General features: G+C 72.8%; 116 protein-coding genes, 1 tRNA gene, 1 pseudogene and 1 riboswitch (1 of these 119 cut by a window edge). Of the genes and pseudogenes, 47 read left to right on the top strand and 71 right to left on the bottom strand.

Annotated features, from left to right (window positions below; translation table 11 throughout):
• Positions 1–917: the 5' portion of a redox-regulated ATPase YchF gene (gene ychF / locus AC4BG9_RS14375; protein WP_490571795.1), read on the bottom strand. Its footprint begins 157 nt before the window's first position; the window shows 917 of its 1,074 coding nt (coding positions 1–917); the start codon lies at positions 915–917; its stop codon lies off the left edge, out of view.
• A 65-nt stretch (positions 918–982) separates the two neighbouring features.
• Between ychF and AC4BG9_RS14370 the strand changes: the two genes are divergently transcribed.
• From AC4BG9_RS14370 to AC4BG9_RS14350, 5 genes are all read left to right on the top strand, one after another.
• A complete protein-coding gene (locus tag AC4BG9_RS14370) occupies positions 983–1,513 on the top strand; it encodes a PH domain-containing protein (protein ID WP_490571794.1) in 531 nt (176 codons plus the stop codon).
• Positions 1,510–3,156 (top strand): PH domain-containing protein, encoded by a 1,647-nt coding sequence (locus AC4BG9_RS14365; protein ID WP_490571793.1) that lies wholly within the window; start codon positions 1,510–1,512, stop codon positions 3,154–3,156. Before AC4BG9_RS14370 ends, AC4BG9_RS14365 begins: the two co-directional genes overlap by 4 nt.
• Positions 3,157–3,165: 9 nt before the next feature.
• Positions 3,166–3,942 carry an exodeoxyribonuclease III gene (locus AC4BG9_RS14360; RefSeq protein WP_490571792.1) on the top strand — a complete coding sequence of 259 codons (777 nt, stop codon included), beginning with the start codon at positions 3,166–3,168 and terminating at the stop codon, positions 3,940–3,942.
• An 81-nt stretch (positions 3,943–4,023) separates the two neighbouring features.
• Positions 4,024–5,232 carry a DNA recombination protein RmuC gene (locus AC4BG9_RS14355; protein WP_490571791.1) on the top strand — a complete coding sequence of 403 codons (1,209 nt, stop codon included), beginning with the start codon at positions 4,024–4,026 and terminating at the stop codon, positions 5,230–5,232.
• A 22-nt stretch (positions 5,233–5,254) separates the two neighbouring features.
• On the top strand, positions 5,255–5,692 hold the full coding sequence (locus tag AC4BG9_RS14350) for a DUF6542 domain-containing protein (protein ID WP_490571790.1): 438 nt from the start codon (positions 5,255–5,257) through the stop codon (positions 5,690–5,692).
• Here the strand turns inward: AC4BG9_RS14350 and AC4BG9_RS14345 are convergent.
• Both AC4BG9_RS14345 and AC4BG9_RS14340 read right to left on the bottom strand, forming a co-directional pair.
• A complete protein-coding gene (locus AC4BG9_RS14345; RefSeq protein ID WP_490571789.1) occupies positions 5,638–6,261 on the bottom strand; it encodes an L-threonylcarbamoyladenylate synthase in 624 nt (207 codons plus the stop codon). The genes AC4BG9_RS14350 and AC4BG9_RS14345 overlap by 55 nt on opposite strands.
• Entirely contained in the window at positions 6,261–7,265 is a 1,005-nt protein-coding gene (locus AC4BG9_RS14340; RefSeq protein ID WP_490571788.1) for a 4-hydroxy-3-methylbut-2-enyl diphosphate reductase, read from the bottom strand. Before AC4BG9_RS14340 ends, AC4BG9_RS14345 begins: the two co-directional genes overlap by 1 nt.
• Before the next feature lie 65 nt (positions 7,266–7,330).
• Between AC4BG9_RS14340 and xseA the strand changes: the two genes are divergently transcribed.
• Complete coding sequence (gene xseA, locus AC4BG9_RS14335; RefSeq protein WP_490571787.1) at positions 7,331–8,575, top strand: exodeoxyribonuclease VII large subunit; 1,245 nt, start codon at positions 7,331–7,333, stop codon at positions 8,573–8,575.
• A 24-nt stretch (positions 8,576–8,599) separates the two neighbouring features.
• Positions 8,600–8,806, top strand: coding sequence for an exodeoxyribonuclease VII small subunit (locus AC4BG9_RS14330; protein WP_490571786.1), 207 nt, complete (start codon positions 8,600–8,602; stop codon positions 8,804–8,806).
• 10 nt (positions 8,807–8,816) lie between these two features.
• Here the strand turns inward: AC4BG9_RS14330 and AC4BG9_RS14325 are convergent, their stop codons facing one another.
• Entirely contained in the window at positions 8,817–9,380 is a 564-nt protein-coding gene (locus AC4BG9_RS14325; RefSeq protein WP_490571785.1) for a DUF4245 family protein, read from the bottom strand.
• 115 nt (positions 9,381–9,495) lie between these two features.
• Between AC4BG9_RS14325 and glpX the strand changes: the two genes are divergently transcribed.
• Positions 9,496–10,518: a class II fructose-bisphosphatase gene (gene glpX, locus AC4BG9_RS14320; protein ID WP_490571784.1), complete on the top strand. Its 1,023-nt coding sequence runs from the start codon at positions 9,496–9,498 to the stop codon at positions 10,516–10,518.
• Here glpX and AC4BG9_RS14315 read toward each other — a convergent pair.
• Positions 10,483–11,325: an alpha/beta fold hydrolase gene (locus tag AC4BG9_RS14315; protein WP_490571783.1), complete on the bottom strand. Its 843-nt coding sequence runs from the start codon at positions 11,323–11,325 to the stop codon at positions 10,483–10,485. The two genes, glpX and AC4BG9_RS14315, sit on opposite strands and share 36 nt — an antisense overlap.
• A gap of 87 nt (positions 11,326–11,412) precedes the next feature.
• Here AC4BG9_RS14315 and AC4BG9_RS14310 point away from each other — a divergent pair, with 87 nt between their 5' ends.
• The 5 genes from AC4BG9_RS14310 (at position 11,413) to AC4BG9_RS14290 (ending at position 16,977) form a co-directional block, all read left to right on the top strand.
• Positions 11,413–12,375 carry an alpha/beta fold hydrolase gene (locus AC4BG9_RS14310; RefSeq protein WP_490571782.1) on the top strand — a complete coding sequence of 321 codons (963 nt, stop codon included), beginning with the start codon at positions 11,413–11,415 and terminating at the stop codon, positions 12,373–12,375.
• A 239-nt stretch (positions 12,376–12,614) separates the two neighbouring features.
• Positions 12,615–13,904: an extracellular solute-binding protein gene (locus AC4BG9_RS14305; protein ID WP_490571781.1), complete on the top strand. Its 1,290-nt coding sequence runs from the start codon at positions 12,615–12,617 to the stop codon at positions 13,902–13,904.
• A complete protein-coding gene (locus AC4BG9_RS14300; RefSeq protein WP_490571780.1) occupies positions 13,901–14,845 on the top strand; it encodes a carbohydrate ABC transporter permease in 945 nt (314 codons plus the stop codon). Before AC4BG9_RS14305 ends, AC4BG9_RS14300 begins: the two co-directional genes overlap by 4 nt.
• Position 14,846: 1 nt before the next feature.
• Positions 14,847–15,686, top strand: coding sequence for a carbohydrate ABC transporter permease (locus tag AC4BG9_RS14295; RefSeq protein ID WP_490571779.1), 840 nt, complete (start codon positions 14,847–14,849; stop codon positions 15,684–15,686).
• A gap of 4 nt (positions 15,687–15,690) precedes the next feature.
• Entirely contained in the window at positions 15,691–16,977 is a 1,287-nt protein-coding gene (locus tag AC4BG9_RS14290; protein ID WP_490571778.1) for an ABC transporter ATP-binding protein, read from the top strand.
• Positions 16,978–17,148: 171 nt separating this feature from the next.
• Here the strand turns inward: AC4BG9_RS14290 and AC4BG9_RS14285 are convergent, their stop codons facing one another.
• The 12 genes from AC4BG9_RS14285 to AC4BG9_RS14230 form a co-directional block, all read right to left on the bottom strand.
• Positions 17,149–17,799 carry a DUF1707 SHOCT-like domain-containing protein gene (locus AC4BG9_RS14285; protein ID WP_490571777.1) on the bottom strand — a complete coding sequence of 217 codons (651 nt, stop codon included), beginning with the start codon at positions 17,797–17,799 and terminating at the stop codon, positions 17,149–17,151.
• A 10-nt stretch (positions 17,800–17,809) separates the two neighbouring features.
• Complete coding sequence (locus AC4BG9_RS14280) at positions 17,810–18,637, bottom strand: Cof-type HAD-IIB family hydrolase (RefSeq protein ID WP_490571776.1); 828 nt, start codon at positions 18,635–18,637, stop codon at positions 17,810–17,812.
• Between the two features lie 20 nt (positions 18,638–18,657).
• A complete protein-coding gene (gene thiD, locus AC4BG9_RS14275; RefSeq protein ID WP_490571775.1) occupies positions 18,658–19,446 on the bottom strand; it encodes a bifunctional hydroxymethylpyrimidine kinase/phosphomethylpyrimidine kinase in 789 nt (262 codons plus the stop codon).
• The gene (locus tag AC4BG9_RS14270; protein WP_490571774.1) at positions 19,443–20,030 is read right to left on the bottom strand and encodes a thiamine phosphate synthase; all 588 of its coding nucleotides are present in this window, start codon (positions 20,028–20,030) and stop codon (positions 19,443–19,445) included. The genes thiD and AC4BG9_RS14270 overlap by 4 nt, the downstream gene beginning before the upstream one ends.
• Positions 20,027–20,803: a thiazole synthase gene (locus tag AC4BG9_RS14265; RefSeq protein WP_490571773.1), complete on the bottom strand. Its 777-nt coding sequence runs from the start codon at positions 20,801–20,803 to the stop codon at positions 20,027–20,029. Before AC4BG9_RS14265 ends, AC4BG9_RS14270 begins: the two co-directional genes overlap by 4 nt.
• Positions 20,800–20,997, bottom strand: a complete 198-nt coding sequence (gene thiS, locus AC4BG9_RS14260; RefSeq protein WP_490571772.1) for a sulfur carrier protein ThiS — start codon at positions 20,995–20,997, stop codon at positions 20,800–20,802. Before thiS ends, AC4BG9_RS14265 begins: the two co-directional genes overlap by 4 nt.
• Positions 20,994–22,049, bottom strand: coding sequence for a glycine oxidase ThiO (gene thiO / locus AC4BG9_RS14255; protein ID WP_490571771.1), 1,056 nt, complete (start codon positions 22,047–22,049; stop codon positions 20,994–20,996). The genes thiS and thiO overlap by 4 nt, the downstream gene beginning before the upstream one ends.
• Positions 22,046–22,639 (bottom strand): thiamine phosphate synthase, encoded by a 594-nt coding sequence (locus AC4BG9_RS14250; protein WP_490571770.1) that lies wholly within the window; start codon positions 22,637–22,639, stop codon positions 22,046–22,048. The genes thiO and AC4BG9_RS14250 overlap by 4 nt, the downstream gene beginning before the upstream one ends.
• Positions 22,637–22,746, bottom strand: a riboswitch (TPP riboswitch). (Overlaps the previous gene by 3 nt.)
• A gap of 84 nt (positions 22,747–22,830) precedes the next feature.
• Positions 22,831–23,904, bottom strand: a complete 1,074-nt coding sequence (locus tag AC4BG9_RS14245; protein WP_490571769.1) for an ABC transporter ATP-binding protein — start codon at positions 23,902–23,904, stop codon at positions 22,831–22,833.
• Complete coding sequence (locus AC4BG9_RS14240) at positions 23,904–24,689, bottom strand: ABC transporter permease (protein ID WP_490571768.1); 786 nt, start codon at positions 24,687–24,689, stop codon at positions 23,904–23,906. The genes AC4BG9_RS14245 and AC4BG9_RS14240 overlap by 1 nt, the downstream gene beginning before the upstream one ends.
• Entirely contained in the window at positions 24,686–25,564 is an 879-nt protein-coding gene (locus tag AC4BG9_RS14235; protein ID WP_490571767.1) for an ABC transporter permease, read from the bottom strand. Before AC4BG9_RS14235 ends, AC4BG9_RS14240 begins: the two co-directional genes overlap by 4 nt.
• Positions 25,565–25,566: 2 nt before the next feature.
• Complete coding sequence (locus AC4BG9_RS14230) at positions 25,567–26,682, bottom strand: ABC transporter substrate-binding protein (protein WP_490571766.1); 1,116 nt, start codon at positions 26,680–26,682, stop codon at positions 25,567–25,569.
• Between the two features lie 159 nt (positions 26,683–26,841).
• Here AC4BG9_RS14230 and AC4BG9_RS14225 point away from each other — a divergent pair, with 159 nt between their 5' ends.
• From AC4BG9_RS14225 to AC4BG9_RS14215, 3 genes are all read left to right on the top strand, one after another.
• Complete coding sequence (locus AC4BG9_RS14225; RefSeq protein WP_490571765.1) at positions 26,842–28,431, top strand: hypothetical protein; 1,590 nt, start codon at positions 26,842–26,844, stop codon at positions 28,429–28,431.
• 76 nt (positions 28,432–28,507) lie between these two features.
• Positions 28,508–30,178, top strand: a complete 1,671-nt coding sequence (locus AC4BG9_RS14220; protein WP_490571764.1) for a hypothetical protein — start codon at positions 28,508–28,510, stop codon at positions 30,176–30,178.
• Positions 30,179–30,238: 60 nt separating this feature from the next.
• On the top strand, positions 30,239–31,975 hold the full coding sequence (locus AC4BG9_RS14215; protein ID WP_490571895.1) for a fumarate hydratase: 1,737 nt from the start codon (positions 30,239–30,241) through the stop codon (positions 31,973–31,975).
• 20 nt (positions 31,976–31,995) lie between these two features.
• Here the strand turns inward: AC4BG9_RS14215 and AC4BG9_RS14210 are convergent, their stop codons facing one another.
• Entirely contained in the window at positions 31,996–33,258 is a 1,263-nt protein-coding gene (locus AC4BG9_RS14210; protein WP_490571763.1) for an MFS transporter, read from the bottom strand.
• 56 nt (positions 33,259–33,314) lie between these two features.
• Here AC4BG9_RS14210 and AC4BG9_RS14205 point away from each other — a divergent pair, with 56 nt between their 5' ends.
• Positions 33,315–34,292, top strand: a complete 978-nt coding sequence (locus AC4BG9_RS14205; protein ID WP_490571762.1) for an ArsR/SmtB family transcription factor — start codon at positions 33,315–33,317, stop codon at positions 34,290–34,292.
• Positions 34,293–34,295: 3 nt separating this feature from the next.
• Here the strand turns inward: AC4BG9_RS14205 and AC4BG9_RS14200 are convergent, their stop codons facing one another.
• Positions 34,296–35,054 (bottom strand): cobalamin B12-binding domain-containing protein, encoded by a 759-nt coding sequence (locus tag AC4BG9_RS14200; protein WP_490571761.1) that lies wholly within the window; start codon positions 35,052–35,054, stop codon positions 34,296–34,298.
• Between the two features lie 158 nt (positions 35,055–35,212).
• Here AC4BG9_RS14200 and AC4BG9_RS14195 point away from each other — a divergent pair, with 158 nt between their 5' ends.
• The 3 genes from AC4BG9_RS14195 (at position 35,213) to AC4BG9_RS14185 (ending at position 38,853) form a co-directional block, all read left to right on the top strand.
• Complete coding sequence (locus tag AC4BG9_RS14195) at positions 35,213–35,902, top strand: spermidine synthase (protein ID WP_490571760.1); 690 nt, start codon at positions 35,213–35,215, stop codon at positions 35,900–35,902.
• A 40-nt stretch (positions 35,903–35,942) separates the two neighbouring features.
• Positions 35,943–37,316 (top strand): class II fumarate hydratase, encoded by a 1,374-nt coding sequence (locus AC4BG9_RS14190; RefSeq protein WP_490571759.1) that lies wholly within the window; start codon positions 35,943–35,945, stop codon positions 37,314–37,316.
• Positions 37,317–37,431: 115 nt separating this feature from the next.
• The gene (locus AC4BG9_RS14185; protein ID WP_490571758.1) at positions 37,432–38,853 is read left to right on the top strand and encodes an acyl-CoA synthetase; all 1,422 of its coding nucleotides are present in this window, start codon (positions 37,432–37,434) and stop codon (positions 38,851–38,853) included.
• Between the two features lie 9 nt (positions 38,854–38,862).
• Here the strand turns inward: AC4BG9_RS14185 and AC4BG9_RS14180 are convergent, their stop codons facing one another.
• The 3 genes from AC4BG9_RS14180 to AC4BG9_RS14170 all read right to left on the bottom strand — a co-directional run bounded on the left by AC4BG9_RS14180 (position 38,863) and on the right by AC4BG9_RS14170 (position 42,055).
• The gene (locus AC4BG9_RS14180; protein WP_490571757.1) at positions 38,863–39,495 is read right to left on the bottom strand and encodes an aggregation-promoting factor C-terminal-like domain-containing protein; all 633 of its coding nucleotides are present in this window, start codon (positions 39,493–39,495) and stop codon (positions 38,863–38,865) included.
• Between the two features lie 176 nt (positions 39,496–39,671).
• Complete coding sequence (gene phoH2 / locus AC4BG9_RS14175; RefSeq protein ID WP_490571756.1) at positions 39,672–40,979, bottom strand: RNA 5'-3' helicase PhoH2; 1,308 nt, start codon at positions 40,977–40,979, stop codon at positions 39,672–39,674.
• Positions 40,980–41,278: 299 nt separating this feature from the next.
• Complete coding sequence (locus AC4BG9_RS14170) at positions 41,279–42,055, bottom strand: isoprenyl transferase (protein ID WP_490571755.1); 777 nt, start codon at positions 42,053–42,055, stop codon at positions 41,279–41,281.
• Between the two features lie 110 nt (positions 42,056–42,165).
• On the opposite strand from AC4BG9_RS14170, the gene trhA reads away from it, so the two are divergent.
• The 4 genes from trhA to AC4BG9_RS14150 are packed head-to-tail and all read left to right on the top strand — an operon-like array spanning position 42,166 to position 46,722.
• Complete coding sequence (trhA, locus tag AC4BG9_RS14165) at positions 42,166–42,885, top strand: PAQR family membrane homeostasis protein TrhA (RefSeq protein WP_490571754.1); 720 nt, start codon at positions 42,166–42,168, stop codon at positions 42,883–42,885.
• A 31-nt stretch (positions 42,886–42,916) separates the two neighbouring features.
• Entirely contained in the window at positions 42,917–44,434 is a 1,518-nt protein-coding gene (locus AC4BG9_RS14160; RefSeq protein ID WP_490571753.1) for a protein adenylyltransferase SelO, read from the top strand.
• Positions 44,435–44,452: 18 nt separating this feature from the next.
• The gene (locus tag AC4BG9_RS14155) at positions 44,453–45,097 is read left to right on the top strand and encodes a DUF1775 domain-containing protein (RefSeq protein ID WP_490571752.1); all 645 of its coding nucleotides are present in this window, start codon (positions 44,453–44,455) and stop codon (positions 45,095–45,097) included.
• Positions 45,094–46,722, top strand: coding sequence for a copper resistance CopC/CopD family protein (locus AC4BG9_RS14150; RefSeq protein WP_490571751.1), 1,629 nt, complete (start codon positions 45,094–45,096; stop codon positions 46,720–46,722). The genes AC4BG9_RS14155 and AC4BG9_RS14150 overlap by 4 nt, the downstream gene beginning before the upstream one ends.
• On the opposite strand, the gene AC4BG9_RS14145 is transcribed toward AC4BG9_RS14150, so the two are convergent.
• Positions 46,716–46,844 (bottom strand): hypothetical protein, encoded by a 129-nt coding sequence (locus tag AC4BG9_RS14145; protein WP_490571750.1) that lies wholly within the window; start codon positions 46,842–46,844, stop codon positions 46,716–46,718. The genes AC4BG9_RS14150 and AC4BG9_RS14145 overlap by 7 nt on opposite strands.
• 124 nt (positions 46,845–46,968) lie before the next feature.
• On the opposite strand from AC4BG9_RS14145, the gene AC4BG9_RS14140 reads away from it, so the two are divergent.
• The 3 genes from AC4BG9_RS14140 to AC4BG9_RS14130 are packed head-to-tail and all read left to right on the top strand — an operon-like array spanning position 46,969 to position 49,084.
• Positions 46,969–47,649 carry a VOC family protein gene (locus AC4BG9_RS14140; RefSeq protein ID WP_490571749.1) on the top strand — a complete coding sequence of 227 codons (681 nt, stop codon included), beginning with the start codon at positions 46,969–46,971 and terminating at the stop codon, positions 47,647–47,649.
• Positions 47,650–47,684: 35 nt separating this feature from the next.
• Positions 47,685–48,215, top strand: a complete 531-nt coding sequence (locus AC4BG9_RS14135; protein ID WP_490571748.1) for a helix-turn-helix domain-containing protein — start codon at positions 47,685–47,687, stop codon at positions 48,213–48,215.
• On the top strand, positions 48,212–49,084 hold the full coding sequence (locus AC4BG9_RS14130) for a M23 family metallopeptidase (protein WP_490571747.1): 873 nt from the start codon (positions 48,212–48,214) through the stop codon (positions 49,082–49,084). Before AC4BG9_RS14135 ends, AC4BG9_RS14130 begins: the two co-directional genes overlap by 4 nt.
• Here the strand turns inward: AC4BG9_RS14130 and AC4BG9_RS14125 are convergent.
• The gene (locus AC4BG9_RS14125; RefSeq protein ID WP_490571746.1) at positions 49,075–49,239 is read right to left on the bottom strand and encodes a hypothetical protein; all 165 of its coding nucleotides are present in this window, start codon (positions 49,237–49,239) and stop codon (positions 49,075–49,077) included. The two genes, AC4BG9_RS14130 and AC4BG9_RS14125, sit on opposite strands and share 10 nt — an antisense overlap.
• A 52-nt stretch (positions 49,240–49,291) precedes the next feature.
• Positions 49,292–50,686 carry an SGNH/GDSL hydrolase family protein gene (locus AC4BG9_RS14120; RefSeq protein WP_490571745.1) on the bottom strand — a complete coding sequence of 465 codons (1,395 nt, stop codon included), beginning with the start codon at positions 50,684–50,686 and terminating at the stop codon, positions 49,292–49,294.
• A 63-nt stretch (positions 50,687–50,749) separates the two neighbouring features.
• Between AC4BG9_RS14120 and AC4BG9_RS14115 the strand changes: the two genes are divergently transcribed.
• Complete coding sequence (locus AC4BG9_RS14115) at positions 50,750–51,328, top strand: 1-acyl-sn-glycerol-3-phosphate acyltransferase (protein ID WP_490571744.1); 579 nt, start codon at positions 50,750–50,752, stop codon at positions 51,326–51,328.
• Positions 51,329–51,414: 86 nt separating this feature from the next.
• Here AC4BG9_RS14115 and AC4BG9_RS14110 read toward each other — a convergent pair whose 3' ends face one another.
• The 3 genes from AC4BG9_RS14110 to mca form a co-directional block, all read right to left on the bottom strand.
• A complete protein-coding gene (locus tag AC4BG9_RS14110; protein WP_490571743.1) occupies positions 51,415–51,687 on the bottom strand; it encodes a GlsB/YeaQ/YmgE family stress response membrane protein in 273 nt (90 codons plus the stop codon).
• An 84-nt stretch (positions 51,688–51,771) separates the two neighbouring features.
• On the bottom strand, positions 51,772–52,029 hold the full coding sequence (locus tag AC4BG9_RS14105; protein WP_490571742.1) for a hypothetical protein: 258 nt from the start codon (positions 52,027–52,029) through the stop codon (positions 51,772–51,774).
• A gap of 50 nt (positions 52,030–52,079) precedes the next feature.
• Positions 52,080–52,979: a mycothiol conjugate amidase Mca gene (mca, locus tag AC4BG9_RS14100; RefSeq protein ID WP_490571741.1), complete on the bottom strand. Its 900-nt coding sequence runs from the start codon at positions 52,977–52,979 to the stop codon at positions 52,080–52,082.
• Positions 52,980–53,008: 29 nt separating this feature from the next.
• Between mca and AC4BG9_RS14095 the strand changes: the two genes are divergently transcribed.
• Positions 53,009–53,404, top strand: coding sequence for a DUF4307 domain-containing protein (locus AC4BG9_RS14095; RefSeq protein WP_490571740.1), 396 nt, complete (start codon positions 53,009–53,011; stop codon positions 53,402–53,404).
• A gap of 151 nt (positions 53,405–53,555) precedes the next feature.
• On the top strand, positions 53,556–54,053 hold the full coding sequence (gene greA, locus AC4BG9_RS14090; protein ID WP_490571739.1) for a transcription elongation factor GreA: 498 nt from the start codon (positions 53,556–53,558) through the stop codon (positions 54,051–54,053).
• Between the two features lie 10 nt (positions 54,054–54,063).
• Here greA and ilvA read toward each other — a convergent pair whose 3' ends face one another.
• The 3 genes from ilvA to AC4BG9_RS14075 form a co-directional block, all read right to left on the bottom strand.
• Positions 54,064–55,278 (bottom strand): threonine ammonia-lyase, encoded by a 1,215-nt coding sequence (gene ilvA, locus AC4BG9_RS14085; RefSeq protein ID WP_490571738.1) that lies wholly within the window; start codon positions 55,276–55,278, stop codon positions 54,064–54,066.
• The gene (locus tag AC4BG9_RS14080) at positions 55,265–56,662 is read right to left on the bottom strand and encodes an AI-2E family transporter (RefSeq protein WP_490571737.1); all 1,398 of its coding nucleotides are present in this window, start codon (positions 56,660–56,662) and stop codon (positions 55,265–55,267) included. Before AC4BG9_RS14080 ends, ilvA begins: the two co-directional genes overlap by 14 nt.
• Positions 56,663–56,726: 64 nt before the next feature.
• Positions 56,727–57,899 carry a cystathionine gamma-synthase gene (locus tag AC4BG9_RS14075; RefSeq protein ID WP_490571736.1) on the bottom strand — a complete coding sequence of 391 codons (1,173 nt, stop codon included), beginning with the start codon at positions 57,897–57,899 and terminating at the stop codon, positions 56,727–56,729.
• 89 nt (positions 57,900–57,988) lie between these two features.
• Here AC4BG9_RS14075 and msrA point away from each other — a divergent pair, with 89 nt between their 5' ends.
• The 6 genes from msrA (at position 57,989) to AC4BG9_RS14045 (ending at position 63,532) form a co-directional block, all read left to right on the top strand.
• A complete protein-coding gene (msrA, locus tag AC4BG9_RS14070) occupies positions 57,989–58,636 on the top strand; it encodes a peptide-methionine (S)-S-oxide reductase MsrA (protein WP_490571735.1) in 648 nt (215 codons plus the stop codon).
• A gap of 63 nt (positions 58,637–58,699) precedes the next feature.
• Positions 58,700–59,326 (top strand): hypothetical protein, encoded by a 627-nt coding sequence (locus AC4BG9_RS14065; protein ID WP_490571734.1) that lies wholly within the window; start codon positions 58,700–58,702, stop codon positions 59,324–59,326.
• A 48-nt stretch (positions 59,327–59,374) separates the two neighbouring features.
• Positions 59,375–60,706, top strand: coding sequence for an ABC1 kinase family protein (locus AC4BG9_RS14060; RefSeq protein WP_490571733.1), 1,332 nt, complete (start codon positions 59,375–59,377; stop codon positions 60,704–60,706).
• A 93-nt stretch (positions 60,707–60,799) separates the two neighbouring features.
• Positions 60,800–61,624, top strand: coding sequence for an ABC transporter ATP-binding protein (locus AC4BG9_RS14055; RefSeq protein ID WP_490571732.1), 825 nt, complete (start codon positions 60,800–60,802; stop codon positions 61,622–61,624).
• Between the two features lie 40 nt (positions 61,625–61,664).
• Positions 61,665–62,687, top strand: a complete 1,023-nt coding sequence (locus AC4BG9_RS14050; protein ID WP_490571731.1) for an aliphatic sulfonate ABC transporter substrate-binding protein — start codon at positions 61,665–61,667, stop codon at positions 62,685–62,687.
• A complete protein-coding gene (locus tag AC4BG9_RS14045) occupies positions 62,687–63,532 on the top strand; it encodes an ABC transporter permease (RefSeq protein ID WP_490571730.1) in 846 nt (281 codons plus the stop codon). The genes AC4BG9_RS14050 and AC4BG9_RS14045 overlap by 1 nt, the downstream gene beginning before the upstream one ends.
• Positions 63,533–63,538: 6 nt before the next feature.
• On the opposite strand, the gene AC4BG9_RS14040 is transcribed toward AC4BG9_RS14045, so the two are convergent.
• From AC4BG9_RS14040 to AC4BG9_RS14010, 7 genes are read right to left on the bottom strand one after another with little or no spacing between them, the layout of a single operon-like run.
• A complete protein-coding gene (locus AC4BG9_RS14040) occupies positions 63,539–64,648 on the bottom strand; it encodes a MalY/PatB family protein (RefSeq protein ID WP_490571729.1) in 1,110 nt (369 codons plus the stop codon).
• A gap of 49 nt (positions 64,649–64,697) precedes the next feature.
• Entirely contained in the window at positions 64,698–66,719 is a 2,022-nt protein-coding gene (locus AC4BG9_RS14035) for a vWA domain-containing protein (protein WP_490571728.1), read from the bottom strand.
• A gap of 24 nt (positions 66,720–66,743) precedes the next feature.
• On the bottom strand, positions 66,744–68,156 hold the full coding sequence (locus AC4BG9_RS14030) for a sigma 54-interacting transcriptional regulator (protein WP_490571727.1): 1,413 nt from the start codon (positions 68,154–68,156) through the stop codon (positions 66,744–66,746).
• Positions 68,157–68,197: 41 nt separating this feature from the next.
• Positions 68,198–68,692 carry a GNAT family N-acetyltransferase gene (locus tag AC4BG9_RS14025; protein WP_490571726.1) on the bottom strand — a complete coding sequence of 165 codons (495 nt, stop codon included), beginning with the start codon at positions 68,690–68,692 and terminating at the stop codon, positions 68,198–68,200.
• Positions 68,693–68,703: 11 nt separating this feature from the next.
• Positions 68,704–69,240: a DinB family protein gene (locus tag AC4BG9_RS14020; protein WP_490571725.1), complete on the bottom strand. Its 537-nt coding sequence runs from the start codon at positions 69,238–69,240 to the stop codon at positions 68,704–68,706.
• A gap of 39 nt (positions 69,241–69,279) precedes the next feature.
• A complete protein-coding gene (locus AC4BG9_RS14015) occupies positions 69,280–69,762 on the bottom strand; it encodes a nicotinamide-nucleotide amidohydrolase family protein (protein WP_490571724.1) in 483 nt (160 codons plus the stop codon).
• 9 nt (positions 69,763–69,771) lie between these two features.
• Positions 69,772–70,560, bottom strand: a complete 789-nt coding sequence (locus AC4BG9_RS14010; RefSeq protein ID WP_490571723.1) for a VOC family protein — start codon at positions 70,558–70,560, stop codon at positions 69,772–69,774.
• Positions 70,561–70,583: 23 nt separating this feature from the next.
• Here AC4BG9_RS14010 and AC4BG9_RS14005 point away from each other — a divergent pair, with 23 nt between their 5' ends.
• The 3 genes from AC4BG9_RS14005 to AC4BG9_RS13995 all read left to right on the top strand — a co-directional run bounded on the left by AC4BG9_RS14005 (position 70,584) and on the right by AC4BG9_RS13995 (position 72,240).
• On the top strand, positions 70,584–70,955 hold the full coding sequence (locus AC4BG9_RS14005) for a YchJ family protein (protein ID WP_490571722.1): 372 nt from the start codon (positions 70,584–70,586) through the stop codon (positions 70,953–70,955).
• 221 nt (positions 70,956–71,176) lie between these two features.
• Positions 71,177–71,752 (top strand): GIY-YIG nuclease family protein, encoded by a 576-nt coding sequence (locus tag AC4BG9_RS14000; protein ID WP_490571721.1) that lies wholly within the window; start codon positions 71,177–71,179, stop codon positions 71,750–71,752.
• Between the two features lie 29 nt (positions 71,753–71,781).
• Positions 71,782–72,240: a hypothetical protein gene (locus AC4BG9_RS13995; protein ID WP_490571720.1), complete on the top strand. Its 459-nt coding sequence runs from the start codon at positions 71,782–71,784 to the stop codon at positions 72,238–72,240.
• Between the two features lie 123 nt (positions 72,241–72,363).
• On the opposite strand, the gene AC4BG9_RS13990 is transcribed toward AC4BG9_RS13995, so the two are convergent.
• From AC4BG9_RS13990 to AC4BG9_RS13965, 6 genes are all read right to left on the bottom strand, one after another.
• Positions 72,364–72,894 (bottom strand): hypothetical protein, encoded by a 531-nt coding sequence (locus AC4BG9_RS13990; RefSeq protein ID WP_490571719.1) that lies wholly within the window; start codon positions 72,892–72,894, stop codon positions 72,364–72,366.
• A 176-nt stretch (positions 72,895–73,070) separates the two neighbouring features.
• Positions 73,071–74,231 (bottom strand): SNIPE associated domain-containing protein, encoded by a 1,161-nt coding sequence (locus AC4BG9_RS13985; protein ID WP_490571718.1) that lies wholly within the window; start codon positions 74,229–74,231, stop codon positions 73,071–73,073.
• 317 nt (positions 74,232–74,548) lie between these two features.
• Positions 74,549–75,823: a hypothetical protein gene (locus AC4BG9_RS13980; protein WP_490571717.1), complete on the bottom strand. Its 1,275-nt coding sequence runs from the start codon at positions 75,821–75,823 to the stop codon at positions 74,549–74,551.
• A gap of 124 nt (positions 75,824–75,947) precedes the next feature.
• Positions 75,948–76,595, bottom strand: coding sequence for a hypothetical protein (locus tag AC4BG9_RS13975; RefSeq protein ID WP_490571716.1), 648 nt, complete (start codon positions 76,593–76,595; stop codon positions 75,948–75,950).
• A gap of 474 nt (positions 76,596–77,069) precedes the next feature.
• Positions 77,070–77,540: a hypothetical protein gene (locus AC4BG9_RS13970; RefSeq protein ID WP_490571715.1), complete on the bottom strand. Its 471-nt coding sequence runs from the start codon at positions 77,538–77,540 to the stop codon at positions 77,070–77,072.
• A 101-nt stretch (positions 77,541–77,641) separates the two neighbouring features.
• On the bottom strand, positions 77,642–78,457 hold the full coding sequence (locus tag AC4BG9_RS13965) for a hypothetical protein (RefSeq protein ID WP_490571714.1): 816 nt from the start codon (positions 78,455–78,457) through the stop codon (positions 77,642–77,644).
• Positions 78,458–78,554: 97 nt separating this feature from the next.
• Between AC4BG9_RS13965 and AC4BG9_RS13960 the strand changes: the two genes are divergently transcribed.
• Entirely contained in the window at positions 78,555–78,968 is a 414-nt protein-coding gene (locus AC4BG9_RS13960) for a hypothetical protein (protein ID WP_490571713.1), read from the top strand.
• 57 nt (positions 78,969–79,025) lie between these two features.
• Here AC4BG9_RS13960 and AC4BG9_RS13955 read toward each other — a convergent pair whose 3' ends face one another.
• From AC4BG9_RS13955 to AC4BG9_RS13930, 6 genes are all read right to left on the bottom strand, one after another.
• Positions 79,026–79,799, bottom strand: coding sequence for a hypothetical protein (locus AC4BG9_RS13955; RefSeq protein WP_490571712.1), 774 nt, complete (start codon positions 79,797–79,799; stop codon positions 79,026–79,028).
• Positions 79,800–79,843: 44 nt separating this feature from the next.
• Positions 79,844–80,017, bottom strand: a complete 174-nt coding sequence (locus AC4BG9_RS13950) for a hypothetical protein (RefSeq protein WP_490571711.1) — start codon at positions 80,015–80,017, stop codon at positions 79,844–79,846.
• Between the two features lie 128 nt (positions 80,018–80,145).
• Entirely contained in the window at positions 80,146–80,499 is a 354-nt protein-coding gene (locus AC4BG9_RS13945; RefSeq protein WP_490571710.1) for a VOC family protein, read from the bottom strand.
• A 97-nt stretch (positions 80,500–80,596) separates the two neighbouring features.
• Complete coding sequence (locus tag AC4BG9_RS13940) at positions 80,597–81,325, bottom strand: DUF72 domain-containing protein (RefSeq protein ID WP_490571709.1); 729 nt, start codon at positions 81,323–81,325, stop codon at positions 80,597–80,599.
• A 13-nt stretch (positions 81,326–81,338) separates the two neighbouring features.
• Positions 81,339–82,826, bottom strand: a complete 1,488-nt coding sequence (locus AC4BG9_RS13935; RefSeq protein ID WP_490571708.1) for an MFS transporter — start codon at positions 82,824–82,826, stop codon at positions 81,339–81,341.
• 46 nt (positions 82,827–82,872) lie between these two features.
• Positions 82,873–83,343, bottom strand: coding sequence for a tRNA (cytidine(34)-2'-O)-methyltransferase (locus AC4BG9_RS13930; RefSeq protein WP_490571707.1), 471 nt, complete (start codon positions 83,341–83,343; stop codon positions 82,873–82,875).
• Positions 83,344–83,478: 135 nt separating this feature from the next.
• Between AC4BG9_RS13930 and AC4BG9_RS13925 the strand changes: the two genes are divergently transcribed.
• Both AC4BG9_RS13925 and AC4BG9_RS13920 read left to right on the top strand, forming a co-directional pair.
• Positions 83,479–85,746: an esterase-like activity of phytase family protein gene (locus AC4BG9_RS13925; RefSeq protein ID WP_490571706.1), complete on the top strand. Its 2,268-nt coding sequence runs from the start codon at positions 83,479–83,481 to the stop codon at positions 85,744–85,746.
• A gap of 55 nt (positions 85,747–85,801) precedes the next feature.
• Positions 85,802–87,838, top strand: coding sequence for a PhoX family protein (locus AC4BG9_RS13920; protein ID WP_490571705.1), 2,037 nt, complete (start codon positions 85,802–85,804; stop codon positions 87,836–87,838).
• Here the strand turns inward: AC4BG9_RS13920 and AC4BG9_RS13915 are convergent.
• The 3 genes from AC4BG9_RS13915 to AC4BG9_RS13905 are packed head-to-tail and all read right to left on the bottom strand — an operon-like array spanning position 87,778 to position 88,938.
• Positions 87,778–88,116: a tRNA (cytidine(34)-2'-O)-methyltransferase gene (locus AC4BG9_RS13915; protein WP_490571894.1), complete on the bottom strand. Its 339-nt coding sequence runs from the start codon at positions 88,114–88,116 to the stop codon at positions 87,778–87,780. The two genes, AC4BG9_RS13920 and AC4BG9_RS13915, sit on opposite strands and share 61 nt — an antisense overlap.
• A 55-nt stretch (positions 88,117–88,171) precedes the next feature.
• Positions 88,172–88,585 (bottom strand): hypothetical protein, encoded by a 414-nt coding sequence (locus AC4BG9_RS13910; protein ID WP_490571704.1) that lies wholly within the window; start codon positions 88,583–88,585, stop codon positions 88,172–88,174.
• Positions 88,582–88,938, bottom strand: coding sequence for a TfoX/Sxy family protein (locus AC4BG9_RS13905; protein WP_490571703.1), 357 nt, complete (start codon positions 88,936–88,938; stop codon positions 88,582–88,584). Before AC4BG9_RS13905 ends, AC4BG9_RS13910 begins: the two co-directional genes overlap by 4 nt.
• Before the next feature lie 134 nt (positions 88,939–89,072).
• Here AC4BG9_RS13905 and AC4BG9_RS13900 point away from each other — a divergent pair, with 134 nt between their 5' ends.
• A complete protein-coding gene (locus tag AC4BG9_RS13900) occupies positions 89,073–89,630 on the top strand; it encodes a TetR/AcrR family transcriptional regulator (RefSeq protein ID WP_490571702.1) in 558 nt (185 codons plus the stop codon).
• 25 nt (positions 89,631–89,655) lie between these two features.
• Here AC4BG9_RS13900 and AC4BG9_RS13895 read toward each other — a convergent pair whose 3' ends face one another.
• Together AC4BG9_RS13895 and AC4BG9_RS13890 are read right to left on the bottom strand one after the other, a co-directional pair.
• Positions 89,656–90,285, bottom strand: coding sequence for a YigZ family protein (locus AC4BG9_RS13895; RefSeq protein ID WP_490571701.1), 630 nt, complete (start codon positions 90,283–90,285; stop codon positions 89,656–89,658).
• A 7-nt stretch (positions 90,286–90,292) separates the two neighbouring features.
• Entirely contained in the window at positions 90,293–91,084 is a 792-nt protein-coding gene (locus tag AC4BG9_RS13890) for a TSUP family transporter (RefSeq protein ID WP_490571700.1), read from the bottom strand.
• A gap of 121 nt (positions 91,085–91,205) precedes the next feature.
• Here AC4BG9_RS13890 and AC4BG9_RS13885 point away from each other — a divergent pair, with 121 nt between their 5' ends.
• Positions 91,206–92,717: a sensor histidine kinase gene (locus AC4BG9_RS13885; RefSeq protein ID WP_490571699.1), complete on the top strand. Its 1,512-nt coding sequence runs from the start codon at positions 91,206–91,208 to the stop codon at positions 92,715–92,717.
• A gap of 13 nt (positions 92,718–92,730) precedes the next feature.
• Here the strand turns inward: AC4BG9_RS13885 and AC4BG9_RS13880 are convergent, their stop codons facing one another.
• Positions 92,731–94,143 (bottom strand): cystathionine beta-synthase, encoded by a 1,413-nt coding sequence (locus AC4BG9_RS13880; protein WP_490571698.1) that lies wholly within the window; start codon positions 94,141–94,143, stop codon positions 92,731–92,733.
• Between the two features lie 54 nt (positions 94,144–94,197).
• On the opposite strand from AC4BG9_RS13880, the gene AC4BG9_RS13875 reads away from it, so the two are divergent.
• A complete protein-coding gene (locus AC4BG9_RS13875) occupies positions 94,198–95,241 on the top strand; it encodes an SGNH/GDSL hydrolase family protein (RefSeq protein WP_490571697.1) in 1,044 nt (347 codons plus the stop codon).
• A gap of 72 nt (positions 95,242–95,313) precedes the next feature.
• Here AC4BG9_RS13875 and AC4BG9_RS13870 read toward each other — a convergent pair whose 3' ends face one another.
• The 6 genes from AC4BG9_RS13870 to AC4BG9_RS13845 all read right to left on the bottom strand — a co-directional run bounded on the left by AC4BG9_RS13870 (position 95,314) and on the right by AC4BG9_RS13845 (position 99,327).
• Positions 95,314–96,159: a Bax inhibitor-1/YccA family protein gene (locus AC4BG9_RS13870; RefSeq protein WP_490571696.1), complete on the bottom strand. Its 846-nt coding sequence runs from the start codon at positions 96,157–96,159 to the stop codon at positions 95,314–95,316.
• A 158-nt stretch (positions 96,160–96,317) separates the two neighbouring features.
• Positions 96,318–96,390: transfer RNA gene (locus AC4BG9_RS13865), tRNA-Leu, on the bottom strand.
• Between the two features lie 67 nt (positions 96,391–96,457).
• Positions 96,458–97,018, bottom strand: coding sequence for a peptide deformylase (gene def, locus AC4BG9_RS13860; RefSeq protein ID WP_490571695.1), 561 nt, complete (start codon positions 97,016–97,018; stop codon positions 96,458–96,460).
• On the bottom strand, positions 97,015–97,545 hold the full coding sequence (locus AC4BG9_RS13855) for a glycine cleavage system transcriptional repressor (RefSeq protein WP_490571694.1): 531 nt from the start codon (positions 97,543–97,545) through the stop codon (positions 97,015–97,017). Before AC4BG9_RS13855 ends, def begins: the two co-directional genes overlap by 4 nt.
• A complete protein-coding gene (locus tag AC4BG9_RS13850) occupies positions 97,538–98,401 on the bottom strand; it encodes a uracil-DNA glycosylase (protein WP_490571693.1) in 864 nt (287 codons plus the stop codon). Before AC4BG9_RS13850 ends, AC4BG9_RS13855 begins: the two co-directional genes overlap by 8 nt.
• The gene (locus tag AC4BG9_RS13845) at positions 98,398–99,327 is read right to left on the bottom strand and encodes an EamA family transporter (RefSeq protein WP_490571692.1); all 930 of its coding nucleotides are present in this window, start codon (positions 99,325–99,327) and stop codon (positions 98,398–98,400) included. The genes AC4BG9_RS13850 and AC4BG9_RS13845 overlap by 4 nt, the downstream gene beginning before the upstream one ends.
• 73 nt (positions 99,328–99,400) lie before the next feature.
• Between AC4BG9_RS13845 and AC4BG9_RS13840 the strand changes: the two genes are divergently transcribed.
• Together AC4BG9_RS13840 and AC4BG9_RS13835 are read left to right on the top strand one after the other, a co-directional pair.
• Positions 99,401–99,538: a hypothetical protein gene (locus AC4BG9_RS13840; RefSeq protein ID WP_490571691.1), complete on the top strand. Its 138-nt coding sequence runs from the start codon at positions 99,401–99,403 to the stop codon at positions 99,536–99,538.
• A 30-nt stretch (positions 99,539–99,568) separates the two neighbouring features.
• Entirely contained in the window at positions 99,569–99,955 is a 387-nt protein-coding gene (locus AC4BG9_RS13835; protein ID WP_490571690.1) for a hypothetical protein, read from the top strand.
• Here the strand turns inward: AC4BG9_RS13835 and AC4BG9_RS13830 are convergent.
• The 9 genes and pseudogenes from AC4BG9_RS13830 to mfd form a co-directional block, all read right to left on the bottom strand.
• Positions 99,952–100,878, bottom strand: coding sequence for a Ppx/GppA phosphatase family protein (locus tag AC4BG9_RS13830; protein WP_490571689.1), 927 nt, complete (start codon positions 100,876–100,878; stop codon positions 99,952–99,954). The two genes, AC4BG9_RS13835 and AC4BG9_RS13830, sit on opposite strands and share 4 nt — an antisense overlap.
• The gene (locus AC4BG9_RS13825) at positions 100,875–101,405 is read right to left on the bottom strand and encodes a DUF501 domain-containing protein (RefSeq protein WP_490571688.1); all 531 of its coding nucleotides are present in this window, start codon (positions 101,403–101,405) and stop codon (positions 100,875–100,877) included. Before AC4BG9_RS13825 ends, AC4BG9_RS13830 begins: the two co-directional genes overlap by 4 nt.
• Positions 101,402–101,902, bottom strand: a complete 501-nt coding sequence (locus AC4BG9_RS13820; RefSeq protein WP_490571687.1) for an FtsB family cell division protein — start codon at positions 101,900–101,902, stop codon at positions 101,402–101,404. Before AC4BG9_RS13820 ends, AC4BG9_RS13825 begins: the two co-directional genes overlap by 4 nt.
• Positions 101,903–102,058: 156 nt before the next feature.
• Positions 102,059–103,336 carry a phosphopyruvate hydratase gene (gene eno / locus AC4BG9_RS13815; protein ID WP_490571686.1) on the bottom strand — a complete coding sequence of 426 codons (1,278 nt, stop codon included), beginning with the start codon at positions 103,334–103,336 and terminating at the stop codon, positions 102,059–102,061.
• 196 nt (positions 103,337–103,532) lie between these two features.
• Positions 103,533–103,748, bottom strand: a complete 216-nt coding sequence (locus AC4BG9_RS13810) for a HEAT repeat domain-containing protein (RefSeq protein ID WP_490571685.1) — start codon at positions 103,746–103,748, stop codon at positions 103,533–103,535.
• A 53-nt stretch (positions 103,749–103,801) separates the two neighbouring features.
• A pseudogene (locus tag AC4BG9_RS13805) lies at positions 103,802–104,398 on the bottom strand (HEAT repeat domain-containing protein); the annotation flags it as partial.
• A gap of 88 nt (positions 104,399–104,486) precedes the next feature.
• Entirely contained in the window at positions 104,487–105,149 is a 663-nt protein-coding gene (locus AC4BG9_RS13800; RefSeq protein ID WP_490571684.1) for a MazG nucleotide pyrophosphohydrolase domain-containing protein, read from the bottom strand.
• A 10-nt stretch (positions 105,150–105,159) separates the two neighbouring features.
• A complete protein-coding gene (locus AC4BG9_RS13795; protein ID WP_490571683.1) occupies positions 105,160–105,858 on the bottom strand; it encodes a hypothetical protein in 699 nt (232 codons plus the stop codon).
• 26 nt (positions 105,859–105,884) lie between these two features.
• Entirely contained in the window at positions 105,885–109,391 is a 3,507-nt protein-coding gene (gene mfd / locus AC4BG9_RS13790; protein WP_490571893.1) for a transcription-repair coupling factor, read from the bottom strand.
• Positions 109,392–109,523: the final 132 nt, after the last annotated feature.

Below are 109,523 nucleotides of genomic sequence, written 5' to 3'. Positions count from 1 at the left end.
AAGTCGGTGTGGATGACCCCGGCCGCCTCGGGGGCGGTGGCGCCCTGGGGGATCGTCCAGGCCCGGGTCTCCTTCGGGCCGGCGGTCAGGTAGGTCTGCAGGCCGAGGGTGTCGAAGCCGACCCGGGCCAGCACCTCCAGACCGGGCTCGGTGACCCCGGCCTCGGCGAGGAACTCCGCGGCCTCCTCGTCGTCCAGCTCGACCAGCTCGGACTCGAACTTGGCGTCCAGGAAGATCGCCTCAGCGGGCGCGACCAGCTCGCGCATCTTCGCCTTGAGATCCTCGTCGGTCAGCTCATCGGCGTCGCAGTTGAAGACGTAGATGAACGGCTTGGCGGTGAGCAGCGAGAGCTCGCGCAGCAGGCTGCGGTCGATCGTGGTCGAGCTGATCGGCGTCCCGGACTCGAGCGCCTCCTTCGCCTCGTGGGCGGCCTCGAGGCTCGCCACCAGGTCCTTGACCTTGCGCGACTCCTTCTCCAGCCGGGTGATCGCCCGGTCGACGGTCTCCAGGTCGGCGAGGATCAGCTCGGTCTGGATGGTGGAGATGTCGTTGCCGGGATTGACCTCGCCGTCGACGTGGGTGACGTCCTCGTCGCGGAAGACCCGGGTCACCTGGCAGATCGCCGCGGACTCGCGGATGTGGGAGAGGAACTTGTTGCCCAGGCCCTCCCCCTGTGAGGCACCGCGGACGATGCCGGCGATGTCGACGAACTCCACGGTGGCCGGGAGGATCTTCTCGCTGCCGAAGATCTCCGCCAGCTTGGCCAGGCGGGAGTCGGGCACCCCGACCACCCCGACATTGGGCTCGATGGTCGCGAACGGGTAGTTCGCGGCGAGCACGTCGTTCTTGGTCAGCGCGTTGAAGAGGGTCGACTTGCCGGCGTTGGGGAGTCCGACGATCCCGATGGTGAGGGCCACGGACGCCGAGTCTAGGTCCGCCGCCCCCGCGCTCCCAATCACACGGGCTGTGACAGGCTCGTCGGGTGCTCATCGATCTCCCGGACGACGCCAGCGTCCCCCCGCCGGACCCGGTCGCCCTCCGCGGGCCCGCGCACCGGGTCTCCCCCCGGGCGGTCGGCTACTGGCGGACTGTCTCGCTGATCACGACCGTGGTCGAGCTGGCGATCGCGTTCGTCCTCTTCCTGGTGCTGCCCAGCTGGCCGTGGTGGGCCACCGCCCTGGTCATCGTGGGGACCGCGGTCAACCTCGGCTACGTGTTCGTCATGCCCGGGCTCCGCTACCGGGTGCACCGCTGGGAGGTCAGCCCCGAGGCCGTCCACACCCGCTCCGGCTGGCTCTCGGTCGAGACCCGGATCGCCCCCCTCAGCCGGGTCCAGACCGTCGACTCCCGGCAGGGCGCGGTGATGCGGCTCTTCGGCCTGGCCTCGCTCACCGTCACCACCGCCTCAGCGGCCGGCCCGATCACCATCGAGGGCCTGGACGCCGAGGACGCCCGGCAGCTCGTCGCCCAGCTCTCCGCCATCACCGCCACCGGCGAGGGCGACGCCACGTGACCGAGGCGGACGCGTCGGGGGCCCCGGAGGCACCGGACGTCCCGGAGGCCCCGGACGTCCCGGAGGCTCCTGAGGCATCGGAGGCACCTGCCGACCCGGCCGACGGGTGGCGCAGGCTGAGCGCGCGCAAGCTGCTGATCGACCCGCTGGCGGTACTGCGCTCCTTCCTGCTGCCACTGGTCGCCGTCGTGATCGGCCTGAGCAGCAGCGGACGGCCGCTGTGGACGCTGGCGGCACTCCCCCTCTTCCTGGTCGGGGCGGTCGCCCTGGGGGTGATCCCGTGGCTGACCACCTGGTTCCGGCTGGACGACGTCCAGTTCCAGCTGCGCACCGGCCTGCTCAACAAGAAGACCTCCACGGCCCGGCTCGACCGGATCCGCAGCGTCGACCTGGAGGGGCCGCTGGTGCACCGGCTGCTGGGGCTGCGCACCGTGCGGATCGGCACCGGCGTGGACGACGAGCGGATCGTCCTGGACGCCGTCACCGTCGAGGAGGCCACCACCCTGCGCCGGGTCCTGCTGGCCCGGACCCCGCTCCCCCCGGGGGCCCCCGCCCCGGTCGCGGCCGCTCAGCTCGCGACGGACGACGTCCCTGATGGCGATCCGGGGCAGCAGCCGGTCGCCGCGCCCCCCGCGGCCGACGAGCAGGTGCTGGCCGTGCTCGACCCGTCGTGGGTGCGGTTCGCGCCCTTCAGCCTGGCCCGGCTGGTCGTGGTCGCGGGCGCGCTCGGCTTCCTGACCCAGGTGCTCGACGACTTCCCGGTCCTGGACCAGGGCGACGTGGAGAGCTTCTGGGAGTGGCTGACCGGCTTCGCCCTCGTGGTCGCGCTGACGCTCGTCCTCGTCTCGGCCCTGGTGGGCTGGCTGGCGATCTCGACGCTCGGCTACCTGGCGCACTGGTGGGGCCTGCGGCTGACCCGCGGCCACGGCTCCCTCCACCTCGTCGCCGGCTTCCTCACCACCCGGTCGGTGAGCATCGAGGAGAAGCGGATCCGCGGCGTCGAGCTGGACGAGAAGGTCCTGCTCCGGCTGGTCCGGGGCGCCGAGCTCTCCACCCTCGCCACGGGCGTGAGCAACGGGGTGACGACCCTGCTGCCGCCCTGCCCGGTGGGGGTCGCCACGGGCGTGGGGGCGGCCGTCGTCGAGGACGACCAGCCGCTCGCGGTGCCGCTGCGTGAGCACGGCCCCGCCGCCCGCCGCCGCCGCCACGTGCGGCACCAGTGGGCCACCGTGAGCCTGCTCGTCGTGCTGGCGGGCCTTCAGCACGACCTCCTCCAGCCCGTCCGGGAGTGGCTCTCCTGGGTGCCCGGGTGGCTCCCCTGGGCGGCGGTGCCCGCCCTCGCCGTCCTCGGCGCCGCGCTCGCCGAGGCGGCGTACGCCCACCTGGGCCACGCCCTCACCTCACGGCACCTGGTGGTCGGGAGCGGCACCACCACCCGGACCCGCACCGTGCTGGAGCGCGACGGGATCATCGGCTGGGTGGTGGAGCAGTCGTGGTTCCAGCGCCGCGTGGGGCTCGCCACCCTGGTGGCCACCACGGCCGCGGGACAGGAGCGCGTGGTGCTGACCGACGTCCCGCAGGAGCGCGCCGTGGCGCTGGCGAACGCGGCCACCCCCGGGCTGCTCACCGGCTTCCTCGCCTAGACTCCGCCGGTGCGCATCGCGACCTGGAACGTCAACTCCCTCCGCTCCCGCATCGACCGTGTCGAGGCCTTCCTCGAGCGCCACGACGTCGACGTGCTCGCCGTGCAGGAGACGAAGGCCAAGGTCGACCAGCTGCCCCTGATGGGCCTGCAGTCGCTGGGCTACGAGGTCGCCGCCGCCGGCACCAGCCAGTGGAACGGCGTCGCCCTGATCAGCCGGGTCGGCCTGGAGGACGTGCAGGTCGGCTTCGATTCGATGCCCGGGTACGGCGACCCGGTCGAGGCGGAGGCCCGGGCCATCGGGGCCGTCTGCGGCGGGGTGCGGATCTGGTCGCTCTACGTGCCCAACGGGCGCAAGCCCGCCGACCCGCACTACGTCTACAAGCTCGACTGGCTGGCCCGGCTGCGCGACCAGGCCCGGTCGTGGCTGGACGAGGACACCGCCCTGGTCGGCGACTGGAACGTCTGCCCCACCGACGACGACGTCTTCGACCCGGCCCAGTTCCGCAACTCCACCCACGTCACCCCCGCCGAGCGGGCCGCCTTCCAGGGCTTCCTGGACGACGGCTACGCCGACGTGGTCCGCCCGTTCGCCCCGGAGCCGGACAACTACACCTACTGGGACTACTACCGCCAGCGCTTCGAGCGCAACCGCGGCCTGCGGATCGACTTCATCCTGGGCTCCCCCTCGCTGGCCGCCCGGGTCACCCACGCCTTCATCGACCGCGACGAGCGCGCCGGCAAGGGCGCCTCCGACCACGCCCCGGTGGTCGCCGACCTGGCCTGACGCGGGAGCCCTCGCCCCGGCAGGACGCGCCGTCTCCTCCGCCTCTGCGGGACTGTCGGTGGCGGCGGCCATGATCGTGGCATGGACCTCTCGACCGTGCTGACCCTGCTGACCGGGCTCGTGCTGGGCCTCGCCCTCGGCGCCCTCATCGGCTGGCTCGGGGCCAGGTCGCGACCCCCTGCCGGCGAGGCGGTGGCCGCCCTGGAGTCCCGCGCCGCCGACCAGGCCGTCGTCCGCGAGGGCCTGGAGCGGCTCGCCGACCAGCTCAAGGACCTGCACCACGACCGGGCCACCTGGCAGGGCGAGTTCAACGCCCAGGTGCAGGGGATGCGGATGACCACCGAGTCGCTGCGCCGCGAGACGTCCTCGCTGGCCACCGCCCTGCGCAAGCCCCAGGTCCGGGGCCGCTGGGGCGAGATGCACCTCAAGCGAGCCGTCGAGCTGGCCGGCATGGTCGAGCGCTGCGACTTCTCCGAGCAGCACCGCCTCGACGACGGCGCGCTCCGGCCCGACCTGGTCGTCCACCTGGCCGGAGGCCGCCACGTCGTGGTCGACGCCAAGGTCCCTCTCGACGCCTTCCTCGACGCGACCTCCGCCGACGACGACGCCGAGCGCGAGGCCCACCTCGCCCGCCACGCCCGCCAGCTGCGCACCCACGTCGACTCGCTCGCCGGCAAGGCCTACTGGCGCTCGCTGCCCGAGACCCCGGAGTTCGTGGTGCTCTTCGTGCCCGCCGAGGCCTTCCTCTCCGCCGCCCTGGAGTCCGAGCCCCACCTGCTCGACCACGCCGCCGAGCGCCGGGTGGTGCTGGCCACGCCGACCACCCTGATCGCGCTGCTCCGCACCGTCGCCCACGGCTGGAGCCACGAGACCCTCGCCGCCCAGGTGGCGGAGGTCCAGCGGCTCGGCCGCGAGCTCTACGACCGTCTCGGCACGATGGGCGACCACGTCGCCCAGGTGGGCCGCGGCCTGACCAACGCGGTGAAGGCCTACAACCAGGCGGTCGGGTCGCTGGAGGGGCGGGTGCTGGTCACCGCCCGTCGCCTCGAGGCTCTCGGCGTGGTCGACACGGTCCTCCCGGAGGTGCGGCAGGTCGAGCTGACCCCCCGCTCCGTCTCCGCCCCCGAGCTGGCCCTGGTGGCCGAGGAGACGCCCTTCCCCGACCTGGAGCGACTCAGCGGCGGTGGCGCAGGGAGCGGCAGCGACGGTGCTGGTGGGCGGGCCGGTGGCGGGGCCGGTGACAGCGGGAGCGACGACCGGGAGGCGGCGCGCCGCCCTGCCGGCGCGTGAGGCAGGCCCTAGGTTGGTCGCCGTGAGCCGGTCCCGGCAGCCGTGGAGTCGCGGCAACGAGTCCGAGAGCCATGTGGTGGCGCTCGGGCTGGCCGTCGCGCTCAGCGTGGTGGTGCTCGACCACCTGATGGTGGGCCGGCTCAGCCTCTTCTTCGACCTCTGCTTCGTCACCCTCTGCCTCGCCCTGGCGGTCCGGGTGAAGGAGGACGGGTGGTTCGTGATGGGGCTCTTCCCCCCGGTGCTGATGCTCTCGGTCTTCGTGCTGCTCGGCCTGACCGCACCCGAGCTGATCGCCGAGCACGACGACGGCGTGGTCCAGGCGGTGATCAGCGGGCTGGCCCACCACAGCACCGCCCTGCTGGTCGGCTACGCACTCTCGCTCGCCGCCTGGTGGCGGCGCCACGATCAGGCCTCGAAGCGCGACGGGTCGCCCGACCCCACCCTGAGCACCTCGGGGTAGCCCTCGGACCAGTCGACCACCGTGGTCGGCTCGGCCGGGGTCTCCCCCGCCTCGATCACGATGTCGACCTGGTGGTCGAGATCCTCCTTGACGTCCCAGCCCATGGTCCGCGGCTCGGTCTCCCCGGGCAGGATCAGCGTGCTGGTCAGCAGCGGCTCCCCCAGCTCGTCGAGCAGCGTGCAGACCACCGGGTGGTCGGTGATGCGCACCCCGACCGTCTTCTTCTTGGGGTGCATCAGTCGCCGCGGCACCTCGCTGGTCGCCGGCAGGATGAACGTGTAGGGCCCGGGGGTGGCCCCCTTGATCGCCCGGAACGCGGAGTTGTCGAGCTTGACGAACTGGCCCAGCTGGGCGAAGTCCTTGCACATCAGGGTGAAGTCGTGACGCTCGTCGAGGTCGCGGATCCGCAGGATCCGGTCCCGGCCGTCGCGGTTGCCCAGCTGGCAGCCCAGGGCGTAGCCGGAGTCGGTGGGGTAGGCGATCAGGGCGTCGTCACGCAGCGCCTCCACCACCTGGCGGATCAGTCGCGGCTGCGGGTTGTCCGGGTGGACGTCGACATACCTGGCCATCAGGACCCCCGCTGGGCCTTGCGCAGGTCGCGGCGCAGCTCCGGCGGCAGCGCGAAGATGAGCGACTCCTCGGCCGAGCGGACCGCCTTGGCGTCCGGGTAGCCGCGCTCGGAGAGGAAGGCCAGGACGCCGTCGACGAGGTCCTCGGGGACCGAGGCGCCCGAGGTCACCGAGACGGTGCGCACGCCGTCCAGCCAGGCCTCGTCGATCTCGGACGCGTCGTCGACCCGGTAGGAGGCCTTGGCCCCCGCCTCGAGGGCCACCTCGACCAGCCGCACCGAGTTGGAGGAGTTGCCCGACCCGACCACGATCACCAGGTCGGCGTCGACCGCGATCTCCTTGACCGCGAGCTGACGGTTCTGGGTGGCGTAGCAGATGTCGTCCGAGGGCGGGTCGAGCAGCAGCGGGAACCGCTCCCGGATCGCCGCCACGGTCTCGAGCGTCTCGTCGACCGAGAGCGTGGTCTGGGAGAGCCAGGCGACCTTGGACTCGTCGCGGACGACGATCCCCGGGACGTCGGCGGGCGACTGCACGAGCTGGATGTGCTCGGGAGCCTCGCCCGCGGTGCCCTCCACCTCCTCGTGCCCCTCGTGCCCGATCAGCAGGATGTCGTAGTCGTCGGCAGCGAACCGCTTGGCCTCGTGGTGGACCTTGGTCACCAGCGGGCAGGTCGCGTCGATGGTCTTCAGCGACCGCTCGGCGGCCTGCTGGTGGACCGCCGGGGAGACCCCGTGGGCGGAGAAGACGACGGTGGCGCCGGCCGGCACCTCGTCGAGCTCCTCGACGAAGATCGCGCCCCGGGCCTCCAGGCCGGAGACCACGTGCTTGTTGTGCACGATCTGCTTGCGCACGTAGACCGGCGCGCCGTAGAGGTCCAGGGCCTTCTCGACCGTGATGACGGCGCGGTCCACCCCGGCGCAGTAGCCGCGGGGCGCGGCCAGCAGCACTGCCTTCTCCGCCTCCTCGGCCGAGAGGACGGTCGGCGTGCCCAGGTCGATGCTCATGGCAGCCGAGTCTACGGGTCCGGGGCAGGGAGCGCCTGTCGCCGCCGTCGCCTAGGGTGGCCGCCGTGGCCCTGGAGACCTCATCGGAGCAGCCGGCACCGGTCCGGCAGATCGCCAACGCGATCTCGGGCTGGATCGACCGGCTGGGCCCGGTGTGGGTCGAGGGCCAGATCGCCCAGATCAACAGGCGCCCCGGGGTGCAGACGGTCTTCCTCACCCTGCGCGACTCGGTGGCCGACATCTCGGTCCCGCTGACCTGCGCGCGCAGCCTCTTCGACGGCCTCAACCCGCCGCTGGTCGAGGGCGCGAGCGTGGTGGTCCACGCCAAGCCCAGCTACTACGCCAACCGGGGCTCCCTCTCCCTGTCGGTGCGCGCCATCCGGATGGTCGGCCTGGGCGAGCTGCTGGCCCGACTGGAGCGGCGCCGCCAGCTGCTGGCCGCCGAGGGGCTCTTCGCCGCCGAGCTCAAGCGCCGGCCGCCCTTCCTGCCACGCGCCGTCGGCCTGGTCACCGCGCCCGGGTCCGCCGCGGAGCGCGACGTCGTGGAGAACGCCCGGCGCCGCTGGCCCGCGGTGCGCTTCGAGGTGGCCTACGCCGCCATGCAGGGGCAGCGGTCCGCGAGCGAGGTGATGGAGGCTCTGGACCGGCTGGAGCGCCACCCGGAGGTCGACGTGATCGTGGTCGCCCGCGGTGGCGGCTCGGTCGAGGACCTGCTGCCCTTCAGCGACGAGGCGGTGGTCCGCGCCGTCCACCGGATGCGCACGCCGGTGGTCTCCGCGATCGGCCACGAGCCGGACCAGCCGCTGCTCGACCTGGTCGCCGACGTCCGCGCCTCCACCCCCACCGACGCCGCCAAGCTGATCGTCCCCGACATGCTCGAGGAGCTCAACGGCGTGCGGTGGGCCCGCGACCGCATCCGGACCCAGCTCCGCGGGCTTCTCGACCGCGAGCAGCGCGGCCTCGACGACCTCCGCTCGCGCCCGGCGCTGGCCGACCCGCGCTACCTGCTCGACGTCCGCGCCGAGGAGGTAGCCGCCCTGCGCGACCGAGCCCGGCGCACCCTCTCCCACCGGCTGGACCGGGCCGCCGACGACGTGGCCCACCACCGCGCCCGCGCCCGCTCCCTCTCCCCCCTGGCCACCCTGCAGCGTGGCTACGCGGTGGTGCAGGACGAGGCGGGCCACGTCGTCACCTCGGTGGCCGGGGTCGACCAGGGCGCCGCGCTCACCGTCCGCCTGGCCGACGGCCGACTCCAGGTCTCGGCCACGGCCGCCGAGCACGACCCGGTGGGCGGCGACCAGACCCCATGACCCGACGCAGCACAGGAGCGAGCAATGGCTGAACCCAAGCAGCTGTCCTACGAGGACGCCCGGGAGGAGCTGGTCGAGGTGGTCCGCACCCTCGAGCAGGGTGGCACCACCCTGGAGGAGTCGCTGCGGCTCTGGGAGCGCGGCGAGGTGCTGGCCAAGGCCTGCCAGGAGTGGCTCGACGGCGCCCGCACCCGGCTCGACGCCGCGATCGAGGGCGACGCGGAGGAGTAGCCCCCGCGGCTCAGGAGCGCTCGGGCTCGGCCAGCGGCGCGTCGGTCAGGTTGGCCGCGAACTCCTCCACCACCTCGCGCGGCGCGGAGCCGTAGACCATCACCACGTCGCCGTCGCGCTCGCGGACCAGCGCCACGTCGCCCCCGGCGTCGGTGAAGACCCGCCACTCGCCGCCCAGGTCGCCGCCGATCCGGACCGGCTCCTCCTCGGTCGCCTTCTCGTCGACGAAGACCTCGAGCAGGTCGTCGACCGACTCGTCCTCCTGACGCAGCCCCACGAAGCGGTCGGTGTCGGTGAGCATCCCCAGGCCCCAGACCGGCGGATCGGTGGGGGTGAAGGAGAGACTGGTGGCCTTCCACCCCGCGGGCAGCCCGGCGGGGTGGACGACGTCGTGGCCCGCCTCCTGCGCGGCCACCACGGCGGCCTCCCAGTCGAGGGGCTCGACGGCGTTGTCGGGGGTCGTGCGGTTGAGGTCCCGCAGCAGCACGACGGTCAGGACGACGACGACCAGGACCGTCATCGCCCCGATCATCGCGCCCATCGAGGTCTGGTGGCGACCGGGCTTCTCACTCACCCCGTCATCCTCTCAGCCGCCGGCCCGGGGGGCTCACCGACCCGGCGCGCCGGCCGCCCGTCCGTCCCGGCCCGGGGCGACGATCGAGGCGCGCGGCCTCGATAACATGCGGCCCATGACCCCCACGGACCTCCACGTCGATCCCGCGTCCCCCGACCGCAACCTCGCCATGGAGCTGGTCCGGGTGACCGAGGCCGCGGCCATGGCCGCCGGCCGGTGGGTCGGCCGCGGGGACAAGAACGGCGCCGACGGCGTGGCCGTCAACGCCATGCGCGTGATGATCTCGACGATCCAGATGAACGGCACGGTCGTGATCGGCGAGGGCGAGAAGGACAACGCCCCGATGCTCTACAACGGCGAGAGCGTGGGGGACGGCACCGGCCCCGAGTGCGACGTCGCGGTGGACCCCATCGACGGGACCACGCTGACGGCCAAGGGGATGAGCAACGCCGTCGCCGTGCTGGCGGTGGCCCCGCGCGGCTCCATGTACGACCCCTCCGCCGTCTTCTACATGGAGAAGCTGGTCACCGGCCCGGAGGCGGCCGACGTCGTCGACCTGCGCCTGCCGGTGGCCGAGAACATCCACCTCGTCGCCAAGGCCAAGGGCCGGCGCCCCGAGGACGTCACGGTGGTGCTCCTGGACCGGCCCCGCCACGAGACGCTGGCTCAGGAGATCCGCGACGCGGGGGCGAGGATCAAGTTCATCAGCGACGGCGACGTGGCCGGCGCGATCATGGCGGCGCACCAGGGCACGGGCATCGACCTGCTGCTGGGCATCGGCGGCACCCCCGAGGGAATCATCGCCGCCTGCGCGATGAAGGCCCTCGGCGGCGTGATCCAGGGCAGGCTCTGGCCCACCGACGACGAGGAGCGGCAGCGCGCCCTGGACGCCGGGCACGACCTCGACCCCGACCACATCCTGTCCACCGACGACCTCGTCACCGGCGAGGACTGCTTCTTCGTGGCCACCGGGATCACCGACGGCGAGCTCATGCAGGGGGTGCGCTACCTGCCCAACGGGGCCGCCACCACGCACTCGCTGGTGATGCGCTCGCGCAGCGGCACCATCCGCAACATCATCTCCGAGCACCAGCTCGGCAAGCTACGCAATTTCTCCGCGATCGACTTCGACAAGTGACAGCCGGCGGGGCTGGAGCAGGGTCCGACGCACCAGGTCGATGACCCGCGGCTCGACCACCATGCCCAGGTGGGAGCAGCCCACCTCGACGAGCTGCGCCTGCGGGTCCAGGCAGGCGCGGTGGTCGACCACGCCGTCGCGGCGGGAGTAGACCGAGGTGTAGGAGACCGTGTCGGCCAACGGCGCCCGGCACTGGTCGAAGGCCGTGCGGGCACACTGGCCGGCGACGCAGTCCTCGGCCATCAGGCCGCGCAGGCCGGCCCGGCTCAGCCGCACCAGGACCTCGACGCTGGCGGTCAGGCTCGGGTGGTGCGCCCCCGGCGCCAGCACGGGGCTGCCCAGGGTGACGATCCCCGCGACCAGGTCGGGTCGCCGGGCCGCGACGCCGCGGGCCAGCATGCCGCCCAGGCTGTGACCGACCACGCGGACCTGCCGACCCCGGCGGGCGGCCACCGACTCCAGCCTCGCCTCCAGCTGGTCGACGGCGCCGGCGGTGCAGCCCACGTTGGCGTGGATGTGGGAGCGGTAGGTGCGCATCCCGTCGTGGCGCAGCGCCCGGGCCAGCGGCGCCAGGCTCGCGTCACCGGCCAGGAAGCCCGGAACCAGCACCACCGGGTCCAGGTCGCGGACCGGGGCCGCCCCGGCGAAGGGCCGCAGCCGCAGCCCGCTCCGACCGCGCTGCCAGGCGTAGCGACCCACCTCGGCCACCACCGCCCGCTCGCGCAGCACCGCCGAGGCGTGGAGCGCCTCGAACCCGTCGGGCCGCAGGAAGGCGGCCAGTGTGGTCGGCGTCACAGTCGGGGTCACGGGCGGCACGGTAGCCAACGCCGGCAACAAGGACCAGTATTTCGCGAACCCCGCGCGGTGGCCGCCCAGCTCGTGTTGACTTCGACCATGCCCCCGCGTACCCCGGAGCCGCCCGAGCCGGTCCCGGTCTCCGACGAGCTGCTGGCCCCGGTGAGCCCCGGCATCGAGCTCTGCTACCAGACGTTCGGCGCCGAGGAGGACGAGCCGCTGCTGCTGGTGATGGGCCTGGGCGGACCGATGACCTGGTGGCCCGCCGACCTGTGCGAGCTGCTGGCCCGCGAGGGGTTCTTCGTCATCCGCTACGACAACCGCGACACCGGTCGCTCCACCCACCTCGCATCCCGGGTCAGCCGGGGGATGCTGGTGCGGGCGTTCCTGGGCCGACGGGTGCGGGCGCCGTACTCGCTCGACGACATGGCGGGCGACGCGTTCGGCCTGATGGACCACCTCGGCCTGCAGGCGGCCCACGTGGCCGGTGTCTCCCTGGGCGGGATGATCGCCCAGACGATGGCCGTCACCGCGCCGCGGCGGGTGCGCTCGCTGACCAGCATCATGTCGACCACCGGGCGACGCACGGTCGGCTGGCAGAGCCCCCAGCTCCTCCCCACCCTCGTCGCCCCCCGCAGTCCCGGCCGGGAGGCCTACGTGCAGGCCAGCGCCGCCCTGTGGAAGGCGATCGGCTCCCCCGGCTACCCGACGGACCACGAGGTGCTCACAGCGCGCGCCCGGGAGACCTACGACCGGGGCTTCGACGCCCGCGGGGTGCTGCGGCAGACCCTCGCCGTGCTCACCCAGCCCGACCGCACCCGGCGGCTGCGGGGCCTGCGGATCCCGACCAGCGTGATCCACGGGCTCTCCGACCACATGGTGCACGTCTCGGGCGGTCGGGCCACCGCCGCGGCGGTGCCGGGCGCCGAGCTCGTCCTGATCGACGGGATGGGCCACGACCTGCCCGAGGCACTCCACCCGGGCTTCGTCGACGTCATCCGACGGACGGCCGACCGGGCCGCCGACGGCCGGCGGGACCCGGGCGCAGCACCCCCGACCTGACCGGCGGCGCGCCGACCCGGACCGGGTCGGCACCTCGGTCGCCAGCGGCCGGCGTCAGCGCCTCCACGGCCGCCGGCACGGGCGCCGATCCCTCGTCGACGCGCGCAAATGGGACGTGTGTGGCATCACTTCCGTCACTCCCGGGTACCCCCCGGCCAACGGCGCGGGGGGTTGCCATCGCCCCCCGGGTGGACTACATGTGATCTAGGACACAGAGGGAGGGACACATGGGAACCCCCATGAGAGGCAGTTCCAGGCGTCGGCGGACAGGGGTCGCGGTGGCCGCCCTGGCGCTGTGCTCCGGCATGCTCGCGGCGTGCTCCGGTGACGACTCCGGCAAGGCGACGCTCAACTGGTACATCAACCCCGACGGGCAGGAGACCCTCAACCAGCTCGCCGAGGACTGCAGCACCGACGACTACGACATCTCCATCCAGCTGCTGCCCTCCAGCGCCACCGACCAGCGCACCCAGCTGGCTCGCCGGCTCGCCGCCGAGGACTCCTCGACCGACCTGATGAGCCTCGACCCGGTCTTCATCCCGGAGTTCGCCAACGCGGGCTGGCTCGCCCCCTTCGACGGCGAGCAGGCCGACGCGGTGGTCGACGACGACGTGCTCGAGGGCCCGGCCGACACGGTGCTGTGGGAGGACGAGGTGGTGGCCGCTCCGCAGTGGGCGAACACCCAGGTCACCTGGTACCGCAAGTCCCTCGCCGAGGCCGCCGGCCTCGACCCCGAGCAGGACTGGACCTGGGACCAGATCATCGACGCCGCCGCTGAGAACGGCGGCACCGTGGGCGTCCAGGCCAACCGCTACGAGGGCTACGTGGTGTGGATCAACGCCATGGTCCTCGGCGCCGGCGGCGACATCGTCACCGACACCGAGGCCGGCCGCGACGCCGAGGTCGCCCTGGACGACGACGCGGGCCGCGAGGCGGCCCGGATCATCGCCAAGCTCGCCTCCTCCGACGCCGCGCAGGCCGACCTCACCGTCTCCAACGAGGGCACCAGCCTGGGCCAGATGTTCCCCGAGGACGGCGCCGGGGAGTTCATGGTCAACTGGACCTTCGTCTACAAGAACTACGAGGGCACCGGCGACGACCTCGACGACCTCGGCTGGAACCGCTACCCGGCCACCGTCGAGGGCGAGGAGTCCCGGCCCCCGCTGGGCGGCATCAACATCGGGGTCGGCTCCTACTCCGAGAACGTGGAGTGGGCCAAGGAGGCGGCCGTCTGCGTGACCACGCCCGAGGCCCAGACCCAGCTCGCGGTCAACGAGGGCCTGATGCCCTCGCGGGGCTCGGTCTACGACAACGACGAGCTCACCGAGGCCTACCCCGCCTCCCTGCTCGAGCTCTTCAGGGAGAGCATCGACGCCGGCGGGCCGCGTCCCAAGAGCGCGCTCTACAGCCAGATCTCGAGCGCGATCCAGTCCGTGTGGCACTCCCCCGAGAGCGTCGACCCGGACAGCACGCCCCGCCGATCCGCGGAGTTCCTCTCCGACATCCTGGCTGGAAAGAGGCTCCTGTGACCAGCACCGTCGTGGCCCCCGACTCCAAGGCCGACCGCCGCAAGACCGCCCAGATGAGCGACCGGACCAAGGCCGAGCAGCGGCTCGGGCAGAAGCTGGTGCTGCCGGCGATCGCCCTGATGCTGCTGGTCACCGCGTTCCCCATGCTGCGGGCGATCTACCTCAGCACCTTCAACTACACCCTGACGGCGCCCGACGACCGGGAGTTCGTCGGGCTGCAGAACTACATCACCGCGCTGACCGACTCGCTCTTCTGGGAGACCACCCTAAACACGGTGTTCATCATGGTGGTCACCGTGGCGGTGGAGCTGGTGATCGGCTTCATCTTCGCCATGGTGATGCACCGGGTGATCTTCGCCCGCGGCGTCATCCGGACCTCGATCCTGATCCCCTACGGCATCATCACCGTGGTCTCCGGGTTCGCCTGGCAGTTCGCCTTCAGCAACAGCAACGGCTTCATCAACGAGTGGCTGCCCTGGATCTCCGACAGCTTCAACTGGTTCGGCCAGTACGGCTCGGCGATCGCGGCGATCATGGTCTCGGAGATCTGGAAGACCACGCCCTTCATGTCGCTGCTCCTGCTCGCCGGGCTGGCCCAGGTCTCCGAGGACATGCTGGAGGCCGCCAAGGTCGACGGGGCCACCTGGTGGCAGCGGCTGTGGAAGGTGATCCTGCCCAACATGCGCTCGGCGATCATGGTCGCCGTCCTCTTCCGGGCCCTGGACGCCTACCGCATCTTCGACAACATCTTCGTGATGACGGCCGGGGCACAGGGGACCGAGTCGGTCTCCTTCCTGACCTACCGGCAGGTGATCGAGCAGTTCCAGCTGGGGATCGGGTCGGCACTCTCGGTGCTGCTCTTCCTCTCGGTGCTGGTGATAGCCGGCCTGATCGTCAAGATCTTCCGCGTCGACCTTGCCGCTGCCCGGCAGGAGGGATGAGATGAACACCAGGAACCGCATCGGCGTCGTGGTCGGCGCCATCCTCATCCTCGTCTGGTGCCTGCTCCCGGTCGCGTGGATCATCTCGCTCTCCTTCAAGTCGCAGGAGGCGATCACCACCGGCAGCCCGGGTTTCCTCCCCAAGGAGGGTGGCGGCGCCGGCTGGCAGAACTACGCCGACGTGCTCGCCGACGAGCAGTTCCGGCGCGCGATCATCAACTCCATCGGGATCTCGCTGATCGCCACCCTGCTCTCGGTGATCATCGCCACGCTGGCCGCCTACGCCATCGCCCGGCTGGAGTTCAAGGGCAAGAAGTTCGTGCTCACCACCGCCCTGGTCATCGCGATGTTCCCGGTGGTGGCACTGGTCGGCCCCCTCTTCGACATGTGGCGCACCTTCGGCATCTACGACACCTGGCTCGGCCTGATCATCCCCTACATGTCGTTCACGCTGCCGCTGGCGATCTGGACCCTGTCGGCCTTCTTCCGGGAGATCCCGTGGGAGATGGAGCAGGCCGCCCAGGTCGACGGGGCGACCTCCTGGCAGGCGTTCCGCAAGGTGATCGTCCCGCTCGCCGCCCCCGGTGTCTTCACCGCGGCGATCCTGACGTTCTTCTTCGCCTGGAACGACTTCGTCTTCGGCATCTCGCTGACCTCCACCGAGGCCGCGCGGCCGATCCCCGCCGCACTGTCGTTCTTCGTCGGCAACGACCCGTTCAACCGGCCGGCCTCGCTGCTGGCCGCGGGAGCCGTGGTCTCCACGATCCCGATCATCGTCATCGTCCTGCTGTTCCAGCGCAAGATCGTCGCCGGCCTCACCTCCGGCGCAGTGAAGGGTTGATCCCATGGCCGCCATCACCATGAAGAACATCGTCAAGCGCTACGGCGACGGCTTCCCGGCCGTCAACAACGTCAGCATCGACGTGCAGGACGGGGAGTTCATGATCCTCGTGGGGCCGTCGGGCTGCGGCAAGTCGACGCTGCTCCGGATGATCGTCGGTCTGGAGGACATCACCTCCGGCGACATGATGATCGGGGACCGCCGGGTCAACGACCTGGCGCCGCGCGACCGCAACCTCGCGATGGTCTTCCAGAACTACGCCCTCTACCCGCACCTGACCGTCTACGAGAACATCGCCTTCCCGCTCCGGCTGGCCGGGGAGAAGGACGACGAGGTCGACCGCAAGGTGCGTAACGCGTCGAAGACCCTCGAGCTCGACGAGCACCTGGACCGCAAGCCCGGCAACCTCTCGGGCGGCCAGCGGCAGCGGGTCGCCATGGGCCGGGCGATCGTCCGCGACGCCGACGCCTTCCTCTTCGACGAGCCGCTGTCCAACCTCGACGCCAAGCTGCGCGGGCAGATGCGCACCGAGATCTCCCGGCTCCAGAAGCGTCTGGGGATCACCACCGTCTACGTCACCCACGACCAGACCGAGGCGATGACCCTGGGCGACCGGGTCGCGGTGCTCAAACGCGGCATCCTCCAGCAGCTCGCCACCCCGCGCGAGCTCTACGAGAACCCGGGCAACCTCTTCGTGGCCGGCTTCATCGGCTCGCCGCCGATGAACATGCTCCCCGCGGAGGTCGACGGCACCACGGTCAAGCTGCCGTTCGGCTCGGTGGAGATCTCGCCCGAGAAGGCCGAGAAGGCCAAGGGCCGGGGACTGCTGATCGCCGGCATCCGCCCCGAGCACTTCGAGGACGCCTCGGTCGTCGACCCCTCCAAGAAGGCGTCCGGCTCCACCTTCCGGACCAAGGTCGACGTGGTGGAGTGGCTGGGCAACGAGGCCTACGCCTACATCCCGTTCGAGGCGCCGCCGGAGGTCCAGAAGCAGCTCTCCCAGCTGGAGCAGGACCTCGACGGCGAGTCCCTGCGCACCCAGCTGGTGATCTCCCTGGACGGCGCCAGCCGGATCGCCGAGGGCGACGAGGCGGAGATCTGGGTGGACACCTCCCGGATGCACCTCTTCGACCCCGCCACCGGCGAGAACCTCACCGTCGACGAGGCCCACGCCGGGCGCATCCCCGAGCGGGAGGACCCGCAGGACCAGGCCAAGGCCGAGGAGCTGGCCGCCGAGGGCGACGAGATCCACGCGGCCAGCGAGGCAGGGGGCGACACCGGGCCGGCATGAGTCCGGTCCGGCCGGGGTACGCCCCGACCGGACCCCGCGGGAGGTTACGCACAGCCCGCGGTCACGGAGGGCCTCACGAGCTGCCGCCGGGTAGGCGGATCGTGAGGCCCTCTTCTGTGCCCGCGGGCCCAGTGGCCGGTCAGGGGCCGGTCAGGGGCCGGTCAGGGCCGGTCAGTGCCCCAGCATCTTCTTGACCTTGCCCGGCTCCCCCGGCATCCGCTTGCGGGTCACCGTCACCGCGCCCATCAGGGCGACGCCCTTGACCCGGACCACCGGGGAGTCGGGGCGCAGGTCGGCCGGGACCTTGTCGCGGGCCTGCTCGAAGGCGCCCATCACCCCGAAGCCCTCCACCACCACGTGGGTGCCGGCGTTGACGTAGATGTCGACCGAGCCCATCACCGTGTTGGCGTTGATGATCGTCTCGGTGGCGCTGAAGCGGGCCTCGCGCAGGTCGAGCAGGACCGCCCCCATCATCGAGAAGGCGGTGTGGGTCGACCCGATCTGCCACACGCCCTTGCGGTCGACACCGGAGAGGATGGCCACCGAGCTGTGGTGGCTCACGGTGGCGGGCAGGCCGGGCGTCGGCCGGGGCACGGGCAGCGTCTGCCCGAACGGCTGCAGGCTCGTCGGGGTGGCGCCGGGGAGGTCCGCGGTCAACGGCACCAGGTCGGCGTACACCTTGGCGCCGTAGGCGGCCTCCAGGCGCTCGTCCAGCTCGTCGAGGTCGAGACGGCCCTCGGCCGCGGCCTCGCGGAGGGCCTCCGCGACCCGGTGCCGGTCCTGGTCCGAGATGCGCAGGCGGGAGGGGTCGGGCTGGTCCATGGGCGTCAGCCTAGCGAGCACCTGCGGCCGAGCCGGCGATCTCCTCCAGAACCAGGGCCACCCCGTCGTCCTGGTTGCTCGCCGTCACCCGGTCGGCCGCCGCCCGGACGGCCGGGAACGCGTTGCCGACCGCCACGCCGTGGCCCGCCCAGGTGAGCATCTCGACGTCGTTGAGGGCGTCCCCGAAGGCCAGCACCTCGCCGGCCTCGACGCCGAGCTCCTCGCAGAGCCGGGCCAGACCCCACGCCTTGCTCACCCCCTGCGCCATCACCTCGAGGAACGGCGCCCCCGAGCGCGTGGTGGCGAACCCGCCGAGACCGAGGGCCTCGAGCCGCTCGGCCAGCTCCTCGACGGCGAGCTCGGGGTGCCGCACGATCAGCTTGAGGCTGGGCGCGGCCAGCACGTCGGCGACCGGGTGGCCGCCCATCGTGGCGACGTCGCGCTTGTGGTCCTCGAAGGTCGCGATCGCGGCGTACCCCTCCTGGGCGACGAAGAGCTCGCCGCCCTCGCGCACGCCGCAGCAGAGCACCCCCGGCACCGCCTCGGCCAGCGCCTCGACGAGCCTGCGCTGCACCTCGACCTCCAGGTGGCTCTCGAACAGGCGCTCGCCGGTGCCCAGGTGGACGCCCAGGCTGCCGTTGCTGCAGACCGCCCAGCCGTCGAAGCCGGCCTGCTCGGCGATGCGGCGGACCCCGATCGGCTGCCGCGCGGTCACCGGCACCACGTGGACGCCCGCGGCACGCGCCGCGTCGAGGGCGGCCCGGGTGCGCGGGCTGATGCTCAGGTCGTCGCGCAGCAGGGTGCCGTCGAGGTCGGTGGCCACGAGCCGGATCGCCATGGTCGCAGCGTAGGCGAGACTCACCGCTCGTCGCGGCGCGAGGCACAAGGTGCGGTGTGGGCGACCGGCCCCCGGCCGCGGCCCAGCCGCCAGTCGCGGCCGACGACCAGCCGCCCGGCGGTGTACGCCGCGGCGCGCGCCGCCGCCTCGGGCAGCGGCACGCCGTGGGCGAGGTGCGCGGCCAGGGCGCTGCTGTGGGTGCACCCGGTGCCGTGGTCGTTGCGCGTCTCCACGCTCGGGTGGGCGACCTCCACCGGCTCGCGGCCGGGCAGGGCCAGCAGGTCGCACCCGCTCGCGCCACCGGTGACCAGGACCGGGTGACCGCGCCCGGAGAGCAGGGCGGCCAGCTCCCGCTGGGTGCCCGGGCAGCCGGCCAGCGCGGCCGCCTCCTCGGGGTTGGGGGTGGCCACCGTGGCCAGCCCCAGCAGGTGCTCGCGGTAGGCAGCGACCACCCCCGCGTCCCCCAGCACCGCCCCGCTGGTGGCCACCAGCACCGGGTCGACCACCAGGGGGACGCCGGCTCCCCCGACCCGGTCGGCCACCAGCCGGACCACCTCGGCGCTGCCCAGCATCCCCGTCTTGACCGCGGCCACCGGCAGGTCGCCGAGCACGGCGTCGAGCTGCGCGGCCACCACCTCCCACGGGACGGGATGGACGGCGTGCACGCCGAGCGTGTCCTGGGCGGTGACCGCGGTGACCACGCACGCGCCGTGGGTGCCGAGGTGGCCGAACGTGGCGAGGTCGGCCGCGAGGCCCGCGGCCCCGCCCGAGTCCGTGCCGGCGATCGTCAGCACCACCGGCGGCGTCACTCCCCCACCTCGGCCAGCAGCCGGGTGACCACCTCGGCAGGGTCGGCGGCCCGCATCACCGCGCCCATCACCGCGACCCCGTGGGCGCCGGCCGTCAGGGCGGCGGCGGCCACCCCGGGGCCGACCCCGCCGAGCGCGAGGACGGGCAGCCGGTGGCCGGCGAAGGCGGTGGCCGGGAGCGCCGGACCGTAGCCGGGCTTGCTCCGCGTGACGTCGTACGGCGAGAGCGTCACCCACCCGGCTCCGTCGGCCGTCGCCTCCGCCACCTCCGCGCGGGAGTGGCAGGAGCGGCCCCAGCACGGCGTCCCGGCCGGGACCGGCTGGCCCGCCGCCAGGTGCATCGCGTGGGCGGCCGGGTCGGGCAGCCGCGAGGAGACGACCCGCAGCCCCGGCAGGGCGGCGAGCGCCGCGACCAGGGCCCGCCGTCGCGCGGCCGGCAGGTCGGGCTCGCGCACCACCACGGCGCGGAGCCCGGCGGCGTGGCAGGCAGTCACGGTCGCCAGCAGCCCACGGCCCGGCGCCAGCTGGGCGCGGTCAGTGAGCAGCACCACCCGCGGGGGTCGCGCCGGGGGGCGGGGGCTCATCCGACCCGCCCCGCCACCGGGCTGGACGCCCGGGCCACCGACCGGCGCGGGATCCGGCCGGCACCCCGAGCCGTCCGCCCCGCCTCGACCGCGAGCCGCAGCGCCCGCGCCATCGCCGGCGGGTCCGCGGCCCGGGTCACCGCGGAGGCCGCGAGCACCGCGGCACAGCCCAGCTCCATGGCGAGAGCGGCGTCGGAGGCGGTGCCGATCCCGGCGTCGAGGACGACCGGGACGGCGACCGCGGCCACCACCGCCTCCAGCGACCACGGGTCGAGCACCCCGCGGCCCGAGCCGATGGGCGAGCCCAGCGGCATCACCGCCGCGCACCCGGCGTCGGCCAGCCGGCGGGCCAGCACCGGGTCGGGCGGCGCGTAGGGCAGCACGGTGAAGCCGCGGGCCACCAGCTGCTCGGCGGCGTCGAGCAGCTCCACGGCGTCCGGCAGCAGCGACTCCTCGTCGCCGATCACCTCGAGCTTGACCCAGTCGGTCTCCAGCGCGTCGCGGGCCAGCTCGGCGGTGAACACCGCCTCCCGGGCGCTGGTGCAGCCGGCGGTGTTGGGGAGCAGCCGGACGCCGTGAGCGCGCAGCGTCCCGAGCAGGCCATCCGCACCCGTGCCCGGCGTCCGGCGCATGCTCACGGTGACCAGGCCAGGGTCGGCGGCGCGCAGCACCTCCGGGAGCAGGGAGAGGCGCGGCAGCCCGCCGGTGCCGAGCAGCAGCCGGGAGGCGAGGGTCTCCCCCGCGATCAGCAACGGGTCCTCGGCGGCGCTCATCCGCCCTGCACCGCCTGCACCACCTCGACGACGTCGCCGGGCCGCAGGGCGTGCCCGACCCGGGCCCCCCGCGGCACCACCACTCCGTTGACGGCGACCGCGCACCCGGTCTCGGGCACCCTGCGGTGGCGCAGCAGGGTGGCGAGGTCCTCCTCGGGCACCTCGATCGGTCGTCCGTTGACCACGATCCTCATGGGCTCCTCCTCGGGTGCGGTGTCGCCGCGGGCCGCCGGCGCGGGTCCCAGGGCGGATGGACGGTCCCCGACTCCAGGTGGTCGGCGACCAGGCGCGCGGTCAGCGGGGCCAGCAGCACGCCGTGACGGTGGTGGCCGGCGGCCAGCAACACCCCCGGCAGGGGGGTGGGGCCGACCAGCGGCCGGTTGTCGCGGGTGCCGGGACGGTCCCGGGCCACCGCCTCCAGCCAGGTCGCCCGGTCGAGCGCCGGAAGGAGTGCGCGGCCCGCGTCGAGCAGGCCGTGCACCCCGCCCGCGGTCACCTCCGGGCCGGTGTCGTGCTCCTCGGCGGTCGCGCCGACCACCACCTCGCCGTCCGGGCGCGGCACCAGGTAGACCGCCCGCCCGCGCACCAGGCCGCGCACCACGTGACGCGGCGGGTCCGCGCTGCGCACCCGCAGCACCTCGCCGCGCACCCCGCGGACCAGCCCGGCGAACGGCGTCGGCAGCCGCGACCCGGTCGCCACCACGACCGCGTCGTGGTCGGGTCCGGGGGCGGGCTCCCGGTCGAGGTGCCACTCGCCGGGGACCAGCGCCTCGCCGAGCCGCCGCCGCAGGGCGGCCATGACGGCCCGCGGGTCGACGGCGAGGTCGGCGGGCAGCCGGAACCCTCCGGCGCTGCGGCCCAGGCAGGGCTCGGCGGCCCGGAGCGCCACCCGGTCCAGCTCCTCCACCGGCTCCCCGAGGGCCTCGAGCAGCCCGGCCTGCCGGGCGAGCTCCTGGAGGTCCCCGGCGTCGTGGCCCACCAGCAGCGTGCCGGCCGTCTGCAGCCTCAGCCCCAGCCGGCCGGCCAGCCCCGGCCAGAGCCGCGCCGACCGGCGCCCGGCCGTGAGCAGGTCGGTCTCCCCGTGCCAGGTCTCCCCCGCCGGGCAGAGCATCCCGGCGGCCGCCCAGGACGCTCCGCTCCCCGGCACCGGGTCCTGCACCGTGACCCGGTGACCGCGGTTCGCCAGCTCCTCGGCGCAGGCGAGCCCGATGATCCCGGCCCCGAGGACTCGCACCCGCAGGCTCACGCGAGGGCCGCCACCAGCTCCTTGGCCGCCGCCACCGGATCCCGCGAGGCCCAGATCCCGGCGATCACCGCGACCCCGTGCGCCCCCGCCCCGCGCGCCCGGGCCGCGCGCCCGGCGTCCACCCCGCCGATGGCGACCAGCGGCAGCACGCCCGTCGCCCAGGTGAGTGCGAAGGCCCCGAGCGGGTCGGGGATGCCGCTCTTGCTCGAGCTCGACCAGACCGGCCCGAAGCCGGCGTAGGACGCCCCCGCGGCCGCGGCCCGCAGCACGTCGTCGCGGCTGCGGCAGGTGGCACCCACGAGCAGGTCGGGGGCGACCCGGCGGGCGGCGGCCACGGGCAGGTCGTCGGCACCGAGGTGGACGCCGTCGGCCCCGGCCGCGAGGGCGACGTCGAGCCGGTCGTCGACGACCACCCGGGCACCCGCCGGGCGCACCGCGCCCACCACCGTCCGGGTCAGGTCGAGGACCTCCCGGTCGGTGCCGGTCTTCTCTCGCACCTGGAAGCCGTCGACGCCGGCCGCGGCGAGGTCGGGAAGCAGGGAGAGGTCGTCCCTGGCGGACACGAGGCAGAACAGACGGGGCAGCAACACCTGGACTCCTGACGCTTCCTTCGCCGGCATGACCCGGATCAGGTTCTACGGTCGGAGCGGCTCAGCTCCCTCTCAGCCCGCTGCCGCAGGCTCCCGTGGTGGACGTCAGCGACGATAGCCAAGGTCCCGAGCAGGTGTCCAGAGTGGTGACCGCGGCCGGCCGGCGGCCGCGCCCGGCGGCCGGTGCGCCCTCAGGCGCCGACGACCAGCACCGGCGCCGGATTCACGCCCAGCGCGACGCGGTCGCCCGGGCGCAGCCCGGAGGCCTCCGAGCTGGCGAGCTGGGCGACCAGCTCGGGCCCGTCGGGCAGGGCGACGTGGACCCGCGAGACCGGCCCGAGGAAGCCCACCGAGACCACGGTGGCGCTCCCCTCCGGATCGGCGGTCAGCTCCAGCGACTCGGGGCGCACCAGCGCCAGGCCCTGGCCCGTGGCCGATCCGTCGAGCACCGGCACCCGCTGACCCAGCACGTTGGCGTGGCCCGACTCGACGGTCGCCGGCACCCGGTTGGAGAGCCCCACGAACTCCCCGACGAAGGCCGTCGCGGGCGCGGAGTAGAGCTCGGCCGGCGGGGCCAGCTGCTCGAGACGGCCGGCGTTCATCACCCCGACCCGGTCGGCCACCGCGAGCGCCTCCTCCTGGTCGTGGGTGACGAAGAGGGTGGTGGTGCCGACGTCGAGCTGGACCTTGCGGATCTCGTCGCGCAGCTGCACCCGGACCTTGGCGTCCAGCGCCGAGAGCGGCTCGTCGAGCAGCAGCACCGAGGGCTCCACGGCAAGGGCGCGGGCCAGCGCCACCCGCTGCTGCTGACCACCGGAGAGCTGGTGGGCGTAGCGCGCCTTGTGCTGGCCCAGGCCCACCAGGTCGAGCATGTCGCCGGCCCGGTCCCGCCGCTCCTTGCGCCCGCGGCCGCGCATCTTGAGGCCGAAGGCCACGTTCTCCAGGACGGTCAGGTGCGGGAAGAGGCTGTAGGCCTGGAAGACCATCCCCATGTCCCGCTTGTTGGCCGGTACCCGGCTGACGTCGCGCCCGCCGACGGTGACGGTGCCGGAGTCCTGAGCCTCCAGTCCGGCCAGGATCCGCAGCGCGGTCGTCTTGCCGCAGCCCGAGGGACCGAGCAGCACGACCATCTCACCCGGCTCGATGCGCAGGTCGAGGCCGTCCAGGGCCCGCACGTCGCCGTAGTGGCGGTGCAGCCCCGACAGCTCGACGGCCAGGCCGCTCTGGGGGGTGGCGCTGGAGGTGGCCTGGGTCACCTGGGACATCACTTGCCTCCGGACATGGTGCGTCGACCGCGGTCGAAGAGGGAGAGGAGCAGCAGCAGGACCGCTGCGAAGAGGATCGAGGCGAGCGCGGCCGCCATCGAGGTCTGGGCGTCGCTCTTGCCCAGCAGCACGATCGCGACCGGCAGGGTCTCGTAGTTGAGGAGCGAGGCGAAGGTGTACTCGCCCAGCACCAGCGCGATCGAGATGAACGCGGCACCCAGCACGCCGGGCCAGATGTTGGGCAGCACCACCCGGACGATCACCGTCCACCACCCGGCGCCCAGCGAGCGGGCGGCCTCGGAGAGGGTGCTCACGTCGAGGGCGGCGAGCGAGGCGTCGATCGCGCGGTAGGCGTAGGGCAGCACCAGCACGACGTAGGAGAAGGCCAGCACCAGCGAGGTCTCGCCGAAGACGTAGCGCAGCCAGCTGTAGACGTTGGAGCTGCCGACCACGATCACCAGCGCCGGGATGGTCAGCGGCAGCAGGCAGAGGAACTCCACCAGCCGGGAGGCGCGGGGCACCCGCAGGCGCACCCAGACCATCGTCGGGACCAGCAGCACGACCATGCCGACCACGGTCAGCGCGGCGAGCACCAGGCTGGTCACGATGGCCTGGGACATCGTCGGGTCGTCGAGCAGGCCGCGCCACGCCTCGCCCGAGCGGCCGCCGCCGCGCACCTTGGTGCTGAAGTCGAGCAGCGCCACCAGGGGCAGCAGGAAGAACGTCGCGAAGGCCGCGATCAGCAGGCCGCGCACCACGCGGCCGGCCACGCGCCCGGCCGTCACTTGAGCCACCTCGAGGTACGACGCAGCAGCAGCGCGTAGCCGATCATCACGACCACCACCACCAGGATCATCTGGAGCGCCAGGGCGAAGGCGAAGTTGGCCTGGCCCAGGACCACCTCGCTGGTCAGCGCGGAGCGGATCAGCAGCGGGGTGATCGGGGCGCCCTGGCTGACCAGGGCGGCCGCGGTCGCGTAGGCGGCGAACGCGTTGGCGAAGAGCAGCAGCGCCGAGCCCAGGAAGGCCGGGAGCAGCAGCGGGAAGCCCACCTGGGTCCAGTACTGCCGGGTGTTGGCGCCGAGGTTGACGGCCGCCTCGCGCCACTGCGGGCGCAGTCCCTCCATGGCGGGGAGGAAGACGATCACCATCAGCGGGATCTGGAAGTAGGTGTAGACCAGGATCAGCCCGGGCAGGTCGTAGAGCCAGCCGGAGCCGGTCGCGTCCATCCCGAAGACGTCGGCCAGCAGATTGGTGAGCAGGCCCCCGAAGCCCAGCGTCGCCATCCACGCGAAGGCCAGCGTGACCCCGCCGAACTGGGCGAGCACGCTGCAGATCGAGGTCACCACCCGGCGCACCAACGAGGCGGGCGGCGAGCTGACCACCAGGTAGGTGAGCACCGCGCCCAGCACCGCGCCGATGGCAGCGGAGGAGGCGGAGAGCACCACGCTCTGCCACAGCGCACGCAGGGCGGTCTCGCCGCCCAGCGCCTCGATCTTCTCGGTGGAGAAGCCGCCGTCGGTGTCCTGGAAGGCGCCGACGACCACGGTGATCGTGGGGACGACCAGGAACGCGGTGACGAAGACCAGGAACGGCAGCAGACCCACCGACGGGCCGACGCCGAAGCGCCGACCCGTCGAGGTGGAGACGTGGGTGCTCACCGTCAGCCGACGGCCTTGGCCCAGTTGTCGGCCAGGTAGGCCGCCATCTGCTCGGACTCCTTGTCGGTGGGCACGACCGGGTCGCCGCTCACCTCGGGCAGGTTGGCCCAGAGCTCCTCGTCGATGGTGCCGGCCTCGACCATCGCGTCGGCGCGGATCGGCCGGGCGCCGCCGGCGAGCCAGATGTTCTGCCCCTCGTCGCTGTAGAGGAACTCCTGCCACAGGCGTGCGGCCGCCGGGTGCGGGGCGTCGGCGTTGATCGCCTGGAAGTAGTAGCCGGCGATCGGCGCCTCGGCGGGGACCACCACCTCCCAGGTGTCGATGTCGTTGGTGATCGCGGCGTTGTTGTAGTCCCAGTCGATGACCACCGGGGTCTGGCCGGACTCGATCGTGGCCGGGGTCGGGTCGACCGGGATGAAGTTGCCGGCCTTCTTCAGCTTGGCGAACCAGTCGACGCCGGGCTTGATGTCCTCGACCGAGCCGCCGTTGGCGATGGAGGCCATCACCACGCCCGAGAACGCGGCGCCGGCCTGCGTCGGGTCGCCGTTGAGCGCGACCTTGCCCTTGAACTCGGGCTTCAGCAGGTCGTCGAGGGTCTTGATCTCCGGCACGGCCGAGGAGTCGTAGCCGATGGACATGAAGCCGCCGTAGTCGTTGACCCACTCGCCGTCCGCGGCCTTGAACTGCTCGGGAATGTCGTCCCAGGTCTGCACCTTGTAGGGCGCGTACATGTCGACGTTGGCGAGCGCGACCGACTGCCCGAGGTCGAAGACGTCGGGGGCGCGCGTGCTCCCCTTGAGGTCGTTGGCCGCGTTGATCTCGTCCTGGCTGGCCGCATCGGGCTGCGCGGAGTTGACCTTGATGTCGTACTTCTCCTCGAAGGTGGAGATCATCTCGCCGTAGTTGGCCCAGTCCGGGGGCAGCGCGATGACGTTGAGCTCGCCCTCCTCCTGCGCGGCCTCGACGAGACCGTCGAAGTCGCCGAAGTCCTCGACGGAGGTGGCCTTGGCGGCGTCGCTGTCGGCGTTGTCGGAGTCGGACTCGGGCGCAGCGCACGCGGCGAGGGACGCCATCGTCGCGAGGGCCGCGATCGAGACGAGGGAACGGCGGAACTTCACTCAGACCTCCAGGGCTGTGACGGTGAAACCTAGGTGCAATCTAGCGCGGCGACGCCCCCTCGGCGCCGCCGACCTCCGGCGGGGCGACCGGGCTAGACCGATCCACGGCCTCGCCCGGGCCGCGTTTTGGGGGGCTCCGAGGCGGGGAGGGTGGCGGGCATGTCCTCGCGTCGCCTCCCCCTCCTCGCCGTTCCCCTGCTCCTGCTGGCCGGCTGCTGGACCTCCGACGGCGGCGAGGTCGAGGCCCAGCCGGTCCAGCCGGTGGTCCGCGAGGCGGCGACCGTGCCGGACCGGGACCCCGACGCCGTGGCCCGGCGGCTGGCGGCGCTCGACCCGTGCACGCTCGGCCGGTCCGGGTGGCCGGGCGAGACGGACGCGCTGGCGGTGGCGCCCGGGTGGTGCCGGGTCTCGGACGAGCGGGGTCGGGTCGTTGATCTCGAGATCGGGACGACGCTCTCCCAGGACGACCGCTACTACCGGACCCGGGACGTCCTCGGCGGGGTGGTGGCCTACCACACCACCCCGGTGAGCATGTACTGCGGTTGGCAGCTCCCGGTCGACCAGGAGCGGGCGATCGAGGTGAGCTCGTTCAACAGCTCCTGCGCCCAGACTCGCCGCACCGCGCGAGCAGTGGCCCAGTTGCTCACCCGGGATCCGGAGGCGGCGCTGGCCGAGCCCTCCGCGGCCCTGGTGCCCGCCTGCGAGTGGGTCCTGCACGGCCACGGCGAGCTCGCCGACGGCGAGTCCCTCGAGCCCTACCTGTTCGGCTCGAACGGAGGCAGCGGCGAGTGCTCCGTGCGCGGCGGCGCCGATCCGACGGTCCTCGGCGTCCTCCTGCTCGGCGTCTCCCTCGACTACGGGACCCGGGCGGACCTCGTGGTGCCGTCGCCGCCGGTGCGGCCCGTCACGGTGGCGGGCCACGTCGCCACGGTCGACGACCGGGAGGGCGGCTGGGGGGAGGGCTGCACGCTGAGCGTCGCCGTCTCCCCGGTGGCACCCCAGGTGCCCTCGGGCACCGCCGACATCCTGCGTCTGCGCGTGCTGGCGCCCGACTGCCCCGGCGCGCGCCGGGCCGCGGCGAAGATGCTCACCGAGGCAGACGCAAAGCTGCCTCCGGACCTGCTGACGGACGGTCCCGTGCTGTACCCGCGAGGCGAGTCCGACCTCGCGGCCGTCGGGACCTGCACCGAGATCGTGGAGGCCGTGCAGCGCGGGTGCGCGCCGCTGCCGGACGAGGTGCAGGTGCCCGAGGAGCCAGCCGCCCGGCTGCGGGCCGCGCAGGCGGACCCGGCGGTCCTCTGCGCCGCCCTGCTCCCGCACGCGCTCGATCAGCTCGATCCGCGCGTCGTGGCCGGGACCGGCGTGCTGGACGCGGCCTCCGGAGTCTCTCTGTGGACCCCCCAGCCGGACGACTCCACCCCCGCCTGCTTCCTCGGCGAGCCGACCCACTCGCTGCACGTGTCGGCGGGCATCGTCGCGACGCCCCTGGAGGACCTCGCGCCCGTGGGGAGGGAGACCGAGGTGGTCGGTCGCGCCGCCCTGGCGGTGGACCGCAGGATGGGGGACCGACCGGGACGGAGCTGGGCGGTCGCTCTCGGCGAGCCGGACCAGCCCGGGGTGCTGTGGATCGACGTGCTGCTCACCCCCGACCGCGACCACGGCCTGGGGCGGGGGGCACCCGTGGACCGGTCGCGGATGCGACCCGTGCCTGCGTTCGTCGAGGACGCGGTCGGCGACCTGCTCGGCTGAGCCGGTCCCTGGTGGGCGAAGGCGGGAAAGAGTCGCCCCGGTTTGCGCCGTGCCCCCCCGGGGAAGGGTGTCCGGCATGTCCCTGCGCCGCGCCGCGTCCGTGCCGTTCCTCGTGCTCGTCCTCGCGCTGACGGCCGGGTGCTCCCTGCTCGACGATGCTCCCGGCGACGACGCGGCGGCCTCGCCCGAGCGGGCCGTCCCGGCGGCCGTGGTCAACCCCGACCGCGACCGGGCCGCGGTCGACCGCCGTCTGGCCGCCCTCGACCCGTGCGCCCTCGCCCTCGCGGCGGGAGCCCCGCGCCCGGCGCGGGCTCACTCCCCGAGCTGGTGCGAGCTGGGCGGTGCGTCCGGGAGGGTGGACGTGCTGCTCGGCGTCCCACTCCCCCAGGACGCGCGCCGCCACCGCGCCCGGGGCTTCCTGGCGGGGGCGGTGGCCTACGCCTTCATCCCGGGTTCCCCCTGCGGCTACTACCTGCCCGTGAGCCAGCAGCTGGCGGTGCGGGTCTCCGCCCGCGGCGACGCCTGCGCAGACCTCGACGAGCTGGCGACCGGGGTGGCGTACCTCCTGCAGTGGGAGCCGGAGACGATGACGGCCCCCGCCTCCCCCGCCTCCGTCCCGGCCTGCGAGTGGGTGCTCGCCGCACACGGCGACCTGAGGGAGGACGAGCGCCTGGTCCATTCCATCTTCGAGGCTCCCGGCGAGCGGTCGGGCGAGTGCTCGGTGCAGGGCCCGGGAGGCGGCGGCCTGTCGGGCCGCATCCTCGGCGTCGCCCTCAGCCACGTCGCCGGCACCGAGCTGGTCGCCCGGGACCCGGAGGTGCCGGCCGGGGTCGCGGGGGCCGTCGTGCTCGAGAAGGAGCTGGAGGTCGAGGGCCGGGCCGCGGTCGAGGCCCGTGGACCCGACGAGTGCGTCATCGACGTCGCCGTGGCGCCGCTGCCCGCCCCGCTCCCCATCGGCGCCGACACGCTGCGACTGCGGGTCGCCACCGCCAGCTGCGAGGCGTCCCGCGCGGCGGCCACCGCGATGCTGACCGCCTTCGGAGAAGGTGCGCCCGACCTCCCCGACCTGACCGGCGAGACACTTCTCTACTCCGCCGACGGCCCCGACCCGGCGACCCTCTCCGGCCCGGCCGAGGACTCCGACCTCGCCGCGGTCGGGGCGTGCGTGCACGTCCTCGCCGCCGAGGAGCGCGGCTGCGCGCCCGCGAGCGACGCGGAGGTGCCGCCGGACCCGGCCGACCTCGTGCGCGCGGCCGGGTCGGACCCGCGGGTGACCTGCGCGGCCCTCCTCCCGCTGGTGCGGGAGCACTTCGGCGAGGACCTGGTGGCCGGCACCGGCGTGCTCTCGCGGGACAGCCGGCTGCACCGCAACGACCGGGAGGGCCCGGCGCGGCCGGCGTGCTTCTTCGGCGAGCCCGACCACGCGCTCCACCTGACCGCCGCCGCCTCCTGGTCCACGCTCGAGGACATCTACTCCTTCGGCGCCGACGAGACCGAGGTGGCCGGGCACCCCGCCCTGGAGTACGCCCCCGCCGAGAACACCGGCCTGCCCGCACAGGGCTGGGCCCTCGCGCTGGACGATCCGGCCCAACCGGGCGTGCTCGTGATCGAGGCGACGGTGACCTCCCCCCGCGGATACGGCCTCGACCCGAAGGCGGCGGACCCGGCCCTGCTCGACCCCGTGCCGACGTTCCTCGCGGACGTGGTGGCGCAGGTGCTCGGCTCCGGGCCGCGCGACGAGGTCTGAGCCGGTGACCGGGCAGGGGCGCGCCCGGAGGTAACCTCACCGTCCGTGAGCACTCCGAGCATCCCCTCGCCCGCCACCCCTGCCGCCCCCGCCGCCGCGGCCGGCCCGGAGTTCCGCTACTCCGACCTGCTGCCCACCGGGCGCGACGAGACGCCGTACCGGCTGATCACCACCGAGGGCGTCTCCACCTTCGAGGTCGCCACCCAGGACGGCCAGCTGCAGACGTTCATGAAGGTCGAGCCGGAGGCGATCCAGCGGCTCACCGCCGAGGCGATGCACGACATCAGCCACTACCTGCGCCCGGCCCACCTGGCGCAGCTGCGCAAGATCATCGACGACCCCGAGGCCAGCGGCAACGACCGCTTCGTGGCGCTGGACCTGCTCAAGAACGTCAACATCTCCGCCGGCGGCGTGCTGCCGATGTGCCAGGACACCGGCACCGCGATCGTGATGGGCAAGAAGACCGAGGGTGTGCTGACCGGCATCGACGACGGTGAGGCGATCAGCCGGGGCGTCTACGACGCCTACACCAAGCTCAACCTGCGCTACTCCCAGCTGGCCCCGCTGACGACCTACGAGGAGAAGAACACCGGCACCAACCTGCCGGCCCAGATCGAGATCTACTCCACCCCGCAGACCAGCGGGCGGCCGGAGTACAAGTTCCTCTTCATGGCCAAGGGCGGCGGCTCGGCCAACAAGTCGTTCCTGTTCCAGGAGACCAAGGCCGTCCTCAACCCCAAGCGGATGCTGGAGTTCCTGGACGAGAAGATCCGCTCGCTCGGCACCGCCGCCTGCCCGCCGTACCACCTGGCCATCGTGATCGGCGGCACCAGCGCGGAGTTCGCGATGAAGACCGCCAAGTACGCCTCGGCGCACTACCTGGACAACCTGCCGACCGAAGGGTCCATGGCCGCGCACGGCTTCCGCGACCTCGAGCTGGAGGAGCAGGTCTTCAAGCTCACCCAGGAGTTCGGCATCGGCGCCCAGTTCGGCGGCAAGTACTTCTGCCACGACGTGCGGGTGGTCCGGCTGCCGCGGCACGGCGCCTCCTGCCCCGTGGCCATCGCGGTCTCCTGCTCCGCCGACCGTCAGGCGCTGGGCAAGATCACCCCGGACGGCGTCTTCCTCGAGCAGCTCGAGATGGACCCGGCCCAGTACATGCCCGACGCCGGGATGGCCGAGGAGATCGCGGGCGGCGAGGTCGTCAAGATCGACCTGAACCGGCCGATGGCCGAGATCCTGGCCGAGCTCTCCAAGCACCCGGTCAAGACCCGGCTCTCCCTGACCGGCCCGCTGGTGGTGGCCCGCGACATCGCGCACGCCAAGATCAAGGAGCGGCTCGACGCCGGCGAGCCGATGCCGGAGTACCTGCGCAACCACCCCGTCTACTACGCCGGCCCCGCCAAGACCCCGGAAGGGATGGCCTCGGGCTCCTTCGGCCCGACCACCGCGGGCCGGATGGACTCCTACGTCGAGCAGTTCCAGGCCGCCGGGGGCTCCATGGTGATGCTGGCCAAGGGCAACCGCTCCAAGCAGGTCACCGACGCCTGCGGCACCCACGGCGGCTTCTACCTCGGCTCGATCGGCGGCCCCGCCGCCCGGCTCGCCCAGGACTGCATCAAGTCCCAGGAGGTCATCGAGTACCCCGAGCTCGGGATGGAGGCGGTCTGGAAGATCGAGGTCGAGGACTTCCCCGCGTTCATCGTGGTCGACGACAAGGGCAACGACTTCTTCACCGACCCCTCGGGTGCGGTGACCGTGCCGCTGACCGGGATCCGGGTGCGCTCGGCCCAGTAGTGCCGGTCCGACCGGCGCGCTCAGGCCGGCAGCGCGTCCTGGGTGCGCTGGATGCGCTGAACAGCGGCCAGACGCGCCACCGCGGCGACCGCCGTCCCGGCGGCGGCGAAGAGGACCGCCAGCAGGACCCAGCCGGGCATCCCGTGGTCGACAGCGGTCGCGGTGACGAGGGCCGGCGACACCATCGTCGCCACCGCGTAGCCGGTGGACGAGAGGCCCTGGTAGGCCCCGGCGCTGGCCGGATCGGCCAGCTCGAAGGCGAGGCCCCAGGCACCGGCCTCGCACCAGACCTCGGCGAAGGAGCCGACCACCTCGGCGGCCAGCAGGGCCACCACCGCCCACACCACGCCCGCACTGCCGGCGGCGCCGTAGAGCAGGCAGGCGACCGCGAGCAGCAGGCTGCCCCGTCGCACGACGCGTCCTGCGGTGCCGATGTCGTGGGTGCCCCGCGAGGCCCGCACCTGGAAGAGCGCCACCAGGACCGTGTTGAGGACGAGCAGCACCGAGATCATCACGTCCGGCGCGTCGGTGCGGGTGGCGATCCACAGCGGGACGCCGACGCTGGTGAGGCCGAAGTGCATGGCGATCACCGAGTTGAGCGCCACCGAGGCGACGTAGGTGCGGTCGCGCAGCGGTGACGGGCCGCGTGTCCGGTCCGGCACCAGGTGGTGGTCCATCACGGCGCCGAATCCCTCCACCCGGCGGCGCAGCCCGGTCAGCGGCACGGTCGCGAGCAGGGCGACCAGTCCGACGGCGACCATGGTCGCCTGGTAGGCGACGGCGGTGCCGACCAGCAGCGCGCCCGCGGCCAGGATGGTGCCCAGGCCGATGAAGAGGTTGGTGATCACCCGCAGCCGGGCCCGGATGCCGACCCGGTCCGGGCCGGCGAACCAGCGCACCTGCACCGTTGCCCTCGCCGTGCCCTGCAGGCTCCGGCTGGCCACCGCGACGCAGGCGATGAGCGTGAAGCTCACCGGGCCGTCGGCCAGCACGTAGGCCAGCATCGCGACGCCGTGCACCGCGTTGGCCCAGATCTGCAGCCGGTCCGCGCCGACCCGGTCCGCGGCGTGGCCGCCGACGAACGAGCCCACCACCCCGGTGAACCCGGCGATCGTCAGTCCCAGCCCCACGGTGGTGACCTCCAGGCCGATCACCCGGGTGAAGTAGAGGGCGCTGACACTGTAGAAGAGGCCGTTGGCCAGCGCGCCGGCCATCGTGGCGAAGGTCAGCGCCCGCTGCACGGGGTCGGCGGGGAGGAAGAGGCGGTGGAGGCGGTCGAGCACGTCGCCTGTTCTCCCACGTCCTGGCCGCGTCCGCCAACGATGTAGCGTCCTGCTTCATGGTCTGGGCGATCGAGTACGAGCTGACCGGCTCCGGCTACGCCGCGGTGCGGTTCGCGCTCTCCCCGATGAACGAGCTCGCGCTCTCGCTCCGCCTGTGGCGCGATCCCGGCCGCTACCCGCTCCACCTGCCCTGGTTGCAGCGGACCGCCCACCTGCGGGAGGGCCTGGACACCGAGATGCTGCTCGCGCTCACCAACACCGATCTCTGGACGCCGGACTTCCTGACCCCGCGACCACGCTCGCCGCTGACCCGGTTCGACGAGGAGCTGGCGGCGCTGGCCCGGACTCCTCTCGACGTGGTCCGCGAGGACCTCGCCGAGGTGCACCCCGACCCGGCCACCCGCCCGCCGGCCCTCGCCGGCCGGGCCGACCAGGTGCTGCGCCGGATCGTCCGGGCTCTGACGGCGTACTGGACGGAGTGCTTCGCGCCCTGGTGGCCGCGGATGCGGGCGGTGCTCGAGGCCGACATCATCTTCCGGGGGCGCACCATCGCGCGCGACGGGCTGGCGGCGATGTTTGCCGGGCTTTCGCCGAGGATCAGGCTCGTCGACGACGTGGTGCGCGCCGAGATCAGCTCAGCGGGCGGGTTCCGCCGCTCGACCGACGGGGAGGGGCTCACCCTGGCCCCGTCGCTCTTCACCCGCCACGCGACGGCGCCGATCTCGGCCGCCGAGGCGCCGCTGATCGTCTACGGCGCGCGCGGAGCCGGCACCCTGTGGGAGAGCGACCGGCCCGCGGCACCCCGAGCCCTGGCGGGGCTGGTCGGGGAGGTCCGCGCCCAGCTGCTGCGCATGCTCGACGCCCCTGCCTCCTCCACCGAGCTCGCGGTCCGCCTGGGCGTCACCGCCAGCGCGGTCAACCAGCACCTGCGTGCCATGCGCGACGCGGGCCTGCTCAGCTCCGCCCGCCACGGGCGGTCGGTGCTCTACCTGCGCTCCGGCCTCGGCGACGAGCTGCTGCGCGCCGGGTCGTAGCCGTCAGACCTTGGCCTTGACCGCCGCGGCCAGCCGCTGGGCCGCGGGCATCACCTGGTGGCCGAGCTTGGTCACGTGCTCGGAGACCTGGCCCTGGTAGCTGCCGCCGACGAGGACCGGGAGGCCGGGCACCGCGCGTGCCAGGGTCTCCGCGACGCGTCGGCACGCGTCCACGTCCTCCGCGGACGGGACGGCGATCACGACGCCCGCGGGCGGACGGCGCGTCACCGAGTCGACCCAGGCCTGCACCGGCACGTCGCCGCCCAGGTAGATCGCGTCGATCCCCGCGTGCCGCAGCGCGATCGCGAAGGCGAGCACTCCCAGCTCGTGCCGGGAGCCGGGCACGAGGCCCACCAGGACGCGCGGCGCGTGCACGTGGCGGGGCGCCTGGTCGAAGAGGGTCGCGAGTCGCCGGTGCACGCTCGCGGAGGCGAAGTGCTCCTCCGCGACGCTGATCTCGTCCCGGGCCCACGCCAGGCCCAGCTGGTGGAGGGAGGGCAGCAGCCAGCCGTCCACGACCTGCTCGAAGGGGCCGAGGGCGAAGCCCTCGTCCAGCGCCCGGGTCACGGCGGCGCCGTCGAATCCCACCGCGGCGCGCCACAGCGCGTCCTGGTCGCCCACCGTGGCGACCGGCACCCGCGGCTCCTCGGCGTGCTCCTCGACCCGCACCCGGAGGGCGGCCTCGGTGGCGGAGAGTCCCTGGTGGAGGAGGTCCGAGATGCCGGAGAGCCGGCGCTCTGGGCCCCCCTGGTCCTCGTCCATGGGGTGCTCCAAGGTGCTTGCGTCCATCTCATCGCCCGATCACTCATGCTCCATCGCCACCCGGTGACTTGAGCACGACTACGTCGACAGTAGCCCCCTTCACCTGACATGGACAGCCACGAGGTGTGACGGGTCCTCCGGCGGGGAACCGCAGGGACATGAGTGACACCGTCCAGCACACCGAGGTCGCCCGCGCCGAGTCCCCGCGCGGCGAGGTGGTGCTGCGCCGCCGCAGCCGTGCGGGGGCGCCCGACGTGCTCGAGCTGCGGGTCAACGGGGTCTTCGTGATGGACACCCTGGAGACCAGCTCGGAGATCGAGATGGCCGCCCTGGCCCTCGAGCTGGTGCCGGACCCGCGCGACGTGGTGGTCGGCGGTCTCGGCCTGGGCTTCACCGCCCAGCGGGTGCTGGCCGACCCCCGCGTCGAGCGGCTCTCGGTGGTGGAGATCGAGGAGCCGCTGGTCGGGTGGATGCGCGACGGGACGGTGCCGCACGGGCCGGCGCTGCTGGCGGACCGGCGGCTCCAGATCGTGGTAGCCGACATCGCGATGGCGGTGGCGGAGGCACGCACAGGGCACGATCTGCTCCTGCTCGACGTCGACAACGGGCCGCGGTACCTGGTCCACGACGACAACGCCGGCCTCTACGACGAGCCGTTCCTCGCCCGGTGCCGCGACCTGCTCAACCCCGGCGGCGCGCTGGTGATCTGGTCGGCCTCCGCCGACGCCGGGCTCAGCGACGCGATGGCCGCGGCCTTCGGCGACGTCGGACACCGCGCCGTCGACGTGCTCCTCCAGGACCGTCCCGAGCAGTTCCACCTCTACCACTCCCACCGCCCGGCCTCGTGACCTCGGGTGCCGCCGCGGGCCGGTGGGTACGGTCGTCGGCATGAGCGACTACCGCACCGAGCACGACTCCATGGGCGAGGTCCAAGTGCCTCGCGACGCCCTGTGGCGGGCCCAGACCCAGCGCGCCGTGGAGAACTTCCCGATCAGCGGCACCCCGGTCGAGCCTGCCCTGGTCCACGCCCTGGCCCTGGTCAAGAGGGCCGCAGCCGGCGTCAACGCCGAGCTGGGGGTGCTGGACGAGGCGCACGCCGAGGCGATCCGCAAGGCCGCCGCCGAGGTCGCCGCGGGGCAGCACGACGACCACTTCCCCATCGACGTCTTCCAGACCGGGTCGGGGACCAGCACCAACATGAACGTCAACGAGGTCCTGGCCTCGCTGGCGGGTGAGGGCGTCCACCCCAACGACCACGTCAACGCCAGCCAGTCCTCCAACGACACCTTCCCCACCGCGATCCACGTGGCCGCCTCGCTGGCCGTGAGCCGCGAGCTCGTCCCGGCTCTGGAAGTGCTGGGCGGGTCGCTGGCCGCCAAGGCGGAGGAGTTCGCCCACGTGGTGAAGTCCGGGCGCACCCACCTGATGGACGCCACCCCGGTGATGCTCGGCCAGGAGTTCGGCGGGTACGCCGCCACCGTGGCCTACGCGGTCGAGCGCCTGGAGTCGGTGCTCCCCCGGGTCCGCGAGCTCCCCCTGGGCGGGACCGCGGTCGGCACCGGCATCAACACCCCGCCCGGCTTCGCGCCCCGGGTGATCGCGAGCCTCTCCGACGAGACCGGCGAGCCCTTCAGCGAGGCGCGCAACCACTTCGAGGCCCAGGGCAGCCGCGACTCGCTCGTCGAGCTCTCCGGCGTCCTGCGCACCTACGCGGTGGGGCTGACGAAAATCTGCAACGACCTGCGCTGGATGTCCTCGGGCCCGACCACCGGGCTCGCCGAGATCCGGCTGCCCGACCTCCAGCCCGGGTCGAGCATCATGCCCGGCAAGGTCAACCCGGTGCTCCCCGAAGCGACCCTGATGGTCTGCGCCCAGGTGGTCGGCAACGACGCGACGGTCGCCTGGGCCGGCGCCGCCGGGAACTTCGAGCTCAACGTGATGATGCCGGTGATCGCCCGCAACCTGCTGGAGTCGATCCGGATCCTGGGCGCCGCCAGCCGGGTGCTGGCCCATCGCTGCGTCGAGGGGATCACCCCCGACACCGAGCGGATGCGCCGCTACGCCGAGTCGTCGCCGTCGGTGGTCACCCCCCTCAACAAGCACATCGGCTACGAGTCGGCCGCCAAGGTCGCCAAGAAGGCGCTGGCCGACGGTGCGACCATCCGCGAGACGGTGCTCGCCATGGGCTTCGTCGAGCGCGGCGAGCTCACCGAGGAGCAGCTCGACGCGGCGCTCGACCTCGAGTCGATGACCCACCCGTAGGAGTCGGTCCACCGTCCGCGCCCGGCCACGGCCACTCGGCGCGCGCCAGCGGGACCAGGACCAGCGGCACGGGCAGGCAGACAACGCCACGGCGCCAGGGGCGATGATGGCGTGCGTGGAGACGATCGCGACCGCCCTGACCGAGGGCCGCGGCCACGGTCCGGTGACCATGGCCGGGACGACGCTCGCTCCCGACGCGCTGCTCGGGGCGGCGGCCGCCGTCGCCGCCGGGCTGACCGGGCAACGGCGGGTGGCCGTCCTGGCCGCCCCGACCATGGAGACGGTGGTCGCCGTCGTCGGCGCCCTGCTCGCGGGCGTCGAGGTCGTGCCCGTGCCGCCGGACTCCGGCCGCGCCGAGCTCGACCACCTGCTCTCGGACTCCAGCCCCGGCCGGTGGCTGGGAGCCGCGCCGGCGGGAACCTCGCTGCCCGTCCAGCCGGTCGACCTCGCCGTCCGCGCGCCGTACCGACCCCTCGACGTGGACCCGGACCGGACCGCCTTCGTCCTCTACACCTCGGGCACCACCGGGCTGCCCAAGGGCGTGGTCCTCTCCCGCCGCGCGGTGGCGGCCGACCTCGACGCCCTCGCCGACGCCTGGGCCTGGACACCCGACGACGTGCTCGCGCACGGGCTGCCGCTCTTCCACGTGCACGGCCTGGTGCTCGGGGTCCTCGGCCCGCTGCGGGTCGGCTCCGGCCTGCTGCACGTCGGCCGGGCCACCCCCGCCTCCTACGCCGCCGCAGCGGCCGACGGGGCGACGATGTTCTTCGCCGTGCCGACGATCTGGTCGCGGGTGGCCGAGGAGCCCGAGCACGCCGCGGCCCTGCGCACCGCCCGGCTGCTGGTCTCCGGCAGCGCGGCGCTCCCGGTGCCGGTCTTCTCCCGGCTTCGCGAGCTGACCGGCCACGAGGTGGTCGAGCGCTACGGGATGAGCGAGACACTGATCACCGTGGCCACCCGCGCCGACGGCGTGCGCCGCGCCGGCTGGGTCGGCGTCCCGGTCACCGGCGTGGAGACCCGGCTGCGCGGCGAGGACGGCACCGAGGTGCCGCACGACGGGGAGTCGGTGGGCCGGCTCGAGGTCCGCGGAGCGACCCTGTTCGAGAGCTACCTCGACCGGCCCGAGGCGACCGCGGAGGCGTGGACGGCCGACGGGTGGTTCCGGACCGGCGACGTCGCGGTGGTCGCTCCCGACGGCGCCCACCGGATCGTGGGCCGCGAGTCAGTCGACCTGATCAAGTCCGGTGGCTACCGGATCGGCGCCGGGGAGGTCGAGTCGACCCTGCTGGGCCACCTCGCCGTCGCCGAGTGCGCGGTGGTCGGCGAGCCCGACGAGGACCTGGGCCAACGGATCGTCGCGTACGTCGTCCCGCGGGGCGCCGCGCCCCGGGCCGCCGACGCGCTGGCCGCCGAGCTCACGGCGTACGTCGGCGCGGAGCTCTCGGCCCACAAGCGGCCCCGGGAGATCCGGTTCGTCGACGCGCTGCCGCGCAACGAGATGGGAAAGGTGCAGAAGGCCCGGCTGCTGCCCCGCTGAGCGTGTGGCTCAGTACCAGTTGTTCGCGGCCTTGAAGGACCAGGCGGCGCAGGGGGTGCCGTAGCGGTCGGCGATGTACTCCAGGCCCCAGCGGATCTGCACCTCGGCCGAGGTCATGTAGCCCGCCGGCAGGTCGTGCGTCTGGGTGAGTGCCTGCGGGATGCCGTACGCCGACGAGGTGGGGTTGTCGGCGTCCACCCGCCAGTTGCTCTCGCTGACGTAGAGGGAGTCCAGGCAGCCGAACTGGGAGACCGAGAAGCCGAACTCCGGCATCAAGGCCCGGGCGATGTCGCGGGGGTCGGAGTCGTCGAGCTTCTGGGTGCGCTTGGTGACCAGACCGGCCGAGGTGGAGAGCGCGACCTTCTTCACCGGGTCGCGGCTGGCGCGGCGGTCCGAGCGGGAGACGGTGCCCCGGTCGGCGAGCCGCTCGCCGGCGATCTCGGCCGTCGCGGTGCTCCCGGTGTCGGCGGTCAGCCCCTCGGGGGCCTGGGAGACGATCCCGGTGGAGACCGCCGCGCCGGTCGTCACCGCGGCGACCCCGGTCATCACCGCCGCCCGGCGCAGCAGCCGGCGCGGCTCCCGCTCCAGGCGGTGTGCGCCGGGGGCGCGGTGCTTGGGGACGTGCTTCTCGGGGCTCGACACAGGCTCTGGAACGACTCTCGGTGACTCAGGGGAGGCGGCCCGGGGGCCGCCACTGCGGGTGACTCGTGGCCGGCTGACCTCCGTGAAGGACCACGGAGCGACCACGCGTCACCATGCAGGGTCTCGCCCGCCCAGGCAAACCACAGCCCCACTTTTGGGGAGTCTTGGGAGGAGAGTCACACGGTGACGTCCTCCAGCATCTCGGTGACGAGCGCGGCGATCGGCGAGCGCTCCGAGCGGGTGAGCGTGACGTGCGCGAACAGCGGGTGCCCCTTGAGCTTCTCCACCACCGCGACGACGCCGTCGTGCCGTCCCACCCGCAGGTTGTCGCGCTGGGCCACGTCGTGGGTGAGCACCACCTTGGAGTTCGCCCCGATCCGCGACAGCACGGTGAGCAGCACGTTGCGCTCCAGTGACTGGGCCTCGTCGACGATGACGAAGGCGTCGTGCAGGGAGCGGCCACGGATGTGGGTCAGCGGCAGGACCTCGAGCATCCCCCGGTCGAGCACCTCCTCGACCACGTCGGGAGAGACCAGGGCGTTGAGCGTGTCGAAGACCGCCTGCCCCCAGGGCGACATCTTCTCCGACTCCGAGCCGGGCAGGTAGCCGAGCTCCTGCCCGCCGACGGCGAAGAGCGGACGGAAGACCACGACCTTCTTGTGCTGGCGCCGCTCCAGCACGGCCTCGAGGCCGGCGCAGAGCGCCATCGCCGACTTGCCGGTGCCGGCCCGTCCGCCGAGCGAGACGATGCCGATCTCCGGGTCGAGCAGCAGGTCCAGGGCGATCCGCTGCTCGGCGGAGCGGCCGTGGATCCCGAACGCCTCCCGGTCGCCGCGGACCAGGTGGACCCGCTTGTCGGCGCCCACCCGGGCCAGCGCCGTGCCGCGGTCGGAGAGCAGCACCAGGCCGGTGTGGCAGGGCAGCTGACGCGCCTCGTCGAGGTCCAGGACGCTCTCGTCGTAGAGCAGGTCCAGCTCGGCGGCCGCGACGTCCATCTCGACCATCCCGGTGTAGCCGGACTCGGCCTCGCTGACCCCCTCGGCCCGGTACTCCTCGGCGTCCAGACCGACCGCGGAGGCCTTGATCCGCAGCGGGAGGTCCTTGGAGACCAGCGTGACCCGGTGCCCCTCGTCGGCCAGGTTGCGGGCCACCGAGAGGATCCGGGTGTCGTTGTCGCCCAGCCGGAAGCCGGAGGGCAGCGATCCGGGGTCGGTGTGGTTGAGCTCGACGCGGAGGGTGCCCCCGGCCTCCCCGACCGGCACCGGCTGGTCGAGACGTCCGTTGACGACGCGGAGCTCGTCGAGCATGCGCAGCGCGCCGCGGGCGAAGTAGCCGAGCTCGGGGTGGTGCCGCTTCCCCTCCAGCTCGGTGATGACCACGACCGGGAGCACCACCTCGTGCTCGGCGAAGCGCTTGATCGCGCCGGGGTCGGCCAGCAGGACGCTGGTGTCCAGGACATAGGTGCGGTGCTCGGTGGTGGTCACGTCGTTCTCACCCTCACGGGGCGGCGCGCGCACTCCTCGCCCGCCCCTAGTTCGTGCTGACGGACCGGGTGAGGACCCGAGGACCGGAGTGCCGGCCCCCTCCGACACCGCGCGGGGCGAACTGCCCCGTCTGGTGTGCTGCGAAGTCGTGACTGGTCACGAACGGCCTCCCGGTTTCGGTGAGCTTCCCCACTCGCCGATGCTTGGGAAAGTACGCCGTCCGGGGCGCCACCACCAGCGACACGCCAGAGCCCGGGGGTCAATCGGCGGGGCCGGTCCGGGGCCCGTCCGGGCGCGCCTCAGGTGCCGAAGCGGCGCTCCCGCTCGGCGTAGGCGCGGATGGCGCGGAGGAAGTCGACGCGCCGGAAGTCGGGCCACAGCGCCTCGCAGAAGTAGAACTCGCTGTGCGCGCTCTGCCAGAGGAGGAAACCGCCGAGGCGCTGCTCGCCGGAGGTCCGGATCACCAGGTCGGGGTCGGGCTGGCCCTTGGTGTAGAGGTGCTCGGCGATGTGCTCGACGTCGATGGTCTCGGCCAGCTCCTCCAGGGTCGCCCCCGCCGCCGACCGCTCCAGCAGCAACGAGCGCACCGCGTCGGCGATCTCGCGGCGGCCGCCGTAGCCGACGGCCACGTTGACCAGCAGGCCGTCGACCTCGCGGGTGGCCTCCTCGGCCGCCTTGAGCCGGGCACGCGTGGGGTCGGGCAGCAGGTCGAGCGCCCCCACCGGGTGGACCCGCCAGCGGCCGGTCGCGGCCAGGGACTCCACCGCTCCCTCGATCACCGCGAGCAGCCCGGCGAGCTGGTGCGGGGGCCGGTTGAGGTTGTCGGTGGAGAGCAGCCACAGGGTGACCACCTCGACGCCGACCTCCTCGCACCAGCCCAGGAACGGCCCGATGTTGTCGGCACCGGCCTGGTAGCCCCGGCTGGTGTCGGCGCCGACGGCTTTGGCCCAGCGCCGGTTGCCGTCGAGCATCACCCCTACATGTTTGGGGATACGGTCGGAGGGCAGGAACTTCACCACGCGGGACTCGTAGGCCGGGTAGAGCAGCCGGCGCACGGCGTCCTTGAAGTTCCCCATGCCCCGGATGCTACCGAGGCGTCAGAGAGAGAGGTGCGACGGCACGTGACCCACGTGAGAAGGATCTCGGTCGTCGACCTGCAAACCTACGGTGTCGTAAGTTGGGAGTCATGAGCGAGTCAGTGCGCGAACGGATGGATCACCTGCACGACAGGGTGGACGACGCGTTCGAGGAGGTGAAGCCCCGGCTGCGAGGCTGGCTGCACGCCGGCACGGTGCCGGTGGCGCTGGTCGCGGGCATCGTGCTCGTCGCCCTCTCCCCCGACGCCTCCACCCGCGTCGGCTCGGCCGTCTTCGCACTCTCCGCCCTGCTGCTCTTCACGGTCTCGGCGCTCTACCACCGGGGGCGGTGGTCCTCGCGGACCCACGTCCACCTGCGGCGCTTCGACCACTCCAACATCTTCGTGCTGATCGCGGGCTCCTGCACCCCGTTCGCCGTGCTCCTGCTCGACGGCGCCGAACGCTGGTGGATGCTCGGCATCAGCTGGGGAGGCGCGCTCGCGGGCGTGGTGATGAAGGTCTGGTGGCTGAGCCACCCCCGCTGGCTCTCCGTGCCGATCTACATCGCGCTGGGTTGGGCGCCGATCTTCTTCTTCGGCGGCTTCGTGGAGGGCGCCATGGCCTACGGGCGCGAGCTCGGCACGGCCGTCATCGTGCTCGTGGTCGTGGGCGGCGCGCTCTACACGATCGGCGCGATCGTCTACGGCTTCAAGCGACCCGACCCCAACCCCCGCTGGTTCGGGTTCCACGAGGTGTTCCACACCTTCACCGTCCTCGCCTTCCTCAGCCACTACGTCGGGGTCTCCCTGGCGACGTACTCGCTGCGCTGACCGCCTCCGGGCGGTCAGTACCGTGGAGGGAGTGACCCCGCAGCCCGTCCCCTCGTCCGCGCCCACGCCCGCACCCACGGCCCCCTCGAGCACCGGCGTGCGCCTCGGCCACGCCTTCGCCTCTGCCCTGCCCGAGCTCGCGGTGCCCTGGCAGGCCGAGCCCGCGCCCGAGCCGGAGCTGCTGGCCCTCAACGACCCGCTCGCCCGTGACCTCGGCCTCGACCCGGACTGGCTGCGCACCCCCGAGGGGGTCCGCCTGCTGACCGGCGAGGCGGTGCCGCCGGGCGCGACCCCGGTGGCCCAGGTCTATGCCGGCCACCAGTTCGGCGGCTGGTCGCCCCGCCTGGGCGACGGGCGGGCCCTGCTGCTGGGTGAGCTCACCGACTCCGAGGGCCGGTTGCGCGACCTGCACCTGAAGGGCTCCGGCCGGACGCCGGTGGCCCGCGGCGGCGACGGTCTCGCGGCGGTCGGCCCGATGCTGCGCGAGCACCTGGTCAGCGAGGCGATGCACGCCCTCGGCGTCCCGACCACCCGGTCGCTCGGCGTCGTCGCGACGGGCCGCGCGGTGCAGCGCGAGACGGTGCTACCCGGCGCGGTGCTGGCCCGGGTCGCCTCGAGCCACCTGCGGGTCGGCAGCTTCCAGTTCGCGGCCGGCACCGGCGACGTGGCCCTGCTGCGCCGACTCGCCGACCACGCGATCAGCCGCCACCACCCCGACGCGGCCCAGGCGGAGCAGCCCTACCTGGCGCTCTACGCGGCCGTGGTCGCCGCCCAGGCCGAGCTGATCGCCCGGTGGCTGGCGGTGGGCTTCGTGCACGGCGTGATGAACACCGACAACATGACGATCTCCGGGGAGACGATCGACTACGGCCCCTGCGCGTTCCTCGACGCCCACGACCCGGCCCGCGTCTTCAGCTCCATCGACACCGGCGGGCGCTACGCCTTCGCCAACCAGGCCGCGGCAGCGGAGTGGAACCTGGCCCGGCTCGCCGAGGCGATGCTGCCGCTCTTCTCCGAGACCCCCGAGGAGGCGGTCGAGCAGGCGACCGCCGTCCTTGCCACCTTCCGTCCCCGTCTCGCCGCCGCCCGGACCGAGCGGACCGCGGAGAAGCTGGGGCTCGCCGGACTCCCGGGCGGAGCCGACGCGCACACGGTGGCCGCCCTGGGCCAGGAGCTGGAGGCCCTGATGGCTGCGGGCCGGGTCGACCACACCTCGTTCTTCCGCGCCCTGGGCGACGCCGCCCGTGGGGACCGGGAGCCGGCCCGCTCGCGGGTCCTCGACCTCGCCGGCTTCGACTCCTGGCTGGAGCAGTGGCTGGCGCTCGGACCCGACCCGCGCCTGATGGACCGCTCCAACCCGGTCCACGTGCCGCGCAACCACCTGGTCGAGGAGGCCCTCACAGCCGCGACCGGCGGAGACCTGGAACCCTTCGAGCGGCTGGTGGAGGCGGTGACCGACCCGTTCGAGCCGCACCCGGACAGGCAGCGCTACGCCGAGCCCGGACCCGAGGAGTTCGACTCCACTTTCCAGACCTTCTGCGGGACCTGAGGCCCTACGCTCCTCCCCATGCCCTCGCGCCGGCCCGTCCGGGTCCTCGCCGTCCTCGCCGGCGCGCTCGCCCCGGCAGGCATGGTGCTCGTGGCGCCCGGGGCGGGAGCACACGTCTCGGTCACCCCCGGCACGGTGACCGCCGGGGAGGAGGCCGTCGTCACCCTCGAGGTGGACCACGGATGCGGGGAGTCGGCCACCACCCGGCTCGAGGTGCGCCTCCCCGACGGGCTGGAGAGGGTCACCGTGGCGCCCACCCGCTCCTGGCGGGTGAGCCAGGAGGACAGGGTCCTGGTGCTGGAGGCCGTCACGCCCCTGCCCAGCGACCTGCCCGCCGACTTCGCTCTCGCGTTCGACGTCCCGGACGCGACCGGCGAGGTGCTGGCCTTCCCGACGGTGCAGAGCTGCGAGGAGGGCGAGGAGGCGTGGATCCAGGTCGCCACCGACGGCGTCGCCGAGCTCGACCTTCCCGCGCCGACGGTCCGGGTGGTCGGCGAGATCCCGGCGACGACGGCGGATCCCGGGTCGGCCCGGTGGCCGACGACCCCCCTGGTCGCCCTGGTGGCCGCGGTCGCCCTGGTCGCTGCGGTCCTGGCTTCCCTGCTGCTCGTGCTGCGGGGACGGCGGCGCCCGGACGGCGTCCCGGAGACGCGCCCCCGGTGAGGCGGCTGCTCGCGGCCCTGGTCCTGCTGGTGGCCGGGACGACCCTCGCCACCGCCGCGCCCGCCTGGGCGCACGCGCAGCTGACCGGCACCGACCCGTCCGAAGGCGCCGTGCTCAGCGAGGCCCCGTCGTCGGTGACGCTCTCCTTCAGCGAGCCGGTGCGGCTGACCGGCCGGCGGATCACCACCTACGACGCGGCCGGCGACACGGTCGCCTCCACGGCCCGGGTCGAGGGGTCCCGGGTCGAGGTCGAGATGGGCGAGAAGCTGGTGCGCGGCACCTACCTGGTCTCCTGGCTGGTCGTCTCGGACGACGGCCACCCGCTGCGCGGCACCCTCACCTTCTCCGTGGGCGCGCGAAGTGCGGTGATCGTCCCACCCCCGGCCCTCCCCTCGGGGAGCGACATGACCGCGGACCGGGGCCTGCTCGCGGGGCTCGCCCTCGCGGGACTGCTGCTGATGTCGGGTCTGGCCGGGTTCCTCGCCCTGCTGCACCCGCGGGTGGGGCCAGCAGCCCGAGGCCTGCTGCGCGCGGCGGCGGCCGTGGCCGTGGTCGCCGCCTGGGTCCAGGTCCCGGTCGCCTCCGCCTACGCCCAGGGCCTCGGTTGGTCCGGCCTGACCGAAGGGTTCGAGCCCGAGCTGGTCGCCTGGGAGATCGGGGGCGCCGCCCTGGTCACGACCGGTGCGCTCCTCGTGCTGCTCGGCAGCCGAGGCCCGGCCCTGGGCCGCCCGGGCCGCGGAGCCCGGGCGCTGCTGCTGGTCGGGGCCTTGACGGCCCTCTGGGCACCGCCGTTGGTCGGCCACTCCCGCTCCTACGGACCCGCGCTCCTCGTCCAGGGCGCCGACGCCCTCCACGTGCTCGTCGCCGCCGTCTGGACCGGCGGGGTGGTGGGGCTGTGGCTGGTGCTCCGGGAGGACGGCCGCGCCGTGGCCGCCCGGGCGCTCGGCCGCTTCTCGACCGTGGCCGCCGGCTCGCTGGTGCTGGTGGCGGCCAGCGGGTTGTACCTGGGCTGGCGCATCCTCGGCTCCTGGTCGGGCCTCGTCACGACGACGTACGGCGTGCTGCTGCTGGCCAAGGTCGCGCTGGTGCTGCTGGTGACAGGGATCGCCGCCTGGAACCGGCTCGTCCTGGTCCCCCGGCTCGCGCGCGACCGGGGGAAGCAGGAGCGGCTCGGCCGGACCCTGCTGGCCGAGGCGGCACTGCTGGTGGTCGTCGCCGGGGTCGCGGGCTTCCTCTCCATCCAGCCGCCCGTCGAGGGGCCCGAGCCTGCGGAGCCGCCCCGCCCGGTCGCGGAGACCGTGGAGCTGGGCGACCTGCGGGTCGCGGTGGCGCTGACGCCCGGCGCCCCGGGCGGCAACACGCTGACCCTCCGGGTGCAGGACCCGGAGGGCCGCCCCGTGGCGCCCGGCTCCGCCCCGACGGTGGAGCTGCGGTCAGCGGAGTTCGACCTCGGCACCCTGGCGCTGCGCGACGTGGGCGAAGGGGTCTACGAGGCCCTGGTGCCGCTGCCCCGCGGCGGCGACTGGCGGCTCTCGGTGGGGCTGCGGACGAGCCGCTTCGATCATCCGGTCGCCACCGTGGAGGTGCCGATCCCGGAGGCGTCCGAGGAGTCGGCGGCTCAGTAGCCCAGGCCGAGCACCGCGAGCAGGAAGCCGATGACCGGGACCGTCCACAGCATCAGCAGGCCCCCCATCTCGGCGAGACGGTCGTGGTCGCGTCCTTCGGGTACCACGTGCGGGGTGGTCACGGGGAGCCTCCTGTTTCGGGGTACGGATCTCCCGGAACGTGCCCGGTCACCGGGATCGGGAAACCCTGGTCGGCGTGTCGTGCACCTCTTCCCCAACATCCGTGGCCCTGCTTGACTTCCCGTCATGAGTCTCGTGACGTGGAAGGACCTCTGTCTCGACGCCGTGGACGTGGGCGCCCAGGCGCGTTTCTGGGCGGCTGTCAGCGGCCTGGAGGTCGCGAGCGTCGAGCCGCCGGCCAGGCTTGAGGGCCCCACCCCACGGCACACCGTCTGGGTCAACGAGGTGGACCGCCCCCACGTGGCCAAGAACCGGCTCCACCTCGACGTCGACTGCGCCTCGGTCGACGACCTGCTGGCCCTGGGCGCCCGGGTGCTGGCTCCCGCGTCGGAGACCGGATTCGGCTGGACGGTGATGACCGACCCGGAGGGCAACGAGTTCTGTGCGTTCGTCCGGGGCGCGGACGAGGTGCCCGACTACCGCCTGCACGGGGTCGCCATCGACTGCGCGGAGGCCGAGACACTGGCGAGGTGGTGGGGGTCGCTCTTCGGGGCCGAGCCCACCACCGAGCCCGGGGACGACTGGTGGACCTTGACCGGGATCGCCGCCGACCACCGGATGACGCTCGACTTCTGCCCGGTGCCCGAGCCGCGCACAGTGCCCAACCGGGTGCACTGGGACGTTACCGGTGACGTCGACGAGCTGCTGGCCCGCGGCGCGACGCGCTTGTGGGAGATGCCCCGGTGGACGACGCTGGCCGACCCGGAGGGCAACGAGTTCTGCGTCTTCCCACCCACCCGACCTTAGACTGTTATTACGTAATTCCGTAGTACCGTGGGGGCATGCCCTCCTCCGACCGTCTCGCCGACCTCGAACGCCGCGTGGCTGCGCTTGAGACACTCTCCCTCAGCACGGCGTCCTCCCCCACGACCGCGGACGCAACCACCACGCCGCCCCCCGCGGCGTCCGACCCAGAGCTCTGGGCGCTCGAGGGCCTGCGCGCCCGGGTACCCGAGCCGGGCGCCGTGATGCTGGTCGGCGACGTCCGCCTCCCCGACGGCCGCGTGGCCCAGTGGCAGGAGGGCGCTCTCGCCGGCGACCTGGTCGACGGCGACTGGGAGGCCGCCGGCGATGCGCTCGCGGCCCTGGGCCACCCCGTCCGGCTGCGCCTGCTCCAGCGGGTGCTTCGTGGGGTCACGACCGCCCAGGAGCTGAAGGAGACCGACGGCGTCGGGACCAGCGGGCAGGTCTACCACCACCTGCGGCAGCTGGTCGCCGCCGGCTGGCTGCGCGCCCTGGGCGGCGGTCGCTACGAGGTGCCGGTGGCACGGGTCGTGCCGGTGCTCGCCGTCCTGCTCGGGGCTCGCCGATGAGGCGGGCGGTCGCCCGCTGGCAGACCTGGTGGCTGCGCCTCTTCGTGGTCGCCGTCCTGGGCACCGTCGCGCTCGACACGCCCTTCCCGCTCAGCCTGGCGGTGATGGTGGCCCCGTTCCTCCTCTTCCTGGTGCGCCCGCCCGCCAGCGACCGCGACCCGGTCGAGGTCGCACCTCCGGTCCGGGGCCGGTGGACGGCGATCAACAGCCCCGGCTCTGCGGTGCCGAGCCACGGGGTCAAGGCCTACGGGCAGGCGTACGCGGTCGACCTGCTCGTGCCGTCCGACGAAGGCTCGCCCCCTCCGCTCGGGTGGTCGCTGCGCGGCCGCGTTCCGGAGAGCTACCCGGCCTTCGGCCTGCCCGTGCTGGCGATGGCCCCCGGCACCGTGCTGGAGGTGCGCGACTCCGCGCGCGACCAGCGGGCCAGGAGCACCTGGCCGTTGCTCATCTGGATGCTCACCTTCGGGGGCTTCCTGCGCGAGCTCCACGGGGCGACGGGGCTCCTGGGCAACCACGTCGTCCTCGCCCACCACGACGGGACCTTCTCGGCCTACGCCCACCTGCGCCGCGGCTCGGCGGCCGTCCGCCCCGGGGAGCGGGTCGAGGCCGGGCAGCAGCTCGCGGCGGTGGGCAACACGGGGAACACCTCAGAGCCGCACCTGCACGTGCAGCTGATGGACCGGCCGCGGCCCACGGAGGCTGCGGGGATCCCGATGTGCTGGCCGTCGGTGCGGTACGAGCCCGCGGAGCGCGAAGACCGCTGGGCGACTGGGGACCCGAAGCCCACGGCCCTCGCCGACTTCCCGGCGAACGGGCAGGTCCTCACCGCGTTCCCGGCCGGCACGCCCGGGCCGAGGCGTCACTCCTGACCGTCGGGGGCGCCCTCCTCGGGAGCGTTGAGCGAGGGCTCGGCGTCCTGGTCGTGCCCCTCGGCACCCGACTGCTCCTCGATGGTGTCGGGCTGCTCCGCACTCTGCTGCTCGGCACCCTGCTGCGGCGTGGACTCGTTCTCGTGTGAGGTCATGCCCAGTCCGTACCCTCCGCTCGGAGCGTCATTCAGCGCCGGCCGGCGCGGCTCACCTCAGGCAGGAGGGCCGGGCGAACCGCACCGAACGGACCGACTTGAGCCCCTCGTCGCGCAGCACGACCCGCGCCGTGACCAGGCCGCGCGTCGACACCTTTCCACGCTTCAGGACCGCCTTGAAGGGGGCCTTCCGCGAGATCGCGACCTGCTTCCCCCCGACGAGGAATCGCGCGTGCGCCACGCTCTTCGTGATGCCCCGCACCTTCAGGCGCGCCACCCCGTCACTGCAGGAGACGCGGCCGCGCAGCGACGCGCCCTGGCGCCGCAGCTCGGCCCGCCGCGCCGCGCGCTCCTTGGCGCGGTCCTTCTCCACGGCCTGGGTCGGGGTGACGGTCGGCGTGGGGGCCGGCGCCGGCGGGGTCGGCTGCGCCGGCACGGTCGGCCCGGGCGTCTCGGTCGGTGCCGGGCTCGGGGTCGGGCTCGGGCTCGGGGCCGCGGCTCCGGCGCTCACGCAGGAGTCGTCGAACGGCGTCAGCGTCTCGCCGCGCAGGCCCTGGACGGTGCGCACGAGGTGCTGCGCCATCGCGTCCATGCCGCAGGCCGACGGGTGCAGGGTGGCACCGTCGTCGTAGGTGGCCAGGGCTCGGATCCACTGCCTCTCCGGAGGTGCGCAGGCGGTGCGGTCGACGGAGCCGGGGATCTCCCGCATGTCGACGAACTCCACGCCCTGCTCATCCGCGACGGCGGCGAGCAGGTCGGACATGCGATCGATCTGGCCCTGCACGTAGGCGAACTCCTCGGCAGTCAGGGCGCCGGCGAACGTGCTCGGGCAACCACCGGGCGGCAGGTAGGTGCCGTACCCGATCACCAGGATCTCGGCGTTCGGCGCCTTGGCCTTGGCCTCGGTGAGACCCCGGGTGAGCGAGGACTCCAGGGTGGCGAACTTCGTGGCCAGCGGGTCGGTGCCGGCCGGGGGGACGCAGTCGGTGCCGAAGCAGCCCGCCGCGAGCTGCACCAGGCCGATGTCGTTGCCGCCGAGCGTGCCGAAGGTGACCAGGGTGGTGTCGGCGTCCAGGGCGTCGAGCTGCGCACCGTTGACGGGGGTCGCGCCGCTGCCACCACCCTGGGGGTCGAAGAGGTCCTTGGTCTGTGCGCCGCCGCAGCTGGCGTCGGTGTAGGCCGTTAGCCCGCCGGGGAGCTGGTCGTCCCAGGCCTGGGCGGCGAGGCTGGGGAAGTTCAGCTCGCTGCGGCTGCATCCCTCGGGCCGCTGCGGCGCGATGCCCGGCCCGGAGGCGAAGGAGTCGCCCAGGGCCACGTAGCGCTCACCGCCGGGTCCCCGGTCCCAGACCCGGCTGAAGGAGTCGGGAGCGGCATGGCCGGTGGGGACCAGGGCCGCCGAGGCGAGGAGGGGCACGAGGGCTGCGAGGGGGAGGGTGAGTCGGCGCACGGAAGGACGCTACCTGATGTGTGACAGCCGTCATACCTCCTCGCGGTCCCTTAGGGTCTGGGCATGCTGATCCGCCGCACCCTCGCCCGCACCGCCCTCCGAGCCGCGCGCTGGCGGGTGGTGGGCGAGGTGCCGCCCACCGGGATCATGGTGGGCGCGCCGCACACCTCCAACTGGGACTGGGTGGCCACCATGCTGATGATGTGGTCGCGCGAGGTGACGCCGCGGATCCTGATCAAGCGCGAGCTCTTCAAGGGCCCGATGGGGTGGCTGCTGCGCGCCACCGGCGGGGTCCCGGTGGACCGGGACAACGCCTCCGACGTGGTCTCGCAGCTCGCCGAGAACCTCACCCGGGACGAGACCCTCGTGGTCGCCATCGCCGCCGAGGGCACCCGCACCCGGTCGGAGTACTGGAAGAGCGGCTTCTACCGCCTGGCCCAGCAGACCGGGCTGCCGGTGGCCCTGGGGTTCATCGACGGGCCGACCAGGACGGTGGGCTTCGGCCCGTCGGTGGAGATCACCGGCGACGTCCGCGCCGACATGGAGCGCATCCGCGCCTTCTACGCCGACAAGCAGGGGCTGCGCCCCGAGCACCGCAGCGAGCCCCGGCTGCGCGAGGAGCTCGTCGACCCGCAGGGCTGAAGCCGACCGGACGCACCGCGACCGCACACCCGGTGGGCGTGCGGTCGCAGGCGCGTGGGACGGCCGGGGCCGTCGAGCGGGGTGGGTCAGACGTGCGACTTCTTGCCGGACATCGCCTCGGCGGCGCCGACCAGGATGAACGCCGCGATGACCGCGAAGATGAACCCGAGGAAGTTGAGCTCGAACGGGTTGGTGTTGTCGTTGAGCAGGCCACCGAGGAGACCGCCGATGATGGCGCCGACGACGCCGAGCAGCATGGTCGCGACCATGCTCAGGGACTGCTTGCCGGGGCGGAGCAGTCGAGCGAGGGCACCGATGATGAGGCCGACGATGAGCAGGCCGAGGATTTGAATGATCATGACCGGCCGGTACCCGCTCCCCTGTCGGGACAAACGGATACGCGCCCCCGGCCCCTCGTCAGGGCTGCTGAGGGTCGGGACGGGTCAGGGCTGCTGCTGGTCCTGCGGGTCGTGGGAGGCGACCGGGTCGCCGTAGACGCCGGCGTCGCGGGCGGCGGTGGTCTTGCGCAGCTGGCGCATCAGGCTCCAGCCGAGCAGCGCCACCGCGACGGCCATGCCGAGCCAGAGCAGCAGGGCCGTCCAGCCGGCCTTGACCTCTTCGGGCTCGGGGGACTTGCGCGGGGCTCCGTCGGCGAGCGACAGCAGGGGGTGGAGGAGCGACGGGTCCAGGAGGTCGAGCATGCTGCCAGTGTCGCAGGCCTCCCCAACCTGCGGCGCCCCGGGAGCGCCGCTCAGCGCTCCCCGCTGTCGATGCCGGCGAAGAGGTCGTCCTCGGGGAGCTCGGTCTCGACGTGGCTCACCACCAGCTCGTAGTCCTCCGTCGGCCAGACCTCCTCCTGGATCTCGCGCGGGATCGCGAACCAGAAGCCGTCGGGGTCGATCTGGGTGGCGTGCGCCAGCAGCGCCTGGTCGCGCACCCCGAAGTAGTCGCCGCACGGCACCCGGGTGGTGATCCGGGCGTCCCACTCGGGATTCGGCTCCCACTTCTCCAGCCGCTCGGCGTACGGCGACTCCAGGCCGTGGGCGAGCATCGCCTCGTGCAGCGCCACGCTCTTGGGGCGGTTGAAGCCGTGGTGGTAGTAGAGCTTGAGCGGCTGCCACGGCTCGCCGGCCTCCGGGTAGCGCTCGGGGTCGCCGGCGGCGTGAAACGCCTCCACCGAGACCTCGTGGCACTTGATGTGGTCGGGGTGGGGGTAGCCGCCGTTCTCGTCGTAGGTGGTCACCACGTGCGGCCGGAACTCGCGGATCAGCCGGACCAGCGGCGCGGCCCCCTCCTCCGGGGTCACCAGGCCGAAGCACCCCTCGGGCAGCGGCGGCTTGGGGTCGCCCTCCGGCCAGCCGGAGTCGACGAAGCCGAGCCAGTCCTGGGTGATCCCCAGGATGTCGCGGGCGCACTCCATCTCGCGGCGCCGCACCTCGGTGATCTTGGCCGCGATGTCGGGACGGTCCATCTTGGGGTTGAGGATCGAGCCGCGCTCGCCGCCGGTGCAGGTGACGACGTGCACGTCGACCCCTTCGGCGACGTACTTGGCGGTCGTCGCGGCCCCTTTGCTCGACTCGTCGTCCGGGTGAGCGTGTACGTGCATGAGGCGCAGGCCGGCGCGCGCGCCGGCTCGGGGGCGGTCGGGCATGCCTGGAGTCTAGGTGGCACGCTGGAGGCGTGACTTCTCAGGCAGATCTGGCGGAACGGTACGGCGCTCCCACCCAGGGTCGCCGCCTCGTGGTGAAGGTCGTGGTCGGCGTCCTGGCCGTGGCCCTGCTGGGGTGGTTGGCGTGGGCCGCGTGGTTCCACGGCAACCCCACCGCCGAGTCGGGCCAGGTGGGCTACGAGGTGGTCGACGACCACACCGTGACCGTGGTGGTCGACGTCCGTCTCGACGGGACGGACGAGGCGGACTGCCTGGTCCGCGCCTACGCGGAGGACAAGACGGTCGTCGGCGAGCAGGCCTTCACCGGGGTGGCCGGCCGCCAGGAGATCACCGTGCGCACCGAGCGCCGCGCGACCAGCGCGGAGAGCGTGGGCTGCCGCGCCGACGGCCAGTCGCGTCGCCGCTGACCGACCCGCTCCGCCGTCCGCGGGCGCTTTGACCGCTCCGTTGCTAGACTGACCAGTCATCCAGTCACCCGCGGGGCTCTCAAGGCGTAGGTCACCTCACTCAGAGGCGATGAGCCCGCGGGTGTTGCTATTGCCGTACAGGAGTGGAGCCATGACCCAGTCGACCGATCAGGACACGATCTGGCTGACCCAGGACGCCTACGACAAGCTCACGGCCGAGCTCGCGGAGCTGAAGGGTCCCAAGCGCCAGGAGATCATCGACAAGATCAGCGCCGCCCGGGACGAGGGCGACCTGAAGGAGAACGGCGGCTACCACGCCGCCAAGGACGAGCAGGGCAAGCAGGAGGCCCGGATCCGTCAGCTCGAGGACATGCTCCGCCGCGCCGAGGTCGGCGAGACCCCGGCCGACGACGGGATCGTGGAGCCGGGCATGAAGGTCACGGTGAAGTTCGTCGACTTCGGCGACGAGGAGGTCTTCCTCTTCGGCGCCCGTGAGATGGAGGAGGAGGGGCTCACCGTCTACTCCCCCCAGTCCGCCCTGGGCGCCGCGATCAACGGGCGCAAGAAGGGCGAGACGGTGACCTACGAGGCACCCAACGGCAAGGACCTCAAGGTCGAGATCCTCGACGCCGTCCCCTTCACCGGCTGAGCCGTCCGGCTCACTCGTAGACGCGGTGGCCGCGCTCCCGCAGCCGAGCCAGCACCTTCTCGGCGTGCGGGGCGCCCCGCGTCTCCAGCTGGAGCCTGACCTCGACCTCGTCGAGGGCCAGGCTGGGTGAGGTGCGCTCGTGGGCGACCTCGAGCACGTTGGCGCCCGTCTCGCTGACCTCGGCCAGCAGCTGGGCCAGGCCTCCCGGGCTGTCCGGGATGCAGACGCGCAGGTAGAGGTAGCGCCCGTCCGCGGCGAGGCCGTGCCGGATCACCCGGCCCAGCAGCAACGGGTCGATGTTGCCTCCGGAGAGGACCGCCACCGCCGGGGTCTCGAAGGCCGTCGGGTCGTCGAGCAGGGCCGCCACCCCCGCCGCTCCGGCGGGCTCGACGACCATCTTGGCGCGCTCCAGCAGCGCCAGCAGCGCCCGGGAGAGCGACTCCTCCGAGACGGTGCGGATCTCGTCGACGTGCTCGCGCACCGCCGCGAAGGTGATCTCCCCGGGCAGGCCCACCGCGATGCCGTCGGCCATCGTGCTCATCGCGGCCAGGGCCGTCGGCCCCCCGGCGGCCAGCGAGCCGGGGAACGCCGCGGCTCCCTCCGCCTGCACCCCGATCACCCGCACGTCCGGGCGCCGGGTCTTCACCGCGATCGCGATCCCGGCGAGCAGCCCGCCCCCACCCGTGGGGACCAGCAGCGTGCGCAGCACGGGCGTCTGCTCGAGGACCTCCAGCCCGCAGGTGCCCTGGCCGGCCACCACGTCGGGGTGGTCGAAGGGGTGGATCAGCACGGCGCCGGTGCGGGCGGAGAAGTCCCGCGCGGCCGCGAGGGCGTCCTCGAGGTGGCGCCCGGCGAAGACAACCTCCGCGCCGTAGCCCCGGGTGGCGCGCTCCTTGGGGATGGGGGCACCCTCGGGCATGAAGACGGTGGCCCGGATGCCGAGCATGGCGGCGGCGAGGGCGACGCCCTGGGCGTGGTTGCCGGCCGAGGCCGCCACCACGCCGCGGGCCCGCTCCGCGGCGCTCAGCCGGGAGATCCGCACGTAGGCGCCGCGGGCCTTGAAGGAGCCCGTGCGCTGGAGGTTCTCGCACTTGAGGTGCACCGGGCCGCCGACCAGGCCGGAGAGCCAGCGCGACTCCTCCATCGGGGTGCGGACCGCCACGCCGTCCAGGGCCAGCGCCGCCGCCTCGACGTCGGCGAGGGTGACCGCCTCAGGCGTCGTCACGTCGTCCCTCGTCGTCCTCGACCACCGGACTGTCGGGGGCGGGGACCGCGTCGGCGCGGTTCCCCGCCGCCCGTTCCTCGGCTATCTCCGCGTCCAGCACGTCGTCGGGCTCGTCCTCCCCCACGTCGGTCTGCTCGGCCAGGTGCTGGACCACCGCGTTGGCCGCGGCGACCAGCGGGACGGCGACCAGCGCGCCGCCGATGCCGGCCACCAGCAGTCCGCAGGCGATCGCCACGATGACCCCGAGGGGGTGGAGGGAGACGAAACGGCCCATCAGGAAGGGCTGGAGGATGTGCCCCTCGAGCTGCTGGACCACGATGACCCCGCCGAGCATCAGCAGCGCGGTGAACAGCCCCTGGTCGACCAGCGCCACCAGCACCGCCACCGACCCCGCGACGGTGGCGCCGATCATCGGCACGAAGGCACCGAGGAAGACCAGCACCCCGATGGCCAGCACGAAGGGGACCCCGAGGACCTGCGCCACGACCATCACCCCGATCGCGTCGACCAGGGCGACGATCACCGTGGCCCGCACGAACTGGGTCAGCGAGACCCAGGCGACCCGACCGGAGTTGTCGACGTGCTCACGCGCGGCTCGCGGGGCGAGACGGACCATCCAGGCCCAGATCCGCTCGCCGTCGGCGAGGAAGAAGTAGGTGGCGAACAGGACGATGAAGAAGCCCGCGGTGACGTGGCCCAGGGCGGTTCCGAGGCCGGTGACCTGGCTGACCACCGCCCCGTTCCGGGAGCCCTCGGTGATGGCGTCCTGCGCCACCTTGATGTAGTCGTTGATCTGGCTCTCGCTGGCGTTGAGCGGGCCGTCGCGCAGCCACACCCGGATCTCCTGGAGACCCTGCACCACCTGGTCGGCGAGGTCGGAGGCGCCGTTGGCCACCTGCTGTCCGGCGAAGGTGAGCAGCAGTCCGAGCACCCCGAGGGTGAGCACCACCGTGGTGATGCTGGCGACCCCCCGCGGGATCCTGATCCGCGTCATCCCCCGCACCAACGGGGTGACCAGGGCGGTGATGAGCAGGGCGATGGCCAGCGGCAGCGTGACCACCGCGAAGTCCGCGATCGTGCGGGCGATCAGGTAGACGGCCACCGCGATGACCAGGAACCGCCACGACCACGCCGCGGCCAGGTCGAGGCCCCACGGCACCTGGGCCCGGCTGAAGTTCGAGGCGCCGCCGGTGATAGCCGGGGGCGCCTCACGACGCTCGGCCCGGATCAGCGCCCACTGGTGGGCAAGCTGCTGGGTGATCCGCTCGCCGAGGCTCTCGCGGACCCGTCGCTCGGCCTGCCCCTCCGCCGGTCCGCCGGCCCGTTCCTCCACCTGGGTGGCGCCGCTGTCCGGGCCGCGCCCCTGGTCCCCGTCGTCCGTCACCTCGTCAGGCTACCCAGGCCACCACCCGGGCCGGCCCCGACGCCCCTCGACGGGGTGCGAGTCCTCAGCCCAGGGCGCGGTCGAGGTCGGCCAGCAGGTCGTCGACCGTCTCGATGCCCACGCTGAGCCGGACCAGGTCGGCCGGCACCTCCAGGTCGGTGCCGGCCACGCTGGCGTGGGTCATCCGGCCGGGGTGCTCGATCAGCGACTCCACGCCGCCCAGCGACTCGCCCAGGGTGAAGACCTCGGCGCGCGCGCAGACGTCGAGGGCGGCCTGCTCGCCGGCGGCCACCCGGAAGCTGACCATGCCGCCGAACCGCTTCATCTGCTTGGCGGCCACCTCGTGGCCAGGGTGCTCGGCGAGACCGGGATAGATCACCTCGGCCACCGCCCGGTGGCCGGTGAGGAAGTCGACGACCCGCTCTGCGTTGTCGCAGTGCCGGTCCATCCGGACCGCCAGCGTCTTGAGCCCCCGGTGGGTGAGGAAGGAGTCGAACGGACCGGGGACGGCCCCGATGGAGTTCTGGTGGAAGGCGACCTTCTCGGCCACCTCGAGGTCGCGGACGACCAGCGCCCCACCGACCACGTCGGAGTGCCCACCGACGTACTTGGTGGTGGAGTGGACCACCACGTCGGCGCCCAGCACGAGGGGCTGCTGGAGGTAGGGCGAGGCGAAGGTGTTGTCCACCACCAGCAGCGCCCCGGCGTCGTGCGCCACGGCCGCGAGCGCCTCGATGTCGCCGATGTTGAGCAGCGGGTTCGTCGGCGTCTCCACCCAGACCAGCCTGGTGCGGCCGGGCTGGATGGCCGCGCGCACCGCGTCGACGTCGGAGACGGCGGCGGGGCTGTGGGTCAGGCCCCAGTTCTGCTCGACCTTGTCGAAGAGGCGGTAGGTGCCGCCGTAGGCGTCGTCGGGCAGCACCACGTGGTCGCCGGGGCGGCACAGCGCCCGGACCAGGGTGTCCTCCGCGGCGAGCCCGGAGGCGAAGGCGAAGCCCCGCTCCCCCTCCTCCACCGCGGCCAGCGCGCCCTCCAGGGCGGTCCGCGTCGGGTTGGCCGAGCGGCTGTACTCGTAGCCGCCGCGCATCCCGCCCACGCCGTCCTGCTTGTAGGTGCTGGTGGCGTAGATCGGCGGGATCACCGCCCCGGTGGTCGGGTCGGGCTGGTAGCCGGCGTGGATCGCGCGGGTCTCGAATCCGGACTTGTGGGCGTGCTCGCTGCTGTTGGACTGGCTCACCCGCCCGAGACTAGACCCGCGCCGGGGGGAAGCAGATGGCCGCCCGCGGCGTTGTAGCAGTCCGAGCCCGTCGACCCTGAGGAGATCCCGTGCTGTTCGGCCGCGACAAGTCCCACCTGCCCTCGCCCGCCCAGGCCCTGCCCGGCCGGGAACACCAGCCGTGGCGTCTCGGCCAGCACCTGGTGCTCAAGACGCCGGTGCAGAGCGACGAGGTGCCCGAGGGCTTGGAGGTGGCGATCTTCGGCCTCGGCTGCTTCTGGGGTGCGGAGGAGATCTACTGGCAGGTCGACGGCGTGTGGTCGACCTCCGTCGGCTACGCCGGCGGCCTCACCCCGCACCCGACGTACGAGGAGGTCTGCTCCGGGCGGACCGGCCACACCGAGGCCGTGCGGATCGTCTTCGACCCCCAGGTCGTCTCCTTCGCCGACCTGGTGAAGAGGTTCTTCGAGATCCACGACCCGACCCAGGGCATGCGGCAGGGCAACGACGTGGGCACCCAGTACCGCTCGGCGATCTACTTCACCACCCCCGAGCAGGAGCAGGTCGCCCAGGAGCTGACCAAGGTCTACGGCGACGAGCTGGCGCGCCGCCAGCTGGGCGACATCACCACCGAGATCCGGCCTGCGGACGAGGCCGGCTACTACTACGCCGAGGACGCGCACCAGCAGTACCTGGCGAAGAACCCGTTCGGCTACCGCTGCCACGCCAACACCGGCGTCCGGTTCCCGGCCGTGTGAAGGTCCCGTGAGGATCCGGCCCGGGAGATGGCGCCGGCGCCGCGCGACTGACAGGGTCGGCCCGTGCAGCCGACCGCCGACGCCAGCGAGGACACCGCCCCAGGCGCCCTCCTGACCCTGGCGCGGGCCGGGTCCCGGCTCGCGGGGGCGGCCGGGCTGGTCCTGGTGGCGGTGGCCGCGGTCGGCCCCGGCGGGCCCGCCGCGGTCCGGAGCGGACTCGGCCTGCTCCTCCTCGGAGTGCTGGTCGCCGCGGCTGCGTCCCGGGACCGGGCCGGGTTCCGGGCGCTGCTGGTCCTGGCGGCCGGGTGGGCGGTGGCCCACTACGCACTGCACCTCAGCCCGCTCTCGGACTTCGACATGGAGCCGCCGTACCTGTTCGGCGCCGGCATCTTCCTCCTCCTGCCCTTCCTCCTGCTCTCGGCCGGTCTCGTCCTGCTCACCGGTCTCCTGCTGGCGGCGGACCGGTCGGCCCCGGGGCTCCTCACCCTGGTCGGTGGCTGCCTGGCGCTCTTCGTGGTCTACGCGCTGGCCACCGTGGGGTGGCTCGACCTCACCCTGATGCGGCCGCTGGTCCGGCCCTGGCTGGTGCCCGCCCTCGTCCTCCTGGGCCTCGGCACCTACCTCGCCCTCGCGGCCGGGCGGTCCGCCGCCCCTGCGCCGGGCCCGTCGGTCGCGCGACGCGAGGTCTAGAAGCAGATGAGCGGCGCCTCGCCACCACATATCGGCCACACTGGGGGGATGGTCGATCTGCCGCGCAAGGCCGTCACCCGCACGGCTCGTCTCGCCGCGCTCCCCCTCGGGTACGCCGGCCGCACCGCGTGGGGCATGGGCAAGCGCCTCGGCGGCAAGCCCGCCGACGCGGTGCTCAACGACGTGCAGCAGCGCACCGCCGAGCAGCTCTTCCGCACCCTCGGCGAGCTCAAGGGCGGGGCGATGAAGTTCGGCCAGGCACTCTCGGTCCTCGAGGCCGCCCTGCCGGAGAGCGCCGCGGCGCCCTACCGCGAGCAGCTCACCGCGCTCCAGGACAACGCCCCCACGATGAGCACCCAGCAGGTGCGTGACGCCATCGAGGAGTCGCTCGGACCCGACTGGCGCGAGCAGATCACCTGGCTCGACGGGGCGGCGGCTGCCGCGGCCTCGATCGGCCAGGTGCACCGCGGCACCTGGCGCGACGGCCGCGAGGTCGCGATCAAGGTGCAGTTCCCCGGCGCCGACGAGGCGCTGCTGGGCGACCTGCGGCGGCTCGCACGGGTGGCGCGCAGCATGGCCCCGGCCTTCCCCGGCCTCGACGTCGCCGCCCTGGTCCGCGAGCTGCAGGAGCGGGCGGCCGAGGAGCTCGACTACGCGATGGAGGCCGAGGCCCAGCAGGTCTTCGCGGAGGCCTTCGACTCCGACCCCGAGATCCTGGTCCCCCACGTCGTGTTCGCCACCGAGACGGTCCTGGTGACCGAGTGGCTGGAGAGCGAGGGCTCGCTGGCCCGGATCATCTCCGAGGGCAGCCAGGAGGAGCGCGACCACTACGGCGACCTCCTGGTCCGCTTCAACTTCGCCGGCCCCAGCCGGACCGGGATGCTGCACGCCGACCCCCACCCCGGGAACTTCCGCACCGTCCCGGCCGAGGACGGCTCCCCGGGCCGCCTCGGGGTGCTCGACTTCGGCGCCGTGGCCCGCCTGCCGGGTGGCACCTTCCCCGAGGCCATGGGGCCCCTGCTGCGCGCCGCCGCGACCGGGGAGGGCGAGGTGCTGCTGGAGGGCCTGCGCGAGGAAGGATTCGTGCGCCCCGGCGTCCGGGTGGACGCCGACGCGCTGCTGGAGTACCTCGGCCCCATCCTGGAGCCGCTGACCGTGGAGCGCTTCCAGTTCAGCCGGGAGTGGATGCGCGCCCAGTACGAGCGACTCAACGACCCCCGCGCCCCGCACTTCACGATGGCGACCAGGATCAACCTGCCCCCCTCCTACCTGCTGATCCACCGGACCTGGCTGGGCGGGATCGGGCTGCTCTGCCAGCTGGAGGCCGAGGTGCCCTTCCGGGGCCTGCTGGAGGAGTCGCTGCCGGGCTTCGCCGACTAGCGACACTCCCCGGACCCTGGCGACAGGACGGCCCCTCATCCGCTTTAATTGCAGTAAGTCTCTCTACTTACCGCTCTTGAAGACGGGATCGCCATGAGTCTCCTCGCCCCGCCCACCCCCTCGCCGTCCGGCGTCGCCGCCCCCGCCCAGGCGCTCCAGGTCCGCCTGCAGGGCGTCGGCCGCGCGTTCGGCACGGGCGCGCAGCGGCGCGAGGTCCTGCGCGACGTCGACCTGGTGATCGCGGCCGGCGAGGTGGTCGCGCTGCTGGGTCCCAGCGGCTGCGGCAAGTCGACCCTGCTCCGGGTCACCGCGGGCCTCGACCAGCCGACCACCGGCGGGGTCCTGGTCGGCGACCGGCCCGTCCAGGGCATCGAGAGCCGCTGCGCGGTGGCCTTCCAGGAGCCGCGGCTGCTCCCCTGGCGCACGCTGCGGGCCAACGTCGCCCTCGGGCTGCCCGCCGGGACCCCCCGGGGCGCCGGGGAGGAGCTGGTCGACGAGCTCCTCGAGCTGGTCGGGCTGGCCGAGCACGCCGACCACCGTCCCCGCGAGGTCTCCGGCGGCATGGCCCAGCGCACCTCGCTGGCCCGCGCGCTGGCCCGGCGGCCCGGCGTGCTGCTGCTGGACGAGCCCTTCGGCGCCCTGGACGCGCTGACCCGGATGAAGATGCAGGACCTGCTCCTCGACGTACGCCGGGCCAGCCCCACCACCGTCCTGCTGGTCACCCACGACGTCGACGAGGCGCTCCAGCTCGCCGACCGGGTCGTCGTCCTCGGCCGCGACGAGGGGCAGCAGGCCGCCGGCGTCGCCGAGGTGGTCACCGTCCCCGGGGAGCGCCCGCGCGACCGCGGCTCCGTCGAGCTCGCCCTGCTCCGGGGCCGGCTGCTGGAGAGCCTCGGCGTCGACGCCCACCGCCACTGACCCACCACCGAGAACCCACCACCGAAGAAGAGGAACCATCGTGACCAAGCACCACCCGACGGCCCTGCGTCGCACCCTCACCGGCCTGCTGGCGGCCGGCCTGCTGCTGGGCACCGCCGCCTGCGCCGAGGGCGAGGCCGAGGCCGGGAGCGACGAGCGCTCCCTGGAGATCGACTACGCCACCTACAACCCGCTCAGCCTGGTGATCAAGGACCAGGGCTGGCTGGAGGCGGCCCTGGCCGAGGAGGGCGTCAAGGTCACCTGGGTGAAGTCCGACGGCTCCAACAAGGCCAACGAGGCGCTGCGGGCCAACGCCATCGACGTCGGCTCCACGGCCGGCTCCGCGGCCCTGCTGGCCAGGGCCAACGGCTCCCCGATCCGCACCATCGACATCTACTCCCAGCCGGAGTGGGCGGCGATCGTGGTCGGCGAGGACTCCAAGGTCAAGACGGTCGCCGACCTGGCCGGCAAGCAGGTGGCGGCCACCAAGGGCACCGACCCCTACTTCTTCCTGCTCCAGTCCCTGGCCGCCGAGGGGGTCGACCCCGACGAGGTGACGGTGCAGAACCTGCAGCACGCCGACGGCTGGTCGGCGCTGGCCAACGGCTCGGTCGACGCGTGGGCGGGCCTCGACCCGATCATGGCCGCCGCCGAGCAGGAGGGCGCCAAGCTGATCTACCGCGACATCGACTTCAACACCTACGGCTTCCTCAACGCCACCGAGGAGTTCCTCTCCGCGGAGCCCGAGCTGGCCCAGCTGGTGGTCGACGCCTACGCGAAGGCCCGCGACTGGATCGGGGACAACCCCGACGAGGCCGTCTCCATCCTCGCCGAGGCCGCGGCGATCGAGGAGGGGGTGGCCCGCACCGTGCTCACCGAGCGGACCAACCTCGACTTCGACCACGTCCCGGGGCAGGCGCAGCTCGACGTGCTCACCACCGTGGGTCCGCTGTTCGTGGAGTCCGGCGACGTCGAGGAGCAGGCGCAGATCGACGAGGCCCTCGACACCCTCCTCGAGGACGAGTACGCCGCCGGCGCCGACGCGAGCCGGGTGGCCGACTGATGGCGGGCGCGAGCCGGGCCCATGCCGACCGGCCCGCCGACGAGGGCGTCCGCGCCCCCGTGGGCCACGGCCGCCAGGGTGCGGCCTGGCTCGCGCACCCCGCGGTCCGGGTGCTGGGCGGGCTGGTGCTGCCGGCCCTGCTGCTGTTGGGGTGGCACCTGCTCAGCCGGGCCGGCGTCTTCAGTCCCGTCCAGCTGCCGGCCCCCGGCGCCGTCCTCGAGGCGGCCCACGGGCTGCTGGAGCGCGACGAGCTGCTGGGCCACGTCCACATCTCCACCCAGCGGGTGCTGGTCGGCTTCGCGGTCGGCGCCTCGGTGGGCATCGTGCTGGGCTCGCTGCTGGGGCTCTCCCGGGTCGCCGACCTGCTGCTCGCCCCCACGGTCGGGGCGCTCCGGGCGGTGCCGTCGCTGGCCTGGGTGCCGCTGCTCATCTTGTGGATGAAGCTCGGCGAGGACTCCAAGATCACCCTGATCGCCATCGGCGCCATGTTCCCCGTCTTCACCACCGTCCACCTGGCGTTGCGCCACGTCGACCGCCAGCTGGTCGAGGCTGCCCGCGCCTTCGGACTGCGCGGGGTGAAGCTGCTCACCACCGTCCAGCTGCCCGCGGTGGTGCCGGCCGTCTTCTCGGGACTGCGGCTCGCCCTGGCCCAGTCGTGGCTCTTCCTGGTCGCCGCGGAGCTGATCGCCTCCTCCCAGGGGCTGGGCTTCCTGCTCGTCGACTCCCAGAACAACGGGCGCACCGACCGGCTGCTGCTGGCCATCGTGCTGCTCGCCGTGCTCGGCAAGACCACCGACGCCGTGCTCGGGGTGGTGGAGCGCTGGGCGGTCCGCCGCTGGGCGTGAGCCCGCTCAGCCCGCCATCCGGCGCACGGCCTTGCTGATCATCTCGGGCGAGGTGGCGAAGTTGAGGCGCACCCACTGGGTGGCCCGGGGGTCGTACCGGACCCCCGGGACCAGCGCCACCCCCCGCTCCAGGAAGGTGGCGGCCGGGTCCTCCAGGCCGAGGCGCGAGCAGTCCAGCCAGGCCAGGTAGGTCGCCTCCGAGGGGGCCGCCACGACCTCGGGCAGGTGCACGGCGAGCAGGTCGAGCAGCAGTCGGCGGCGCTCCACCAGCTCGCCGATCAGCTGGTCGAGCCACAGCTCGCCGTGGTCGTAGGCGGCGGTCTGGGCGAGGACCGCCAGGTGCTGGGCGCCGTGGGTGACCACCTCGTGCAGCCCGTGACCGGTCTCGTGACCGGCCACCAGCAGGGCAGTCTTGAGGCCGGGCAGGTTCCAGGTCTTCGAGCCGCTGACCAGGGCCAGCCCTCGCCCGGCACCCGGCACCGAGAGGTAGGGGGTGAAGGTGGCGCCGGGGTGGACCAGCGGGGCATGGATCTCGTCGGAGACCACCAGGACCCCGTGCTCGTCGGCCAGGGCGGCGACCCGGGCGAGCTCCTCGGGGGTGTGCACGGTGCCGGTGGGGTTCTGCGGGTTGCACAGCAGGTAGGCCGAGCCCATCCCCGCCTCGGCGAAGGCCACGTCGAGGGCGTCGAGGTCGAGCCGGTGGGCGTCGCCCAGGGGCGCCTCCACCAGCCGGCGCCGGGTGGCGGCGACGAACCCGAAGAAGGAGTCGTAGACCGGTGGGCTCACCACCACCGCGCCGCCCACCGGCACCCGGGACTGGATGATCTGCTCGATGCCGATCATCACGTCGGGCACCTGCATCACCCGCTCGGGAGCGACCTGCCAGCCCCAGCGTCGTGCCGCGAAGCGGGTGAAGGCCTCGATCAGCGGCGGGCTCCAGGCATAGCCGGTGTCCCCGCGGCGCAGCGCGTCGGTGACCGCCTCGACCACCGGCGGGCAGGGCGCCGCGTCCATCTCGGCCACCCACAGGGGCAGCACGTCGGGCGGGTAGGCCCGCCACTTGACGCTGGTGCGCGTGGCGCGCAGCTGGTCCGGTCCGCTCCCGAGGATGTCCATACGACCCGAGGCTAGCGACCCCGGGGGTGGGGCGCCGCCCGGCCGGGCCTCACTCGCCCACCCAGAAGCCGCGGTCGCCCCAGCCACCCGCCCAACCGCCCAGGTCGCCGTACGACGACGACGGCGCCCGCGAGCCCAGGTAGCTGCCGACCACGGCGGCGCCGAGGTCGTCGAGCTCCGGGGAGACCATCCGTCCGTCGACCCGCCGCGCCATCGAGTCGATGAAGCGGGCCAGGCCGGGGTCCTCCCCCAGCCGGAAGAAGGTGGTCTGGGCCCCGAGCCGGCGGGCCGCGTCGAGCTCGCGGACCGTGTGGGCGATGGTCAGCGGGTGGGGCGGGTAGCTGAACCACACCTCGCCGTCGGCCTCCAGGTGGGCGGTGGGCTCCCCGTCGGTGACCACCAGCAGCACCGGCTGGGCCTGCGGGTGCTTGCGGAAGTGCCGGTTGGCCAGCAGCAGGCCGTGGTGGAGGTTGGTGCCCTTGGCCCACTTGGCGTCCAGCGCGGTGAGCTCCTCGATGTCCATCACCTGGGCGTGCCGGCCGAAGGCGATCACCTGGAGCGCGTCGCCGCGGAAGCGGGAGGCGATCAGCTGGTGCAGGGCCAGGGCGGTGCGCTTCATCGGCACCCAGCGCCCGTCCATCGCCATCGAGAAGCTGGTGTCGACCAGCAGCGCCACGCAGGCCTGGGTGCGGGCCTCGGTCTCGGCGACCTCGAGGTCGTCGAGCTGGAGCCGGACCCCGCCGCTGACGGCGCCGCCGCCGGCGGAGGTGCGCAGCACGGCGTTGGCGACGGTGCGGGTGACGTCCCACGGCTCGGTGTCACCGAACTCCCAGGCCCGCGAGGAGCCGGTCAGCTCCCCCGCCGCTCCGGTGCGTCGCACGTCGCGCTGCCCCTGACGTCCCGAGAGCCGGGTGGCCACGTCGCGCAGCAGCGCCCGGCCCAGCTGCCGCATCGCCTTGGGGCTCAGGCGCAGCTCCCCCTCGGAGCTGCGGCGCAGGTAGCCGGAGTCGCGCAGGGCACGCTCGAGCTCGGCGAGCTTGCGGGCGTCGACAGCCGCCTCGTCGCCGAGCTGGCGGGCGAGCTTGTCGAGGTCGACGTCGTCGAGGCGGGCGCCGCCGTAGGACTGGGCCAGCTGCTCGGCCAGCGTGTCGAGGTCGGCGAGGTCCTGGAGGACGCCGGTCCCGTCGCCGAGACCGAGGCCCTCCTCGCCGTCGAAGCGCTGGGAGCCTCCCCAGTCCTCGCCGGGTCGCAGCGCCTGGAGGTTGGCGTCCATCCGGGCGAGCTGCTGCATCAGCTCGGGGCTGCCGAAGGCCTGCGTCGAGAGCTCCATCAGCTCGGCGCGCTGCTCCGGCGTCATCGAGTTGAGCATCCGCTGGGCGGCGGCGCTGCGCTCGGCGAGCGCGTCGAGCAGCTCGTCGATGTCCTGGGGGCTCTCGGGGAAGAAGTCGCCGTGCTTCTCCATGAACTCGTGGAAGTCCTCGGCGGTGTCCTCACCGCGGGCGTGCTTCTCGAGCAGGTCGTTGAGGTCGGAGAGCATCTCGTTGATCGCCGCCCGGTCCTCCTCGTCGGCGCCCTCGAGGGCCTCCTTCATGCCGGCGAACCGCTGGTCGAGCAGCTCGCGGCCGAGCAGGTCCTTGATCTCCTCATACGTCTGGCGCGCCTCGCTGCTGGCCCAGTCGTAGGACGAGAGCTCGCTCACCGCGGCCGAGGGCGAGGCGGGCAGGTCGTCGAGGCGCAGCTCGCGGAAGGCGCGGTCGCCGTCGTCCATCTGCACGTCGCGGGCCAGCTGCTTGCGCTCCTCCAGCACGGCCTTGTCCAACAGCTCCTTGACCTGCTGGAGGGTGCCGTCGAGGTTGTGCCGGCCCAGCAGCTCGCGGCGCTTCTGCGCGACCTTCGCCGCCAGGTCGTCGAGCCCGCGCTGGTCCGACCCGCCGCGCCGCAGGAACTCCTGCATCGAGCGCTCCGGCGAGTAGCCGGCCATCACGTCCTGGCCGATCGCGTCGAGCGCCTCGGCCAGGTCGACGGGCGGGGCGAGCGGGTCGCCCCCGTCGTAGCGCTGGTAGCGGCTCATGACGAGGCCGCCCCGCGCGGATCCTCAGCCATAGACCGTCTCGCGTCCGTCGGAGTCCTTGCCGATCTTGCGGGCGAGGTAGAGGCCCTCGAGGGCGAGCTCGACCGCGCACGCCGTCTCGCCGTCGTTCTGTGCGGCGATGCGCGCGGCGATGTCGTCGTAGAGCTCGGACTCCCCCAGCACCGGCAGGCCGGAGAGGAACTCCCGGGCGGTGACCTGCCCTCCGGTGGAGACGGTCGCGCCGCCCTCCAGCGCGTCGACCAGCAGGGAGAGGTCCAGGCCCCGGAAGCGCTCGCGCACGGTGCCGGCGACGGCGGTGCGCAGCAGGTGGGTGAGGATCTCGGCCTCCCGCCCTTCCTCGCCGGTCTCGAACTCGATCTTGCCGCGCAGCACGTCCACCGCGGTCTCCAGGTCGACCACCCGGGCCACGGCCTGCTCCTCGCCCTGACGGGTGGCGCGGTGCAGCGCGGAGGCGGCGATCGTCTCGGCGCCGGCGATGGCGAACCGGGCGCTGACCCCCGAGCGCTGGTCGACGGCCGAGGACTCGCGCAGCGCCCGGGTGAAGCGGGCGAGCACCTCCAGCAGCGCGTCGGGCACCTCGGCGGTCAGGTGCGCCTCCTGCCGGATGACGGCCAGCTCGGCGTCGAGCTCGGTCGGGTAGTGGGTGCGGATCTCGGCACCGAACCGGTCCTTGAGGGGGGTGATGATCCGCCCGCGGTTGGTGTAGTCCTCGGGGTTGGCGCTGGCGACCACCAGCACGTCGAGGGGCAGGCGCAGCACGTAGCCGCGGACCTGGATGTCGCGCTCCTCCATCACGTTGAGCATCGCCACCTGGATCCGCTCGGCGAGGTCGGGGAGCTCGTTGATGGCCACGATGCCGCGGTGGCTGCGCGGGATCAGCCCGAAGTGGATCGTCTCGGGGTCGCCGAGGTGGCGGCCCTCGGCGACCTTCATCGGGTCGACGTCGCCGATGAGGTCGGCGACCGAGGTGTCCGGGGTGGCCAGCTTCTCGGCGTACCGCTCGCTGCGGTGGACCCACTCGACCGGCAGCTCGTCGCCCTGCTCGGCGGCGATCCGCCGCCACTGCGGGGTGATCGGCTCGTAGGGGTGCTCGCCCAGCTCCGAGCCCGCGATCACCGGGGTCCACTCGTCGAGGAGCCCGACCAGGGTGCGCAGCAGCCGGGTCTTGCCCTGGCCGCGCTCGCCGAGGAGCACGATGTCGTGGCCGGCGATCAGCGCCCGCTCCAGCTGCGGGATCACGGTCTCCTCGAAGCCGTGCAGCCCCGGCCACGGGTCCTCCCCGGCGGCCAGCCGGGCCAGCAGGTTGGCGCGCACCTCCTCGCGCAGCGTCCTGAGCTGGTGCCCCGACTCGCGGAGCTGGCCCAGCGTCCGGGCGGCGGGTGCTTCTGTGTGGCCCTCGGGGGCGAACGTCGTCACCCGTCAAACGCTAGACCGGGGGTGCAAGCCCCCCGCCTGCCTCACTCCAGGGGCAGGTGCATCACGTGCAGGCCGACTAAGCCGTGTGCGGCGGAGCGGAAGGCGCCGGGGACGGTCCCGACCACCTCGAAGCCGAGCGAGCGCCACAGCGCGACCGCGGAGGTGTTCGTCTCCACCACGGCGTTGAACTGGATGGCGCGGAAGCCGGCGTCGCGGTGCCACTGCACGACGTGCTCCCCGAGCCGCCGCCCGACGCCACGACCCCGGGCGGCGGAGGCGACCATGAAGGAGGCGGTGCCGACGTGGTCGCCGCGTCCGGGGCGGTTCGGGCCCATCTTGGCGGTCCCGAGGATCGCCCCGTCCTCCTCCAGCACCACGCAGACACCGGGCGGCGGCTCCAGCCACAGGGCCTTCGCCTCGTCGGCGGTCAGGTCCTCCGGGTAGGCGTAGGTCTCCCCCGCCGCCACCACCTCGGAGAAGATCGGCCAGATCGCCGGCCAGTCGGCGTCGGTCGCGGGCCGGATCCCCTGGCTCACAGCCCGGTCGCTCACAATCCGGTGGTCCCGTCGACGTGCTCGCGGAGCAGGTCGCCGTGACCGGCGTGCCGGGCGTACTCCTCGATCATGTGCACCAGCACCCAGCGCAGGCTCTTCTGCTCGCCGGGCCGCCCCCGCCGCGCGAGCTGCTCGAGGCCGCCCTCGGCCAGCGCGCGGTCCAGTGCCTCCTGCGAGCCGGCCACCTCGGCGTCGAAGAGGGCCAGCAGGTCCTCGGGGCTGTCCTGGCTCGCGGAGTGCCAGTCCCAGTCCGCGTCGGCGTCCCAGTCGACGTCGGCCCAGATCCCGGCCGGCTCCTCACCGTGGAAGACGACCGAGAACCACCACTGCTCGACGTAGGCCAGGTGCTTGAGCAGACCGCCCAGCGTCATCGTGGTGGGCGGCAGGGCGGTGTCGAGCTGGGCGGCGTCCAGCCCCTCGCACTGGCTGCGCACCACGGCGCGGAAGTGGTCGAGGAACCCGCGCAGGGTGGTGATCTCGTCGGCGGCGGCGGGCTTGGTCGGCTTCTCGGTCTTCGCAGGCGTGGTCATGGCACGACCGTAGGCGGTGGCGACCGCGCTCGCAGCGGGTTATCCGCCCGCAGCCCCTTCCCGGATCGCCTGCAGCAGCCGATCGAGGGCCAGGTTGCGGACGCTCTCGACCACCTCCGGCGGGTCGCCGTCGACCTTCACCCAGTGGGTGGACTGCTCACCGCGCGCCCACACACCGATCACGGCGGTGCCGGCCGGGTGCCCCTCCTCCTCGCCGGGGCCGCCGGCGCCGGTGGTGGAGACGACGTAGTCAGCCTCGAGCGCCTTGGCGGCGCCCGCCGCCATCTGGGCGGCGCAGGCGTCGGAGATCAGCGGGCCGGGGGTGACGCCGAGCAGGTCGAACTTCACCGTCGGCATGTAGGCGACCACCCCGCCGCGGCACCAGTCGGCCGCGGACTCGCCCTGGGCGAGCGCGGAGGTGATCGCGCCGCCGGTCAGCGACTCGGCGGCTCCGACGGCGAGGTCGTGCTCGGCGGCGAGCTCGGCGATCTGGTCGACGTACTGGGAGAAGTCTTCAGCCATGCCGGGCTCTTACCCGAGCGGGTGGTCGGTGATGCAGTACGCCGACCCGGCCGGGTCGCGCATCCGGGTCCACTCCTCGTGGACACCTGCCACCTCGGCGCCGAGCGCCACGTGCCGACGCACCTCCGCCTCGCGGTCGTCGCCGCCCAGGTCGAGGTGGGCGCGCGCCTGTCCCTCCAGCTCCCCCAGCCGCTGGACCAGCACCCGCAGCGCGCCGATCCGGGGGAACCAGCGGAACTCCTCCTCCGGCGTCTGCGTCTGCTGCCAGGCGACGCCCAGGACGCTGCTCCAGAAGTCGCACTCGGCGTCGTACGTGGAGGCCGGGACGTCGAGGCAGACCTGGTCGACCATGCTGCGCCAGGCGCCTCCCGAGTCGTCGCGCCAGGTCGCCGGCTCGGTCGGCGTGGTCGCCGGGTGGGAGACGAAGCAGAAGGTGAGCCCGCCGGGCGAGTTCATCACCACGTAGCCGAGGTCGGCGACCGGCTCGGCGCCGTGGGCCAGGGCGACGCGCGCCGCCTGCTGCGGGTCGGCGACGTGCAGGTCGAGGTGGAGGCGGGGCCCTCCCTCCCGCAGCCGCTGCACCCGCAGGTGGTCGTCGCCGGTCGGCGGGACCAGGGTGGCGAACTCGTCGTCCTCGCCCCGCGCCGGCGAGAGGCCGTAGCCGGTGACGCCGCGCCAGAAGGCGACGGTGCGCTCGAAGTCCGGAGCCGGCAGGTCGAGGAAGACGCTGAGCCAGGTCGGGGTCGTGCCGAGCGGGGCTGTGCCGAGCGGGGCTGTGCCGAGCGGGGTCGGGGTCATCCGCGGGACGGTAGCCTCGCCGGGTGTTGGTGCGGAAGTGTCCTTGCGGGTCCGGAACGGTGTACGACGCCTGCTGCGGTCGGTTCCACCGGGGCGCCGAGCGACCCGAGACAGCCGAGCAGCTGATGCGCTCGCGCTACAGCGCCTTCGTGGTCGGCGAGCCCGACTACCTCTTCACCACCTGGCACCCCCGGACCCGGCCCGACCACGTCACCCTCGACGACCCGACGGAGTGGACGGGCCTGGAGATCCTCGACGTCGTCGCCGGCGGACCCGACGACGACGAGGGGGTCGTGGAGTTCGTGGCGCGGTTCGAGGGTGGCCGGCTGCACGAGCGGAGTCGTTTCGCCCGGCGAGCGGGCCGGTGGGTGTACGTCGACGGGGACGTCGGCTAGTAGGGCATTCCACCCATTTAGACGCAACTTGTCGGCGATAGAAGCCTGGGCGCAGGGAGCACTTCGCGGACCAGCATCCGTCACGGCCACAGCCGAAGCGCGGGTATCGAGGCGGCGCCCGGGACGCCGCGGCGGCACGTCAACGCCTGAATCGCATTGCCTGGTGGACTCATCAAACATTTCACCAGCACTACTCACGCCATTCGGGCACCATTCGAGCCATGACGAACCCGACCCACCTCATCACGGCGTATGGCAATTTCTGGGAACGCGAAGAGGCTTTTGGCATCCGCATGGCGCGTGGCAAGAAGCAGTTGCTCGGGTATCGGGGTGTCCGCCGTCCGGGCGTTCGGCTCTGCGACTTCCGAAAGGCAGCGGGTGTGTACGTCCTATGGAACGACTACCGGGCGGTGTACGTCGGTCTCGCCCGTGGAGGCGATGGCCTCTACCAGCGGCTCTCGAAGCACCATGCTGAAAAGACCGAGTGGAACCGCTTCTCTTGGTACTCCGTGGACCCGGTCATCGACTCGGCGGCGTACGACGGATGGTCTGAGATCGAGTACCGCGACGAGCAAGGGCCCACTCCCAGCGTTGACGTCCTGGTGCGTGAACTCGAAGCCCTTCTGATCATGGTGCTCGGCACGCATTCGCTGAAGGCGCAGCGCACGATGAAGTTCCTCAGCGGCGCGGAGTGGCTCCAGGTGAAAGATGTCTCGTACGCGCCGCGCGCCGTCACCACGAAGGTGGATCAGACTCCGCTTGACCCGAAGATCCTGGCTGCATGGAAGCAAAGCTGAATGTCGGTGGTCGTCACTAGGTTCGGCCCATGACAGTCCCCGTTGACACCACTGTAGAACTCGCTTTGACGTTCAAGGTGACCCTCTTGGAGTTCGTCGAGTCGCTAGGCGGAGGCTGGGTGCCCGTCGAGCTGACAACGGCTCCAGTCGGCACCGAAGGTGCGCGCTGGTTCGCGACGGGCGAGCCCTTCCTCGCAATGCTCGCCGTTTCACCGGAACACCTGCACGTCGGCAGACCCCTGGCGTTTAGCGGTGGTCTCGCTGGTCCACCGACACTCGAAGTCATCTCAGTCACGTCATTCCCGCGAGACGACGACGTGCTGGATGTTGCGGGGGAGGCCGTTGCGAGCGCCATCTGGGCTGAGCGCGAGTATTGGGGAGTATGCCAAGGCTGTCGTAGCTACCGGCCGGTCTTCCACATCACCGGCACGGCACGTTCGTATTGTCGTGGCTGCCAGCATGCGTACCTCGGCATTATCGCTTGCTGACCTGTCAGGGACCGTGGATCTCTAGTTCAGGCGACTGCGCCCTCGCTGAGCCATCCACGTGCGCTCTTTGACGCCAGTTGGGCGCGGACGATTACCGCCCCATTCAGGGACGTCATTCCGCCGCTAGAGGGGGCTGGGATCGCGATGACCCGTCGCCCTGAGCCAAGAGTCGAAATCATGAAGCCTTCGCGCTGAACGTTCGCCATCGCCCCATCTGACAACCGCATCGAGCACATGAGTCAGGTAGTCGTCGGCATAGTCCTGCCATGTGGAGTCCGGATCTGTCAAAGGATATGCAGCCATGTCAGGCCTCAGGTCGGCCATGACCACGCCACCAAACACCTCACCCACCGCAGCTCGAACGCTACGGTCCGCGTGCCGCCACTCCACGGGCAGCCGGTGACCTTGTCGATCGAATGCCTCGGACCAGGCAAGGACGGCGGAGCCGATTTCGGTCTGAGCAACCTCGACGCGGCCCCATCGACGAGTCATGCTGCGCAAGTCCCGAATGGGCGCGCCCAAGTCGGCGGCCGCTTCGCGGCGGATCGCTCGCGACTCGGCGGCACGCGAAGCGCGTCCGGAAAAGCGGTAACCGGCGTAGCTGCCGACCAAGCCGGAGAGAAGTCCCGGCAGCACGGAGATCAGTAGTTCCATTCGTCGAGCATCGTCGAGACCTCCGACAATCCGCGGAAGTCGCGATTCGCGCGATCTCAACCCCGCGTCACACCGCCGCCTGTCAGCGCACTTGCCGCCCGGCTGTGTGCATCGGCAAGTCAAGCGGTTTCTCGCGTTGGCTCCCACGCCAACGCACAGACGACGTAAGCCTGCCGTCAGAAGTCGAAGCTTGGCCAGAGTCCACGGGACTGGAAGTACTCAGGCGCCTCTGGCTCCTCGTTGAACTCGAGCAGCCCTCCGACCTTCGCCACCAGAAGTTCACGAACTTCCGCGGGCGTGGCGAAGAAGAACTCCCGACGGGCGTTCACTTGGTTGACCCGCCGGTCTGCGAACGCCTTGTGTAGCTCGTTCTCCAACGTGATGGCGTCCTCCGAGAAGAACAGCGCGTGCGTGTCGTACAGAAACGGGACCGACGCATCCCCGAGCTCGCGGACACGATCACGCGGCTCCAGCCGGCGCGTCATGCCAATCTTCACCACGTTCGGCCCCAGCGCGCCGACATTAGAGATCACGTAGATGTACCCGGCGCGGATGTTGGCCGCCCGGTAGTCGTTGGCCTCGATGGCGGCGTCGATGTCGTGCAGACGGCCCTCCAGTTCCGCGGCCGCAGCATCGTCACCCTTCTCACGCAAAGCCTGCAGGACGCCGACGTAGTGGGCACGCTCCTTGTCCAAGCGCTCCCGCTCCGCAGCGAGCTCCTTCTCCACCCGCTGCTGCTCACGCAACTCAGCGCGTTCTTCACGGGCGCGCTCGCGTTCCTCCTGGACCTTCATCTGGAAGTCCGCGGTGAGCTCGAGCTCCTCGACCCGCACCTGGTGGTAGTCCGGGTTTACCCGCATCTCCATGATGGCGCCGAGTCGCTCGATGGCCGCCATGGCACGCTCTAGGCGCGCCTTCGCGGTGCGGGCATTGCCGGAGCGCAGCGACCGGACACAGTTGTCCGCCTCAGCGTTGTACGCGCGGAGCATCAGCTTGGAGAAGTCCGCAGTCATCTTGCGACCCTTGGCCAGCGACCCGTCGAACGTGAACATGTCGGACGCCAGCACGGCACGGCCGGCCTTCACGAACTCGTCGATGCGGGCGTTGATGGCCTCAAGACGCTCCTTGTACGCGGCCGCATCCTCGAGCGGGTGGTGGTAGCGATAGATGCCGACGTCCTGTAGCACCCGCTGGTCGTTCAGCTCGACCACACCGTCGTCGGCCCCTGCGCTTGCGCCGGCGAGAGCGTGCTCAAGCTCGCGGATTCGTGCGAGCAGGGCAGCATCACCGGCCGCCGGCGACGAAGAGGGCGTAGGAGCGGTCACAGGAACGCTCATGGGCAGCTGCGCCGACGCAGGTGGCGGTGCAACTGGCGTGGGCGGCGGCCCCGCCTCGGTCCGCGCTGCCGGTGGAACGTCGGCGTCCGCTGACGAGGCGGCGGCGTGTGCGGTCTCTGGCATCGGGTCGAACAACGGGTCCCACCCCGGCTCGGATGCGGTCGCCCGACTCTCAGAGCCTGCGTCGTCGTTGCCTTCCGGCAGCCAGAGGTGCCACCCATCCGGCGGGTCGGGCCACGACGGATCGGGGTTCCACCCGGCCGGCGGCACCCATCCTTCCGGTGGCCGCGGCCACCCAGGCGGCGGGTTGAACCGCATCACTTCCCCCGCTGCCGTACTCCGGGGCCGATGTCGGCCGGGACCAGGCCGAACGGGTTCTTTGACAATGCGGCGCCGAGGTGCTTAAGCGTCTCGACGGGGACGACGTCGGCGAGGTTGAACTGGCTGAATGTGTTGCGATCGGCCGCGACTTGGATGAGCGGCACGGTCTCCGGCAGGCCGGTCGCGGGAGCGACGCGGTTGACGCCGACGGTCAACGCGATGGACTGGATCTTTCCGGCCCGGTCGGCCTCGAAGATCTCATCCAGAGTCCGCAATGCCGTCTCGTGCACGGCCGAGGAGTAACGGTCCTTCTGCGCCTTTGCGGACAGTTGCGTGGCGACGATCTCGTCCTTCGCCTTCACGTACCGATACTCCTTCACGGTCGGCAGCACCGACGGCTCGGGCACGGTCACCCTCATGGTGAGCTCACGGGTGGACAAGTCGAACTCGTGCTCGTGCTCCACCGGGAACGAGTCGGGATAGACAGAGTTCGACAGCACGATGCCGACGTACTCCTCGATCGCCGAAGGGACGTCGAAGGCGAGTTCGTTGACCAACTTCGCAAGCTCCATGTTGCGTGTCTGTGCGTCTGCTTCACGCTGCTCGCATTCAGCCTTGTACCGCTCCTGAGCCTTTGCGAGTTTCGCTAGCCGATCCTGCTCGGCCGCTGCATGCTTCTCCAGCGCCCGGTCGTGCTCCGCCGTCCGCTCCGCGACGTACGCCTCGTAGTTCCGAACCGCCTGAGCGTGCGCGGCCTGCGCCTGCTCAACGGACGCGGCGTGCTTCTTCTTCCCACCGAACGCCCCGGCGAGGCCCTTCGGCGGCTCAGGCTCGGTGTAGACGGGGGCGTTACGCAGGTGGGGCGCCAGGGGCGGTTTGATGGGTTCGCCCAACGGACCGGGCGCGAACTCCGGATGCACAGCCGCTGACTTCAGCGTCTCGAGGTCGACGTAATCATCGACCGCGAGCGTCGCCTCGAGAAGTCGGTCGACCTCCTCGTAGGTGGACTTGAGGTTGGTGTTCAGCTCTTCGACCTCAGCCTCACGCGCCTCGACGTGGAGACGCTTGGCCTCCTTCTCGGCCGACTTCCGGTCAGCCTCGTCGGCCCGCTGGGCTGCGAGCCAGGCACGCTCCGCCGCCTTTGACGCACGGTCGGCCTCCCGCACGGCCGCGTTGTGCGCCCGCACCGTCGCAACCTGCTGCTGCCTCTGCCTCTTCTCCGCCTGCTGAGCCTGGTAGTTCAGCTCCGCGAAGAACCCCCGTCTTGCCATCCCACACACCCCCAACTTGTCTGACCAGTCACGATATCTACGCCCCAGACGCCCGGAAGCACTTAGACGAAAACGAACGACAACAGAGAGCGAGGAGCCTCCGGATGCCGTGGCAGCCGCAACCTCAGCCCTCGAGCTTGTCGAGCCGCTCCTGGATTTTCGACCCAGCGCGACGCTCGAGCGGGCACGCCGCCAGCCAGCGGCGGAGGACCGAGGCCTCCGCTTCGCGCTCGCCCCGCTTGCGGTGAATGATGGCTGCCTGCTCCGTGTACCAAGGCGCAGGCTCACGACCATCTCGGGCAGCCTCAGCGCCCTCGATAGCTGCGTAGCAGAGTGCGAGGGCCTCGTCCAGCTTCCCGTCCCGCTTCAGTTGCTTGATGGGTTCGATCGTCTCCAGGTAGTGGACCCCGCCGACCAGCCCGCTCTCGAACCGCTCCGCGCGGCGCGGATCGTCCCCACCCAGCGCTTCCCGAACCATGCCTGTCGTCGCTGCATGCGCCTCGGCACGCTGCTCTTCCACCGTCACTGCGGCCGGCTGGTCGTCGTCGTGCGGCCACACCACCGGACCCTCACCCGGCGCCACCCACCCGATGACCCGCAGGCCGTCACCCGCACGAGCACCCCACATCTGCACCCGCGCCTGCGCCGCAACGCCCAATAGCGGCCGGTTCTCCGGGTTGACCTGCGCGGCCAGGTAGCCGGGCAAGAAGCCGATACGAGCGCCCTCCACGTGTACCGCCACCACAGGCTGCCCCCGGCCCTCCACACCCATCGCAACGAGCGTCGCTGGCGCCTCGAAGTGTCCGCCCTCAGGGAGCCCGACGAACCGGAAGAGGTGCCGGCACTCATCAGCAGTGGACGTCGTGGTAGCCGCCATCTTCACCGGCTCACCCGCACGCCAGTCAGGGCCTAGCCGCACCTCGACCGTGAAGAATTCGCCTTCTCCCGGGTTACTCCTAGGAAGCGGAGCCTCACCAGGGACGTCGGTGCCGTTAATTTTCGCCTTGCGTACCCAATTCCGAAGACCCATCACCTAGAGACCCCTGTCATCCGACATCTGTGCGACCACACGACACCGTGCAACCAGCTACACCAGTCAAGGGCGCCCAGCCTAGGCTCACCGACGCCCGAGCGATGCCCCGTTGTCCGCGCTTCTAATAACTGCGACATCCCGCCGCGTGTCGGTCACCCGCTGTCCATGGGCGCAATGAAGAAGGGTCGCCAGTCCCCGAGGCTCTCGCAGGTATCAGCGAGTTGCGAAGTACTTCAGCAATCGTCGGTGCCGGTGCTTGAAGAAGGCGTCGACCACCCGCGCCAGGAGTAGGCAGAGGCCCGGAAGGGGCAGCCGGGGCTCCAGAGTCACGCGGTCATGCACCCGCGTGCCTCCCGCCACCGGAGTCAACGTCCGCTCGTGCTCCCAGCGTCGCATGCTCAACATGGTGGACCGCTCCAAGAATCGGGCGCCTGCCTCGACCTCCATGACGGTCAGGTGGTCGAAGTCGAACGGGATGAGGCCGAACAGCCGGAGCCAAGCACGGCCGACCGGTCGGCCCAGCGGAATGGTCTCCACGGTCAGTCCAGCCGCCCGGCGCGGCAGCGTCATCGTCATCCACGGTCGCATCTCATGGTTTATGCCATCGGGATGCACGACCCGCTCCCATACGGCTGCCGCTGCAGCCGAAACGTCTACCTGGTTCTCAACGATCTTCGTCGTCACGATCGCCCCCCCCCTGTCCATGTGGCTGCCGCACCATCGCACACGATTGCGTGTACGGGAATGCCGCCTATCAGCGGCCGCAGGTTTCGTTGGGCTTTGGCTCAGTTTCTGGTCTGCCGCGGCTTGGAGCGCGTCTCGACGAGGGTCGCGAGCTCATCGCGCGACGCGATACTGATGCGCTCGTCCACGAGGCTGAGCAAGCGCACAGGGTTTCCGGCGGCTGCGGCCGCCTGGACCTTGTGGTGACCATCCAGCAGGAAGTGGCTGAGCACCCAGTGCTCGTAGTAGTCGTCCCCTTCTTCCATCGCCGGCTGGATCACGTCGAGAAGCGAATACGCAACAGCAGTGGGTGGCGCCCCTTCAGAACTGCGGCTGTACTCCGCCACGCGCTCTTGGTCGTTCCAGGCGGGTGGAACCATTGGCACCACGAATTCGTACAGGTGCTGGTCGGGCCCGACCGGCGTCTCGAAGGTTCGGTAATAGGGCGTTGCTGGGTTCTCGGGTGAACCGGCCACGGGGTCCACGCCCCAGGTGGCGACCTGCTCGTGACTGAAGTAGTCGGACCGGCTCCCTGGCGTCACGAGCCGAGGGATCACATCGATCAGGAGTGCCGTGTAGTGCGACTCGGGCAGCGCCTGCCCGTATGCCCGCAGAACATCAGCCTCGATCGCCCTCAGGCCAGCGTTAAGGCGTCCGTTCGCAACGCCCAGGTCTGCCGTCCTCGGCTCGCTCAACTTCTCGAAGAGAGCAGGACAGGTCCCGCACCACAGACCCAGCTCGAACACCGGTGCCCCCCGAAGGGTCAGGCGCCGCGGCGGGAATGCCGTCCCCGGCAGAGGCTTCGGTGTCGGCACAGCGACGAGAGCGCGCTTCTCCCGAACACCCAGGTGGACTCCTCGCTGCACGTCGATGAGCACGATCAGACCCTATTGCGGCTCGGAGGGCGACCGCACCTCACGACCGCTCGGGCTTCGATGGCGGGCATCGTCTCCCCCGGACCTGCCATGCTGCGCCATGACGTACGACCAACTGTGGGAGCGCCTGCTGGAGTTCCTGAACGACTGGGGCACGGCCACAGAGACCGCGCCAGGACGGATCGCCGTCACGTTCGCGCACCCGGACGGCTCCACCAGAACAGTGGAGATCCTGATGACCCGGGCGGAGTGGGACGACATGGTCACCATCCCGTTCGGGGAGTTCGGTGCCGCGGTTCGGGCGGTGCGCGCTACGGCGCTGGGCATGGAGGAGGACGAACACTTCCTCGTCTACGAGGACTACGCCCTGGTCGCGTCGTCCACCCCTGATCTGCCCGTCGATCCTGAGGAGGCGCGCCTGGCTGAGCTGGCTCGGCAGCACCCGGAGGGCTTCGGCCGCTGGGTGGTGCTGGACGACGAGGGGAACGTCATCGACGAGTTCCCGCCGAGGTAGAGCGCACCTGGGGGCCTGGGGCACAGCCAAGCCAGGTGAACGCCCCCTGCCTGGGCATCACGATCCGTGGGAGTGCTCGATCCGCGGCAGGAGCTCGATCAACGGCCGGTTCTCCTTGTCCAGCTCGGCGACACGTTCGGCTGCATTCTGCGGCGTCCATCCGCCGTAGACGCTGCTGCCGTAGATGACGTCGTCGACGAGCGCGAACTGGTAGAGCACCCCCCACGGCCCGTCGGAGGAGGTGTAGGCGAAGGTGAAGGTCGTTGTCTTCGGCCCGGCGTTCGCCTCGTCGATCGACTCGTACACCTCGGCGGAATAGGCGGTCTTCCCTCCGTACGGATCCATGAAGACGGGCCAGTCGGCCACCGCGTCGACCAGTGCCCGGAAGGCGGAGCGCGCGGCTCGCGCGTTCGGGTAACCCAGGAGCCCGCGTGTGAGGCCTGACGTACGACCGGCTTTGGGAGCGCCAAGTGGGAAGGCGCCGGAGGGGGAGGCGCCCAGCTTGTCCTGGTAGCCGGACGTGTGCAGCACCCCGTCCCGGGGGTGCCCCTCCGGCATGAAGACCCCAGCCAAGTCGCGGCTCGGCCCACCGACCAAGGGGCCGTAGGCGTCCCAACCCAGGTCCAGGGGGAACTCCTGGAACCGGACGAAGCCTTGGCCGGGCGAGGCCTCGTCGCCGGGCGGTGCAATGCTCGGCGCCGGCAGGTCGGCGGGGAGGGTGGGCTGCGCGGCGGGGCGTGTGGGCTGCGCCGTGGGGCGCGAGTCGTCGTCCTCACTCCCCCCGAACATCGCCCACGAGATCACGAGCGCCAGCAGAGCGGTCGCGGCCACTCCCGCCACCCACACGAACGACGTGCTGCCCCGCCGCGGCCGCCTCACCATGTCGGCGCGTCCGGCAGCGTGCCGTTCCGGCGCTGCTCCTCGAACCGCTCCGACCGTTCCCGCTCCCTGCGGTCGTCCTCGGCGTCGCGGATGCCGTGCGTCACGGCGGTGCGGACGACGTAGTAGAAGACGAAGAGGCCCAGGACGCCGAGCACGATGGAGAGCATGACCGGAGGCTAGCGGCACGTGGACCCGGTGGTCAGGGCCTTCGCACACGGGCTCGGACGACCGAGTGGCCTTCGGCTCCGCAGCCACGCCCACGCGGAGGTGGCCACAGGGTCGATGCCAGGGGCCGCTACCGCTCGGGCTGGCTGAGGATGCAGAACTCGTTGCCCTCCGGGTCGGCCAGCACCACCCAGGGAGCCTCACCCTGGCCGACGTCGACGCGCCGCGCACCGTGCGCGAGCAGACGGTCCACCTCGGCCGCCTGGTCGTCGGGCCGGAAGTCCAGGTGGAGCCGGCTCTTGGCCTGCTTGGGCTCCTCGTGCCGGACGAAGTCCAGCCCCGGGGTGCGGTCGGGCTCGGGACGGATCTCGAACTCGTCGTCCGAGGTGTAGACGACGACCCACCCGAGCGCCTCGGCCCACCACTGCCCCAGGGCCGCCGGGTCCTGCGAGTGGACGATCACCTGTTCCCACGCCAAGCTCATCCGCCGAACCTAGCCGGGTGAGGCGGCGCGGTGCCTGTATTTCCGCACGGCGCGCCCGGCGGGCCCGACTGCGCCGGAGACGGAGCCCGACGACACCTCAGCGTGAGAGCAGGCTCATGAACCGCTCCGCGTCCCCGGTCCGCGGCAGGTTGTTGAACATGACGTACGACGACGGCCGCCCGTCGACCAGGTCGCGGAGCCGGCGCAGCTCGTCGTCGGTGTGCACGTGCCGCGAGCCGGTGGTGCCGTGCAGCCGGTAGTAGGTCTGCTCCGGCGTCACCGTCTCGGTCTGCATCGGGTCGACCACGTGCACCAGGTCCAGCTCGGCGCAGAGCTCGGTGAGCAGCTGCGTGGGCCACTCCCCGCGCGGCTCCCACAGCAGCCGGCCGGTCGGCCGCTCCACCTGTGACACGAAGGCACGCAGCCGGGCCACGTTGTCGGCGGTCGGCCGGAAGCTCTTCGGGCACTGCAGCAGCACCGCGGTGGCCCGCAGCACGCGGGCACACTCCAGGGTCCGCTGCCAGGCCGCGAGCACCTCGGGCGTCGTCCGGAACGCCCCGACCCGTCCCCGGGCAGTGGCCGGCAGCGGCTGCTTCATCCGCCGGTAGGTCGGGCTGTTGGACTCGTGGGTGACGACCTGCCACGCCTTGATCGTGAACTCGAAGTCGGGCGGGACCTGCGCCCGCCAGCGCGCCAGCAGGGCGTCGGCCGGCGGTTCGTAGAACGTGTGCTGCACCTCGACGACCGGGAAGCGACGCACGTACGACGACTGCGACACCGTCCAGCCGCACAGGCCCACCCGCACATCGCCCACCCCGACAACCACGGGCCCCACCCTGTCAGGTCGCCGCGGAGTCCTGCGGGCCGGTCGGGGCGGGAGCCGCCGCGGCCTCCTCCCCCGCATGCTTCGGCATGAGCAGCCCGGAGACCAGCAGCGCCAGCGCGACCACCGCGGAGCAGACGAACACCGGGTGGATCGCCGGGGCCAGCACGTCGGCCGAGAGGCGCTCGAGATCGTGAGAGCCGCCGGCCGACGAGCCACCGGCGAGCCGGCTGTTCACGATCGCCCCGAACACCGCGACGCCGACGGCGCTGCCCATCGACCGCGCGAACATGTTGGTGCTGGTGGCCACGCCGCGGTGCTGCCAGCCCACCGACGACTGGGCGACGATCACGCCGGGGCTGGCGACGTACCCGAACCCGATGCCCATCACGAAGCACGGCAGGGCCAGGTGCCACAGCGCGCTGTCGGCGTCGACCGGCAGGAGCAGGGCTGCGCAGGCGATCACGAACAGCGAGCCCATCAGCATCGTCTTGCGGAAGCCGATGGACAGGTAGAACCGGCCGCTCGTCGAGGCGGCGATGGGCCAGCCGATCGTCATCGACGCGAGCGCCAGACCGGCGACCAGGGCCCCGTGGCCCAGCACGCCCTGGGCGTACACCGGCACGTACGACGTCAGCCCGAGCATCAGCACGCCGACGACGAAGGCGGCCGAGCTCGACGCGTTCAGCACCCGGCGCCGGAAGATCCACAGCGGGAGGACCGGTTCCGGAGCCCGCGACTCGACCACGACGAAGGCGGCCAGCAGCCCGGCTGCGGCGACGAAGATCCCGATGCCGGCGACCGACGACCACTCCCAGCGGACCCCGCCCTCGAGCAGGCCGAGCAGCAGCAGCGTGCCCCCGGCCGCCAGCAGCCCGGCGCCCAGGTAGTCGATGCTGTGCTTGCGTCGTTCCACCCGCTCGTCGAAGCGGCGCCACACCACCCACCCGGCGGCGATGCCCAGCGGCAGGTTCACGAAGAAGATCCAGCGCCACGACAGGTAGTCGGCGAAGACCCCGCCCAGCGTCGGCCCCACGATGGAGGACGCGGCCCAGACGCTCGCGATGTAGCCCTGCACCTTCGCGCGCTCGGCCAGCGAGTAGATGTCGCCCACGATCGTCATGCCCATCGGTTGCACCGCCCCCGCTCCGAGGCCCTGCACGAGCCGGAACACGATGAGCGCCGGCATGCTCCACGCCAGGCCGCACAGCAGCGACCCGAGGAGGAAGAGGCCGATGCCCAGGAGCAGCACCGGCTTGCGTCCGTAGAGGCCGGCGACCTTGCCGTAGATCGGCACCGAGACGGCCTGGGCCAGCAGGTAGATCGAGAACAACCACGGGAACGACGTGAAGCCGCCGAGGTCGTCGACCACGGTGGGCACCGCGGTGGCCAGGATCGTCGCGTCGATGGCGACCAGGCCGATGCTGAGCATGACGGCCAGCAGGATCGGCCCCCGCTCGCTGCGGAGACCGACGCTGGCGCGGGTGATCTCGGGCGCAGTCACAGGTGCTCAACCAGCAGCGGGCCTGCTGTGTTCCCGGTCACCCGGGCTACGTCGCGCCGGGGAACCCGTGCTGGCGCCAGGCTTCGTAGGTCACCACGGCGGCGGAGTTCGACAGGTTCAGCGACCGGCGTCCCGCCAGCATCGGGATCCGGACCCGCTCGGTGACCCGGGGATAACTCAGCACCTCGTCCGGGAGCCCCGTCGGCTCGGGACCGAAAAGCAGCACGTCGCCGGACTGGAACTCGACGTCGGTGTACCACCGCGTCGCGTGCGCGGTGAAGGCGAACACCCGGGACGAGGCGAGGGCCTCGCTGGCCAGTGCGGCCTCCAGGTCCGGGTGCACCACCACCGACGCCAGGTCGTGGTAGTCCAGCCCCGCCCGCTTCAGCTTGGGCTCGGAGAGGTCGAAGCCGAGCGGTTCGACCAGGTGCAGGGTGGCGCCCGTCCCGGACACCATCCGGATCGCGTTCCCGGTGTTGGGTGGGATCCGGGGCTCGAGGAACATCACGTGAAACACGGCTCAACCTATCCCGAGGCCCTCCACCAGCAGCACGGCAACAGTGCGCAGCAGGAGCGGTTGTTGGCCGACCGCTCACCTCACGGTCACCCACACGTCCGCCACCGTTGTCCGCACGCCGCCAGCCTCGGAGCCATGACCTCTTCGCTCTCTCGGGCGGGCCGACTGGTGAGCGCGGCTCTCGTGCTCGCCGTGCTGCCCGTGCTGTCCGCCCCCACCTCGCTCTCCGCCCCGGCCGCAGCCAGCCCCGACGCCAACAAGCACCACTCCGACAAGGACCGGTCGGTCCAGCCCACCCTCGAGGCCCGGGCGACCCTCTCAGCCGACTTCCTCGCCCCGGGGCCGCCGTCGGGGGCGGCCGCCACCCCGGGCAACGGCCGCACGGGTCCGTTCGCCGGCCAGGTGATCCCGGGGTTCTCCGCCATGGTCGAGAACCCGGACGGCACCTTCTGGGCGCAGCCCGACAACGGGTTCGGTACCAAGGCCAACTCCGCCGACTTCCTGCTCCGCCTCTACCGGATCCGCCCGCGCTGGGAGACCGCCCGCGGCGGCCGGGGCAGCATCGACGTCCAGCGCTTCGTCTCGCTGCACGACCCCCACCGCCGCGTCCCGTTCCCGATCGTGCACGAGCACACCCGGCAGCGCCTGCTCACCGGCGCCGACTTCGACATCGAGTCCCTGGTCCGAATGCGTGACGGCTCCTTCTGGATCGGTGAGGAGTTCGGCCCGTTCCTGCTCCACGTCGCCCCCGACGGCACGGTGCTCGACGCACCGGTCGGGCTCCCGGCCGGCAAGTCTCCCCAGCATCCGACGCTCGGCGACGAGCAGCCGCGCATCCCGTCCAGCCGGGGGTTCGAGGCGCTGGCCTCCTCCGGGAACGGCCGCTACCTCTACCCGATCGTCGAGGGCGCCTACCTCGACGACGCCGACCAGCGCCGCCGGTGGATCCACGAGTTCGACACCCGCAAGCGCTCCTACACCGGGCGCACCTGGCAGTACCAGACCGACGAGGCCGCCAACGTCGTCGGCGACGCGTTCACCGTCCGGCACGGCCGGATGCTCGTGCTCGAGCGCGACAACCTCGACGGCGCGGCCGCGGTCACCAAGCGGATCTACGAGATCGACCTGCGCCGCGCCGAGGGCGACGGCTTCGTCGCGAAGCGGCTGGTGGTCGACCTGCTGAAGATCGCCAACCCCGACCGGATCGTCGTCCGCACCTCACCGGGCCAGTACGGGGTGGACGACCCGTTCAGCTTCCCGATGGTCTCGGTGGAGGTGGCGCTCGAGCTGCGGGACGGCCGGCTCCTGGTGGGCAACGACAACAACTACCCCGGCGACGACGCCCGGGTCCCGGGCACGCCGGACGACACCGAGCTCGTCGTCCTCGACCTGCGTCGCACCCGCGCCGCCCCGCCGCACGAGCAGCTGGTGATCGGTCACCGCGGCTCCAGCGGCACCCGGCCCGAGCACACCCTGGCCACCTACCAGCAGGCCATCCTCGGGTGCGCCGACTACATCGAGCCCGACCTGGTCTCCACCAAGGACGGGGTGCTGGTCGCCCGGCACGAGAACGAGATCGGCGGCACCACCGACGTGGCCAGCCGCCCGGAGTTCGCCTCGCGGCGCACCACGAAGACCATCGACGGCGCCGCGCTGACCGGCTGGTTCACCGAGGACTTCACTCTCGCCGAGCTCAAGACGCTCCGCGCGGTCGAGCGGATCCCCCGGGTCCGCCCCGGCAACACCGCGTTCGACGGCCTGTACGCCGTGCCCACCCTCGACGAGGTGCTCGACCTGGCCCGACGCTCGCGCACGTGCACAGGCGGCCCCGTGGGGGTCTACCCGGAGACCAAGCACCCCACCTACTTCGACAGGATCGGCCTCTCGCTCGAGGAGCCGCTGCTGGCGACCCTGGCCGCCAACGGCTACGACGGCACCGACCCGGTCTTCCTGCAGAGCTTCGAGACCGGCAACCTCCGCGAGCTGGACCGCGCCAGCGACTTCCGGCTCGTCCAGCTCACCGGCTGCTCCGGAGCGCCGTACGACCTGGTCGCCGCCGGCGACCCGCGCACGTACGCCGACCTGGTCACCGCGGCCGGACTCCGCGAGGTCGCCCGCTACGCCGACGGCCTCGGGGCGTGCAAGGACCAGCTCATCCCCCGTGACGCTGGCGGCAGGCTGCTGGCGCCGACCCCGGTGATCGACAACGCCCACGCTGCGGGCCTGGTGGTGCACCCCTACACCTTCCGCGCGGAGAACCAGTACCTCCCGCTCCAGTTCCGCCGGGGCACCGACCCCACCGCCCTGGGCGACCTGGCCGGCGAGCTCCGGGCGTTCCTGGACGCCGGGATCGACGGCTTCTTCACAGACCAGCCCGCCCTCGGCGCAGCCGCCCTGCGGTAGCGACCGCCGCTCCAGCACGCACCTCCCACCACCGCTCACCCACGAGGAGACAGACATGACGCAGTCCCCGACCCAGCCCCGGCTGCTGCCGATGGTCGGACACACCCAGGGCACCCGCAGCGCCACCGTGTGCCACTGGCGCTGCGCCGACCAGTGCGCCACCGCCCACCCGGCCCGCAGCCAGAGCCCCGCCTTCGCCGAGGTGGCCCAGGACGCGCTCGGCCGTCGCTCGGTGCTGCGGGGCGGTCTCGGGGCGCTCGTCGTGGGCGGCACCCTGGCGCTCACCGGTCCGGCCGCGGCCGTACCCGGCACGCCGTTCGGCAAGGGGGCCGGCGCGAAGGGGCCCGGAGGTGGCGGCCGCCCCACCACGGGCCTGCCCTTCACCCAGCTCAGGCCCGCTCCCACCTCCGACGTGGACGAGCTCACGGTGCCGGCCGGCTACGACTGGACGGCGATCATGGCCTGGGGCGACCCGGTGGTCGCGGGTGCGCCGACGTTCGACTTCGATCAGCAGAGCGCCGCGGCGCAGCGGGTCCAGTTCGGCTACAACAACGACTTCGTCGGCTTCGTCCCGCTCGCGGGGAAGAACCGCGCGCTGATGGTGGTCAACCACGAGTACACCAACCCCGAGCTGATGTTCTCCGGCGCCCCGGCGGGCGAGGAGGAGCGCCTCGAGCGGCTGCGGATCGAGATGGCCGCCCACGGCATGTCGGTCGTAGAGGTACGCCGCCAGGGCTCGCGGCGCCCGTGGCAGCCGGTGCGGCACTCGCGCTACAACCGCCGGGTGCACCAGCAGACCGAGTTCGCGATGACCGGTCCGGCCGCCGGCTCGACGTACCTGCGCACGAGCGCCGATCCCCGCGGCACCCGCGTCCTGGGGACGGTCAACAACTGCGCCGGCGGCGTCACCCCGTGGGGCACCATCCTGTCGGGCGAGGAGAACTTCCAGGGCTACTTCAAGGCCGACCCGGGTCTCGACCCGCGCAACGTCACCTACGGGATCGGCGCCACGGGCCGCGGGTGGGAGGCCGTCGAGCCCCGGTGGGACCTCAACCACGAGCCGAACGAGGCCAACCGGTTCGGGTGGATCGTCGAGATCGACCCCTACGACCCGACGTCCACGCCGCGCAAGCACACCGCGCTCGGTCGGTTCAAGCACGAGGGGGCGACCGTCGACATCGCCGCCGACGGCCGCGTCGTCGCGGTGATGGGCGACGACCAGGGCAACGAGTACCTCTACAAGTTCATCTCCCGGGACCGCTACCGACCCGGCTCCTCGCGCTGGGCCAAGGCCCACAACCTGCGGCTGCTGGAGAACGGCGACCTCTACGTCGCCCGCCTGGAGGCCACCGGCGACCCCGCCAGCACCTACGACGGCACCGGGGTCTGGCTGCCGCTGGTGGTGGGTGGGAGGTCGAGGGTGCCGGGCTTCTCGGTCGAGGAGGTGCTGCTCTTCACCCGCGCCGCCGCGGACACCGTCAGCCCCACCCCGATGGACCGGCCCGAGGACGTCCAGCGCAACCCGGTCAACGGCTACGTCTACGCCGCGCTGACCAACAACACCGGCCGCACGAGCGCCGACCCGGCCAACCCGCGGCCGGGCAACCGCTACGGCCAGGTGGTGGAGCTCCAGGAGCGACGGGCCACCGACCTGACCTTCACCTGGTCGCTGGTGCTGGTGTGCGGTGAACCGAGCGACCCGACGACGTACTTCTCCGGCTACCCCAAGCAGCTGGTCTCGCCGATCTCCAGCCCGGACAACGTCGCCTTCGACCGCTCGGGCAACCTGTGGATCTCCACCGACGGCCAGGGCAGCCTGGGGCTCAACGACGCGCTGCACCTGGTGCCGGTCGCCGGGCCGCAGCGCGGGCACGTGCAGCAGTTCCTCGCCGTGCCCACCGGTGGGGAGACCTGTGGGCCGGTGATCGACGAGGACTCCTCCTCGGTCTTCGTGGCCGTGCAGCACCCCGGGGACGTGGCCGGGGCCAGCCCGGAGAGCCCGGCCTCCACCTTCCCCTACGGCCGCACCGCCTACCGGGCGGCCAACGTCCGGGGACCCCGTCCAGCGGTGGTGCAGGTGCACCGGGTGTGAGCGGGAGGGCGGCGACATCTACCTCGCGCTGCGGGACCCGGTGCTGCCGCCAGGCCTCGTAGGTCACCACCGCGGCGGAGCTGGACATGTGCAAGCGACCGACCGACCGCCCGCCAGCCCACCGAGGCCAGGTCGTGGTAGTCCAGCCCGGCCCGCTTCAGCTTGGGCTCGGAGAGGTCGAAGCCGAGCGGCTCGACCGGGTGCAGGGTGGCGCCCGTCCCGGACACCATCCGGATCGCGTTCCCGGTGTTGGGTGGGATCCGGGGCTCGAGGAACATCACATGAAACACGGCTTAACCTATCTCGCGGGCTGCTCGGGTCCCTCGTACGGCGTCAGAGTCTGCCGATCCGGACGACCACCTCGCCGCTCGCCGGGCAGACCCACACCGGCGTCTCCTCGGAGGTCGTGGCTCGCAGCGGGTGGGTCCGAGGGTGCTCGGGGCACGGCGGCCAGTTCGTCGGCGCCGTACCCCACAGCTGGGACTCGATGGCCCACTCCTGCACCTGGTCGGCCACCTCGGCGACCCGCTCGCAGGGCGGCGCGGCCCGCAGCACGGACACTCCCGTGCCACTGCCGCCGGGTGCCCACATCAGGACCGACGCGTAGCCGGGGTGGTCCTGCCAGTCCGAGTCCTCCAGCCGCGGCGCTCGGAGGCCGGAGCTCTCCAGGTCGCGGCAGACCGGCCCCAGCGCCTCGCGCAGCACCTCGTCCACCACCTGGGCCTCGCGGTCGGCGGGGCCGGTCATCGCGGGGATGCCTTGGGCGGCTTGGGCGGCTTGGCCAGGGCGCGCTGCACCGCGGGACCGACCCAGGCGTCGAGGGCCGCGGCGTCGGGCAGCTCCGTGGAGGCGACCAGGACGACGCCGCCCATGGTGCGCTCCCCCATCGTCGCCCGCCGGGCGCCCCGGGCCAGCGCGTCGTCGATCCCGCCCGTGCCGACGTGCACCATCAGGTCGCCCTCGCTGCAGCCGACGGCCATGTGGGTGTCGACCGTCCAGCACAGGCCGCCGAACATCTTGATCTCCCGGCTGGCGTGCTCACCCGCGGCCTCGGCGACCGCCGCCCGGATCCGCGCCGCCAGCCCCTCGTCCCAGGTCATGTGCCTCTCCCCGGCTCGGCGCCAACTCCGCCGATCCTCCCGCTCCCGGGGACCGGCGTCCAGCGGCCGAGGCCCGCGGAGGCCACGGGCTGAACCCGGTCTCCGGCCCACACCCCAGCCCCTAGGCTCGGGTCATGTCCACGAGGGAGCCGGCACGTGCCGACGGACGACGCAACAAGCAGCTGATCACCGAGGCCGCGGCCAGGGTGCTGCTCGACGACCCCCACGCCAGCATCGCCGAGATCGCCGACGCGGCCGGCCTGACCCGGGCGACGGTCTACCGACACTTCCCGGACCGCAGCGCGCTGACCCGGACGGTCGTGCAGGAGACCGCCGCCCAGGTCGTCCCCTCGATGCTGGAGGAGATGCGCCCCCTGCCCTGGCCCGACGCGCTGGCGCTGCTGGCCGACCGGGTCGTCGGGCTCAGCGCCCGCTACCGCGACGTGGTCCTGGCGGTGGTGCCACACCTGGAGGAGACCGCCCGGCTGGCCGTCCAGGACGAACCGATCGAGGCCGAGATCTCCACGCGGCGCGCGACCGGGGAGGTGACGAGCCCCTTGTCCGACGACTGGTTGGCGCTGTGCGTGCGGATGGTCTGCCTCGCGGCCGTCCGCCGCCTCGGTGACCCCGGGGTGGACCCCGACGAGCTGACGGGCCAGCTCGCCCGCACCCTGCACGACGTCGCCGGCTGACCGGCCGGCCCCGGCGCCCGTCCGGTCAGCGGGACGGCCGCCGGTCGACCCACCGTTCGCCGGCGCGCTCCGGTGCCGCGCGGCCGCCGGTCAGCTCGGCCAGCGCAACCTCCAGCGGCGCCGGGTCCTCGACGCCGAGCAGCAGCCGCACCCGGTCGGCGTACACCGTGTCGAGCACCGCGAAGCCGCGGCTGCGCAGCTCCCCCTCGACCCGCCCCGCCTCGGCGTGGTCGAGCTCCACGGCGTACTCGCCCAGCAGGGTGCGCTCGAGGGTCCCCGCCTCGTCCAGCGCCGCGGACACGGCGTCGGAGTAGGCGCGGACCAGGCCGCCGGCGCCCAGCAGCACCCCACCGAACCAGCGCGTCACCACCGCCACCACGTCGCTGACCCCGCGCCCGGTCAGCACCTGGAGCATCGGCGCGCCGGCGGTGCCCGACGGCTCCCCGTCGTCGGAGGAGCGCTGCAGCGACCCGTCCGGGCCGAGCACGAACGCCGAGCAGTGGTGCCGGGCGTCCCAGTGCGCCCGCCGCATCTCCTCCACGACCGCGCGGGCCTGGTCCTCGCTCTCCACCCTGCGCACGACGCACAGGAAGCGGGACCGCTTGACCTCCAGGAGTGCCTCCGCATCCCGGGCCAGGGTCCGGTAGGAGGTCACGGCCATCTCACCACCAGCCCAGCACCCCGCCCCCGATCCGGACGACGAAGCCGCCGACCACCACCATGAAGAAGACCCGGACGAAGGGGGCGCCGCGTCCCAGCGCGGTGCGTGCCCCCAGGTAGCCGCCGGCCATGTTGGCGACCCCCATCAGCAGGCCGATCCCCCACAGCACGGCCCCCTGCGGGACGAAGACGACCAGGGCAGCCAGGTTGGTGGCCCAGTTGGCGAGCTTGGCCTTGGCGGAGGCCTCCAGGAAGTTGTAGCCCAGCAGCCCGACCAGGGTGAAGACGAAGAACGACCCCGTGCCCGGCCCCAGCGCCCCGTCGTAGAAGCCGATCACCAGACCCGTGCCCAGCGCCGCGGAGGTGTGGTGGGCACCCGCGAAGCGCAGCTCGGTGATCTCGCCCAGCGACGGCTTGAGCAGCACGTAGGCCCCCACGACGACGAGGGCCACCAGCACGATCGGGTCGAAGGCCTCCCGCGGGATGAGGCCGGCGACCAGGGCACCCCCGACCGAGCCCGCGAACGCGGCGCCCATCAGCGGCAGGAAGGTCCGGGGGTCGGGGCGGATGCGTCGGGCGTAGGTCGCGGAGCTGACGGTGGTGCCGCAGATGGAGGCCAGCTTGTTGGTGGCCAGCAGCTGCACCGGGGACGCCCCGGGCAGCCCCACGAGCAGCGCCGGCAGCTGGATCAGCCCACCCCCGCCGACCACGGCGTCCACGAACCCCGCCGCGAGGGCGGCGAGGGCGAGGAGGACGACCACGTCGCCGGACAGGTCCAGGAGATGTCCTTCCACGAGTTGGCGCTAGTTGGGGTCGCAAGGGGCCGTGATCCGGCAGACTGCCGCCATGCCGTCGCCCACCGCGCCCCAGGGATCCCGTCGGGCCCCCTTGGTCGTGGCCGCGATCCTACCCGCCGTGACGCTGCTGCTCTGGCTGCGCGCCGACACCGCCCTCACGCCCAACCAGGGGTTCATGCCGGCGTTCCTGACGCTGGTCCTCGCCTGTCACCTGCTGACCTCCACCATGCTGGTCGAGCACTACCGGGCCGGAGGCGGGGCGCGGCTGCTCCCCCTCTCCGCCGCCTACGTCTGGTCGGCGGTCTGCGTGACCGCCCACGCCCTCACCTTCCCCGGCTTCCTGGGGCCCGAGGGCGTGCTCAACACCCGGCCGGACAGTGCGCCGTGGCTGTGGCTGGCCTGGAACGTCGGCTTCCCGCTGCTGGTGGCGGGGGCGCTGGCGCCCTGGCCGACCGGGATGGGCCGCTGGTTCTCCCGACCCGAGGGCCGGACCCGGCGCACCGCGCTGGTGCACGGGGTGACCCTGCTGGCCGCGTTCGCCGTCGTGGTCGGGGCGACCCGCTTCGTCCACCTGCTGCCCGACCTGCTGGAGGGCCAGGACTACGGCACCTTCGCCTCCGCCCAGGGCTACCGGCTCTTCGCGCTCAACATCGTGGCCCTGCTCGTCGCCCTCGTCGGGGTGGTGCGCCGCGGCAACCGCGGCGACCTGGAGACCTGGGCCCTGGTGGCCGTGGTGGCCTCGTGCTGCGACTCCTGGCTGGTGCTCACCGGCGGGGCGCGCTGGACCGTCGGCTGGTACAGCGCCCGGGCGCTGGCCCTGACCGCCGCGATCATCGTGCTGCTGGCGATGCTCCGGGAGGTGACCTTCCTCTACGGCCAGGCCAAGCGGCACGCCGAGCTGATGCGCGAGCACAACGACACGCTGGTGGAGGCCCAGACGCTGCGCGAGCACATGGTCGCCGTGGTCAGCCACGACATGCGCACCCCGCTGACCGGCCTCGAGGGCTATCTCGAGGTGCTGGCCGAGGGCGACCTCCCCCCGGAGCAGGCCGAGCGGGTGATCGCCCGGTCCCGGATGCTCGCGGCCCGCCTGTCGCTGATGACCGAGGACCTCCTCGGCGCCGCCACCGCCGGTCGCGGCGGTCTCTCCCTGCAGTTCACCGAGGTCGACGTGGCGCGGGCGCTGACCGAGAGCGCCGCCGCCTTCCCCGACCTTGACCTGCGCGTCACCACCACCCGCAACCTGTGGGTCACGGGCGACCCGCTGCGACTCCAGCAGGTGCTGGCCAACCTGGTGCGCAACGCGCAGAACTACGGCGCCGAGCCGGTGCTCCTCGAGGCTCGTCCGGTCGGCGACCGCTTCGTGCAGTTCAGCATCACCGACGCCGGCGCCGGCGTGCCCGAGGAGTTCGTGCCCCGGCTCTTCGACGCCTACACCCGGGTCGAGGGCACCGGACGGCACGGCTCCGGGCTCGGTCTCTCGGTGGTGCGCGACCTGATCACCGCCATGTCCGGCAGCGTCCACTACGACTCACTCGACAACACCTTCCGGGTGGTGCTGCCCGGCGGGGTGCGCACCGAGTCCGGCGTGGTCCCGCCGCACGACGACCGGGTGCTGGTCAACGACTGACCCGGCCGGCGCCTCAGCCGCGGGCCAGCACGGCCAGCAGGTCGTGCCGGGTGACCACTCCGACGGGCTTGCCGTCCTCGTGGACCAGCACCGCGTCGTCCTTCTCCACCAGGTGGACCGCCTGGCGGGCCGGCTCGTTGGAGCCGATCGTGGGCAGCGCCGGCGACATGTGCTGCTCGACCGCGTCGGTCAGCTTGGCCTGGCCGGTGAACAGCGCGTCCAGCAGGGCGCGCTCCGAGACCGAGCCGGCCACCTCCGCGGCCACGATCGGCGGCTCCGCCCGGACGACGGGCATCTGGGAGACGCCGTACTCCTGGAGGATGTGGACCGCCTCGGCGATGGTCTCGCCCGGGTGGGTGTGGACCAGGGCCGGGAGCAGGCCGGACTTCCCGCGGAGCACCTCGCCCACGGTCAGGGCGTCGCTCTCCGCAGCCTCGGTGGCGAAGCCGTACTGGCCCAGCCAGGAGTCGTTGAAGACCTTGGTCAGGTAGCCCCGGCCGGAGTCGGGCAGCAGCACCACGATCACGGCGTCCTCGCGGCCCTCGGCGGCCAGCTCGGCCGCGAGCTGCTTGGCGGCGAAGGCGGCCATCCCCGACGAGCCGCCCACGAGCAGAGCCTCCTCGCGGGCCAGCCGGCGGGTGAAGGCGAAGGAGTCGGCGTCGGAGACCTCGATGATCCGGTCGGCCACCGACTTGTCGTAGGTGTCGGGCCAGAAGTCCTCCCCCACACCCTCGACCAGATAGGGGCGCCCGGTGCCGCCGGAGTAGACCGAGCCGGCCGGGTCGGCGCCGATGACCTGGACGGCGGGGTTGCGCTCCTTGAGGTAGCGCCCGATCCCGGAGATGGTGCCCCCGGTGCCGACGCCGGTCACGAAGTGGGTGATCCGGCCCTCGGTCTGCTCCCAGATCTCCGGCCCGGTCGTCTCGTAGTGGGAGCGCGGGTTGTGGGGGTTGGAGTACTGGTCGGGCTTCCAGGCGCCGGGCTGGGAGGCCAGCCGGTCGCTGACGTTGTAGTAGGAGTCCGGGTGCTCCGGGGCCACCGCGGTGGGGCAGACCACCACCTCGGCGCCGTAGGCCTTGAGCACGTTGCGCTTGTCCTCGCTGACCTTGTCGGGGCAGACGAAGATGCACTTGTAGCCCCGCTCCTGGGCGACCATGGCCAGACCCACCCCGGTGTTGCCGGAGGTGGGCTCCACGATCGTGCCGCCCGGCTGGAGCGCCCCGGAGGCCTCGGCGGCCTCGATCATCCGGGTGGCGATCCGGTCCTTCACCGACCCCCCGGGGTTGAGGTACTCCACCTTGGCCAGCACCAGCGGACCGGGGCTGTCCTTGCCACGCTCCACCGTCAGCTCGGGGCCGAGCGACCTCGAGAGTCGCAGCAGAGGGGTGTTGCCGATCAGGTCCAGGAGCGAGTTCACGTACTGCATCCCGCCAATCTAGTCCGAGTGCTGGGACAACCGTGAAATGATTAGGGTGGGCCCGTGGGAAAAGCCGCAGCCGCTCGCAAGCTCGCCTCTGCCGCCGCGTACGGCGGTGGCGGTCTGTCGGTGCTGGGCGCCGGCCTCTACGGCGTGCTCAACGTCGAGGCCCGGATCGCCCGGCGGGCCATCGGCCGCACCACCGGCGAGCCGCCGGACGCCTCCGGCTGGTACGGCCGCGGCCGCCCGGGGCCGGCCCTGCGGATCGCGCTGCTCGGCGACTCCAGCGCCGCCGGCTACGGCGTGCACCGAGTCGAGGACACGCCCGGCGCCGCCCTCGCCTCCGGCGTGGCGGCCGAGGCGAACCGCCGCGTCCACCTGCGCTCGGTGGCCGTGGTCGGGGCGAAGTCCTCCGACCTCGTCGGCCAGGTCGACCGGGTGCTGCCCAGCGGACCCGACCTCGCCGTCATCCTCGTGGGGGCCAACGACGTCACCCACACCGTGCTGCCGTCGGCCTCGGTCCGCTACCTCGCCGAGGCCGTGCGGCGCCTCCGCGACGCCGGCACCCAGGTGCTGGTCGGCACCTGCCCCGACCTCGGCACCGTCCGGCCCATCCCACCCCCGCTCAAGCAGGTCGCCCGGGTGTGGTCGCGCCGGATCGCCGCGGCCCAGGCGATCGTGGCGGTCGACGAGGACGGCCGGAGCGTCTCGTTGGCCACCAGCCTCGGCGCGGAGTTCGAGGCGGCACCGGCGCTCTTCTTCGGCCCCGACCAGTTCCATCCCTCCGCCGAGGGCTACCGGTCGCTCGCCGGCGTGCTCCTGCCCTCGACGCTGGCCGCCCTGGGCCTGGCCGCCGACGACGAGGCCGTGCCCCAGGCGCGGCGGGGCGAGCGGGTCATGCCGGTCGCCTCCGCGGCCGTCGAGGCGGCGCACCACACCGGCACCGAGCTCGACGGCACCGAGGTGGCCGGCTCCCAGCGGGGCCTGCGCGGCCGCTGGGTCGAGCTGCGCCACCGCGGACGCCGTCCGTCGCCGGAGGCCGAGACCCCGCAGGAGGACGAGGAGCCCCAGCGCGAGGAGCGCTCGCCCGGGGACGCGCCGGTCTGAGCGCACCCCCCGGAGACGCAGCCAGGGCCCCGGATCGCTCCGGGGCCCTGGCTGAGAGTTACGGGGTGCCGATCAGTCCTGGCTGAAGATCGCCAGGATGCGCAGCAGGTTGGTGTAGATCCAGACCAGGCTCACGGTCAGGCCGAACGCGGCACGCCACGACTCGCGCTCGTCGAGGCCGGCGGCGACGCCCTGCTCGACGAAGTCGAAGTCGAGGATCAGCATGAAGACACCGAGCACCAGGCCGACGACCGACATCACCAGGCCGAGGGCGCCGAAGCCGAAGAGACCGGTGTTGACGCCGGCGAAGCTGAGCACCAGCGAGAGCAGACCGAGGCCGACCATGCCGAAGACGGCGGCCATGACGCCCTTGCGGAACTTGTCGCCGACCTTGATGCCGAGGAACTTGTACGCCGCCAGGGTGCCGGCGAACGCGGCGAAGGTGCCGAAGACCGCGCCGGAGACGATGCCGTCACCGAACTGGGCGTCGAAGAGCTTGCTCAGGCCACCGAGGGCGACACCCTCGAGGGCGGCGAAGGCCAGCACCAGCGCGGGGCTGATCACCTTCTTGAACGAGTTGACCATCGACAGGGCGAAGGCGCCGAGCGAGCCGACCATCACCGCGGTGTAGATGCGGCTCATCTGCTCCTCGGTGACCGTGCCGGACAGGTCGCCGGTCCACCACCAGGTGAGGAACGCGGTGACGATGACGACGCCGAGCGTGGCGGCGGTCTTCTGGACCACCGAGTCGATCGTCATCCGCCGGGCGGGCGCCTGGGTGGGCGTGCCCGTGCCCCAGGTCGACGGGTCGCCGTAGTCCTGGTCCTGGCCGTAGCCGGGGTAGGTCTGGGTTCCGTAGGCGTTCGACTGCCCGTTGAACTCGGCGGATCGCGCGAACACCGGGTTGCTGCTCTTCATGGTCTCTCCTTGGAGGCCGGGGGGCGCGATCACCCTGACCGCGCGTCGTCGTGAGACGCTCACTCTACGCAGGCGTCACCACAAGAACGCGCGACGAGGCCCCCGTGTTCCCGGTATCCGGACCCGGGTCCGGCCGTCCGCGCCGGGCGGGACGCCGGTGCCCCCGCTGGGACTCGAACCCAGACTGTGCCGCTTTTAAGGCGGCTTCCTCTGCCATTGGGATACGGGGGCGAGAGCCGGTCGCCCGGCCCGGGGCAAGTGTGGCCCAGAAGCCGCCCGCGACTCGCCGCGAGGTCGCTCAGAGGTAGGTCTGCCGCGCGTAGACGGCGTGCGCACCGGCCACCCGGTCGAGGAAGAGCAGGCCGTCGCAGTGGTCGATCTCGTGCTGCAGGCAGCGCGCCTCGAAGGCGTCGGTGCGCACCTCGACCTCCTCACCGGTCCCGGGCAGCTGCCCGCGGACGAGCACGCGGGAGGCCCGCTTGACGTCACCGGTGAGGTCGGGGACCGACATGCACCCCTCGCGTGCCTTCTCGTTGCGCGAGGACTCCACCACCTCGGCGTTGCAGAGCACGAAGGTGCCGTGGTGGGTGCGGGCCTTGGGGTGGCCGGAGACGTCGACGCAGAACACCTTGGCGCCCACGCCCACCTGCGGTGCCGCCAGCCCGACGCAGCCCGGGGAGACCCGCATGGTGGCCACCAGGTCGGCGGCCAGCTGCACGATCTCGGGCGCGGCCGGGTCGACCCGCTCGCCGTCGGCCGACAGCACCGGGGCGGGGGCGCGGACGACGTCGAGGACGCGGCCGCTCACCCCCAGCTCGCCCTCGGTCCAGGCGGCGAGCCGGTCGTTGGTGGCGCTCACAGCTCGTCGGCCTCCGCCGCCCGCAGGGTGGCGCCGACGCCCAGCTCCTGCGCGGCGCTCTTCACCGCGCTCTCCAGCGCGGCGGCGTCCGCGTCGGCGGGCAGGGCGACCTCGGCGACGAGCAGGTAGAGGTCACCGGCCAGGCGGGTGGTCAGGTCGGTGATGTTGCCGCCGACCCGGGCGACCTCCGCGGCGATCCCCGAGACGATTCCGGGCCGGTCCCCGCCGTGCACGCTCAGCACCCAGGAGGTGCCGGAGGCGTGCGCGGGCTCCTCGTGCGGGACCTCCCGCACGGTGACGGTGAGGGTGCCGTCGTTCTCGAGCACGGCCAGGGCGGCGCGGATGTCGGTGCCGGCGGCGGCACCGGCGCAGATCAGCGTCATCGCGAAGTGCCCGCGCAGCAGGGTCATCGAGGTGTCCTCGATGTTGAGCCCCAGCGCGGCCAGCTTGTCGGTGGTCTCGGCGATGATCCCCGGGCGGTCGTGGCCCAGCACGGTGATCGCGTGCAGCGTCCCTGCGTCAGTCATGCGACGCATTCTCCCCCAGTCCGTCGCCGTCCGTCGCTGCGTCGCCCAGGCCGGCCAGGTCGCGGGCGCGGCCCAGGACGTCGTCGAGCATCGCCGGGGTCAGCCGGCCGGTGAAGGTGTTGTGCTGGGAGGGGTGGTAGCAGCCCAGCAGGGTGAGCCCGGCGAGGGCGACCTCGGCCCCGTGGCCGAAGCGCGGCTTCGGGCGCGGCACCTCGACTCCCGCTCCCCGCAGCGCGCGCAGCGCCGCGTCCCACCCGTAGGCCCCCAGGGCGACCACGACCCGCAGGTGGGGTCGCACCAGTGCGACCTCGCGGTGGATCCAGGGCGCACAGGTGTCGCGCTCCTCTGGGGTCGGCTTGTTGGCCGGGGGCGCGCAGCGGACGGTGGCGACCATCCGGGCCCCCAGCAGCCGCTGCCCGTCACCGGCGTGCACCGAGGTGGCCTGGGTGGCGAGCCCGACCCGGTGCAGGCTGGCGAAGAGCCAGTCCCCGCTGCTGTCGCCGGTGAAGACCCGTCCGGTGCGGTTGCCCCCGTTGGCGGCCGGCGCCAGCCCGACGATGAGCACCCCCGGCTCCGGGTCGCCCCAGCCCGCGATGGGCCGCCCCCAGTAGGGCTGGTCGGCGAAGGAGGCGCGCTTGGTGTGCGCCACCTGCTCGCGCCAGGCGACCAGCCGGGGGCAGGCCGCGCAGACGCTGACCCGGGCGTCGAGCTCGGCGAGGTCGTCGGTCCCGGCGAGCCGTCGTACGTCGTCCGGGGTGCGGGCGACAGGGGTCGTGGGCGCCGCCGGGTCCTCCGGCCAGCCGGCGCCGGGCGGTACCGGGGAGTCGAACTGCTGGCCGGTGAGCGGGTGCCTCACCGGGGCGGGGGCACGGTCGGGAGCTCCTCCACCCCTTCAATGTACGTCGCCCGCCCGCCGCGCTGCCGGCGGCGCGGCAGCCCGAGGGCGGCCGTCGCCACCCCGAGGAGCAGCACCGCGCCACCGATCGCCTCGGGGCCGTTGGGCGTCTCGCCGAGCACCAGCCAGGCCGTCGTCATCCCCACCACCGGGACCAGGAGGGTGAAGGGCACCACCGCCGAGGTGCGGTGCCGTGCCAGGAGCGAGTTCCAGATGCCGTAGCCCACCCAGGAGGCGAGCACCGCGGTGTAGACGGTCGACAGCACGGCGGCGAGAGACAGGTGCGTGAGCGCCTCCCCCACGGCTCCCGGTCCGTCGACCACGAGGCTGAGGGCGAGCAGCGGCACGGGGACGACGGTGGCCGACCACACGGTGAGGGACAGTCCCGAGGCGGCGCCGACCCGGCGGGCGACCACGTTGCCGCACGCCCAGGAGGCCGCGGCCGCCACCGTCACGAGCAGGGCGAGCAGCGGGGTCGCCGAGCTCCGCCCGACCGCGACGATCCCCAGCCCCACCGCGCCCAGCAGCACGCCGGCGAGCTGCCCCGCGGTGGGCAGCTCGGCGAGTCGCACTGCGGCGAAGACCACGGTCAGCACCACCTGCGCCTGGAGCACCAGGGACGCCAACCCGGGCGGCATCCCCATCGCGAGCGCGGAGTAGAGCAGCCCGAACTGGCCCACGCTCATGAAGAGCCCGACCAGCGCCACCTGCCGGAACGGCACCTGGGGGCGAGCGACGACCACCATCGCCAGCGCAACCATCATGAACCGCAGCGCCACGAAGAGCAGCGGCGGCATGTCGTCGTCCAGGCCGGCGTCGATGACGACGAAGTTGACGCCCCAGAGGACCGCGACGAGGGTGGCGAGCAGCGAGTCCTTGAGGGGCACGGGTTCATGCTCCCCCGGCCCGACAGTTCACGTCCATCGCACGCTAGGCGGGTCGAATCGGTAGCGTCGCTTCATGATCGATCTGGTGGCCCTCCAGTCCCTGCTCGCGCTACGTGCGGGAGAGCCTGGCGCTGGGGTGGCGCAGGGTCAGACCCTGCGGCCCACCGACCGGGCGCTGCCGTCGAGGTCGACGGACGCCACGGGCGGCTGAGCGCCGGGACAGGGATGGCTGAGGATCACCATGACGAGCGAGACCACAGGAGCAGGCGGCGAGCGCGTCGCCGTGCTGCTGTCCGGCATCGCCGGTGCGCTGCTGGCGGCGTTGGTGCCCGCGACGGCCGGCGCGTGGCACGACGTCGCCTGGTGGGTGCTGGGCGGCGCCTTCGTCGGTGGGGCCGCCGGGCTCGTCACCACTGTCGTGGCGCGCCATGCGCCGAGCGTCGTCGCGCTCCTGTCGGGCGTGACGGCTGCCGGGATGACCGGCGTCGCACTCGCCGCGTGGAACCTCGGCGGGCAGCAGGACAGCCAGGATGCCGTGCTCGGACGTGGGCTGCTCGGCGCGGCGGCCGGAGTGGTCTGCGGCGTCGTCGCCCTGGTGATGGCACGTCGTCGTGGCGGCCGGGGTTAGTCCGTGCGGGACGCCACCGACCAGGCGATGCCGTCGAGGATGTCGGACTCCGAGACGGTCCAGGAGTAGACCGACGTACGTCGCAGCACCCGGTCGAGGATGACCGCGCCGGCGCCGATCACGTCCGCACGGCCGGGGTGCATGAAGGGCATCGCCCGCCGCTCGGCCACGGTGGCGGCCACCAGCCGGTCGAGGAAGGCGTGGGTGTCGGAGACCGACAGGACCGCCTGGTCGATCGCCTCCCGGTCGTAGGCCGGCAGGTCCAGGCAGCCGGCCGCCACGGTCGTGCAGGTGCCGGCCACGCCGACGATCGTCGCGGCCCGGCCCAGCTCCACCCCGGCCGCCTCCGCGGCGTCCAGGGCGGCATCCACGTCGGCGGCGCAGGCGGCCACCTGCTCGGGGGTGGGCGGGTCGTCGCGCAGGTGGCGCTCGTGCAGCCGCACCGAACCGACGTCCAGGGAGATCGAGGCCTCCGGGGCGTGCGTGCCGAGCACGAGCTCGGTGGAGCCGCCGCCGATGTCGACCACCAGCACCGGCGGCTCGGCGGGGGTGCGCAGGTTGCGGACCGCCCCGTCGAAGGCGAGCGCCGCCTCCTCGTGGCCGGCGATCACCTCGGGCCGGACGCCCAGTCGCTGCTCGACGCCGTCGGCGAAGACGTCGGCGTTGCGGGCGTCCCGGGTGGCGGAGGTGGCGCAGAACCGGATGCGCTCGCGCCGGACGCCGTGCTCGGCGATCAGGACGGCGTACTCGTCGATCGCCGCGAAGCAGCGCGCCAGGGCCTCGGGGGCCAGCTCGCCGGTGGTGTCGACGCCCTCGCCCAGCCGGACCATCCGCATCTCGCGGACGGAGACCTCCGGCAGCGTGCCGATCAGCAGCTTGACGGTGTTGGTGCCGCAGTCGATCGCCGCGACCGGCCCGGTCACGCGGCGGGGTCCTGGTCGGGCGCCACGCAGGGGCCCTCGGCCCACCACTCCCCGAGCAGGTCGAGCACCTCGTCGCCCAGCGGGTTGACCCCGCGCCCCTGGGCCAGCGACTGGCCCGCCAGCACGTGCAGGCACTTGACCCGGTCGGGCATCCCGCCGGCGGAGATCCCGGCGATCTCGGGGACGTCGAGCCCGGCCTCCCGGCCGATCTCGTCGCGCGCCTCCAGGTAGCGCTCGTGCGCGGCGCGGTAGGCGGCGGCCAGCTCGGGGTCCTCGCCGAGACGGGCCTGCATCTCCTTCATCAGCCCGCCGCCCTCCAGCGTCCCGATGCGGGAGGCGGCCCGGGGGCAGGTCAGGTAGTACGTCGTCGGGAACGGGGTGCCGTTGGGCAGCCGCGGCTCGGTGGTCACCACGTCGGGGTTGCCGCACGGGCACCGGTGGCCGACCTCGTGGATGCCTCGCGGCTCGCGGCCCAGCTGGGCGGCGATGGCCCGCTCGTCGCTGGGGTCGATGCGTGCCTGGCTCACTGCGCCTCGTCCTCGGTGCTCTTCTTGCTCTGCTTCACGCCGTCGATCCTGTCCTTCGGTTCGGGGGCGGGCGGCGGGGGGTTCCCCGCCAGCTCCACGGAGTCCCACGCCTCGCTCCACCACGGGGTGGGGGTCTGGTCACCCACGGAGGCCGGGTCGGGCAGCTGGTCACCGCCGTCGACGGGGTTGCCCTCCTCGTCGATCACCTGGAACCCGGTCTCGCCGGGGAGCAGGTAGCCGAACCGGGCGCGGGCCTGGGCACGCACGAAGGCGGGGTCCTCCCAGCGGCTCTTCTCCCGCTCCAGCTCGGCGATGCTCACCCGGCGCTCCTCGATGGCGGCCCGGGTCTCCTCGATGTGGGCACGCTGGTCGAGGTAGGCCCGCAGCGAGGAGGCGTAGGAGACCGCCAGCACGGCCAGCACCAGCAGGAGCACCCCGGCGCGGCCGGTGAGCCGTGGCCGGCGCCGGCCCTTGGGTGCCTGGGGGCCGCCGGGCACCCGCGGCTGCTCGCCCGTCCGGGGGCCGGCGCTCCGGCTGGGGCCGCCGACGGCCCGGCCGCGCGGTGCGGGACCGCGCTGGCCGGGCCGTCGGGTGCCTCCGGGGGTTGACCGGGGGGTACGTCGCGTCGCCATCAGGCGACCAGTCTCCCTCGTTCAGGCGGTGAATCGCGGGAACGCGGCCGCACCGGCGTAGCGCGCGGCGTCACCGAGCTGGTCCTCGATCCGGAGCAGCTGGTTGTACTTCGCCACCCGCTCGGAGCGGGCCGGCGCGCCGGTCTTGATCTGGCCGCAGTTGGTGGCCACAGCCAGGTCGGCGATCGTGGTGTCCTCGGTCTCGCCGGAGCGGTGGCTCATCATGTTGCGGTAGCCGGCCCGGTGGGCGAGGTCGACGGCGTCGAGGGTCTCGGTGAGCGACCCGATCTGGTTGACCTTGACGAGCATCGCGTTGGCCTGGCCGCCGCTGATGCCGCGCTGCAGGCGCTGCACGTTGGTGACGAAGAGGTCGTCGCCGACCAGCTGCGTGCGGGCGCCGAGCGAGTCGGTGATGGCCTTCCAGCCGTCCCAGTCCTCCTCGTCGAGCGGGTCCTCGATGGAGACGATCGGGTAGGAGGAGACCAGGTCGGTGTAGTAGGCGATCATCTGGTCGGACGACTTGCTGCCGCCCTCGAAGGCGTAGGCACCCTTCTCGCAGAACTCGGTGGCGGCCACGTCGAGGGCCAGCACCACGTCACTGCCGAGCGAGAGGCCGGTCTGGCCGACCGCCTCGGCGATCAGGTCGAGCGCGTCGCGGTTGGAGGGGAGCTCGGGGGCGAAGCCGCCCTCGTCGCCCACCCCGGTGGCCAGGCCACGCTTCTTCAGCACCGACTTGAGCGCGTGGTAGACCTCGGCGCCCTGCTGGAGCGCCTCGCCGAAGGTGGGCGCGCCGATCGGCGCGACCATGAACTCCTGGATGTCGACGTTGGTGTCGGCGTGCGCGCCGCCGTTGAGGATGTTCATCATCGGCACGGGCAGCAGGTGGGCGTTGGGGCCGCCGACGTAGCGGAAGAGCGGCAGCCCGGCGGACTCCGCGGAGGCCTTGGCGACCGCGAGCGAGACGCCGAGGATGGCGTTGGCGCCCAGGTCGGCCTTGTTGTCGGTGCCGTCGAGGTCGATCATCGCCTGGTCGACGAGGCGCTGGTCGTCGGCCTCGAGGCCGATCACGGCCGGGCCGATCTTCTCGATGACCGTCTGCACCGCCTTGGCGACACCCTTGCCGCCGTACCGCTTGGTGCCGTCGCGCAGCTCGACCGCCTCGAAGGCGCCGGTGGAGGCCCCCGACGGGACGCCGGCGCGGCCGAACGAGCCGTCGTCGAGGAGGACCTCGACCTCGACGGTGGGGTTGCCACGGGAGTCGAGGATCTCGCGGGCGCCGACAAGTTCGATGGATGCCACGGTGGTGCTCCTGAGGGGTTGAGGCGGGGTGTCCGGGTTCGCCGCTCACCATAGTGCGCCCCCTCGCCGGCGCCCGGGCCACGTCCCATTCCCCCCGCCGGCCCGGGACGTCATCGTCATGGGTCGTTGCGACGACCACTCGTGATGACGTCCCGCGGGGAGGGGGCGCTCGGCCGGGGCGTCATCGCTTCCGGTGCTACCGCCGACCGGCCAGCGCCCGCCTGGCGTAGCCGCGGACGTCGGCGTCGGAGTCCTTGCGCGCCCGCTCCAGCGCGTCCACGACGCCCGGCGCGGCCGTCCGCGGACCGAGGCCGATGACCACGGCCTTGCGCACGTCGGCCGACTCGTCCTCCAGGGCGCCGACCAGCGGGCCGACCGCCAGGTCGTCGGGCGCCCCACCGAGGCCGCGCACCCCCCCCCGACCCGGACCTGCCAGTCCTCGGCGCCGGTCCCGGCGACCGCCTGGTCCCACAGCCGGGGGTCGCGCAGTCCGGCAGCCGCCTCCAGCGCGGCCGCGCGGACCAGCGGCTCCGGGTCGGCCGCGAGCACCAGCAGGGTCTCCGCGGCGGCGGGCTGCGCGATGGTCCCCAGCCCGTGGGCGACCGCGACCCGCACCTCGCGCAGCGCGTCGTCGCGCGCCGCGGCGACCCCCTCCACGTCGTCGAGGGAGACCAGGGCCCGGATCGCCTGGATCCGCACGCGCGAGTCCGGGTCGTCGACGCGACCACGGAAGTCCTCACGTGAGCCCAGCTTGAGCGCGCGCAGCACGTCGAGCACCGCCGCCCGGGAGACCGGGTCCTCGGCGGCGAGCGCCGAGGCGAGCGCCCGGCGTACGTCGGCGTCTGCCGGGATCACCTCCACCAGCTCGCGCAGCGCGTCGGCCGCGGCCCGGCGCACCCCGGCGTCGGGGTCGCGGAGCAGCCCGGCCATGGCGGGCCCCACCCCCGCGGGGACCACCTCGGTGAGGGTGGCGACGGCGGCGCGGCGCACTCCCGGGTCGGCGTCGGCGAGGAAGCCCGCGAGCGCCTCGAGGTCCGGGCCCGTCTCGGCGAGCCTGAGCAGCTCCAGGATCCGCGGCGCGATGACGTCGGGCGGAGCGGGCGGAGGGGGCGGAGCGGGCGGAGCGGGCGGAGCGGGCGGAGACGGGCCCTCAGACCAGACGTCGTACGGCGTCGCGCAGTGCCTGCTCCGGGTCGATGCCGTCGGCGCGGGCCCGAGCCACGAGGGCGAGCAGCTCCTCCCCCACCTCGTCGGACGTCATCACCGCCGGTCGTTCGGACGACCCCTCGTGATGACGTTCCGCGGGAGAGGGCGCGGGGGTGCGGCCGGCGCGTTCGAGGCGGTCGAGCACCTTGTCGGCGAGCAGCAGCGCCGGCAGCCCGGGCGGGAGCCCGTCGAAGACGGAGGCCCGCTCCTTCTCGGCGGCCTTGGCCTGCTCCCAGAGCTCGTTGACGGCGGCGGCGTCCAGCGCGCCGCCCTCGGGGGCGGCCGCGTCGCCGAAGACGTGCGGGTTGCGACGCCGCATCTTCTCCACGATGCCGCGCGCCACGTCGTCGAGGGTGAAGGTGCCCGCCTCCTCGGCGACCGCGGCGTGGAAGTAGACCTGGAGCAACAGGTCGCCGAGCTCCTCGCGGAGGTGGTCCCACTCCCCGGTGGCGTCACCGACGTCGATCGCCTCGAGCGTCTCCCACGTCTCCTCCAGCAGGTGACGCTGGAGCGACCGGTGGGTCTGGGCCGCCTTCCAGGGGCACTCGGCGCGCAGCCGCCGCATCACCGAGGCGAGCTCCAGCAGGGGCTGCTCCTCCGCGGTCACGGCGCCTGGGTCAGCCGCAGCGCAGGTTGGCGGGCAGCCCGGCCGCCCGGCTCGGGTCCGGCTCGGGGGCGTTCGCCGCCACCGCGTCCTCGGAGACGGGGACGCTGACGTCGCCGGCACCGTTGGCGGGCTCCAGCTGGCCGTCGACGACCTGGACGTCGAAGACGGGGTTGAGCTCGAGGTCGAGCGTCTCGGGCCAGCTCCAGAAGAGCTCCGCGCCGCGCGCGACGGCCTGCCCCTCCTGGAGGTCCTCGACGCCCTCCTCGGCCAGCAGGACCTCGCCGGTCGCCTCCCAGACCCCCTGCAGGAGGGCGTCGACGGACGCCGCGGTGACGAAGTCGTCGCGCTGGTCCTCCGGCAGCTCCTTGGCGGCCGCCGCCGACTGGGCTCGCGCCCGCTCGTAGGCGGGGCCGGGCTTCACGTCGTACTCGTCGGCGATCTGGTGGGCCACCTCGCTGAGGGTGAGCAGGTTGAGCGAGGCCTGGCGCGCCATCTTCATCGGCAGCGTCTGGCCGGCCTCCTCCAGCTGGGGCTCGGAGCTGGTGCACAGCGCCCGGGCGACACCGTCGACCTCGGAGACCGTGATCTCCGCGTCCCCGACCCGGGCGGCGGTCTGGGCGTCGGTGACACCACAGCTCGAGAGCAGCACGGCGGCCGCCGCTGCAATGGCCGCAGCGGGGGCGGTACGACGGAAGCGGGACGAGCTCACGGGTTCTCCTCGGTGGTGCGCGGCATTCAGCTGGTCGGAGCGGGGGCGCCCGGAGGCGCGGGGTCGATGATCTGGTCGATGACTCCGTGGGCCCATTGAAGCAGGGCGATCCCGGAGCCGTTCGCCGACCCGAGCGGGCGGGGCACCAGGAGGGCGTCGACCTGGCTGTGCAGCTTGGCCTTGGGGTAGAGCCGTTGCAGCCGCACCTGCCGCGAGTCGGGCAGGGTGACCGGGGCGAACCGGACGTTCTTGCCGGCGAGCCCGATCTCGGTGAGACCGGCGTTCCTGGCCCGCGCCCGGAAGCGCGCCACCACCAGCAGGGTCTCCACCACCTCGGGCGGAGGCCCGTAGCGGTCGACCAGCTCCTCGCGGATCTCGTCGACGTCGGCGTCACCGCGTACCTCCGAGAGCCGCTTGTACATCTCCAGCCGGAGGCGCTCGCTGGGCACGTAGTCGTGGGGCAGGTGGGCGTCGACCGGCAGCTCGATGCGGACCTCGTCCACCTCGTCGCTCTCCTCCCCGCGGAACTCGCTGACCGCCTCGCCCACCAGCCGGACGTAGAGGTCGAAGCCGACGTCGGCGATGTGCCCGGACTGCTCGCCGCCCAGCAGGTTGCCGGCGCCGCGGATCTCGAGGTCCTTCATCGCGATCGCCATGCCGCCGCCGAGGTCGGAGTGCTGGGCCAGGGTGGCGAGCCGCTCGTGGGCGGTCTCGGTCAGCGGCTTCTCCGACGGGTAGAGGAAGTAGGCGTAGGCGCGCTCGCGCGAGCGGCCCACCCGCCCGCGCAGCTGGTGGAGCTGGGAGAGCCCGAGGGTGTCGGAGCGCTCGATGATCATCGTGTTGGCGTTGGAGACGTCGAGGCCCGACTCGACCAGCGTGGTGCAGACCAGCACGTCGAAGCGCTTCTCCCAGAAGTCGAGCATCACCTGCTCGAGCTGCTTCTCCCCCATCTGCCCGTGGGCGGTGGCCACCCGGGCCTCCGGGACCAGCTCACGCAGCTTGGCGGCGGCCTTCTCGATCGACTGCACCCGGTTGTGGATGTAGAAGACCTGCCCGTCGCGGAGCAGCTCGCGGCGCACCGCGGCGATCACCGTGCGGTCCTCGTAGCCGCCCACGTAGGTCAGCACCGGGTGGCGCTCCTCGGGCGGGGTGGTGATGGTCGACATCTCCCGGATCCCGGTGACCGCCATCTCCAGGGTCCGCGGGATCGGGGTGGCGCTCATGGCGAGGACGTCGACCGACGTGCGCATCTGCTTCATCTGCTCCTTGTGCTCGACGCCGAAGCGCTGCTCCTCGTCGACGATGATCAGCCCGAGGTCCTTGAAGCGGACGTCCTTGCCGAGCAGCCGGTGGGTGCCGACGACGATGTCGACCGAGCCGTCGGCCATCCCCGCCATCACCTCCTTGGCCTCCTTGTCGCTCTGGAAGCGGCTCAGCGCCTTGAGCACCACCGGGAAGCCGCTCATCCGCTCGGTGAAGGTGCTCAGGTGCTGGGTGACCAGCAGGGTGGTCGGCACCAGCACCGCCACCTGCTTGCCCTCCTGGACGGCCTTGAAGGCGGCGCGGACGGCGATCTCGGTCTTGCCGTAGCCCACGTCGCCGCAGATCAGGCGGTCCATCGGGACGGTCCGGCGCATGTCGGCCTTGACCTCGTCGACCGTGGTGAGCTGGTCGGGGGTCTCCGCGAACGGGAAGGCGTCCTCCAGCTCCCGCTGCCAGGGGGTGTCGGGTCCGTAGGCGTAACCCTGGGTCGCCTGCCGGGCGGCGTAGAGCTTGATCAGCTCGGCGGCGATCTCGCGGACCGCCTTGCGGGCCTTGTTCTTGCGCTTGGCCCAGTCGGCCCCGCCGAGCCGGTCCAGGCTCGGCTGCTCGCCGCCGACGTAGCGGGTGACCTGGTCCAGGGTGTCCGCGGGGATGTAGAGCCGGTCCGGCGGGGCCCCCCGCTTGGAGGCGCCGTACTCGACCACGAGGTACTCCCGGGTCGCGCCCTGCACCACGCGCTGCTTCATCTCGATGAAGCGCCCGACGCCGTGCTTCTCGTGGACGACGTAGTCGCCGGTCTTCAGCTCGAGCGGGTCGATCTGCCTCTTGCGGCGCGCCGGCATCCGGCGCATGTCGCGGGTCGAGGACTTCTGGCCCGAGAGGTCCTCCGAGGTCAGGAGCACGATCCGGCGGTCCGGGTCGGTGAAGCCGTGGTCCAGGGGCCCGCAGGTCACGGTGACCACGCCGGGCCCGGCCGGCGGCTCCTCGGGCCCGACGAGGCGGGCCGGCACGTCGTGCTCGCCGAGCACCTCGACCAGGCGCTGGGCGGGACCGTGGCCGGGATACATCACGACGACCTGGTGGCCCTTGGCCAGCCAGCCCTTGATGTCGTGCAGGGCCCGCTCCGTCTCGCCCCGGTAGCTCTCGACCGGCTGGGCGGAGAGGGTGCGCGACTCCACCGCGCCGATCCGCACGTCGAGGTCGAGCTCGGCCAGCTCCGCGGAGTCCCCGAGGCCGAAGGGGCTCATCGACCACCACGGCATCCCCCGCTCCAGGGTGTGCTCGCGTACCTCGGAGACCTCGCGGTAGGAGGCGACCGAGAGGTCGATCGGGGCGGCACCGCCGCCGGCCGCCGCGGCCCAGCTCGCCCCGAGGAACTCCTCGCTGGTGGCGACCAGGTCGTGGGCGCGGGTACGGACCCGCTCGGGGTCCAGCACCAGCACGTGGCTCTCGGCCGGCAGCAGGTCGACCAGGAGCTCCATCTCGTCGACGAGCACCGGCGCCAGGGACTCCATGCCCTCCACGGCCATCCCGGCCGCCATCTTGTCGGTCATCTCCAGCAGCTGGGGGTGGGCCCGGCCGAGCTCGGCGGCCCGCTCGCGGACCTCGTCGGTGAGCAGCAGCTCGCGGCACGGCGGCGCCCACAGCCGGGGCACCTCCTCCATCGTGCGCTGGTCGGCGACGGAGAAGCTGCGGATCTCCTCCACGTCGTCGCCCCAGAACTCCACCCGCAGCGGGTGCTCCTCGGTGGGCGGGAAGACGTCGACGATGCCGCCGCGGACGGCGAACTCGCCGCGCCGCTCCACCAGGTCGACCCGGGAGTACGCCGCGTCGGAGAGGCCGCGCACGACGTCCTCGAGCGAGGCCTGCCCGCCCTTGACGAGCTCGACGGGCACCAGGTCGGCCAGCCCCTTGACCTGGGGCTGGAGCAGCGACCGGACCGGCGCCACGACCACCGAGAGCGGACCGTTGCTGGCGTCCTCGCCGGGGTGGACCAGGCGTCGCAGCACCGCCAGCCGTCGGCCCACGGTGTCGCTGCGCGGGCTGAGCCGCTCGTGCGGCAGGGTCTCCCACGAGGGGTAGTGCGCCACCTTGGCCGGGTCGACCAGGGCACCCAGCGCGGTGGTCAGGTCCTCGGCCTCCCGGGTGGTGGCGGTGACCACCAGGACGAAGCGGCCGGCGTCGACCAGCCCCCGCACCACGAAGGGGCGCAGCGCGGCCGGGCCGGTGAGGTCCAGGGTGCGTAGGGAGCCGTCCCTGGCGTCTGCCATGGACTCGGCGAGGGCAGGATCGGCCAGGACGGCGCGGGTGAGTGAGGTGAGCGTGGAGCCAGAGCTCACGACAGGGGCCTTCCGACGACGGGCAACACGAGAGACCCCGCCTGCACGTCCGGCGGGGTGATG

This window comes from Nocardioides sp. Z40_12 (assembly GCF_058215795.1).
Note: the sequence above shows the minus strand (reverse complement) of the source record. Positions and strands in the feature narration are given on the sequence as shown.

What these genes read in the sequence shown, in the direction of transcription:
- AC4BG9_RS14305 (WP_490571781.1), top strand. Translation starts at nt 12,615, where the DNA reads ATGAGAGGCAGTTCCAGGCGTCGGCGGACAGGGGTCGCGGTGGCCGCC.
- AC4BG9_RS14020 (WP_490571725.1), bottom strand. Translation starts at nt 69,240, where the DNA reads ATGACCACGCCTGCGAAGACCGAGAAGCCGACCAAGCCCGCCGCCGCC.
- AC4BG9_RS14040 (WP_490571729.1), bottom strand. Translation starts at nt 64,648, where the DNA reads ATGGACATCCTCGGGAGCGGACCGGACCAGCTGCGCGCCACGCGCACC.
- AC4BG9_RS14190 (WP_490571759.1), top strand. Translation starts at nt 35,943, where the DNA reads ATGAGCGACTACCGCACCGAGCACGACTCCATGGGCGAGGTCCAAGTG.
- AC4BG9_RS14045 (WP_490571730.1), top strand. Translation starts at nt 62,687, where the DNA reads ATGGCGGGCGCGAGCCGGGCCCATGCCGACCGGCCCGCCGACGAGGGC.
- AC4BG9_RS14265 (WP_490571773.1), bottom strand. Translation starts at nt 20,803, where the DNA reads ATGAGCGCCGCCGAGGACCCGTTGCTGATCGCGGGGGAGACCCTCGCC.
- mca (WP_490571741.1), bottom strand. Translation starts at nt 52,979, where the DNA reads ATGCCCGACCGCCCCCGAGCCGGCGCGCGCGCCGGCCTGCGCCTCATG.
- mfd (WP_490571893.1), bottom strand. Translation starts at nt 109,391, where the DNA reads ATGGCAGACGCCAGGGACGGCTCCCTACGCACCCTGGACCTCACCGGC.
- AC4BG9_RS14155 (WP_490571752.1), top strand. Translation starts at nt 44,453, where the DNA reads ATGCCCTCGCGCCGGCCCGTCCGGGTCCTCGCCGTCCTCGCCGGCGCG.
- AC4BG9_RS13855 (WP_490571694.1), bottom strand. Translation starts at nt 97,545, where the DNA reads ATGACTGACGCAGGGACGCTGCACGCGATCACCGTGCTGGGCCACGAC.
- AC4BG9_RS13840 (WP_490571691.1), top strand. Translation starts at nt 99,401, where the DNA reads ATGATCGATCTGGTGGCCCTCCAGTCCCTGCTCGCGCTACGTGCGGGA.
- AC4BG9_RS13910 (WP_490571704.1), bottom strand. Translation starts at nt 88,585, where the DNA reads ATGACCGGCCCCGCCGACCGCGAGGCCCAGGTGGTGGACGAGGTGCTG.
- thiS (WP_490571772.1), bottom strand. Translation starts at nt 20,997, where the DNA reads ATGAGGATCGTGGTCAACGGACGACCGATCGAGGTGCCCGAGGAGGAC.
- AC4BG9_RS14245 (WP_490571769.1), bottom strand. Translation starts at nt 23,904, where the DNA reads ATGTCCCAGGTGACCCAGGCCACCTCCAGCGCCACCCCCCAGAGCGGC.
- trhA (WP_490571754.1), top strand. Translation starts at nt 42,166, where the DNA reads ATGAGCGAGTCAGTGCGCGAACGGATGGATCACCTGCACGACAGGGTG.
- greA (WP_490571739.1), top strand. Translation starts at nt 53,556, where the DNA reads ATGACCCAGTCGACCGATCAGGACACGATCTGGCTGACCCAGGACGCC.
- AC4BG9_RS14010 (WP_490571723.1), bottom strand. Translation starts at nt 70,560, where the DNA reads ATGACCCCGACCCCGCTCGGCACAGCCCCGCTCGGCACAGCCCCGCTC.
- AC4BG9_RS13835 (WP_490571690.1), top strand. Translation starts at nt 99,569, where the DNA reads ATGACGAGCGAGACCACAGGAGCAGGCGGCGAGCGCGTCGCCGTGCTG.
- AC4BG9_RS13945 (WP_490571710.1), bottom strand. Translation starts at nt 80,499, where the DNA reads ATGAGCTTGGCGTGGGAACAGGTGATCGTCCACTCGCAGGACCCGGCG.
- AC4BG9_RS14000 (WP_490571721.1), top strand. Translation starts at nt 71,177, where the DNA reads ATGACGAACCCGACCCACCTCATCACGGCGTATGGCAATTTCTGGGAA.
- AC4BG9_RS14140 (WP_490571749.1), top strand. Translation starts at nt 46,969, where the DNA reads ATGAGTCTCGTGACGTGGAAGGACCTCTGTCTCGACGCCGTGGACGTG.
- AC4BG9_RS13915 (WP_490571894.1), bottom strand. Translation starts at nt 88,116, where the DNA reads ATGTTCCTCGAGCCCCGGATCCCACCCAACACCGGGAACGCGATCCGG.
- AC4BG9_RS14285 (WP_490571777.1), bottom strand. Translation starts at nt 17,799, where the DNA reads ATGGACCAGCCCGACCCCTCCCGCCTGCGCATCTCGGACCAGGACCGG.
- AC4BG9_RS13995 (WP_490571720.1), top strand. Translation starts at nt 71,782, where the DNA reads ATGACAGTCCCCGTTGACACCACTGTAGAACTCGCTTTGACGTTCAAG.
- AC4BG9_RS14345 (WP_490571789.1), bottom strand. Translation starts at nt 6,261, where the DNA reads ATGGCCAGGTATGTCGACGTCCACCCGGACAACCCGCAGCCGCGACTG.
- AC4BG9_RS13985 (WP_490571718.1), bottom strand. Translation starts at nt 74,231, where the DNA reads ATGAGCGTTCCTGTGACCGCTCCTACGCCCTCTTCGTCGCCGGCGGCC.
- AC4BG9_RS13990 (WP_490571719.1), bottom strand. Translation starts at nt 72,894, where the DNA reads ATGGAACTACTGATCTCCGTGCTGCCGGGACTTCTCTCCGGCTTGGTC.
- AC4BG9_RS14310 (WP_490571782.1), top strand. Translation starts at nt 11,413, where the DNA reads ATGCCCCCGCGTACCCCGGAGCCGCCCGAGCCGGTCCCGGTCTCCGAC.
- AC4BG9_RS13880 (WP_490571698.1), bottom strand. Translation starts at nt 94,143, where the DNA reads ATGCAGTACGTGAACTCGCTCCTGGACCTGATCGGCAACACCCCTCTG.
- AC4BG9_RS14105 (WP_490571742.1), bottom strand. Translation starts at nt 52,029, where the DNA reads ATGCTCGACCTCCTGGACCCGTCGCTCCTCCACCCCCTGCTGTCGCTC.
- AC4BG9_RS14225 (WP_490571765.1), top strand. Translation starts at nt 26,842, where the DNA reads ATGTCCTCGCGTCGCCTCCCCCTCCTCGCCGTTCCCCTGCTCCTGCTG.
- AC4BG9_RS14195 (WP_490571760.1), top strand. Translation starts at nt 35,213, where the DNA reads ATGAGTGACACCGTCCAGCACACCGAGGTCGCCCGCGCCGAGTCCCCG.
- AC4BG9_RS14205 (WP_490571762.1), top strand. Translation starts at nt 33,315, where the DNA reads ATGGTCTGGGCGATCGAGTACGAGCTGACCGGCTCCGGCTACGCCGCG.
- AC4BG9_RS13905 (WP_490571703.1), bottom strand. Translation starts at nt 88,938, where the DNA reads ATGACCTGGGACGAGGGGCTGGCGGCGCGGATCCGGGCGGCGGTCGCC.
- AC4BG9_RS13925 (WP_490571706.1), top strand. Translation starts at nt 83,479, where the DNA reads ATGACCTCTTCGCTCTCTCGGGCGGGCCGACTGGTGAGCGCGGCTCTC.
- AC4BG9_RS14170 (WP_490571755.1), bottom strand. Translation starts at nt 42,055, where the DNA reads ATGGGGAACTTCAAGGACGCCGTGCGCCGGCTGCTCTACCCGGCCTAC.
- AC4BG9_RS14290 (WP_490571778.1), top strand. Translation starts at nt 15,691, where the DNA reads ATGGCCGCCATCACCATGAAGAACATCGTCAAGCGCTACGGCGACGGC.
- AC4BG9_RS13960 (WP_490571713.1), top strand. Translation starts at nt 78,555, where the DNA reads ATGACGTACGACCAACTGTGGGAGCGCCTGCTGGAGTTCCTGAACGAC.
- AC4BG9_RS14035 (WP_490571728.1), bottom strand. Translation starts at nt 66,719, where the DNA reads ATGAGCCGCTACCAGCGCTACGACGGGGGCGACCCGCTCGCCCCGCCC.
- AC4BG9_RS13975 (WP_490571716.1), bottom strand. Translation starts at nt 76,595, where the DNA reads ATGGGTGTGGAGGGCCGGGGGCAGCCTGTGGTGGCGGTACACGTGGAG.
- AC4BG9_RS14135 (WP_490571748.1), top strand. Translation starts at nt 47,685, where the DNA reads ATGCCCTCCTCCGACCGTCTCGCCGACCTCGAACGCCGCGTGGCTGCG.
- AC4BG9_RS14295 (WP_490571779.1), top strand. Translation starts at nt 14,847, where the DNA reads ATGAACACCAGGAACCGCATCGGCGTCGTGGTCGGCGCCATCCTCATC.
- AC4BG9_RS14115 (WP_490571744.1), top strand. Translation starts at nt 50,750, where the DNA reads ATGCTGATCCGCCGCACCCTCGCCCGCACCGCCCTCCGAGCCGCGCGC.
- AC4BG9_RS14130 (WP_490571747.1), top strand. Translation starts at nt 48,212, where the DNA reads ATGAGGCGGGCGGTCGCCCGCTGGCAGACCTGGTGGCTGCGCCTCTTC.
- AC4BG9_RS14330 (WP_490571786.1), top strand. Translation starts at nt 8,600, where the DNA reads ATGGCTGAACCCAAGCAGCTGTCCTACGAGGACGCCCGGGAGGAGCTG.
- AC4BG9_RS14355 (WP_490571791.1), top strand. Translation starts at nt 4,024, where the DNA reads ATGGACCTCTCGACCGTGCTGACCCTGCTGACCGGGCTCGTGCTGGGC.
- glpX (WP_490571784.1), top strand. Translation starts at nt 9,496, where the DNA reads ATGACCCCCACGGACCTCCACGTCGATCCCGCGTCCCCCGACCGCAAC.
- AC4BG9_RS14125 (WP_490571746.1), bottom strand. Translation starts at nt 49,239, where the DNA reads ATGACCTCACACGAGAACGAGTCCACGCCGCAGCAGGGTGCCGAGCAG.
- AC4BG9_RS13870 (WP_490571696.1), bottom strand. Translation starts at nt 96,159, where the DNA reads ATGAAGAGCAGCAACCCGGTGTTCGCGCGATCCGCCGAGTTCAACGGG.
- AC4BG9_RS13900 (WP_490571702.1), top strand. Translation starts at nt 89,073, where the DNA reads ATGTCCACGAGGGAGCCGGCACGTGCCGACGGACGACGCAACAAGCAG.
- AC4BG9_RS13920 (WP_490571705.1), top strand. Translation starts at nt 85,802, where the DNA reads ATGACGCAGTCCCCGACCCAGCCCCGGCTGCTGCCGATGGTCGGACAC.
- AC4BG9_RS14270 (WP_490571774.1), bottom strand. Translation starts at nt 20,030, where the DNA reads ATGAGCCCCCGCCCCCCGGCGCGACCCCCGCGGGTGGTGCTGCTCACT.
- AC4BG9_RS13950 (WP_490571711.1), bottom strand. Translation starts at nt 80,017, where the DNA reads ATGCTCTCCATCGTGCTCGGCGTCCTGGGCCTCTTCGTCTTCTACTAC.
- AC4BG9_RS14200 (WP_490571761.1), bottom strand. Translation starts at nt 35,054, where the DNA reads ATGGACGAGGACCAGGGGGGCCCAGAGCGCCGGCTCTCCGGCATCTCG.
- AC4BG9_RS14340 (WP_490571788.1), bottom strand. Translation starts at nt 7,265, where the DNA reads ATGAGCATCGACCTGGGCACGCCGACCGTCCTCTCGGCCGAGGAGGCG.
- AC4BG9_RS14060 (WP_490571733.1), top strand. Translation starts at nt 59,375, where the DNA reads ATGGTCGATCTGCCGCGCAAGGCCGTCACCCGCACGGCTCGTCTCGCC.
- AC4BG9_RS14280 (WP_490571776.1), bottom strand. Translation starts at nt 18,637, where the DNA reads ATGGCGATCCGGCTCGTGGCCACCGACCTCGACGGCACCCTGCTGCGC.
- AC4BG9_RS14055 (WP_490571732.1), top strand. Translation starts at nt 60,800, where the DNA reads ATGAGTCTCCTCGCCCCGCCCACCCCCTCGCCGTCCGGCGTCGCCGCC.
- AC4BG9_RS14110 (WP_490571743.1), bottom strand. Translation starts at nt 51,687, where the DNA reads ATGATCATTCAAATCCTCGGCCTGCTCATCGTCGGCCTCATCATCGGT.
- AC4BG9_RS13980 (WP_490571717.1), bottom strand. Translation starts at nt 75,823, where the DNA reads ATGGCAAGACGGGGGTTCTTCGCGGAGCTGAACTACCAGGCTCAGCAG.
- AC4BG9_RS14015 (WP_490571724.1), bottom strand. Translation starts at nt 69,762, where the DNA reads ATGGCTGAAGACTTCTCCCAGTACGTCGACCAGATCGCCGAGCTCGCC.
- AC4BG9_RS14220 (WP_490571764.1), top strand. Translation starts at nt 28,508, where the DNA reads ATGTCCCTGCGCCGCGCCGCGTCCGTGCCGTTCCTCGTGCTCGTCCTC.